We start from the raw sequence: 115,343 nt of genomic DNA, 5'->3' as shown, positions 1-115,343 counted from the left end.
GTATGTTTTTTCAACATAAGGCATTAGTTCTTGAAAAAAGAAGTCTTCGTAATTCCAATCACCTGCTAAGGAATTAAAATAGCCCCTCTGTCCGGAATTGGCATCTGGCATAATGATAATCATAGGGGTTGCTTTCCCCTCTTTAATCGCTTTATCGGTTATGTGAAGCACTTCGCCAAATTGAACCCATCCAGTATGATCATCACCGGCACCATGTAATAAGTATAGGACAGGGTAACTCCTTGAAGAGTTTTCATAGTCGGGGGGTAAATAAACTGAAAACTTCCGTTCTCCATGAAGTATTTTACTGTGTAAGCTTAGGTTATCAAAGACTTTTCCTGTTGTTTGACCAAAGGTAGCAGTCCATGCAAATAGGGTTAATAAAACAAAAATTAAAGATAAATTTCTTTTCATAGTGATTAGGTTTTAGGAATATTTTATTGTTTACGAAAATCTGATATTGATACAAGATGTAACATCCTCTCTATAGATACAATTTTTATAACTATTAAAGATAGTTAAATTGTCTAAGCGACAGAGAATAATCAGTTAAAAAAAATCTTTCCATTAAAATGTTTAATTTACTTTGAAAACGTACAATTGCTACATACCTTACAGTCATACCCTATCTTTTAGAACAACTAACTTTTGAGATGGTACGAAACCTATACGGATTACCTTGCTTTTTCCATCTATGCTAAGAGAACTCTTTTGAGGGTATTTCCGAAAAAGTGTCAAATATTTTTATATTTTTGACATGGTCCTTGTATACACTAGTTAAAATAAATATCATGATTGGTAGATTCTTTAGAAAATTCTATTTGCATATAGTTATCTGGACCATACTATTGTTTTTGCCTTTTATTACCTATCTCTATCAACCAGATAAGATAGCGGATTTTAAACCCTACTCTGCATTATCTCACCTTGCAAACATTATATTTCTAGCGTCCAATTTTTACCTACTCTGCTATTATGTGGCACCAAAATATTTCTTTGGTCGTCAAAAAACTTTTAAGCTGTTGATTTTTCTAGGTTTTATAGCCTATGTGGCACTGAACTATGCTATCGTATACTTTAACCCTAATGGCGAATTGACCCATTTCACAAAGGAAAACATACTATTTGTACGTCTTGTAATAGGGCCAGGCATTATTTATTCTCTTTGTATGATTACCTCTTCGATGATTTTTCTTTATGACGAACAGGCAAGGCAAAAGGAACTGAACAAACAGATTGCATTGGAAAAAACAAAAGCTGAACTAACAATTCTTAAACTTCAGATCAGTCCCCACTTTTTATTCAATACGCTCAACAACATTCGCTGGTTGATTCGTAAGCAATCGCCAGATTCTGAAAGCACAATAATCAAACTATCCGAAATATTACGGTATATTCTCTATGAAGTTGATGGCCCACAAGTAGAACTATTTAAGGAAATCGAGCATATGCGAAATTTCATTGCTCTACAGACCTTACGCCTACCTATAGCGGGTAACGTAAATCTCAAAATTGAAAATGATCTAAAAAATAGAATGATACCACCTTTATTGTTTATTCATTTCGTAGAAAATGCATTTAAATATGGGGTGGATAGCAAAACCGCTCCAGAGATAACGTTTGAATTTGTAGAGATACCGGGTGGGATAGCCTTTACATCCCGTAACAGGATATTGGTGTACAATGAAACCACGAGCAAGTGAAGGCATCGGATTGACAAATGTACGAAGACGTTTACAATTACTCTATCCGAATAGGCACAACCTTTCTATCCAAAGCACTGATGATGGATATTTCAAAGTAATACTCAAACTGACAACCGATGAAGATTAAATGTATACTTATCGACGACGAACCGTTTGCACTGAACATCTTGGAAGACGATTTGCTGGGTTTTGATAATATCGAAATACTACGCAAATTCAATGCTCCAACTGATGTTAACGATTTTTTAAAAAATCACCCCGTAGACTTGATTTTTTTGGATATACAGATGCCCGAAAAATTGGGGACACAATTTATCCGCGAACTTGAAGAACCCCCATTGTTTATTTTCACCACTGCTTATCATCAATACGCTGTGGAAGGATTTGAGTTAAATGCAGTCGATTATCTATTGAAGCCCATTTCCAAGGAACGATTGACAAGTGCAATTAGAAAGGTGGAAGATATCATGATGATGCGTGCAAAACAATTACCTGTGGACGATTATATTGTTGTCAATGTTGAATACAAAAAGATAAAAATATTACTCAATGAAATCAGTTATATTGAAGGTCTTAAGGACTACGTTAAAATCTATTTAATAAACCGGGATATTCCTCTTCTCACACGGAGCAACCTACGGGGTATGGAAAAGATACTCCCTAAAACCGATTTCTTAAGAATCCACAATTCCTTTATCGTCAACAAAAATAGGATTGAAAATGTGACTCAAACTAAACTCACATTGTCTAAAACAGCATTGCCAATAGGTAAGAAATATATCCGAAACATCGAACTTTTCCATTTATAGTAAAGCTTTAAGCTACCCTTTTCAACCACAATAATCGCATTCGTCTACACATACACGCTGTCCGTCTACAGATGATTGTGTAGATTAAGAATATTTTTCAAATTTGCTTTCTATCGGTCCATCTTAAAGTGGATAACCGAATAAATCGATAAAAGAAAAAATGAAAAGATACATATCTGCAGTTATTATGGCAACGGCTATCCCTACGTTACATGCCCAAACTCCATCGAGTAATCGTTCAAGTGATATCACCATTTCTGAGAGCAGGCTCTTAGGTCAAATTGTAAACAATCAAGGAAAACCTATTGCACAAGCTTCTATCAATCTCCTTCAAGTAATTAATGATAACGCTACAGGTAAACAAAGAGAGGTATTATTAAAAAGCACAAGTACACGGGAAGACGGGAAATTTAGTTTTTCAAATGTGTCAACCAGCGACAAATGGAAGCTAAGAATAAGCTCAATTGGTTATACAGCAATTGACGTACCTGTTGAATATGGTACAGATAACAAAATTTCGGAAAAAGATTTAGGTGCTATAACACTAGAAAACGATAATCGGAAACTGGATGAAGTAATTGTTACTGGGCGTAAGGCATTGCTAGAAATGGACATTGACAAAAAAGTATTCAATGTAGAAAAGAATATCGTAGCTACAGGTGGTACAGCTATCGATGTGTTTCGTAATATGCCATCTGTACAGGTCGATATCGATGGTAATGTCAAACTCAGAAATGCCGCTCCAACGATTTTCGTAGACGGAAAGCCAACAACGCTTACACCCGACCAAATACCGGCCGACGTCATCGAGAAGGTCGAAATTATCACCAATCCTTCTGCTAAATATGATGCTTCTGGAAGCATGGCTGGAATTATAAATATTATTCTCAAAAAAAATAAAAAAACTGGTTACAATGGTATGGTTACTGCCGGAGGAGACCGATTTGGCGGAACCAATTTTATGGGTAGCCTAAATGCGCGTCAAGATAAATTAAATATATCATTGACAGGAATGAACATGCGTATGCGTACAAACTCCGAAGGTGACAGCCATAGAACGAGCAGTATCAATGGTTTAAATTCGACTGTAGATCAAGATATCGAGGGTAAAACAAAGGGCATGATTACGTTTGGAAGACTTGGGGTAGACTATGATTTTAGTCCCCGTACTTCGGTCTCAATAGCAGGAGTATTGGTTGAAGGGAAGTTTAGACCAAACGAAAACACCCTGATATCGACACAGTCAGGTGGAAATACATCGTTGAGCAAAAGAATCTCAGATTCGGAGCGAAGCTTTAAACCGAGAGGCCTGCAAGCTGGTTTAGTACAGAAATTCAAAACAGAAGGAGAAGAATTTACGGTTGACTTTAATTATTTTGGTGGTGAGAATAACTCCAATGGACTTTATAGCACCAATTACCTAAATGATATAAATCAAATAACTGGCACTCAAGTTCAAAAGAATATTGGTTCTGGTGAAAATCAATTTATGACAATTCAGACAGACTATGTCAAACCATTTAAAAATGGGATGAAGTTGGAGACTGGTTTGCGCGCCCAGATTAATAATTTAAAGAACCTGAATGACAATTCCTTAAAAGCAGTCGGTCAGGATGATTTTGAAAATATTTCTTCAGCATCTGCTAATTACGATAGTAAAAATAGCGTTTATGCAGCATATGTTTCGCTAGGTGGAAATCTAAAAGATTGGGTATCCTACAAAGTTGGAGTTCGCGCAGAAAGCTCTACCTATGACGGGGAACTTTTGAACACAAATGAGAAATTCCATAATCGTTACCCACTTAGCTTATTTCCATCTCTGTTCTTAAGCAAGAAGCTATCAGAGAAAGATCAAGTTCAGATGAGTGTAACACGTCGTGTGAACCGTCCCAATTTTTTTCAAATGATTCCTTTTATTGATTATACCGATAGTTTAAACATCACCCGTGGTAATGCAGACCTGGTCCCAGAATTTACGACTTCAGGAGAACTTTCTTATAGCAGAACGCATGGCAAAGGAACTTTTCTTGTTTCAGTTTATTACAAAAAAACGAACAATCTGATTACACGCTATCTGACACAGGAGCTAAACCCGATCACAGATAAAATGGATTTCATCAATACCTATATCAATGCCAATTCCAGCCAGAAACTATGGGGCAGAGTTTACCTATACGAACAATCTGAAGAAATGGTGGGATATGACAGCAGATCTTAACTTTTACAATTCAAAAATAGAGGTCGATGACAGTACACCAGCCGAGGGTATGTGGACAGTTTTTGGGAAACTAAACAATACCTTCAATATTAAAAACAGTTGGAATCTACAGCTTGCTTTTGAATATCAAGGCAAAACGAATATGCCGGTAACGCAAAACCAAACTTTCGGTCCACCTATGAATCAAGCTCAAAGCTCTTCACAGGGCTACATCAAACCGTTTTATGGAGTTGACCTAGCAATCAAGAAAAGTTTCTTGAAGAATCAAGCTGCTTCAGTAACTTTAGCTGTAAATGATATTTTTAGAACCCGAGGTAACACAACTGTATCTGCTGGAGAGGGATTTTCCCAAACCTATTACCGTATCTCCAATCCTCAACTTGTCAAATTAAACTTATCATACCGTTTTGGGAAAATGGACATGAATATATTCAAGAAAAACAAAAATCAAAACTCAATGGAAGGTTTGCAGATGCAATAACCTATTCGGGGTGATTCAACTGAGGCCAAAAAACAACGGCGGAAAAGCTTAAAACCTTTCTCCGCCGTTGTTTCATTTACTACCAGTACTAGGATGGTACATAAACTCCAATTATATATTGTTACCATTCTTATTAACTGTAACAATATATCCCGTTATCAGCCATAATGTAAAATGAAATTAGGGGAAGTGTTTTCATTACATTTTTTTTCCTATTCTAGGGTCAATCCAAAAGAGATCTCGCAATGGTAGAATATCTTGTGGTGTTATCTGGCTATAGATAAGTTCTTCAGTATCATCCGAAATGTGCCAGACGTAATCCGCTTGTTGCACGTCCAGAACTTTTAAGATAGCGTCTTCATCACAGAACCAAATGTCTGACTCGATGACTGCAACTCTATGTGTCAAAAACCAATCACAGGCTTGGGCGGTATCTAAACAGATTAAAGACCGTGTAAGGTCTTCTAAGTCTTGCATTCCCGAACTGACATGGTCGGGATAATGCAATTGCAAATATTCCAGATACATAGCGTGATCACCGGTATGCACGGCATGATTGCGTATCAGTACGCCCTGTGGATCGAATGAGAAATCGTATACCTCGGGATTTGCGATAAACTGATAGTACTGGTTATAGAGCTGAAGCCTCTGCTCTAACCTTTGTTGATAGTCGTCTTCGATAAACACTTGTCCTTCAATCGTCCCATCATCTGAAATATTGAGAACGTCTTCGATTACCAAGATGGCTGGCTCTTGAAAGGCTGCAATCATTGCTCTGCAATCCAAGCGTAGCAGATACTCCCGGACATCAGGTACCTTAATCGGATAGTAGCTTGGATTTTCATCACCGACGTTATTTCTAGAAGTCAATATATTGTATCCTTTAGACTTCAGGTCTAGCAAAACGGTTAGGGTTAAAGAGACGAACTTCATGGCGTGATTATTTTGACATTAAAAAAAACTTAGCTGAGTGGGTCCATCCTGTCCCAATAGTGGTAAACCGGACCATGGGTAAGGATCATACCGCAATTTGCCATCGGGTCTATTTGGGAATCCTCTCAATGTATACACTGGGTAACACTCGAGTGATAGATCTGGGACTTCATAGTTGAATATTGGTGTCAGATTTTCGTCATCGGTAGCAGATAGCCACTTTTGCTCTAATTCCGGAGATAGAAAAAGCGGCATGCGTCCTTTGTTGGGACCATCATTGTGAATATGGCCCATGATGGTATTGGCCTCTCGAGTCAACATACCAAAGCTGCCTACTTTCTGAGATCTGCCATCTTGGTCAACGGATTCATGCCACTGATATAACCCTGGAATATAGAAAATTTCTCGGTTTTTATCCTTGATGTAATACGGTACTTTCTTTTTCCATCCATGTACCTTCCGATGTTCAAAGGTACCGGAAACGGGAATAAGACAGCGCTGGTCTTTCAAGCGATGCCAGTAAGACTTGCCATCGGCAAGAATGCGTTCGCTACGGATATTGACCATACTGCGCCTTCGGTCGTCCTGCTCCTTAGGATCTTGAATATAGGTAGGCAATACACCCCACTCCATTTCGACAAGACCAAGATCCTGACTTTCCTTATCTTTATATATTATGGGATAACCAGGGAAGGTAATAGCCTGCACATTTTCAAAATAACGATAATCATAATCGACTTTCTTACGTTCGTCTCGTAGTTTGGAAAAGGTTTTCTTGACAATTTCGATGTCTGTATGTAATGATATGTCCCAGCACATAGTGATTGTTTATATGTAATATGTTAAGTTGTTTGATTTTAAACACTTGAAGTAATCAAGTTGTTTGATTGTTTATATGTAATATGTTAAGTTGTTTGATTTTAAACACTTGAAGTAATCAAGTTGTTTGCAGAAATAATAGATCTTAGGTCGCTAAGATAGGAGTTCAATGGCGCTGACTTTCTTTTTAATATTTCCATTGCTGATGATTGCCCATACACGCCCGTGCTCCAGAGTAAATAGGATATCTATAGGATCTTTGCGTTTGAAGGTAGTTTTACTCCGCAGATAGTTGATGATCTTGTTTTCATACATGAGCAACATTCGTTTGTTCCACCTCTCTTCGTAAAAGCGGTTGATGAAGATGCGATAGCTGGAATTCGACGCTAACAATTGATGTATACGCAGGGTATCTGCTGGTATACTGACGGCCTTACCTTCTTTAGGATTTAACTGTGCAGCATGTTCTTGAGCCTCTTCTGTCTTCCAGTATGGAGACAATAAAAAGCCGGAGCCTTTACTGATATCTGGCCATTCAAATCGCTGTAGCACAAAGTCACGATAGCCTTTATCCAAGAGTTCTTGAAAGCTGCTATGGCTAAGTTGCTCGAATGGATTGTACAACATGATGGACTTGTCTTATTGATACAAAGTTAGTGAACTTAGACAAATTTTTGCTTAACAAATTTGGAAATATAAATTCATTTATATTATAATAAACAAACAGAGGTTGCAATTAATTTTATACTAGTTTTCGAGTCTATCTTACAGAAGAATCGCTATAGAAATGAGATTCTATAGCGATAAAAGGTATTCTTTTCTATAATGGTTTTGGTATTATCATATTAATAATTTATCCTTTACTTACCAATTGTCAGAACAATTCTTGTCAACATTATGTCTCTTTAAAAATCATATTTCAATAGAGAGGTAAGAACATAGATAAAAAAACATTTTCAAACGTTACTTCTGCAATAATACGACATTTTTCTCATTAATGGGAATTTTTACAAAAATATTCGTAAAGTATAAAGTTGAACATTGCCTTACTTCTAAAGTTTATTCTTACTGGATAACCAGACAACAAATAAAGCCGCAGTGCTCCAGATAAGCATCTGTGAAAGCGCTAGATTCCATCCTCCAAATGTCCAGCTTAATAGACCAAAGAATGTTCCGGTGCCTGCACCAATAAAATAGGTGGTCATATATACGGTATTTAACCGACTATGCGCCTCCTCATCCAGAGAATAGATACGTGTGAAATTTGTGATCTGAGTTGCCTGAACGCCAATATCCAAAAAAAAGATAGCAATAATCAAAACCCATATGGAATGTGGGAAAAACCACATGACCAAAATACTTAAAAATAACATACCCACTGTGAGGTAAAGGTTTTTAAACACTTGACCTTTATCGGCCATTTTCCCGAAGTATGGAGCCACTAAAGCCCCTCCTATGGCAATTAGACCAAAAAGGCCGATTGTAGAGGCTGGAAAATTGAAAGGAGCATCACTAAGGTGGAAAGTTAAAGTTGTCCAAAAAGAACAGAACACTCCAAAAGTGAAGGCCCCAAGTAAAGATGCTTGTCTGAGGATTTTATACTTACCTATTAATGTGATTGTAGATTTAAGTAACCCAAGATAAGTACCTTTAAATTTGCTAGGTACTTCCGGTAAAACAAAAAACAACAATAGACTGCTTATTGAAACAAGCAACGCCGAACTGACAAACACACTCTGCCAACCCCATAAGTCTGTCAATAAACCACTCAATAACCGTGAACCTAAGATACCACACAGGATTCCGCTAAATACGATACCGACATTTTTACCTCGATTTTCTTTACCTAGGGCTGCGGACATCGGTAGGATAATCTGTGCAGGTGTAGAACATACGCCAATTACAAAACTAAGGATAAGCAAGAGGCTGTAATTTGTGGTATTAGCGAGCGTTAAAAGCATCACTATAAGGGTAAGACAAATACATAAAATTAATTTTTTTCTATTTAACTTATCACCTAAAGGCAGTAGAAAAAACATACCCAGACCATATCCCAATTGTGCCAGCACAGAAATTTTACCAACAGCACTTTCAGATTTCCCCAAGGTTTCAGCTATATTCCTAAGAATGGGCTGACTATAATACACATTGGCAACTATGGTTCCTGCTGAAAAAGCCATAACAGGAATGATCCATTTATTCTCTTTATTTATTAACATTTGAAACTTTATTACAATAAGCAAACCTAAGAACTTTGCCTATCAAATTATGTTTATTTTCACGTACTCTGTTAAAATATAAGTATGAAGGTAATTCAATTTAAAGCATTTATTCCCTGCTATTTTTGAAACTGTTGTTTCACAACTTCATCACACAACGATAACCACATTAAAATTAGGTATATAGATGGATGGGAGCACATGGATATTAACTTGTACAACAACTAAATATCAAAAGATAGTTGTTATTTTTTATTTCCCACGCAACCTAAGTTGTTAAATGAGTGAAATCTACTTGGTCAAAAGACGAAAAAATAAATATATTTGCTAAAAATCATCATATGATGCTATAAGATTAGAAATACCACGAGCATCAGAATTCAAATTAAACAATGAATATAAGGAATAGCACGACTAGCGATATTGCGGCAATCTTTCAAGTTTACGAACAAGCCTCAGCTTATAAATTGCAAGTGGGCAATAAAGGTTGGAAGGGTTTTGAATTGTCCCAGATACAAAAGGAGATCGGAGAAAATAGACATTATGTCATTTTAGAGGGGGAAGCTATAGCCTGTACATTTTTACTCACATTCAATGATGATGTCTTATGGAAGGAAGCTGCGAACGATTCCTCAATCTATATTCACAGAATAGCTACAAACCCACTTTTTAGGGGAAATTCGTATGTAACAAAAATCGTTTTATGGGCTAAAGAATATGCGGCTACAACTAATAAAAAATATATCAGACTTGATACGCATAGTGGAAATGAAAAAATAAACAATTATTACAGCAATTGTGGCTTTACTTTTAAAGGGGTGACTATGGTAGAATGGACGGCTGAATTACCAGAACATTACAAAGAGGGATCTTTTAGCTTATTTGAAATTGCATTATAGTAGCAAAATTCCTTTCCCTATCCAATTGGATAGGGAAAGGAATTTTGTTACATATTGAGCCAGTAATTGAACTTCATCATAAATGTGTTGCTTGCGGGTAGGCCAAACATACGGTCTAGGTTATTTCCCCAGCCGGTTTGGTAAATATCGTCACGATTGGACCGGTTATGTTCCCAAACAAGATATAAAGTTGAACCCGGAAGATACTCCCATCGCGCCACCAAGTTGGAACGAAACTCATTAAAACTAAAGTTCGGATCATTAAACGACAGTTGAGTTCCACCTTTATTGACTTGATAAAGACCAGCATTATAACTGATTTCATCCGTTGTAAATTCGGTAAAGCGATCTTTGTATACGCGTGAATCTGTATTTTCAGCTTGCTTAAATCGGTCATATTTGGCAACCGATGTAAAAGGAGAAACCATAATATTGAATAGAAATATCGGGAGTTAGATTGAGTTGCATATTCAATGTGATACCATAGGTTTGCTGTTTCATCCGCCCCATGATATAAGTTGCTGGATCAGTTGGGTGGACTTCTGGAGAGGCAGTGCTGACATATTGCAGATTGTCTTGATTCCAGGCGTAATTGAGCTGACCTGTAAGGCGAACATGGTTACCCAGTCGGAAAATCATACTGGGGTTTATCGTATTATATCCCGTTTCTTGTCCCAAATAATGTCTTCCATTATAATCCAATTTATAAACAACCCGCTTAGCTCTATCCGAATTCAAAACGACATTTGTCTCAATATTCGAATTATAGCGCAAATCTGGTCCACCTCTCAACTGGCGGCTATCAATCGTATTCCAGTTGAATTTTTCTTTGACATCCATCTCTATTCGATGCTTGGTACTTAAGCTTCTCCACCTAAGTGCAATATCATTATTGATTGCCTTTCCACCATAGTTCCACATATTTTTTTGCGTCAAATTAATTCCTGCAAAACGAAAGGGGCCCCAAGGATCCGTTTTTCGAAATGTAATCTCTGATTCATTAAATTTATAATCTGATTGACGAAGATATCCGACGTTATTGAGGTCAAACCCTGGTGATGACCAACTAAAAGTTTGTGCAAAATTCCATTGTGCATTTCCTTTCTTTCCTATTTTAACATAACCTCCAGTACCTTGTAAATTATTTTTATCGGGATCTAAGTTCAAATAATTCGCCCCTGATTCACGTTGATAATAGTGCGTCGCATTCATCTTGGTATGCAAAATTGCATCAGATGAGCCATGTAGGGTACTAAACATTCCCTTAGCATCGACATAATAGAGTCTTTTAGCGAAATACTGCGTAAAATCTACTCCTGCAGTAAAAGCATTGTCTACCATAATTTCTTCTAGATGCCTCTCCCCTAGCTTCCTATTAACCGAGGTCACCATACCACCAAGTAAAGTATTACCATCCCAATTTTTCTGCACACGAGCCACTGTATAATTGGTAAGAGGTTCTGTCACTTCTCTATCCGATTGACCATTACGCATCACTTTTGAGCTCGTTTCAGCTGTAACACTCTCCAAGAAACCAACGGTGACCCCATTTCTATTTGTACCTGTCAGTTTCATAGCTCCTAGGATAGGGATAGGATTGGCTGTGCTCGAATAACTATTGAGATTGTCAATAGCATTTGGTCGGTAGGTGGGCATGGCACCTATTCTGCGCGAATAAAACATCATCCCATCCTCATTATTGTCAAATTCCAAAATATGTTTCCCTTCTAGGAAAAAGGGTCTTTTCTCGTCATAGAAAATCTCATATGCAGACAGATTCATAACTGATGGGTCAAGCTCCACCTGACCATAGTCTGGATTGATAGTCATATCCAAGGTGAAATCATTCAGCGCGAATTTTGCATCTAATCCCCCCGTTGCCTGCCATTTGCTACCTTTCTGAAAAGGACTGTTCGGAATCTTTGGATCTCTAACAAACTTGCTCATGGTATAAGGTAAAAACTCTATTCCCCTTGGTTTTGGCAAATCGGTCATGCCGCTCATCTCACCGAATGAAAACACATGCCCATTATTCTTGATTGGAATAAGGCTCCAGTTCTGAACTTCATTATTTCTACGAATAATACGTCTGACATGCAAACCCCAGATACCATCAGAACTTATCTGATTATAACGCAATTGACTAAAGGGAATTCGCAATTCGGCAGTCCAACTTGAATCTGCTAAGTTAATATGTGTACGTCCCTCCCACACCGTATTCCAACTTAAATTGACAGAGAGTTTATCTGTAACGGTAAGATCGGTCTTGTTTCCACCGAGGTTTATATTAAATTCTGAAGCAACTCGATAATCATGGTAAGTATCGAATGCAATGCTAATAAGATCTCCATTAGTATTATCGTCTCGATTGCCAATAAAAGAATTCATCGTCTCAGGATGTTTGTCTTTACAATAAACACCTACATACACATTTTGATCGTCATAAAATATCTTCATGCGCGTCCATGAATCTGTATGTGCACGTTCGAAAGGAATAACTTGAGAAAATTTCTCAGACCACTCGCCAACATTATTCCATATCTCCTCATCCAATTTACCATCTATACGTGCTTGTTGATTGGCAATTTTTGTAATATGATACCCTCTTTTATAAGCGCTATCCAAAGAAACTACTTCTTTTCTTTCCTCCTGTGCTTGACATAAAGAATGTAGTATCAGAGCAGACAGTAAACAATAGTATTTCATAAATAATTCAACTATTTTTGTATCGGTTTATATAATATTGGTTATTATATATAAGTTAATCTGAGCCAAGTTACAAAAAATAAAACAATCTGAAATTCTCAAACATTTGTCAGAAATCGAGTAGTGTAAGAAATGGGGCTTAATTTTATTAACTTAACTTTCAGGATAACATAGCGAAGTTAATTACAGAGAAAAGTACAACAGAAATCCGACCTACAATTTAACCATAGCTATGGTTATATTGTAGGTCGGATAGATAATATGATCGAAAAAGTCGTGGTTATTGCTCCCAGACCAACGCGCTTGCACCAAGAATTGCCGCATCGGCTTCAGGTAGTTCACTAAAAACCAATCTAACTTTATCTCTAAAAATTGGAAAAAGATTCCTTTCCATATGTAGTTTAGCAGGTTTTAATATAAAGTCCCCAGCTTGTATAACTCCACCAAACAACAGAATAGCTTCTGGAGATGAAAACATCACAAAGTTAGCCAAAGCTTCCCCAAGCTTTTGTCCTGTATAGCGAAATACTTCAATAGCAATTGGATCACCTTTTAGAGCACACTCATGAACTGTTTTGGAGTTGATCTCGTCTTCAGGGTATTCATTAAGCATAGAGCTCGGAAACTCTGCCCTCATTTTCTTTGCCGTAATAGCAATTCCTGTTGCAGATGCGTAAGCCTCTAAACTTCCTTCAGATCCTGTACTCCAATGCTTTCTCCCTCCTGGCTTCACTATTGTATGCCCCAATTCACCAGCAAACCCATCATGACCATAAACTACATTCCCATTGGCGACTATTCCGCTACCAACCCCTGTACCTAATGTTATCATAATAAAATCTTTCATTCCCCGAGCTGCTCCAAATAGCATTTCGCCCAAAGCCGCAGCATTTGCATCATTAGTTATGACACATTTTAAGCCAAATTTGCTTTCAATCATCTCAGCAAAAGGAATTATCCCCTTCCATGGTAAATTGGCAGCTTGTTCTACAGTCCCTGTATAATAATTACCATTTGGTACTCCAACTCCTATACCATCAAAATTATTAACGCTTCCATATTTTTCAATTAATGGATTTACTTTTTCATGTAAAGCATCAATGAACTCTTCTACCTTTTTATATTCATCCGTACGTAAATTACCTTTTTCCAGAACTTCACCACGATGGTTTACTATTCCAAATTTAGTATTCGTCCCGCCAATATCAATTCCAAGAGCGACATGTCTTGATAAGTTTGTTAACGCCATTTCTGTATTTAAATATTCTAAAGCGCTAAAACTATAAAAAAAAATATAAAATATGCTATTTAATATTAGTTAATATTAAGAATTAACTTAAAAAGTCCTCCCGTATCTAACCTCCAGAACCATGTATGAAAAGTAAGGGTTTCCTCCAAATTTCGTGATACAGATCAATTCTTGTTACGTAAAAATCTTGTGCTACATGTGGATCCATATTAATATCCAATCTTTTCATCCACGCTATAATTCATTGCAGGATAGTCCAGTATGCGTCTCATGAGTGCCATCTGTCCGCAAAGATAATCTTGCCTTCCAATGCACATGCCAATAAAATTGAGCTTATCTTCGTGAATGAATGGAATACTCATACCGATCGGAAAAAGCTCTGATAATTGCTCGTCATGGATATCCAATAGACCTTGGTAAACTTTGGGGGATATGAAGTGAAGATTTTTTGTTAAATCGATTAGATTTGGATATTTAAATTGTTCATCCAATGACTTACCCATATAAAACAAATCCTGATAAGGATCTACTTCATTGAGGTCTAGAAGATGAGCTATTGCATATCGCACATTGACAAAGTTGCCTGCCATCCAAATAATATGATTAGTTCGTCCATCTATTCTCTTCCTGGCATCAATTTCTGAAATCCCATCAAGCAAACTTAAAAAGTTCTGGGTATGCATGCGGTAAGCTGGAATGATTGCCGCTAATTTAGTTGATTTAGATTTATCCATGTTTATTGATTTACAACAGTTTACTTATATTCTAAGTATCAAAATTAAAGAAATAGAGTCCCAAATATGCTTGTCTTATGACAAGAAAATTTTACCGCTGAAGATCCGACACATTATACTTGATAAAATGAGCCTGTAAACACAAAGACATCTTAAATAGATTTCCTTTGTTTATTCCAATATTGTTTTAATGGTTAGGATTTTACTCCTGTGCTTCTTACTTTCATCGATTACTATTTTACCAGCGCAAACCACCCAAGCTATCAAATGAAAATTCTTCTTCTCGGAAATCACAAATAGTCAACTTGGAGAAAGCAGTGCATTTTACGAAAGAATTACTTAAATATACGAGTACAACAAATTACACAGATGTCCTTACCTCTGAACAAAATCTATTAAATGCGAAACACAATGCAGTCAATGACAGATTGTAACAGCTACAAGCTGTAGTCCAAATATATGCGGCATTAGGAGGTGGTTGGAAATAAAAGAAACAAAAACTGTCAAAGTGGGGTTTTAATATAATAAAGAAATTTTAATAACCTAATTCACAAACATGAGAGAAGTTGTCAGATTTACAAGTACACTAATAGTGCTATTCTTGATTATTTTCATTGTATTTACATGGCCATTTTGGGGTTTAATTGGCATAGGTTTAGCGATATTACTTATTGGAATATATGACCTTACGCAAACGAAACATGCCATACTGCGTAACTATCCTGTTATTGGTCACATGCGTTTTCTCTTAGAGGCGATTGGTCCAGAACTACATCAATATTTTGTCGAATCAGGAACTGACGGTAAACCAATAGATCGCAATCATCGCGATTATATTTATTCAAGAGCGAAAAAAGAAAATGAAAATCATCCGTTCGGGACGGAGCTTGACGTCAATCAAGAAAACTATAGTTGGATGCAACATAGTATTTATGCTGCTCCCAAATTGCCAAACCCACCTCGAGAAATTATAGGCTCTAAAGGTTGTCAACAGCCCTACTCTGCTAGTATTTTTAATATTTCGGCCATGAGTTTTGGTGCTTTAAGTAAAAATGCAATCATGGCTTTAAATCGAGGAGCAAAAGCTGGAAGTTTCTTTCACGATACAGGGGAAGGTGGTATTTCAAACTATCATCTCATGGGAGGAGATCTTGTCTTCGAAATAGGAACGGGCTATTTTGGTTGTCGGACCGAAGATGGCTTCTTTTCTCCAGAGAAATTTCAAATAAATGGGAATCGACCTGAGGTCAAAATGATTGCGATTAAACTTTCACAAGGAGCCAAACCGGGTCATGGAGGTGTGTTGCCTGCATCTAAAAACAATGACGAAATTGCGGCAATCAGAGGTGTCAAGCCCCATACTGCGGTCATTTCTCCTCCAAGCCATACCGCTTTCCACGACGCCAAAGGACTTCTTGATTTTATACAGCAACTGCGAGAGTTATCAGCAGGTAAACCAATCGGATTTAAACTTGCAATCGGTAGTAAAAAAGAATTTATAGACATCTGCTTAGCTATTTTGGAAACAGGAATAAAGCCTGATTTTATCACCATCGACGGTGCTGAAGGTGGCACAGGTGCAGCTCCTATTGATTTTTCGAATGCCGTTGGCATGCCATGGGAGGAAGCGTTGGTATTTGCCGTCGATACACTTCGCGGATTTGATTTAAAAAAAGATATTAAGATTATCACTGCCACTAAAATATTCACAGCTTTTGACATCTTTAAAGCGCTTTGTATAGGAGCAGATGTGTGCAATTCTGCTCGAGGTATGATGCTGGCTTTAGGATGTATACAGGCCCTTAAATGCCACACAAACACCTGCCCTTCTGGTGTAGCAACGAATGATGCGAGATTAGTGAATGGATTGGTTGTGGAGGAGAAATGGAAACGCGTGAAAAATTATCACGAAGAAATATTAAAAGATTTTTTAGACTTACTTGCAGCATCCGGTAGCCCTAATTTGAAACATCTCAACAGATCGTTAATCCATAAAAGACAAAATAACAAACATCGTTCTTTTGAAGAAATCTATCCATCTATTCCTGAAGGTGCATTTATCAAATAATAAAGCATATTCATTTAAAGGTTTACAAGATGAAAAATCCGTTTAAAGACTACTCCATAAATTTGAAATCAAAATTTGTATTTCTTTTCTATCCAAATCAATCCGTGAAAAAATTGTTATGCATCTGTAACTGAATAAAATAAACCAAAAAATATTAAGTACGTCTTTTATCATGTCCCCATTTTTATGGATACCATTTTAGTAATCTTATTATAAATACGCAAAATCACTAGTTTCAGGGATAAAATTGATGCGTTAGAAATGGCATCTTTGTAATATGACTTTAATATCATGAAGAAGCTAACGTACGCACTTGCCACAATATACTTCATAATACTTTCAGCAATAGTACAATAAAAAAATGTTTAGGATTGATTATGGAATTACTTTCCAAAGACAGAAAATGGAAAATATGTTGATATCAATGAGTTAAAAAAAAAACAATACCCTTACTTAAGAGATACTTTTTGAAATTGGTATTGCTTTAGTCTCAGAAGATAAAAGAAACGAAGCGTGTTATTATATAGGCACGAAAAATCAAAAAGTGGTTGATTTAGAAGCTGATTAAAACTTAAAGCGCTTCTTGTTCAACTATTTGATTATGGGAGTTTTCTTTACTTAAGAGCCATTAAACGGTCATTATATTCATTAAAAATTCCTTCAGTGTTTATGAAAAGTGATATCTTAGTCTCCTAAATACAGATTCATAAGGAATACAGATGAGCAAAAATAAGATTAGTTTCAAGCATAAGTTAAGACATATTTTTGTCACCCTCAGTTTTTGTGTTTTGATGCATCACACTTCTGCGCAAGAAGTATTAAATAATCTAAAACTTCAGTACGAAAACATTGCTATAACAAATCCTGATAGGCTCTACGTGGCCGGTAAATATATAACGGCTTTATTTTTCAATCAACAAGAAGAGAAAGCTGCTCAAATACTTGATGAAAACTTGCAGGTTGCACTTCTTCTAAAAGATGGCAAATATGCTGCCAACCTGTATGCCATCTCAGCTATGAATAACCGAATAGCTGAACGACTGAAGGACTCTGATACCAGCTTGGAAAAAGCAAAAGCATATGCAGACAATTCAAAAGATATAGAAATAAAAGGCTACATTAATTATTGTGAAGGCTGGCTTCATGTACGAAACAATAAAGAGGGCGAAGCTGTAAGAAGTTTCTTACGTGCGATTACCTATTTCGACAAAGCTCCTCCATCGCCAACACTGAATGGTCGCAAATCGACAACCTATAAGGAACTAACCTCAGTCTACGCCAATTGGAATGAACACCAATTACAGGAAAAATATAGCTTGCTCGCTTTAGATTTAGCCATTAAACAAAATGATCCAATTGCTATTTTTGATGCCTATATGCTTATGGGTTATATGTACGAACAGCAATATATGAAAGACGAGAGCAAGCAGGACGTGCGCAATCTGGCTGAAAAATATTATTTGCAAGCTATCAATACTTATGATAAAAATAAAAGTAAGATTCCCTTCCCTTCAAACCTTTCTTTTGTAGCTAACAATTTAGCACATCTTTATTTTAGCTATTTCCCAAATAGTTATCAAAATAAAGTCCTTTATTATGCCGAACTCGCTAGAAAGCAAGGATTAGCGACTCAACAATATACGCATGTAGCTTCTTCATATGGCATCATGGCAGAATTAGCGATTAAAGATGGTAAACCCGACCGTGCAAAAGAATATTTGCTTGCTGCTTTAACAGAAGTTTCTAAAAGTAGTGTTCCTGATGAAAATATAATTCTCAGTATTTATGAAAGTCTTTCCGAAATTGCTGAATCAGAGAAAAATCTAACTGAGGCAATTCGCTACTATAAGGCTTATATGGAAACATTTAAATCCATATACAATCGAGAACAACTGGAATTGGGAAGAAGACTGGAAGCGCAATTTGACAAGGAAAGACAACAACAACAGCTCATTACCATGCAGTTAGAAGCTGATAAAAAAGAGCAACAAATAAGTCTCATGCAGACCATCAGTTTACAACAAAAACAGGAGTTGGAAAATTTGAAATTGCATGAAGAAAATCAAAGAAAACAGCTGGAGCTAACGCAATTAGAATCGGAAAAAAGAACACAAGAACTCAAATTATCAAGATTAGAAACGCAGAGTCGTGCGCAAGATATTCTGAATTATAAAAACGAAATATCTTATAAAGAAAAGATAAACAAATACTATATCAGTCTAATTTTAGTATTCTTGCTGGCCTTGATGCTCCTGCTCTATGCCTATAAACAACGTTCTAAAAGACTTCGTCAAAATAAAGAACTTTATAACGCGACTTTAGATAAAGAAAGGCAGAATGCGAAAATCGCCACACTGACCGCCATGTTATCAGGACAAGAACAAGAACGAGGAAGATTGGCACGTGATCTTCATGATGGTCTGGGAGGCTTACTATCAAGTACCAAAATTAGCTTATCGCAATTGACTGATCAGGTAGCTTCACCAGCCAAAAATAACATGCAAAAATCCATAGAGAAACTGGATACAGCTGTAGAAGAAACTCCGTCGTGTAGCTCATAATCTGATGCCAGAATTGCTAAACAGGTATGGCTTACAAGAAGCTCTTCAAGATTATGCGAGGCGTATGTCAAATGATCAATTAGATATTGATGTACAATTCTTGCATTATAAAAGTGATTTAGAAAAAGACAGACAGCTCCTAGTTTATCGTATTATTCAAGAACTTGTCAACAACGCCATTAAACATGCCTCGCCAAAGCAGATTATAATACAAGTTGTAGAAGAAACCGATCACTATAGCATTACTGTCGAAGATGATGGTGATGGATTTGATATTCATCAGATTAAAGGAAACAATTCAGCTGGTTTGTATAATATTCAATCTCGAGTCGATTTTTTAAAAGGAAAATTCAGCATACAATCTGAAAAACAAGTTGGAACAAGTGTAGAATTCATATTCAAAAAAATATTACATGATAAAAATTGCGATTACTGACGATCATCCCCTACTACTAGAGGGACTAAAAAATATATTATCAAAAGAAGATTTCTTTGAAGTAGTTGGTTGTTATCCCGACGCTTCAACTATGCATGTAGCGTTGTCAAATACGAATATTGATATACTCCTATTAGATATCAACCTCCCTGATGCAAATAGCATTGAGCTCATAAAACCTTTGAAACTAAAGTATCCTAATATGCGTATCATTATCATTAGTGTACATAACGAATATGCTGTAATCAATAGTGTACTGCAAGAAGGTGCTCACGGTTACATTCAAAAAAATGCTTCTGTGGACGAAATTATTACTGGTGTTGAACAAATATTAAAAGGTAACAAGTTTCTTTGCTCCCAAACAAAAAGCATCGTGGATAAAAAGGCTAAAGATGGCTTAAATAGTGTCCCAAAATTGACAAGAAGAGAAAAAGAAGTATTGACTGAAGCTGCATCGGGCTTAACAACCTCCCAAATAGCTGAAAAATTATTTATAAGCCCGCATACTGTGGAAAGCCATCGTAAGAATCTCATTGAGAAATTTGGTGCTAAGAATTTGAGTTCAACCATCAAATTAGCATTGGAATATGGTCTAATTCGTAAATAGCTTGGTGTATAAACAAAACCCCTACTTTCGGGGATGGGTGTACGCTTCCCTATTCATTAACTTTGTTTTTCATTCCTAAAGTTAGGTAGTGAATGGATTTCAGAGAGGGTAAATCCTCGGTAAACCTTATCGTAAAATAACATAAAAAAAACTAAATAGAGACATAATGAAATTAAAAATGAGAAAGCTGAAATCCATATCACTGCTATTAAGTATAATCTGCAGCAGTTTTTTACTTACTGGATGCTTTGACTTTATCGAGGATATAAATATGAGTAGTAATGGTTCGGGTCATATTAAAGCAACACTAAACTTCAGTAAAAGTAGTACGAAGGTAGCCTCTTTAATGAAACTTAAAAGTATAAATGGCATCACAATTCCAACAAAAGAAAAAATAAAGAGTGAAGCGGAAGCGATGAGTAGAATCTTAAAGAATACTGAGGGTATTAGTCAAGTACAATATAGTCTTGATTTCAATAATTATATCGCAACAGTATCTTGTTCATTTGAAACGATCAATGCCCTAAATAATTTCAGTAAAGCTATTGGCACTTATTTCAAAAGCGCTTTAGGAAATAACAATAGTTATGCTTTTAATACAAAAACGGGAGTTTTTACCAGATCCTACACCTACTCGCCATCTTTAAATAAAGAATATGTCAAAATTTCTGAAACTGATAAAAAATATTTTGACGATGCCTGTTACACACAAATCATCAGATTTGATAAAAAAATTAAATCGCAACAGCACATATCTGCAAAAATATCAAGTACTTCCAAAGCTGTACTACTCAAATTAAAAGCAACAGATCTGATCAGTGGAAAGGCATCACTGGCAAATACCATTACCCTAAATAATTAATAAAACATGAATATAAAACACGTTCCATTATTTGCATGTGTTGCATTTGCAAGTCTGCAAGCTACAGCACAAGATTTGACCAGTATGATACCTGCTCAAGCACAATTTGTTTTTACCATTAATAATAAAGCTATAGTTGAAAATAGCTCTATCGAGTTGTTAAATGAAACATTAATTAAACTAGGTGCATTTGAAAACACGAGCAATGATATTAACTATCCAATCAAAAACCTGATGCAATTGGATTTTAATCTTGATAAGCAAGCTTACGTATATCGGTCAACTACAGATAGCCTAAACTATATCGGAATATTAATCCCTTTAAAAGAAAATCATCAAGTTAAGGAGCATATGTTTTCGAAATTTGAATCTCTTTCGATTTATAATAACTATGAAAGAAGAGTTTCAAAAGATCATAAAATGCAAGTTGCATGGAATAAAGAAAGCTTATTTATTTTAATTGGAGAGCTAAATACAAGCTATTTCCAAACGAAAGAAATCGCAGAACGTTATGGTTTAGACTTGGGATTATATAACACATTAGACTGGACATACAATGAAACACTTGATGCAGCCGCTAACACCTGGGATGAAGAAGAAATAGATATAGAAGAAGAAAATTCAATACCAGATTCACTTACAGTAGCTACGGCCGAAGCCGAGGAAGAAGCTGTATATGTTGAAGCCGAAGATGTATTTCCTGATACTTTATCAAGTATTGATATTGATGAATGGGAATATGATAGCGATACAATCGATGTGGAAGACTACGATTTAGAATCTGACTCCCTTTACTTATTAAATCAAGCACGAGAAGCAAAAAATGACTCCATCAAAAATAAATTATTAGCTGATTGGTTAACAGCAGGCTTTAATGATTATTTAGACCCTAAAGAAAATTTAGGTAAGAATAAAGCACTTAAATTAACCGATAAAAAACACCTATTACGTCTCTGGATATCTAATCTAGATGAATTATATCAAAATGCCCTTCCCTATGATATTTTAAAAATGGCTTATGGTGTTGACATTGAGAATATGAAATATGGTTATAATGACGCTATTTTTGATTTGATTCAAGATCAATATACGCTAAAACTTACGGGTTTCTATAGGTGTTGACTCTGAAATGGAGAAAGTTTTCAAGGCATTATATAGCAACAGAACCAATAAAAAATTTGCGCAATATATTCCTGAGAACTACTTGGCTTACGCCTCTGTTAACATGAGTACGGAAGGTTATTTGAAACAATTACCAGCATTGATTTCGCGATGGTATGCTCCTTTAGCTGGGGAATATGCAGATGTTTTGACGATAGCAGCCACTGCTTTAGAGATTGGGTTAGACGAAAAAGCTATCGGAAAAGTGATGAGAGGCGACAACGTGTTCTTTCTCAACGACCTACAAAAAGTAACAAAAGAATATGTCTCTTACGAATATGATGATGATTACAACTATGAAGAGGTTACCAAAACAAAAGAAGAATTTGTACCCAACTTTTTATGGATGTTCACTTCTGAAGATCAACGTCTGTATAAAAAAATACTGGAATTTGCGGTCAAAAAACAGGAAGTAACATTGGAGGATGGCATATATAAAATCGCACCACAGAAAAAACTAGAGCCAATCTATATCCTTTTCAAAAATAATATCGTGTTTGTTGGAAGCGATGTCGAACAATTAACTGCTATTCAACAGAATCGTTTTAAAACTAACAGAAATGCAAGTGTGAAAAAGGATTTACTTGCACATCCATTTAATTTTGTCGTAAAAACTTCTGCCATACCTGAGGTTGTCAATCAACTAGAAATTCCAATAACAGAATCTAGGGAACAAACTTTACAAGACCTTGCTGGATATGGTAATCTTCAAATCAAATCAAGTAAGTTGATTAAAAACAGGTTCTCTGGAGAGATGTCGATATCATTACCTAAAAAAGATAAAAATGCACTTCAATACCTATTGAAGCATATCATTGAAAACTTGAATAATAATGTCATAAACTAATCGCCCATGAAAAGAATAGTAATTATCATATGTTCTATTGTGCTCTTACTTTCAGCTACGGTCTGGACATACTACATTATCCGAAAAAACAACATTGAAAAACAATATGTGAGCAAAGAAAGTACACATATATTCTCCATTGCTGTTGATGATTTAATATTGGACAATCTATCCAGTTTTAATCCTTGGTCGGGCAAGTCCGTAGACACAGCTGTTGATGAAAGTTGGATAACTGGCTTATTGTGGCATGCTGGTATTGAAATTCCGGCCCGCATTTATTTATTCAGTATGACAGACCGAGCTCCTCAATTTTACGGAATATTAGCATTAAAGAACTATGATGAGTGCTTTTCTTTTTTTGCAAATCGCTATCCCAACGGAATCAGTTTCTTGGATAAGGAACAGGGAGTAGTGCGTGTTAGTGTTAATAACCATATCAAAGTAATATTTGATCGGAATAACCTTATTTACAAAATTGATAGGGAAAGAAATAGTGGGTTTGAGGATCTTCATTTACTTTTAAAACAACCCAACACTTGGGTTCAAATAGATTCCTTTCCAGAATTTAAAAATATTCATTCAAATAAGCACATCAGCTATATACAAAAAGATAAAAAGTTGAAACTAGAAGCATCTATTGCGAAGCATAAAATAGATATCACAGGTGAGTGGCTAATTTCTCAAGATTTAGATAAAAAGTTTCCAGTTAGAGCAATGGACACGACAAATCAAGCTATGACTTTCTGGACCATGTTATCTTTAGATGATATGCCATTACTTGCTGATTTAATGCATAAATACACAGGCCTTGATCAACTGCAATTGCAAAATGCTTATGCTAACTATTTTGATTTGCAGGTTAAATCAGATGTAACGATACAGCGGGATACCTTAATTACATATAGCTATGATGATGATTTCAATCCAATAGAAGAAAAGAAAATAAATGAAATCAATGTGCCTTATATCGCGCATGCTTGGATAGATAATAATGCATTAGCGGAATCTCTTCCAACAACAATGTTTTATAAATTTTACAAACAGCGAAAAAGCGGCTTTCTACTAAATACAACCACACAAAGTACTCCCAATCTTGTTAAGATCGAAGAAACATCTTATCCATTTTATCTTTATATCAATTTTGGCAAATGGCCTGACACTTGGCTTGTCGAGCCTTTTGACAAGTTAAAAGCTAATCAGGTTAAAGTCGAAGTAAGTACTATAATCCAAAATAAAAATAGCTTATCCATTCAAGGACAAATAAACTATTAAAACACAATGTACATATGTGGTATTTAAGGCTTTGTAATGCACAACCTTAAATACCACTATCCTACCAATTACGTTACCTTAATCTATTTTTTTAATATGGATATAAGCCCATCAAATAAGAGTTGCTATATTTATGTTTATTTCATTAAAATTAGAGTGAAAAATAATAATGTCTGAAGTAGAAGTCTATCAAAAATATGAATAATTTCATTCCCTTAGATATACAAAGCACCTTATTATAATGGCTTCTATAAAAATTATAGAATCTTACGCTCAAAATAATATTACTCAACTTTAAGCATACCTTAAATTGGCAAATTCCAAAATAGAACTACAACATATCGCTAAGTATTTATTCCAAATCTGTGGCTTACCGCTAACGAATTTACTGCCAGAAAAAGAAAGTCAAGCATATGCTGCTCATAATTTTGACTTGGGCAAGAATAAATACAAATATAGGAGCGCTAAAATAACACCAAAAAAAGCAGGCCAATTTGTAACATTATGGTTCCGAATGTCAACTGGTATTATCGCTCCTTTCGATGTTAATGATGATATTGATTTCTATATTATAGCAATACGAAACGAAAAGAAGATGGGATTATTCATTTTTCCTAAGGAAATACTATTTCAAAGAAGAGTTTTATCTGGACATGGAAAAGAAGGAAAACGTGGGTTTAGAGTATATCCAAATTGGGATTTGACTATCAGCAAACAAGCACAACAGACGCAATCTTGGCAGAAACTGTATTTTCTAGATTTAAGTAATGAAAATCAGATTGATGTAAAAAAAGGAAAGTGCCTTTTGGGGATGTAACCAATAAATAAATGTTTCTTTACATTATCCAATTATTTTATGTAAATTGGATATACCGATTACAGACATAATTCAATCATTATGCATCCATTTCATAAAAACAACGGGAAACATGCTACGTGGCATAGAAATAATGGTTCGCTAAAAGGAAGTTTTCATCCTTTTTTAAGGAGTCAAAAGAAGTTAAAGGTAGATGATGAGGATATAAAATTCGCGATGATCCTGCCATCTAATCAGACTCGAATCGTTAAACCAGAAGCACTAGAACAAGTACTTCTAGAAATTAACTTGCTCAAAAACAAAAATTAATAGCAGATTGATTATCATAGTAATAAAAAAATGCTCCATTCTAATGAATGGAGCATTTTTTTATAATACAATTTGCAATCTACAAAGAAGCAATTGCATTATTAAAAGTTTCCGAAGGACGCATTGCTGCTGTTGCTAATGCATCATTAGGGAAGTAGTAACCACCAATGTCTTGTGCCTTACCTTGAGCAGCAATCAACTCTTCATTGATTTTAGCTTCATTTTCAATTAACACTTTCGCTAAAGGTGCAAATTTGGCTGCCAAAGTAGCATCTTTTGTTTGCGCCGCCAATCCTTCCGCCCAATAAGCAGTCAAGTAATAATGAGAACCACGGTTGTCAATTTGACCTACTTTACGTGCTGGAGATTTATCATTCGCTAAGAATTTTTCTGTAGCCACATCCAAAGTTTCTGCTAATACTAAAGCATCAGCATTATTTTGTGTTTGTGATAAATGCTCTAAAGAAGCACCTAAAGCTAAAAATTCACCTAACGAATCCCAACGTAAGTAACCTTCATGTAAGAATTGTTCAATATGTTTTGGAGCCGAACCACCAGCACCTGTCTCAAATAAACCACCACCATTCATCAATGGAACAATAGAAAGCATTTTTGCAGAGGTACCAACTTCTAAAATTGGAAACAAATCAGTTAAGTAATCACGCAATACATTACCCGTAACAGAGATAGTATCCAAACCTTCACGAATACGATCTAAAGAGAACTTAGTTGCTTCTACTGGATTCATCACAAAAATATCTAATCCATTAGTATCAAAATCCCCTAAATATTGTTCTACTTTCTTGATGATTTCTCTATCGTGAGCACGGTTTTCATCTAACCAGAATACTGCTGGTGCTGCAGATAATCGAGCACGGTTAACAGCTAGTTTTACCCAATCTTGGATGGGAGCGTCTTTTGTTTGACACATGCGGAAGATATCTCCTGTTTCAACGGTTTGTTCCATCAAAACATTTCCTTCAGCGTCAACTACTCTGATCGTACCATTTTCTGAAGCTTGGAAAGTTTTATCATGTGAACCATATTCTTCAGCTTTTTGAGCCATCAAACCAACATTGGGAACAGAGCCCATTGTAGTAGGGTCTAAAGCACCATTTTCTTTACAATCCTCTATGGTTGCTTCATAAACACCAGCGTAAGAACGATCTGGAATCATAGCAATTGTATCTTGAGATTTTCCCTCTTTATTCCACATCTGACCCGAAGTACGGATCATAGCTGGCATCGAGGCATCAACGATAACATCTGAAGGTACGTGTAGATTTGTAATCCCTTTATCGGAGTTTACCATAGCTAAATCTGGACCGTTAGCTATTGCAGACTCAATCGCAGCTTTAACTTCAGCTTCCTGTGAATGCCCAGCAATCTTAGCAAATACCTCACCTAGACCATTGTTTTTATTAATTCCCAAAGAATTGAATAATTCACCATATTTAGCAAAAACATCTTTGAAATAAACTTCTACGATAGCACCAAAGATAATTGGGTCTGAAACTTTCATCATCGTCGCTTTCAAGTGAGCTGATAATAAAACCCCTTCAGCTTTAGCAGCAGCAATAGTATCTGCAACGAAACCTTTCAATGCAGATAAACTCAATACTGATGAATCTATGACTTCACCTGCTTTCAATGGAGCAAGACCTTTCAATTCAGTCGGAGTACCACTAGCGTTGACGAATTCTATTTTAAACTGACCTTCGTTTGCTACTGTAACGGATTTTTCAGTTTCATAAAAATCACCATGTGACATTGATGCTACACGGGTTTTTGAATCTGCCGACCAAGCACCCATCGAATGTGGATTTGCTTTAGCATAATTCTTAACTGCTTTAGGCGCACGTCGATCAGAGTTTCCTTCACGTAAAACTGGATTTACAGCAGACCCCAATACTTTAGCATAATTTGCTTTTACTGCACGTTCTTCTGCAGTTTCTGGATTATCAGGGAAATTTGGAATAGCATATCCGGCAGCTTGCAATTCTGCAATTGCTCCTTTTAACTGCGGAATAGATGCCGAAATATTTGGTAATTTGATGATATTCGCTTCTGGAGTTGTGGCCAACTGACCTAATTCAGCTAAAGCATCAGCTACTTTTTGATCCTCTTTTAATGCGTCTGAAAAGTTAGCTAAAATACGACCTGCAAGAGAAATGTCTCTTAATTCAACATCGATATCAGCAGTTTTCGCGAAAGCTTGTACAATAGGTAAGAATGAATACGTAGCCAATAATGGCGCTTCATCTGTCTTGGTGTAAATGATTTTAGATGACATAATTTTTTTATTGAAATCTTTTAATTTGCTTAAACAAAATTGAAAACGAACGCTTAGGCTGGTTCAAAATTCGCCTAAAGATAAGAAATTGAAATTTAAATCGCCACAAAAGGTTGAATTATGACGCTTAAAAGTAAAATATTGGCTAGACTGAATTAAATGAATCATCGATATACATGGACATCGTCATTCAAAATGCACTGATATACTTCAGTTCTCATTTTACAATTATAAATAACATTAAAGGTCAAACGTACAAACTAATTTAAGATTGCTTTGATTTTTTTTAATGGTAACACTTCCACAGCTTTATTATTCCTAAACGCACTTTCTAACATTGCTTTTGCCAACTCCCCTGTTTTTATAGGTGCATATTTCTCAAACAAACCTAATTTATTTAAAATCTGAATTACTTTTATTCCCACCTTCTCTCCCATGCGATTGGTATTAGGTCTATCAATGAATCCAGGTTGGAGGATTAATAAATGTTGGAATCCTATTTTTTTAATGACATCTTCTAAAGATCCTTTCATACGGTTATAAAAAACTTGAGATTTTGCATCAACACCAACAGCTGATAATAATACAAAACTTGAAACACCATTTTCAAAAGCCATCTCAGCGAATTGAAAGGGATAGTCGTAATCGATATGCCATTGCGCAGCTTTGCTCCCCGCATCTTTCAAGGTAGTTCCCAAACAAGAAAAGGCTACGTCTCCCTTAATCTGTTCTTTAAAATTGTTTAGTTTTTCAAAATCTATAATAATTTCTTCCAACTTTTCGTGAGGCTCAAAGTAAGACTTACGGAGAAATACACGAATTTTAGAAAAACGGTCGTCATTTACCAATTGCTTAACCAATTCCCTACCTGTGGCACCACTGCCCCCAATTACAATTGCTTCCATAAGATAAAGGTACAGATTCGGTTCTTAAGTTTCACTAGCTTGTCAAATTCCTATAAAATTGTGGGGTAAGACCGACAAAGACTTTTATAATTACTAATTTTAAATTTTCATCCATTAAAGCGAAAAAACATGAATACATATACATTAAACAGTGGTTCAAAAATCCCAGCTATTGGATTTGGAACTTGGCAAATCGAAGAAGGAGAACCTGCTTATACTGCCGTTTATGAGGCTTTAAAAGCAGGATATCCCCATATTGATACAGCATCGGTTTATGGTAATGAACATAGTGTCGGAAAAGCAATACAAGATAGTGGTATAAAGCGCGAAAATCTTTTTGTCACCACCAAACTCTGGAATGCCGATCGCGGTTACAAAAACACCTTAGTCGCATTTGACAAGTCTCTTGCCCTACTTCAAATGGACTACGTAGATCTCTATCTCATTCACTGGCCTGCTAACGAAACACAGTTTGAGAACTGGGAATCTATCAATGCAGACACTTGGAAAGCCTTGGAGCAATTATATACAGAAGGTAGAGCCAAAGCTATTGGTTTGAGTAATTTTCCAAAAAAATATGTCGAAGCAATATTAAAGGTTGCAAAAGTTTTTCCTGCAGTCAATCAATTGGAATTTCATCCCGGTTTTCTTCAAGAAGAAACAATAGCCTTTTGTAAATCAAAAGATATATTAATTCAAGCATGGTCGCCTTTAGGCTCTGGCAGGATTTTACAAAATGAAGTAATAGTATCACTTGCAGCTAAATATGGAGTAAGTGTCGGGCAGATTTGTATAAAATTTGCTTTGCAAGAGGGTATCAACCCACTACCAAAATCCACGAACCCCAGCAATATAAAAGCTAATCTTGAAATAAACAATTTTTCGTTGTCTAACGAAGATATACAAGCGATTAAAAATATAGGTGAATTAGGTTTTTCCGGCCTTAATCCAGCTGAGGTACCCTTTTAAAAAAATAGGTTAGCAAGATTTAATTTTGCTAACCTAAATTTTGTTCCTCCATTCTGAATACATGAATAATTATCTATCTTCTTCAAAACAATAACCTGAATATGTTCAATCATTTACATTTTGAGCGCTCAACTTTTTTAAATTGAAATTTTGCAATAGCCATCCTATTCCCTATGTTTGCAAATATGTCCAACACAGAAAAAAATCCTTATCAACTGTTTAATAAAACAATCTGGTCTAACTGGAAAAGTCAAAATGTAATCTGCATAAAAGTAGAAGAACTATCAGAAAATAATGGGACTACTTTCTATGAACTTATTCCTGACTCTGAAATGTTGGATGCTGATGCTGAAACTTTATATCCGATTGATTCTGAAGATATTTTCGACATGTTACTTCCCAATCCCCATATTAAATTTGTCGTACATGATATTTATATGGCAGATTTGGAAGATTAATTAAGTTTAAACAACTAGCTTGAAAGAGAAACTCTAAAACAGGGCGCTTTTAACATTAAGATATAGATGCCAATATTTTCGACACTTACTAGTATCTAATTAGATTTTAGCAAGTTAATCCCTTTACCCAAAAAAAATCATGATTTCTTTTCTTATAAAGATTTTGTGATAACTGCTTTTTGTTTATCTGCTTGAACCATTTTTTTATAAAAATCAACATAAGCATTGTATTTCTCTGGTGGATATATTTTATCATTCATTTTCTGTGTCCGACTATATAAAAGCAAGCCATCTTGTATCGCAAATTTTGCAGTGTAGATACCAAACTCTGAATCGATAAGAATATCTTTTGGAATGAATTCTATTTGATACCCTTGGGGCAACTCAAAGGTTATTTCATCCTTATCTTCATATGAATATGGAACGGAGAAGAACGTTTTTCTATCCGTTATCTTGATAGGCGCGAATTCCCGTCTATTCACTTGATTAAGTAAAAGAAAATACTTATCCCCCCCTTTACTTAATAATGATTTTGCCTTAAATGCGAACTCTTCCTCTACCTCAGACTTCGTTTTATCTTTTTGATCACACTTATAATAATTAAATGTTTCAACAGGAATGCTGCTATTTTCTAATGCTCTTTTTTTCTGCTCACTAGGTTCTAAAAGTGTTGTACCTAAATTATCTTCAAATTGCGCATTGCCGTACAGTGTATTGGTTAAAACATCAATATCATTTTCATTGTTAAATTTAATTATTGTTTTACTAAATTGATAATTTTGATCAGCATTATAGGTTGGGGTCTTTACAAGTTTGCCTCCCGTTTCCGTTATCAAAAGTACATTTCTATTCGCATTCCCGTATCCAATAAATCCCATCGGATAATAGGGATTAGTACATTCTAAAAAAGTTGTATCTTTTCCTATTGGCACTGCTACTATCATATGGTTTGCTTGACCTATACTAGAATACTTTGGATTTAAACTCGGTTTTCCATTTCCGATCATGACTAAATGGGAATTTATGCCTACCTCATTTAGCATCGCTTTCATAAAATTCGACAAACCTTTGCAGTCACCATAATTAACAGTTGCCACTTTCTCCGCTAATACAGGTTTAAATCCGCCTATACCTAATTGTACACTTACATATCGGGTATTCTGTTGCAAATAACGATACAGTATTTGCATCTTCTCTTGTGGTGTCTTGGCATCTTTTGTTAAATCTTGAATCTTAGTTCTAAATGCATCAGGCAACTGATTACCGCCCTCATTGAGTTTGTAAATCCATTTTCCAAAATTAGTCCAGTTATCAAAATTTCCATTTGAACCATCGTACTCAAATAAATTTGGAGAGGCTTTTACCCAAGAAGAAATGTTATCAATACCAACAGCCATAGGCTCTCTAGCTAAGGCTGGTATTTGTGTACTCTCCCATTTATATAGCGTTTTACCACCTGTACTACTTGAATCAACTTTCAATCCCACACTAGTAAGGTATTTCATTTGATAATTCTGATTCTTTTGAATGCTATAACTTGATTTTTCAACAGATACACCAAAATCTTTTAAATCGCGCCACTGTGGAAAATAAAGCAATCCTTTGAAGTCCTGACTAAAGCTATATTCGATGGTATAGGGATAACTGTTGCTCACAAACTTAAGACTCTTCAACCTATTGTCTTCAAAAATTGAAAAACCAGATATTAAACTTTGGTCTTTTACATCAGATGATTTGTATTCTTTGATTTTCGTACCTGTGGCATCATATAAGACCGCTTTTATATTGTAGATATTTGAAAACTTATCGTATACTTCTTCCATAGCGGCAAAATTATCTCCTGCTTTACTGAAAATAGTAGCTGTAAGTTTATAATCATATTTTGCAGCATTGACACCTTTAATATCCAAAAATTGTTCCTCATTTCTAATCACAATAATGGCGTCTTTCTTTAAAGACTCTGGAATCATGGCAACATCCCAATTAGTCTGTCCATTCAAGACCGAGCAATACAACAACAACGATAAACCTAATGTGTACTTCATTATACCTTCTTTTTAAATACAATTTTTTCTGCTTGTTTCTCTACAATAGCTGCAAATAGTTCTTTCAAATAAAAATACTCTTCTGGACTATAGATGGATTTATTAATATTGATTTCACTTTTAATAAGTAGTGTTTGTCCCTCTATTAAATAAGACATTGAAAATAGACCGACGTCTTCAGGAAGTTTATAAATTCCACCTTTAGGTAGTTTATCAATCTGATAATCATCAGGGAAATTAACCACAACCCGACAGTTTTCTTGTATTGGATGCGCGAAATCTACTGGAAATAGTCGTTCTTCATGCTTCAACGGGTTTTCTTTTGTGCGTTCAAAGAGTAGAGGTGTAAAATAAACGAGATCTCCTGCCTCTTCCACATTATCTTCAATTTCCACGTCCATAAATTCAATCAGTCGCTCGTCCAAACTATCCAAGTTTAACATCTTGAAATTACTAAGTTCCAATCCTGTCTTATTTTTCTTCAAGTTTTTTATATAATCTTCTTCATTTATGGCATTTCTATAACTATTTCGAGTACTTAATCCCGCATATCCATTAAAATAATTGGTTAGCGTACCTTTTAGCTTAAGCTCTTTATCCAAGACAAGGTTATAGACATGCATACTTTCATCTCCAAAATTGGTTTCAGTACTAATCCATCTACCATCCTTATCGCTAACATTGATCAAGAAACCTTCGTGATTCAAATTTTGATAATTAATCATACCAAATGGCATATCTTTAACTGTGGCATCAAGAAAATATAACGTACCAGCTATTTCTACAGCAGCCACCACATTGTCAAATTTACTGATCACAGGATATCCTGGATGCTTACCATTAGCACGTGTACTTATTAAAACGGGATATACATTAAACTTGGCTTCCTTCAAGAAATTAACTAACACTAAGTTTAAATCAGCAGAATTACCGGTTTTCTTCTCAAATATTGTTTTAGGATTTGTCTCTGTACTATAATAATTATACTTTTCATTCCACTTTAAATTATCCTTAACATACTTAAAGATTAATTTTGCGTTTGCTAGAGAATCACTTTCGACTTTAATAATCGACTTCAAATTGTTCTTAGCATAACCCCCTTTTAATAAATAACCTCCAAAATTTTCATCTTTAAGAATAGCATCAACAATCTTTGGCCATGAGCCTGTGTAATCTTGAAAAAATTGACCAGGAAAATTTGTAGATCTAAGTTCAAAATCAATTGTAGATCTATAATCATCTAGAGTTGAAATAAAAGGCTCGTCTTTTAGGGCTGGCATATTTTCAGCAGTAAATCGGTCACGAACAGCCGTAGACTGGAGGTCTGCTACATACTTTGCATTAACAGACTCATGCAAAGTATGGGCAATACCGTACTGCCCATTTCTATTAAACTTATAATCAAAATATTCAGGAATAGTAACTGTATATTCAGACCAAAGAGTTGGAATATCACTTTGAAAGCTCCATCCTCGCAGATTAAAGATAAAATCAGATTTAATTTTATACTTATATTCAATAATCGATTCTTCTTTTACATTAGGCAGCGCAAATTTCTTAAAAACATAATTTCTATTAACTTCTTCCGTAAACTTAGAATCCTTATCAATTTTATTAATAATCATGACCCCATCAACCATATTGTAAGTTGATGCATTCATGGCTTCTAAAGTTTCTCTTGATTGTCCATTACTTTTATGTAACCCTATTGAATAATTAGCAAATTCATATCCGTTTTTATTTAAAATTTTAAAACGAACATGTCTTTCAAAAACATAAACGAAAGATTTTGTAGTTGGGCTTATTTCGAAATAGCAAGTTCCTATATCAAACAACTTAATCGCTGAAGCAGCAGAGTCTGCTCCTGATGCGGTAATCAGAAAATCATCAGGATGAATTTTACCAAATTTATATTCAACCTTTCCCTGCTTTTCTTTTTTTTGTGCTTGAACATTATAGTTACTCATAGAAAACAATAACGACAAGAATAACAAGACATTTCTATATGACATAACAAATTATAATTGGTCTTACAAAGATAATTATTAAAACGATATTTAAAGCTATTAAATATCGTTTTAAATTTGAAAGATTTCCTGAAAACTACAAGTATGTAATTAAGCACACTTACTTTATACATGTATTTAACTAATTACTACTAATCAAGAAATTTGATCATCATATAACCGTTGATATATAAAATTATTTCCAATATACTTCAAACAAGAATTATCACAGCAATAATTGAGCTCTACACTCGAATTCTTAAGGCATTGAATATTTTGCAATTAATGCAAAAACACTCATTTCAAAATCAATAAGTTCTTGCCGTTGCTGTAATATAAAACTATTATCCTCTAAACTCCCTACAACAACATCGCGTTCTTCTGTACTATTATACACCATATTTCGAAAAGGATTCTGATAATCCTTAGCCCTGCTCTCGTAAATTTCCTTTACCATCCACCTTTTGTGTTCAATAGCTTCAATTAGCCAAGACTTTATGACCTCAACATTAAGTGTTTCTGCTGACTCTCCTGTTATTTCAAGCAAGGAGGCTAAAGCATGTGCAAGCTTAGTTTCGGGATATCCCCTACTGAGTTCATGATAATTCTTATGTACATCCTCCCAATGATCAATTTCACCAGATTTAATTCCATTTAAAAGATGCTGTATAGCATCCTTCTCAATTAATTGTCCTCCAATATTTTCCCAATCCTTACGTTGACAATCGCGCATCTTAATACGCAAATCTTCATAACGATGTTTAATTAAAAAATCGATGAGATGAATAGTGCCATAATACTTGATAAAACGCTTAAAAAGAGAATAAGCTTCCTGAATTTTCACGATTTCAACTTTTCGTTTCGAATGTTCAAAACCTGACATATGAACCACTGATGGCACTTGGTCACCACCATGAGTTAATTTAGTTTTTCCTCTATGTATAACCTCCTCTTGAGATAACTGTAATTCCGTATTATCATCCGACCCTACAGCATGTTCAATCATTTTAATAGCATTAAATAACTCGTTTACCGTATCGGGAGCTAAAATATCATATTCTAAATATTGATTTTTCAACAACCTTTTGTCTCTCACTTCATATTTATTTGCATTGCGAATGAGTGCGTACATATTATACATAAACCAATAACCTGGAATGATTGTCAACTTATCATTCTTAACATCATTATTCACCAAAGAAAATGGAATTTTGATATCCATTTCATAAGGAAAATCACCTTTCACCAAAAGTGTGTATGAGGCAAATCTTGAATTATGCTTTAGGCTCACGCACAGACCAGGCCAAAACCCACGTCCTGCTATAATCTCTCCATCTGCAGCTCTAGAGTTATGGTTAGAAACCAACAGTAGCACCTGCTGCCATATTACTTTGTCCCATTATCATTGCAGCACATAAAAACGAATTATTATGATGTTGCTCATGCGCTGGGAAAATCAATGAATTCAAAACTTCACAGCAAGAAATTGTCGAATTATCACCTAAAAATGAGTTAATAAGACGTGCCCCATATTTTAATTGAGAAAATGACGAAAGAACAAAACGTACGGCTTTTACACCATAAAAAATGCGACAGCCATAACCGACGATACCATTCACCAACTCGCACCCTTCGCCTATTTGTGTGTAGGCCTCCGGAGAAGAGTTAATGGTCAAGTTTTTGAGTTTATTGATACCCTTAATATAGGCGTCTGAACCGATCTTTACATTCTTTATATTCTGTGAGTTCTTGATAATGCAACGATCTCCAATGACACTATATGACCCACGGGTTTTAGTGAATCGTTTCTCAGTAATTTCTTTAAACCGCTTCTGCAATTGATGATCTTGCCTATTTCTTGTCCATAGATAAGCATCTGCAGCCTGCATGCCATCAAAAGGTAAAATGGACCTAATACCATTTTCATTACATAACTCTAAAGCAATCCGCAGCTGCTCGACTTCTCCTTCCCTTAATATTCCATTTCCAAATTTAGCAGTACTACTAGTTTCCATTTCACTAATATTACTCAATAGTACCTCGTTACCAATAATGAAATGTGCCATATAGCGGACATGATGAATCGCAACATGATCACCTAAATCACAGCTCACAATTGTGCTGTTGTAAATTCCGGATTCTAACTTCAGGTTCCGATATTCTAGATAAATAGGTGCCATATCACCAATCCGCACCAATCCAAAGAAATTATTATGTTTAATTTGATTGGGTATAAATGATGTACTCACTTGTATATTGCCCCAATCATCAGCACGATTATCATTCTGAACTAAAATGACAATTTCTTCTGGAGTCAACTTCCTATAATCTAACTTGGGGTTTTGTTCAAACCTTAAATAATTTTCATCTCTACCATTCGAAACAAACTCTTCAGGAATAAAGTCAAAACCCAAGCGATTAATATTTCCTTTTTTAATCTTGCTCATGTATCATTATTCAACAGTAACTGATTTTGCTAAATTTCTAGGCTTATCAACATCTTGATTACGCTCCACGCCCATATAGTAAGACAACAACTGTAAGGGTATAACAGAAAGAATTGGCGCAACAATTTCATCCGCATCAGGGATCTCAATATAATCTTCTGCTAACGCTTTCGACGTCTCATCACCATCTGTTATCACAGCAATGATATGACCTTTCCTTGCTTTTACTTCCTGAATATTGCTAACAATCTTCTCGTGATATCGATCTTTGGTTGCCACAAAAACAACCGGTAGATTTTCATCAACCAATGCAATAGGTCCATGTTTCATCTCTGCTGCGGGATAACCTTCAGCGTGTATGTAGGTAATCTCTTTTAATTTTAAAGCACCCTCTAAGGCAATAGGGAAATTATAACCTCTTCCTAAATATAGAAAATCTCGGGCATCTTTATATTTCCGTGCAATCTCTCTAATTTTCGGAATCTGTGTATCCAAGATTTTTTGTACTTTATCTGGTATCGCGCTCAATTCCTTCAACAAATGTGCATACCGCTCTTGGTCGATAGTTTTTTTGATATGTGCAATCTTGAGTGCAATTAATTCCAATACCGTTAATTGCGCCGTAAATGCTTTCGTGCTGGCGACACCAATCTCTGGTCCAGCATGTGTATAAGCTCCCGCATGTGATAAACGGGCAATAGATGAACCTACTACATTGACCACACCTAAAATAATGGCTCCTTTACTTTTAGCATTTTCCAGTGCTACTAATGTATCTGCCGTTTCACCACTTTGCGATATAGCCAAAATAACATCTCCCTCGTTCACGATAGGATTTCTATAACGAAATTCCGAAGCATATTCTACCTCAACATTAATTCTACAAAGTTCTTCGATTAGATATTCCGCTATGAGTCCAGCATGCCAGCTGGTACCACATGAAACAATAACAATACGATTCGCTTTGCAAATCTGCTCGGCATATTGTTCAATACCACTCAACGTGATCGTCAATTTTTCCAAATCTAGTCTTCCACGCATTGAATCAAAAATAGCCTGAGGCTGTTCTATAATCTCTTTTAACATGAAGTGCTCGTATCCTCCCTTTTCAATGGCGGCTAACTCCAGATCCAATTTTTGAACATAGGGGGTTACGCGTTCATTTCCCAAATTTTTAAGAATAAGTTCATTTGGTTTAACAATCGCCAACTCATAATCGTTTATATAAACCACCTCATTGGTATAAGCAAGCATCGGTGAAGCATCAGAACCTAAAAAGTGTTCTCCTTTCCCTATTCCAATAACTAATGGACTACCCTTACGGGCAGCAATAATAGTTTCTGGATGTTCTGGTTCGATCAACAAGATGACATAAGCTCCCACAACACGCTTTAGTGCTATCCGAACCGCCTCCTCCAAACTGCAATTATTTTTCTGTTTGATTTCCGATATAAAATAGAGTAAAACTTCGGTGTCAGTATCACTTTTGAACTCATACCCTTTACTTAGCAATTCATTTTTAATGGTCTGATAATTTTCAATAATACCATTATGTATCATTGCTATTTGACCATCTGGTGTATAATGTGGGTGTGCATTTACATCCGAAGGCTCACCATGAGTAGCCCATCTTGTATGTCCAATTGCAGTATGGGAACTGACATCATGATCAATTACTGCCGTTTCCAAATTTGCTACTTTACCAGCCTTTTTAAAAACAGCCAGTTTATTTTGCTGAAGCAGTGCTATTCCTGCACTGTCATATCCACGATACTCTAATCTCTTTAGTCCATCAAGAACAATTGAAAAAGCTTGACGAGGACCTGTATAACCAACTATACCACACATAATATAATTTTACGTTTTTAGTTAAATAATCAGAACAAAAGTAGCAATTTTTTATATGCAATCGGTTGCCTTATGTTATTTTATCAAAATTTAACATTAAAACAATATAAAATATACCAAAATAAAAAAGCCCTGCTGATTGAGCAGGGCTTTTTTATTTGATTTAACTTATATTTTAGTGCTTCGTAGACATCTCATCTACATAGTCATCGCTTGGTACATAGTCCGCAACCATTTCTGCCTCGTAATCTACTTTCTCGTGCTTACCAAATTTCCTTTGTATTCCATCAAAAATCGAATAAACGACAGGTACAATAATCAATGTTAAGAATAACGAAGATAACAAACCACCAATAATTACAATCGCTATACCGCGGTTCATATCTGCGCCATCCCCTTGTGCCATTGCAATTGGCACCATACCAATCACCATCGCAATCGTCGTCATTAAAATCGGACGTAGACGTGCATGATTTGCTGCTACTAGAGAATCGTAAGTATTAAATCCAGCCTCTTTCTTATGGTTTGCAAAGTCAACCAGCATGATAGCATTTTTTGCGACCAAACCTATCAACATAATAATACCTAAAATTGTAAAGATATTTAATGTTTGGTTGGTCAATGCTAACAGTAAGAATGCTCCAATGAAAGATAATGGAATCGAGAATAAGACAATAAATGGTGTGGCAAAGCTATCATAAAGAGCAACCATAACAAAGTATACCAATACAATAGATGCTAATAGAGCGATACCCAAGGTGCCAAATCCCTCTTGTTGATTCTCCATGTTACCACCCCATTTGAATGAGACACCAGGTTTTAATTTCAATTTACTGAATTCTGCTTCCCATTCGGTAGCAATCGTTCCTGCAGGTTTTCCTACTACTTGTGCTTGAACAGAAACCGAAGGAGATTTATCGCGACGTTCCAATAAAGTAGGCCCAGAACCATATCCAATATCCGCAAATTGCTCTAATTTAATCGACTCACCCTTTGCATTGATAAATTTCAGGTTTTTCACATCATCCATACTACCTCTTCCAAATTCATCGTATCGAATATTAATATCATATTCCGTATCTCCAGCACGGTATTTTGTGTCTGTATTACCTGAGAAAGCAGTCTGCATAGTCATACCCACTGTAGCTACATTTAGACCTAGTGCATTCATCTTATCACGATCCAACTGTACATTGATTTCAGGATTACCATCTTCTGAGGTTAATTTTACCTCGGTGGCTCCAGAAATATTACGTAACAATGCCGCAGCTTTATCAGCAAACTCTAATGCATCTTTTTGTGAAGATGCAATTACAGTAAGATTCAATGGAGCTTGTTCCGCACCCATGATACCAATTGATACCGTTTTCACCTTTGCTCCTACCAAGTGGTTTTCCATTTCTCTCTTCAACTTAGCCGAATAGACTTTCGTTGATTCTAGTTTATTTTGCCCCTCCTTTAAATAGATCTGCATTTCCGATTTATATTTTGTACCTGATGTACCGGCCATCATACCATCCGAAGCTTGACCAACAGTGGTAATAACGCGTTCGATTTCTGGTCGTCCAGCTAAATAAGATTCTGCTTTCTGCGTCATAAAGTTGGTTTGCTCAATAGAAGCATCTTTATTTAATTCCAATTGTAGATAAAATTCACCTTTATCATTCCCTGGAAAGAAATCTGTTCCTATATAACCTTTGATCAATAGCCCTAATGATGCAACAAACATAACTATCGTAAGCAGTAAGGTAATAACCTTATTCTTTCTACTATGAAGTGACCATTCCAGTATACCTGATATCCCGTGTGTCAATTTCTGCAACCCAGCTTCAAATTTCTCTAAAATACGACCAAAGAATGTGTCGTTACTGATATGCGATAATTTTCCGTATCGAGAGTATAACCAAGGTACAACCGTAAAGGAAACAAGTAATGAAATTAACGTTGCAAATATAACTGTCACACAGAACTGGCGAAGAATATCCGAAACCAAACCTGTTGATAGGGCAATCGGTAAAAATACAACAACAATTACCAGTGTAATAGCCGTTACTGTAAAACCAATTTCTGCAGCACCATCATAAGCTGCACGAACCTTACTTTTACCCATCTGCATATGACGATGGATGTTCTCGATTACAACAATAGCGTCATCGACCAAAATCCCCACCACCAGCGATAGCCCCAATAAGGACATCAGGTTTAACGTATAGCCCATGACAAATAGACCAATAAAAGTTGCTATCAATGATAATGGTATCGCCACAACTGCTATAAAGGCATCTCGTAAACTATGCAAGAAAAACAGCATAATAAAACCTACCAATGCAACGGCAATCATCAAATCATGCATCACATTACTTGCCGCATTGATAGTATAATCCGTTGAATCACTCGCTACGTCGATTTTGATTTTTTGCTCTGCATAATCTTTTTCAACAACTGCAATAGTCTCCTTAACAAGTTTAGAAACGGCCACCGCATTTGCATCGGACTGTTTAAATACTTGCATCAAAATTGTGTTTTTCTGATCTATACGAGAGATTTTCTCGATATCCTTAATACCATCTTGCACGTCTGCGATATCGCTCAAACGAATAGAGACACCTGAAGGCGTCGTAATCGGAAGGTTACGCATCTGATCTAAAGAAGTAAATTTACCCGATAAACGAATGGTTGTTTGACTATTTCTTGACTTAATACTTCCAGTTGGAAAATCCAAGTTAGAAGAAGCTATAATTTTCTGAACATCACTTATAGTCAATCCATATCCCTCTAGTTTTTCAGGGTTGACACTAACTTGGATTTCTCGCTCTTCACCACCAGTTAAATCGATTTTAGCAACCCCTAATATACGTGCAAAAACAGGTTGAATTTTTTGATCCAATAAATCATATAATTCTTTTTCAGATAAGCTAGATGTTACCGACAAGTTCATAATTGCCACATCATCTAAAGAGAATTTACTCAAAGAGGGAGTTTCAGCATCTTCAGGTAAATCATTAATAACAGCATTAATCTTACGCTGGGCATCTGTCAATAGAAAATTGACATCCGCTCCCGTATTCAGTGTAATCATAACGACCGAAACACTTTCCATTGATTTTGTTTCGATTTTTTTTACGTTTTCCAAAGAAGATACAGCATCCTCTATCACTTTAGAAACAGAAGTTTCCACCTCTGATGGAGCAGCACCAGGGTAAACCGTTTGTACCGTAATCACATTCACATCAAATTTAGGAACTAATTCGTACCCCAAATTTAAATAAGACCCTATACCACCAATTGTTAATAATAAGAATATGACAATGATGATACTCGGTCGTTTTATAGATATTTCAGAAATTTTCATTTAAAACTTGCGTTAATTATTTAATAACCTCTACTGCAGTACCGTCCAATAAATTGATCTGTCCTGTCGTAATAACCTGCTCTCCGCTTTCAATTCCAGAAATGATTTCAACTTGATCTCCAAACACACGACCGGAAGTCACTTTTGTAAGAACAGCTTTACCATTTTTAATAACAAACACTTGGTTTGAACTTACAGAACCTACAAAAGCATCTCTTGGTACGACCAAAGCATTAGATACTTGACCATCTCCAAAATATGCAGTACCATACATACCTGCCTTTAAGTCATGCGTGGCATTGTTGTTGATTTCCAATTCTACAGGAAAATTAAGACTCCCATCTGCCTTTGGCGCTATGAATGTAACTTTACCCTGAAAGGTTTGATTAGCAAGTACAGCTGACTCTACTTTAATATTTTGACCCAATTTGATTGCACCAATATTCTTTTCATCAACGTTTACTTTCAATTTCAAAGAAGAAACATTTACAATTTCGAATAATTCATTACCAGGACTTACATAAGCACCAGGTTCAACACTTCTACGATTAACGATACCCGGAAAAGATGCTTTTACATTCACATCAGAAGCCGAAATTTGAGAAGAACGCAAATTGTTTTTAGCATTTTCCAATTGTAACTTCATTTGATCCAATTGTTGTTTAGTAACTCCCCCTGTAGAAAATGCACTTTCAAATCGAGCAACCTCATTCTTGGCGTTTTCATAAACGGCTTGTGCATTAATAACACTAACATTCTGTTTATCACCTTCAATAAAAGCTAAAGTCTGTCCCGTCTTTACATAAGCGCCTTCTTCTACGAGAACACGTGCAACTCGACCGGCAACTTCCGCTGATAGCTTTACCTCTTGTTTTGGTAAGAAAGTACCATTAGTAACATATACATTATTAACTTCCTTGATACCAGCTTCGGTCGCACGCACAGCTACTGCTGCATTTTTTTGTGCCACCACAGCTGTTTGTGAATCGTTTTCTTTCTTGTTATTGTTTAACACATACATAATTCCTGCTAAAGCAGCAATTACAATGACTCCTGTTATAAATATCTTTTTCATATAAATCGGTTACTATTTGCTATTTAATAATGTATTTAATTCCCCTTTTGCTTTGATCAACTGTACCTCAGCAACTTTATAATTCAATAATGAAGTACTTAAGTTATTTTGTGCATCAGCATATGCATTCTCCGCATCCAAAAGATCTGTCAAAGTTGCCAGTCCATTCTTATAATTATTCTGCGTATCATCCAACACCTCTTTTGCTAAATTCACATTCGCACGATTATTATTTATTGTCAATAAACTATTTGTAATCTGTGATTTAGCATTTTCATTTGCTAGACTTAAAGCAAGTTTTGTATCTTCTAAATCTACTTGAGCTTGTTTCAATTGAATCGTCGCTTGATTAACTTTTGCTTTAGTTGCACCACCTGTAAATATTGGAATAGAAAGGTTAAGACCTAGTCCCGAAGTAGAGTTCCAGCTAAAATTTCTTCCTCCTAAAGGAAATTTAGTCCCAAAACCGGTATAACCAATATCTCCACCAAATGATAAATTTGGATAATAAGCAGCTTTAATGGCATCCCGATTTAATTCCAAAAGTTGATGTTGTTTTTCCAACAATCGAACTTCTGTTCTTGATGACAAATCCAAAGCTAGCAAGTCTGCTGTAGATGGATTTATTTCAAATGTTTCATTAGGCAGAATCACTTCCTGGTCCATCGACATACCAATAGCAAATTTTAATGCATTTTCTTTCAATTCCAATGCATTTACCAATATTTGTCTATTTGCTTTTAGATTATTGACAGCAACACTTGTGCGATCCAAATCAATTTTCTTTCCTAAACCGGCCTGAATGAGACCCGCAATCACACCGCGTGTCTTTGTCGTACTATTTAAATTATCTTCAACAGTTTGCAACTGCAATTGAGATTGGAAAACATCATAATACGCATTAGCCACTTTTTCAATTAATTGTTCATCAGATAAGTCTTTATTAATCAAATAAAATTCTTTTGTTGTTTTTGCAGCCTTTAAGCCTGTAAATAATGACTGATTAAAAAGCTGCTGATTAACAGAAAGCATTGCATTAGAATTCCAAGGCTGTCCCATCTTGATAATCTGAGTCACTCCACCAGCTTCTAACGCCATTCCAGGAATCAATACATTATACTTAAGTGATGCGGATCCACTAATCTGTGGAAGTGCTCCTGCTCTAACTTCATCTATTTGGTATTGGGCATTTTCTAAATCAAGTGTAGATTTTTTCGCCTCAGCTTTGTTTTCGAGCGCATATTTAAGTGCCTGATTCAAAGTCAAAATCTCTTGCGCATGCAAAAAATTCACTGAGAACAAAGCTGCTAAAAGCACCCCTACGATTTTTATTCTTTTCATTTTTATAATTGTTCGAAACCTTAATTAAACTTTAATCCGTTGTATATTAATATTGTTGCTTCTTTTTGCTTCTGTAAAACTTCACCCACATTGCATTGAGTAGGTATTCCAGTAAAAACATCTGGAAGAATACCTATCAGCCCTATACTTTTCATGATATAAACATAAGTTTCACTTGTCTTATCTATATCAGCAATTGCCAACTCTTTCCTACTCACACCTTTCTGCAACAATTTACTCACTTGAACGATTTGCTTAGCATGAATATCGCGCATCAATGTCTGTAGAGATGCTCCCTTGATCCATTCCATATTTTCATTCATGTGTAACATATAATGACGCTCGATAAAGGATGACCTTAATTCCAATAGCTCTAATAATAACTCAATTATTGGAGAATCAGACTTCTCTATCAAATCTTGCTCCAACTTGATGAAATCATCTGTAACCTTTAAAACAACATCATGAATGAGCGAAGCTTTATCAGCATAATAATAATACAGATTGGCTTTCGTAATTTTGACATCCTCAGCAATTTCATTCATAGCAGTCTTCGAAAAACCGAAATGTGCAAATCTTCTTAAAGCAGCCGCAATAATAAGATCCTTTTTACTATCTATATTTGACAACATACTTTCCTTTTAAACTTTTGACTTTATATAACATTTGGTCAAAGATACAAAAAGACGAAAACAGCCGCAATTTTTTTGTCAGCGGAACGTCAATTTTTATAAAATAAAAAAGTGCAAATCAAATGATTTGCACTTTTTTATTTTATAAAACCCAAAAACTAAAAGGTTATACTATTTTGAAATTGTTTTAAAAACTTCCGTTTATCAAGTTTATAAAGTCTCGCCGCTCGATAAGCGACACCTTTTTGTACCTCATCTAACTCTTTAAGAAAGCCGTAATTTATCATTTTCTTTCTAAAATTTCTTTTATCCAACTCTTTACCTAAAATACTTTCATAGACCAATTGCAGTTGAGTTAGCGTAAATTTATCAGGAAGAAGTTCAAAAGCTATCGGTGTATTAGCAATCCTGCGACGCAGTTTTTCAACACTTTGTTTTAAAATTGTGCTATGATCAAAAGCCAAATCAGGCACTTTATTCAATGGAAACCATTTAGCCTGACGCATATAAGACGTTACTGGCTTAAGTTTAATTTTAGTTTTATCCAATTGTAGCAACGCATAATAGGCTACAGTTAATATCCTTCCCTGAGGATGTCTCTTCAAGCCTGCAAAAGCATATAATTGATCCAAGAATACGTCTTTAAGACCTGTGTTCTCATATAATATCCGTTTAACGGCATCTTCCATTTCTTCATCATTATTAACAAAAAAACCAGGCAATGCCCACCAATCCTTAAAAGGATATTCATTTCTCTCTGTTAGCAGAACGTGTAGTTCCCCTTCATAAAATCCAAAAATGACACAATCGACTGTAAATGTTGTATACAAACCTTTTTCTAATTTAATATCTTTACTGAAACCAATGAGTTGAATATGTAGCTTATGCTATAAAGTTAATAACTTTACCTTAATTTTTGTTGAAACAAAAAAATAAAAAATAATTTCAATAGTGTAGAAAATACACTATATTCGTAAAACCTAAAAATTTTTGACTGTGGTGAATATTAAAAGAATTGGAGTTTTTACATCTGGCGGAGACGCACCCGGCATGAATGCTTGCATTCGAGCGGTAGTCCGTACAGCTTTATATGAGAATTTAAGTGTTACAGGTATATACCAAGGGTACCAAGGTATGTTGGACGCTAATTTTACAGAAATGACATCGCGTTCCGTGAGTAATATTATTCAATTGGGCGGGACTATTCTCAAAACTGCTAGATGCCTAGAGTTTAAAACGAAAGAAGGACGGGCAAAAGCATATGAAAACGTCAAAGCTGCTGGTATAGATGCACTAGTTGCAATTGGTGGTGATGGTACTTTTACAGGTGCTGATTACTTTTCAAAAGAATACGACATTCCTGTAATTTGTATACCAGGAACAATTGATAATGATTTATACGGCTCAGATTTCACCTTAGGTTATGATACAGCTACCAATACAGTAATAGAGGCTATCGACAAGATCAGGGATACTGCTGCTTCACATGAGCGCCTATTCTTTATCGAAGTTATGGGTCGCGACTCAGGTTGTATTGCATTGAACGCAGGTATAGCTGGTGGCGCAGAAGCGATTTTATTGCCTGAAAAGGAAACCGCGATTGATGAATTAATCGATCATTTATCAGCTGCAGATGGCCGTGGCAAGAAATCATCCTCTATCGTTATTGTTGCCGAAGGCGATCAAAATGGAGGCGCCTATAATGTCGCAAAAAAAGTCAAAGAAAAATTTGATTATTATGACACAAAAGTTAGTATCTTAGGACACTTACAACGTGGTGGTTCTCCATCAAGCTTTGACCGTGTATTAGCAAGTCGATTGGGTTTCGCTGCGGTAAAAGAATTGTTAAAAGGAAACAATCGTATGACAGTCGGTGTTAGGGGAAATGAAGTTGTTACAAGTCCTTTAGAGGATGCTATTAATAACAAAGAATACAAATTAAGCTCCGATATGTTAGAGCTTGTTCAAGTATTAGCTATCTAGGTAAAAGAAAATAGAATTCAGATGATTGCAGTAGTCTACAGTGGTTCAAAATTCGCAGATTGGAGATTAGCCGACAAGGGTCGAGTGGTAACTGGATTTCGCACCAGTGGAATCAACCCCTACTTGCAAGATGAAAGATATATTGCCCAACTCTTAAATAAGAACACGAATCTGATCAATAATGCTGAAAAGATTAAACGAATCTATTTTTTTGGTGCAGGATCATCTTCTCCAGAACGAAAAAACAAAATCAAAACTGTATTCGAAAAGTTTTTCATTAATGCCAAAGTAAAAGTTGAACATGATGTTATTGCATCTGCAATATCTACATTTGGTGATGAAAAAGGCATTATTGGCATCATCGGAAGTGGGTCAAATGCCGCGTATTACACTGGAAAAAAAATCATGTCCAATAATTACGGACTAGGTTATATATTAGCAGATGAGGGTTCTACAAATTGGACCTCAAGGATGTTATTAAAACATTATTTAACAGACACACTTCCTCAAGACTTGGAAGACAAGTTATTAAATAAATTTGCTATTGACAGGAAAATTATCTTGGAAAAGGTCTATAACTCGCCACAACCAACGATTTTCTTGAATTCCTTCTCTGATTTTGTTCTGGAAAATAAAAATCATCCATTTATTATTCAGATTGTAAAAAATGGTTTCCGTTTGTATTTAAAAACTTTCATCAAGCCTTTGTACAAAGAACATCCGGATAATCATGTTAATTTTACTGGATCTGTAGCTGCAAATTTTGAAAGCCTTCTAAAAGAGGTTGCAATAGAAGAATTTAATTTATCAATAGGAACAATTACAAAAGAACCTATTCATAATCTTATAAAATATTATATCAATAAAAATTAATAATATGAAAATTGGAATTAACGGATTTGGCCGTATTGGTCGTTTAGCATTCAGAGCTGCGGTAAATCGTCCAGGTGTTGAAGTTGTTGGTATCAATGACTTGGTAGAGCCAGATTATATGGCGTATATGTTGAAATATGATTCAACTCATGGTAAATTCGATGGTACAGTAGAGGTTGTCGACGGAAACTTAGTTGTTAACGGTAAAACTATTCGCGTTACAGCAGAAAAAGATCCTGCGAACTTGAAATGGAATGAAGTTGGTGCTGAAGTGATTATCGAATCAACAGGTTTCTTCTTAACACAAGAATTAGCTCAAAAACACATTGATGCTGGAGCTAAAAAAGTAGTAATGTCAGCACCTGCAAAGGATGATACTCCTACTTTCGTTATGGGCGTTAACCATAAAGATTTAAAAGCTGACCAACATATCGTTTCTAATGCTTCTTGTACTACTAACTGTTTAGCACCAGTGGCTAAAGTTTTGAATGACAAGTTCGGTATCGTTGAAGGTTTAATGACAACTGTACACGCAGTTACAGCTACACAAAAAACAGTAGATGGCCCTTCAGTAAAAGACTGGAGAGGTGGACGTGGTGCTTACCAAAACATCATCCCTTCATCAACAGGTGCAGCTAAAGCTGTTGGTTTGGTTTTACCTGAATTAAAAGGTAAATTAACAGGTATGTCTCTACGTGTTCCTACCGCGGACGTTTCAGTTGTAGATTTAACAGTTCGTTTGGCTAAATCTGCTTCTTACGAAGAAATCAAAGCAGCAATGAAGGAAGCATCTGAAGGCGAATTAAAAGGAATCTTAGGTTATACAGAAGATGAAGTTGTATCTAGTGATTTCGTAGGTGATCCACGTACATCTATCTTTGATGCAAAAGCGGGTATTTCATTGAATGACAACTTTGTAAAAGTTATCTCTTGGTACGACAACGAGTGGGGTTATTCAAACAAAATTGTTGATTTAGTTCAAGAAGTTGGTAAATTAGGTTAATCCTGGTATCAATACTACTATAAAAGGGCTTTTAATTAAATTAAAAGCCCTTTTTATGATACCTATTTTTTTTTAAAAGGCTACTTCTCAGCAATTATAGACCGGTCCAGGTGCACATAGCCGCCATCCACATGAATAAGCTGACCAGTCGTATGACTCGATTTATCAGACAAAAGAAATAAAGCAGTATTTGCTATTTCTTCGGATGTCGTCATGCGATGCCCCAAAGGGATACGATCGGTTATTTTCTTCAACATTTCTTCTGGGTTATCCAAGGTTTGTATCCACGTATCATATTGTGGCGTAGCACATTCAGCAACAACAATTGCATTGACACGAATATGGTAAGGTAGCAACTCCACTGCCCACTCTCTAGTTAGGGCATTACGTCCTCCATTTGCTGCCGCATAAGCCGAAGTATTCCCTTGTCCCGTCTCCGCAGTTTTAGAACTAATATTGACAATACTACCCTTTGACGCTTTCAATGCATCCAGAGCATGATGGGCCATTAAATAATAATGAACTAAATTTTTATGCAGTGACGCTACGAACTTTTCATAATTACCAGAAGCTAAACCTACACCATCATTAACACCAGCATTATTGACCAAACCATCGATACGTCCAAAACGAATTAATGTTTGCGCAATAGCAGCTTCACAATCCTTCGGATCCGCCAATTCGGCTTGCACGGAAAAAGCTAGACCACCAAGAGCCTCAACCTCTTGCCCGACGAGAGTGTTATCCTCTTGTCTGCGACCAACTATCACAGGGATAGCACCTTCTTGTGCTAAACCAAGAACAATGGCCCTACCAATTCCTTTTGCACCACCAGTGACGATTATAACTTTATCTTTCAAATTTAGATTCATACTGTCTCTTATAAATTATAGATTTTAAATGCGTTTGCCCCCCAAAAAGCTTCTTTTTCTGTTTCAGTGAAAGATTCCAATTTGGACTCGACAATGGCGACACTTTCTTCGTAAGAAGCCGCTAACAGGCATACTGGCCAATCAGAACCATACATAATACGCTCTTTGCCAAAAGATTGAAATACATGACCTAAATATTGACTAAAATCATCCAAACGCCAATATTTCCAGTCCGCCTCTGTTGCCAAGCCAGAAACTTTACAGTTAACATTAGAAAAAGCTGCTAGATCTTCAATGAACAATGCCCACTCTTCAAACGCTTTGGATTTGATTTCTGGTTTAGCGATATGATCCAATATGAATGTCTGATTAGGATTAGCAGCTATACATGCTAATGCAGCAGCATAATGACGCGGACGAATCAAAAGGTCATAAGTATACCCATATTTAGTCAATGCCTCCACCCCTTTTAAGAAGCCGTCACGTTTTAAGAAATCAGGATCTTCCTCACCTTCAACTATATGCCTAAAACCTTTAATGAGCTTTTCATCTTGATATTGATGCAGTTGTTCATCAATATCTGTTGCACGCAAATCCACCCAACCCACAACTCCCTTAATAAAAGGATAATCTTTAGCCTGTTGCACTAAAAATTTAGTTTCATCATCAGACTGATCAGCTTGTACAGCAATACAACCGTCAAAATCATTCTTTTCTAGAATAAATTTTAAATCTAACGGTAAGTAGTCTTGTTGCAAGACTTTCATTTTACTAGTGATCCAATTATCACGAACGGAATCATATTGCCAAAAATGTTGATGAGCATCTATACGCATACCACAAAATTACTTTTTAGAATAAGCGATAACTTCTTGACGTGACTCACCTAAACCATCCGCGCCCAATTCAATAATATCACCTTCTTTTAGGTAGATAGGTGGATTAAAGCCTAAACCAACGCCTGCCGGTGTTCCTGTAGAGATAACATCACCTGGTAATAGTGTCATAAATTGCGATACATAGCTCACAACAAAAGGGACAGAAAAAATAAGATTTTTTGTACTCCCATTTTGATATTCTTTACCATTTACTTTCAACCAAAGATTCACATTGTTGATATCCTCGATTTCATCTTTAGTAGTCATAAAAGGTCCCATTGGCGCAAAAGTATCACAACCTTTACCCTTATCCCATGTTTCCGCCACGTTCCAATTGATACGCACGCTCTGAAACATCATTGTGCAACACATAGCCCGCTACATAATCTAAGGCATCAGACTCTTCTACATAAGAAGCTTTTTTGCCAATTACAATACCAAACTCCACTTCCCAATCTGTCTTTACAGAACCACGCGGAATCACAACCTGGTCATACGGTCCGACTAAAGAAGTTGTAGATTTCATGAAAATAATAGGCTCTGCAGGAATTGCAGCACCAGTTTCTTCTGCATGATCTTTATAATTTAAACCAATACAAACGATTTTAGACGGTCTCGCAAATGGCGCCCCTATTCGTTCAGTATCAGCGATAGGAATTAACTTACCTTTATTTGCCTTCACAAACTCCTCTAAAGCCGCTAAACCGTCATTCTCAAAAAAAGCCTCATTATAATCACCTCCAAAAGCAGATGTATCATAATTTACGCCATCAATCTGAACGCCAATTTTCTCTTTTCCAATTGCTCCAAAACGTATTAATTTCATATTTTTAGTATTATTATTATATCAAAGTAGCACCAAAGCTACCATGTTCAATTACACTTAATTATTTAATTTAATAAAACCTCCGTCTATCGGATAGTCATTTCCTGTGATAAAACCTGCATCATCACTACATAAGAATAAAGCTAATTTAGCAATTTCTTCTGGTTGTGCCATTCTTCCGATTGGTTGACTTTTGGACAATTTATCAAAAACCTCCGCTTCTTGTCCTGGATAATTTTTGGCAATGAAACCATCAACAAATGGTGTATGCACACGTGCAGGAGAAATACTGTTACAACGTATCCCGTCTGCCATGTAATCACGTGCTACAGAAAGAGACATAGCAAAAATAGCACCCTTACTCATCGAATAAGCAAAACGATCCGGTATCCCCACCCAGGCAGCAATAGATGCAAGATTCAATATCGCACCACCACCGTTAAGTTTCATCTTCGGAATGATTGCATATAACGCATTGTACGCACCCTTAACATTGACATTAAAAACACGTTCAAAATCTTCGGTTGCACAGTTTTCCAAATTACCCACATGAGCTATACCTGCATTATTCACCAAGATATCAATTTTATCAATTTTACTGACGGTATTTAAGACATCTTCCTGCTGACTTACATTACATTTATGGACATATCCTTTACCACCTTTAGTTGCTATTTCAGTGGCAACTAACTCTGCTCCATCTACATTTAGATCCAGTATGTGGACTGTAGCACCTTCTGCTGCAAAGAGTAAACTAATGGCACGCCCTATTCCGCTTCCGCCACCCGTGATTACAGCTACTTTATTCTGCAATTTTGACATCTTAATATGTTATTTAATAAATATCCGACTACCTTATTCAAGACAATCAAATAATGATTTACAATTTTTCTTATATTTTATTAGGTAATCTTTCTCTGTACAACTCCTATCACCTATAGTTTAACCACATATCTGACTACAAAACAATCAATTAACAATACTGATTATAAAGATACTCCTCTTCGCCAAGGAATAAAATCATCTTGTCCCAAAAGTACCGCTTTAGGAACGACCTCTCCACTAGCCGCCTGAATCACATAATCCAATATACGATGAGCAGCTTCTTGAATTGACTCTTCTCCTTCGATAATTGTCCCGCAATTAATATCGATAATATCTGGCATTTTTTCAAATGTCTTCGTATTCGTAGACAGCTTTACTACAGGAGTAATCGGATTTCCTGTTGGAGTGCCCAATCCTGTTGTAAACAGCACGATGTTTGCACCCGCTGCAACCTCAGCAGTCGTACTCTCCACATCATTCCCAGGTGTGCATAAAAGATTTAACCCTGGTTTATTAGCCAATCCAGGATAATCCACTACAGCCATTACGGGTGATGTCCCCCCTTTTTTAGCCGCTCCAGCAGATTTAATAGCATCCGTAATAAGTCCGTCACGTATATTCCCTGGTGAAGGATTCATGTAAAAACCTGAACCATCAGCCTCAGCTTTTGCATTATACACACGCATCAGTTCCATGAATTTATCTGCAGTAGGTTCATCCACACAACGATCACTCAATTCTTGTTCCACACCACAAAGCTCTGGAAATTCAGCCAATATAACCGATCCGCCCAAAGTCACTAAGATATCCGATAGATATCCCAATGCTGGATTAGCGGAGATACCCGAGAAGCCATCCGAACCACCACATTCCAAACCGATACACAACTTATCTAAAGAAGCCGGTTTGCGAGTGTGTTGATTTGCCTCCATCATACCGGCAAATGTTGCTTTAACAGCCTTCTGCATCAATTCTTTTTCCGTGCCCTCTTTTTGTTGTTCAAAAATATATAACGGTTTATCAAACTTCGGATCTCTTTTGGCTATTTCCGCTTGTAATATTGAAGCCTGTGCATGTTGACAACCTAAACTCAAAATTGTCGCCCCAGCTACGTTAGGATGCGTAATATAACCCGCTAGCAAACCACATAATGCATCAGAATCCAGACGTGTACCTCCGCAACCCATCTCATGATTCAAAAACTTGATACCATCCACATTATCAAATAAGCGCTGTTGACTAGCAGATCCAACAGATACACTCAGATCACTTGAGATAATCTGGTTGACATCAGCTCCCGATTGATATAAACGAATCAACTCATCGACCTCGGTCGTATAATCATTTGCTTTTACTTTATATCCTAACTTTTCTTCAAAAGCTGTTTTCAGCGTCAGTACATTTCTATTTTCACAAAAAACCAGCGGAATAACCAGCCAATAATTAGCTGTACCAACAGTTCCGTTAGAACGATGAAAACCACTAAAAGTCTTATCTTTAAAATCCGAAACATCAGGTTGAGTCCACGCTGTATTCCGCTTACTCAACTTAAAATCATCTGCAGCATGTCTCAAATTTTCTGTTGAAATCAAAGCCCCCATTCCTAAGTCACAATTGACCTTACCAACCAATACCCCATACATATATACCTCGGCATCTTTAGTTAGAGGAGTTATGGTAAATTTATGTTTAGCAGCAATATTTTCCAACAATTGAAAACGTTTATTCTGCCATTCAATTTCAGTACCTTGGGGCAGATCCTGCAAAGCGACCAAAACATTATCGTTCGGGTGTATCTGCAAATATTTTTTCTTATCCTTTATCATCTTATTATTTCAAATCGAATATTTTATTCATTAAAACCCACTTCTCATCCCCCTTCGCACCTGGTATCGCACTTTGATACTTCCACATCAATTTCTCCCATTTCTGTACAGTTTCATTTTCAGCATCCATTTTAGCTTTCTTCTCAAAAGAAAACGTACTGTCCACCTCCATGATCATAAATAAACGGTTTTCAAATCTAAATATTTCCATCTTCGTAACACCAGCAGCTCGGATTGATTCTTTAATTTCTGGCATCACTGTTCTATGATGCTGCTCATATTCAGCAATCAATTTCGGATCATTAACCAAATCTAGCGCAAACGTATATTGTATCATCTTATTATAAATTATTTCTAAGCAGTTTTTCCAGCTTGATCCGTTATATTTTTGTTTGCTAGAGCAAATAAAAGCACAACCACAAAACAGATTAAAGGGACCCAGTATCCAAGTTGTAGATTTCCTGTCATGTCCGAAATTAAGCCCAGTAGAGGCGGCAATATAGCGCCACCTACGATAGACATAACAATCAAACTTGACGCCGATTTAGTATCCGAACCTATGCCTTGTACACCTACAGCAAATATGGTCGGAAACATGATTGACATAAAAAATGCAACTGCAATCAAGGCATACACTGTAAGTTGGCCGCTACCATATATCACGATAAAAGACAAACCAATACAGATTATTGCATAAAGGGTTAGTAACTTGAGGGGCTGTATGTATTTCATAAAAAATGTACCTACAAACCTTCCTAACATAAAAGCTAAACCTGTAAAACTAGCATACTTTGCAGCATCCATGGGTGCTATGCCAGCAACTTCAGTAGCATATAAAACCATAAAACTCAAAATGCATACTTGTGCACCAACATAAAAAAATTGAGCAATCACACCCCATTTCACATTTTTATGTCTCAAGGTATGGAAAAAACCAATCTTTCCATCGCTTTCATCATCTTTGATATCTGGCAACTTAGTAAAGAAAAGAACTGCAGCAACCACCAAGATGATCAAGCCTAAGATTATATAAGGTCCTTTGACTGCGGCAGTCTCAGCTTGAATATAAGCAATACGTACTTGCTCACTCATGTCTGCAATTTCGGTATCCGACTTCGGTTGCTCTGTTAAAATATACTTACCGCCCAAAATTGGAGCTATAAATGCGGCCAATCCATTAAAAGACTGCGCAAAATTCAATCGTTGCGTTGCTTTACTGGGCTCTCCCAAGATCGTAACATATGGATTTGCTGCTGTTTCCAAAATTGTCAAGCCACAGGCCACTACAAATAAAGCGCCTAAAAAGTAAGCATAACTGATTTGATTAGCGGCGGGAATAAATAGAAAACAGCCTACTGCAAAAAGACATAATCCTATCAGGATACCCGCTTTATAACCATATCTCTTCATGATTATTCCCGCAGGAATAGCCAATAGAAAATAGGCAATAAAAACTGCCGAATCCACTAAAGATGCTTGTAAATGAGTCAGACTAAAAGCATTGCGAAGATGCGGAATCAGGATTGGATCTAAGTTATGTACGAATCCCCAAAAGAAAAATAGAGATGTTACTAAAGCGATTGCTAATTTATTACTGTTACTTACTGACATATAAAATATAATTTATCATTGGTTTATGTAAAATAAGGCATAAATAATGAAACAAAATTTAAGTATTTTACCCAATTATTAAGCTATTTTAACATACTTATTAGTGTATATGTAAAATATAGTGCATATATTTATTAATAAATGAAACCACAACTATTAAAAGTCAAGGACAGTAGCATAAAATCTTTCAGTGTCAGGAACGACATTATGCCCCAAAACCACAATATTTGGCATTATCATGAAGAACTTGAATTGATTCATTTTGCAAAAGGTTCCGGAACACAGTTTATTGGAGATAGTGTCAAGAATTTCAGAAGTGGAGATATTGTATTGGTTGGCGCCAACTTACCCCATTATTGGTTATTTGACGCGCAGTACCTCGATAGCAATTATATAGATCCCGCGGATATAAGAGTCACACATTTTAAAGAAAATTTTCTAGGTGATCAATTTTTCAATCTACCGGAAAATCATAAATTAAAAAATCTACTCAAAAAATCAAGACGAGGTATACAGCTCGATAATTCCATCACCACTACATCTAAAGATCTTATAGAAAAGATTTTAAATAGCTATAACTCAACTAAAATCATAGGTCTAATTGAGGTACTTACCCTAATTGCAGAGTCCGAATCCTATACTTTATTATCCAGTGAAAATTACCCCATTGATAGTCAGGATCTAGATTTCGGGCGAATGACCGTAATTATAGACTACATTACCCAGCACTATAAAACACAGATTCGACTTGAAGACATTGCCTCAATGACAGGAATGACGACTAACTCTTTCTGCCGTTATTTCAAAGCTAAATCTGGCAAAACGCTATTTCAATACCTCATTGAAATGCGGATCGGTTATGCTTGCAAATTGCTCAATGAACGCAAGATGAATGTTAAACAGATTTGTTTTGAATCGGGTTTCCAAAACTTTGTCAGTTTTCACAAATATTTTAAGGAAGCAACAGGGTGCACACCCCTACAATATCAAAAACAATTGTATAACATTATTGAAGATCAAACACCAACTTACCCATAAAATCACCCGAATCTAATAACTGATGTGCAGCCACAGCTTCTTCAAGCCTAAAGGTCCGGTAGACATTACTCTGGAGCGTCTTTTTATTGAGTAATGGGAATATTTGCTGCATAATCTCATCCCGCACAGTACGTTTAAATAAAACAGGACGACTTCTCAGCAAACTTCCAGATAAATAAATTCGCTTTTGCATCAATTTAAATAGATTTAATTCAACCTTCCCACCCTTCATCGCATTTATATATACCAAATGACCATCTGGCTTCATTACCTGGATATTTTTAGCAAAATAATCGCCTCCAATACTATCCAACACAACATCGATTTGATCAACACCGATAACCACTTCATAATCTTCTTCATTATAATTAATAACCACATCGGCCCCTAAACTTTTGCAGTATACAGCTTTCTTATCAGAGCTCACGGTCGTATACACTTTTGCACCACACAATTTTGCTAATTGTATAGCCATTGAAACCGATACCACCGCTACCGCCGTGAACTAAAAAAGCTTGACTATTCATTAATGCCCCACGTTGAAAAACATTATGATAAACTGTAAATAAAGTTTCAGGAAGTGCAGCAGCCTCTATATAACTAAAACCTTCAGGTATAGGCAGGCACTGACCTTGATTTACAGCTACATACTGCGCATATCCGGCTCCGGACAAAAGCGCACACACACGATCTCCTACCTTCCATTCGCTCACAGATTCACCAACAGCTACTATTTCTCCAGCAACCTCCAAACCTGGGATATCGGCCGAAACCCCTTCAGGCGCAGCATAGTTTCCTTTCCTTTGAAAAACGTCCGGACGGTTCATACCCGCAGCTCGCACTTTTATTAATACCTCATGAGATGAATACAATGGTTCAGTGACCTCTTTTACCGCTAGGCATTCAGGTCCTCCAAAATGGGTTATTACAACAGCTTTCATTATGATTTTTTTGGATATTTTTGCAAACGAAAATTAAGAGATAACATAAAATAACGTGACAATCTTTGATTTTGGACATCCAAAATATCATTTCCGAGAACATCCCTAGTTATTCCTGAGTTTTGATTGAGCAAGTCGAATCCCTGAACACGTAACATGGCCAAATTATTGCGCATAAAAGTATACTCAAAATAAGCATTGATAATTGTTGGATTGACATTCGTCCACGAATTGGATGAATAACCCGCATTAAGCCTTTGTGAGACCTCCACACCAAATGAACTATGTTGGCTAACATAACATTTTGACCCCAGACCAAGCACCCCTGAATGTGCGATGATTTGATCGTTATAAGGAAGCTTATAAGTAGCACTATTCAACGAGTAATTACCATTTAACTCCGCTTCAAAAATATCACTGAACATATAACGGAATTGAAGCGATTGTGAATATAATATATGCCCTCCATCATTACGGATATCATTGATATAAGTCACATTATTATAAAAATCAGCATTACCATTCAAACTCATCTGAATATTACCATCAAACAATGCAGAAGTAAATAAATAATATGCTTTAATATCATAATATCCCGAAGTATTTAAAAATGTCGTTTTTTGAACCGTAGAATTAGGCATGGTAGTTCGGTTTGACACAATTTTATCAAACACGAAATTATAGGCTAAACTACTTTCGAAATATTGTCCCTTTTTCACAATTGATTTTCGATACTTCGCTAAAATACGATTTACAAATTCAGCTTTCAGGTCCGGATTTCCCTGAATAATGTTTTGCGAATTTGTATTATCCAAAATAGGTTGAATTTGATAAAAATTAGGTTGATTATTCTTACCCAAATAGTCTACGGACAAATCCGAATTTTCATTAAACTTCCATTTTATACCTGCTGCAGGTATGAGGTTAACGTTCCCATAGGAAGTCCGGATAGACTTGTCCCGAGAATATCCCGTCAATTCAGTTGGCTGTACCGCAAAACCCACATTATATTTAAACTTACTAAAGACATCTTGTTGGTATTTCATTCCGATTCTATTGGAGGCAAAAGCATAATCATAGCGCAAACTCAACGAATCTACAAGTTGCATATTCCACAGTTCATTATCACGTTCATGAACCATGCGCCTCGCATCAATTGCTGTATAAGTAAAATCATAATTGATTTCCAAGATCCCACCCTTATCCACAGGTTCGATAATGGAGAGCGAGCTTTTTATATCTTGGTTCCTGTTATCACTTCTTACAAATTGATTTAAAAAACTAGTCTTCGTGCTCACATCATTGAATGCAGAGTCAATAATGGTGTTACGATCTAAGATATTTTCATTTTTTTCAACTGAATTATAGCCTAGGTGTAAATTGTAAACCAATTTTCTACCCGGTTTTTTAAAACTTTTAGCATATAGCACATCCAGTTCCGCATTTGGACTTGTACTCGTATTATCCGCAAGATATGTTCCGTTATTCGTAATTGTTCTGTTTTTCACATACCTGTCCCGCACTTCTTCACCTTTAGATTTGCTCCATGAAAATGTGGGCGATATTTTCAACAAATCCGTATCAGACAATTTAATATCAAAATCCCAATTCATCTGATGGCTATTATCTACTGATTTGGTTACGTAATCCTCTAGATTAGAAATGATATGATCACCGTACACTGATTGAAGGTAAGAATTTCCTTTTGTGACATTCTTCATGTTCGAAAAACTGTATCGTCCAGAAGCGTAAATTTTATCCGTCAAATTACTTGAAAAACTCGTGCCCAAAGAACCTATATTGTTAAACCCATCAGTTGGGTCTGCAAAATCAGCCAGTTCTCCCATGACGCGATCACGCGATCCACCACCATTTGGAGAACCAAAGGAAAATAAATTCGTATTCGTATTATTAAGAGACCCAACAAATGACAGCTCTTGTCCATCATTAAACCTGTTAATCCCCGCACTTGCTAAAAAACGTTCTTTATTGCCCACACCACCTGTTACTTGACCAAAAGAAATTTTCTTTTTATCATCTTTTAAGACGATGTTTAAGATCTTTTCAGACTCTCCGCCTTTTGTTCCTTTTGCATACGCTTCATCGCCGTAGTAATCAATCACCTGAATATTCTTAATAAAGTCTACAGGAAGATTTCGAGTTGCTGTCAGCACATCACCTCCAAAAAACTTTTTACCATCCACCTGAACAGACATGATTGGTTTTCCAAATGCATAAACAGATCCATCTCTAGAAACTTGAAAATTAGGAATTTGCTTCAAAGCGTCCTCAAGAAGCATGCGACGATTAAATTGAAATGCATCCATATTGAACTGTACCGTATCCTCCTTAAAAACAATTGGCTTATATTTTTTAATAAGAATTTCTTTTAGCACCGAGGTCTGGGGCTTCAGAGTAATCGTTTCTGCAACCACTCGATTGGTTGAGTTATATTGTGGATAAGAGCGTTCTACGATTTCTAAGCCCAACAAACTATAGTTCAGTCTGATGTTTTTCCCTTTAACTTCCTCAAATTTGTAGAATCCAGTATTTGAAGACGCAACCATAATGGTATCTAGCGAAGTTGTTAGGCGCACATTAACCCCAGCAAGAGGTTGTCCATCAATATCCACAACAAAACCATACACCTCCTTTTTTTGCAACTGAGCTTCAGCCCTACTAACAATAAAGAAGAGCATAATAAATAAAATGATCTTATGATTATTTCCTGATATTTCGAATTTATCCGACATCAAAACAACTTATTCTATTAGTATGTCAATATACACATTAATTCACACAACATTAACGCAGAATTACGATTTATTGTATAAAAAAAGGCGGTTATTATAAAATAAACCGCCTTTTTTTTATTTACTAGAATAAATTAATTATTCACCTGCAAAAGTTACCTTAACCAAATGCTTGTCAATTTCCCAACGTCCAGTTCCCTCTTCGCCGATCACGTCAAATAACTCTAAAATTCTTCTTGCAACAAACTCTTCTTCAACCTGTTCAGACAAGAACCACTGTAAGAAGTTAAAGGTTACATAATCTTTAGCCTTCACACATTTATCAGCGATATTATTGAACTGCTCTGTTACGAACATTTCTTGCTCCAATGTAGATTCAAAAATTCCACGGAACGAATCAAAATCAGAAGGAATGCCAGTTACTTCAGGAGAAATAGCACGACCACCTCTATTATTGATATAATTAAAAAGCTTCAACATATGCTCGCGTTCTTCATTTGATTGCTTAGCAAAAAATTCAGCAGCATTTTCTAAGCCTTGATCATCACACCAAGATGACATCGCTAAATACAAAGATGAAGAGTGAGCTTCTACCTTAATTTGCGCATTTAATATATTTTCGATTTCTTCTGTTAAAGAAGATTTTAATTTCAATAAATCTTTCATATCCGTAAGTTTTAATTCCAATATTAATAATCAAGTTTCGAACACCTGACCTACTTGAACAATACAAATATAGAGGAGATAACTGAGATTTGTATATTAAATATGCAATACAAATTCAGTCTAAATTAGACATTAAAAAGATAAGTTGTTTAGAATCAGTATAATTATAAAGAAGCTATTTAAGCCAATACTGTAAGCTGCGAATTGCGTAAACAAGCTTTGATTACACTGTTCAATTCCATCATAAACTTAGCGCCATCCAATACCTCCCTTAAGTTCAAAACAGCTTGAACATCCAATAGGTAACAGCGCTCGGTACGAAAAGGCATCACCAAAGTGAAATCAGAAGAACGAGCTGTGTCAGTCAACATGGATTCAATATTGATATTGTCGATCGATTTCTTGAATTTCAAAAAATCAGAAACAGAAAACGAAGTCGTTGTACCCCCAAACTCTAACCAATAACAATTTTTACGACTACATTGATAGATCGCACCAGCTTCAGTTTTATAAACCTCTTCTACATTTGTTAACGGACAGATTGTATTTAACATAAGGGTATTCATTTATTATTGATGCGACAAAAATAATAATTATTTATAATCAATCCAAGTAACTGTGAAGATTATTTTTAATAATTATAAATAACAATAATAAACCATTCATATTAAATCCAAAACGACGATTAGTGTTATTTTATCAGCATAAAAAAAAGACTAACCACATATGGGTTAGTCTTTTCATTATTGAACCGTTATTTATTAAAATTCTTCTTCTTCAGTCGCCAAAATTTCTTTATGATTACTTATTTGTGTCTTGGTTTTGGTTTTATGTTTGTTAATTTGTCTTCGTAAGGATTCCACTGCAATATCAGTCGCTTCTTCAAAACTCTTAGCTTGTCCTTTCGCAAAAAGTTGACTCCCGGGGATATTTATCTTTATTTCCGATATCTTATTTATTTCATCGTCTACATTTTCTAAACGCAAGTAGCATTCTCCACCAATGATTGAGTCTAAAAACTGATTCAATTTACCTGTTTTTCTTTGGATAAACTCAATTAGCTTTTGATCAGCATTAAATTTAATTGATTGCACAGTAATGTTCATTTTTCCTCCTTTTTTTAAGCTTTTGGATGAGCTTGTTTATAAATAGACTTTAATCGCTCCGCAGAATTATGCGTATACACCTGCGTTGCCGCAAGGCCTGCATGCCCGAGGAGCTCCTTTATTGCATTCAGATCTGCACCATTATCCAGCAGTGCTGTCGCAAAAGTATGTCGCAATATATGCGGACTTCTTTTCTGTTGCGAAGAAATCATCGACAAGTACTTATGTACTATTCTGTAGATTAATTTCTCATAGGCAGGTTTCCCTTCTTTAGTAACGATTAAGAAACTAGATTTATTATTATCAATATACAAAGTTTTAGCTTGTAAATAAAGCTGCAACTCCTTTATTAATGTTGCATTGATCGGAAACCAGTCTTTCTTTGCTCCTTTTACCGAATATAAGTAAATTTTTACTATAATAATCAATATCTCTATCCTGAATTTGTAATAATTCAGATAGACGAATACCTGTACCAAACAAAAGCTCCATCACCAATTTATCCCGACGACTTTCAAAATCGTGTACATTTATTTCCAACTGATCTAAGAGTGACATCAACTTATCCTTTTCTACTACCACAGGCAGCTTCTTAGGTGTCTTCAATGCCTTAATTTGTATCGGGCTCCCCTTTACCACACCTTCTCGCTGCAAGAACTTGAAATAAGTACGCAGCGCCGAAATACTACGATTGATTGTAGTAGCTGATTTCTTCGACTCGGACATCCGTGCAAAATAGTGGCGCATATCCCGATGATTAACCTGTTCGAATGCCAGATGATCATTTTTCAAAAAAGTCAAAAACAAACTCACTTCATATAAATAGGCCATTAAAGTGTGTTTGGAATAACGCCTTTCAAATTGTAGATACTTCTCAAACTCTTCCTGATACATACTCCATCCTATTTATAACTAATTTAGCAAAATAAAGCGCATAAAAAAAGGGAAAAGTAAACTTTTCCCTTTTTTTATATCTTCTAAGAAACCTTAGATTGAAACCTCTTGGTTTAATCCTTGTTTGTAAATCGCTTTTCTAACTTGAATACGACGAGTTACAGATCTCTTTTCATAAGCTTGACGAGAACGTAGTTCTCTTAAAACTCCAGTTTTCTCGAATTTCTTCTTGAAACGTTTTAATGCTCTATCTAAAGATTCACCTTCTTTTACATTTACGATAATCATGCTCTGTATATACCTCCTTTCGTAGCCTTTTAATTTTAAAGTGATGCAAAGGTACAATTATCATTGGCATTTGCAAAACAAATTTACACTAATTTTCCAACAGACCCTCTCGGTAAATCAATTCACGCAAAGTATCAGGTTTTGTCAATAGATAAGTTTGCATCCCCAACCCTTTAGCGGTTTTCAAATGTTGAGGACTATCATCAATAAAAATGGTTTCCGCCGGGACTAAATCATGGGTATTCAACACGAATTCAAAAATATCGGAATTAGGTTTACGCATACCCATCAAATGTGAATAATAATCCTTTTCAAAAAAAATGGTATTATCTGCCATCCCAAACTTATTTTTCAGATGATTCATAATCCATTGATAATGGATTTCATTATTATTGCTCAATAAGAATAAGCGGTATTTATCTTTCAACTTCAATAATAATTCATGACTTCCCTCAGCAACACCGATCAACATTGCATTCCAAGCAGCGTCAATTTGAGCATCGCTCAAAGAAGAAAGTCCTGAAATCTCACGAATTCCCTCTCGAAATGCCTTTGCAGGAATTTTTCCTTGCTCAAAATCATCAAAAAGTTTTGTTTGTGCACGATGACCGTAATATTGTCGTACATTTTTGATACCCAAGTCACTAAAGGCAGACTCCATCCTTAAAAAGTCTATCATAAAGACCACATCCCCATAATCGAGGATAATATTTTTAATTTTTTTCATCTTTTTATTTGCAAATATTAATATTTGTATCCATATTTGCATCGTCAAAACGCGGTAAACGCCACAAATTGACAAAGCAAAAATAACCGCTCCTATAGCTCAGTTGGTTAGAGTAGAAGACTCATAATCTTTTGGTCACTGGTTCGAGCCCAGTTGGGAGCACTGCTTAAAAAGCCTTACTAAAAGTAAGGCTTTTTCTGTTTAATTAAACCATCACTCACCATCTTTTCCTTCCTCCAATCATGGCGACCTTATCATTATCATCCTTCGGACAGAAGCTGGCCCTTGCCTTTGTATAATATCACCCCTGCATCACGTATGGCTGTAAACCTCTTCGAATATTAAACATTGAAAATGAGCGATTATCGTTATTGATACCTAAAGAACTATTGGAATGTGGATAACGAACTATTAAAAATTCAATAAGTTAGCACTGCAAGTATCATCTCGCCTCGGTAAAAAAGCACTAATTCATACTATTCACATAAATTAAAACACGCTTTAAATACCATACACCCCATTTTCACATTGAATCTGCCCCTTTCCGGGATTACCTTTTAGATTTTGCTAGCCACTTTTTCGCTCAAATTATGTAATTCGTATAATTAAGCGATACCTTAATTGTAAAACGAAGTCAAATTTGAAGAAATCCAGGGTACTTAATGCTCACCTCTAGATTCTTTGTTTACAACAAAGAATCTTTACGCTTATAAGTATTCATGTTCTATGAATAACTAATCTTTTTTTCAATACTAGGGGACAGCAATTTTCACCTACTGACTATATGATCAATAGAAATAGCAATTATAATAACATGTTCAACGCTTTTATAACTAGGTGTTTATCGCTTATAAAACAGCAGGAACTTTTAACGCAATTCGCAGGTATAATTCGAGAACAATGCGTTCATTAAATAAAATAGGTACCAGCTCTTATTAACGATATAGGCTAGTTTTTTCAAAAAAGAATTATTTATCCCAAATAAAAAGCATCTTATACAACAAAACGTGTCACCATCACAAAACCTACGCCTAGCGAAAGCGATAAAGTATTCCTACTGAAGCCTCCATTTCTTCAACTGAAGCAACAAAAATCTCAACTATTAAGCGTGTGAACTATTATGAAGCTAAACTATATGCCTTTCTCAAGACTTCAATTTTATTTTTGTCACCCTACAATTAGAGGTGATGACTATTGCATTGTCCCAGACCGAAGAGACATTCAAAATTTTACAACTATCTTCCCTCCGATCGTGGATATTAATATAATGCCTGATTTTAAAAATAGAGATATCCAACGCTGGATCATCAGCACAGATCAGTGATAAATTGGAGTTTACTTCAAGCTATGTCATTTAAAGCTCGTTTATAAAAGCTGTTAACGAAGAGAAAAAAAAATAGTATTCGTATCGATTATTGTTTTGAATCGAACGCTATGAATTATACAAGGCAGTGTCTTTGTCCGCATTCATCATATCGATGACTTACGGGCTTATTGATTTTAAATGATATAATTTGAAACAATAAAATGGATGTAACCTTCCCCTAACTTTGCGCTAGGGGAAGGTTACAATACCATCGCAAAAATAACTTACACAGGTACCTTACGACTATCTTCTCTTTCCCAAATGCGGTTGTGACGCAGAGTCGCTATAAAATCTTCACTGAGATTTGATTTCGATTCTAATACAATGCCTTTATCATTTTCTGTGTCTTTCAAATATGTACCTCCAATCAGTTTCTTCGGCACCTTTGGCAAATCCAATTACCTTGCAGTGTCTAAACGCTTCATTTATAAATTGAAAATAATCTGGCTCGCCTTTTAAAACAGCTACAGAATCACCTGCTGGAGTATAGAACGCATCAAAGCAGACCGAAGCATCTATTAAATAAGTATGTGCGATATCTTCCTCTCCTCCTTCCTTATAGGTCAATTTACCCACATGGGTAGAAACCAAAACAACCTCAGCACCTTCTTTGGTTAATGCACCTTTCAATTTATCGACAGAAGCTTTACTGACACCATTTGCAACCAAAAATGCAACCTTTTTAGTATCTAAACGTTCATTACCAGCTTTATTAGCCATACTGAGCCCGGGTGATTTCTCTACTTCGGGTTTATTGGCCATAATTGGGTATTCCGGATGATTCTGCTTCGCAAATTGCACGGTCAAAGGGTCCAATTCTTCCGCAGGGGTAAGACCCAAATTCTTACCCACTTTAGCCGCAAGGGTCTTATCAATTTGATTTAGTATGGCTAGCTCTCGCTTTCTAACATCAACTGATGTCACTTTAGACAATTCAAAGCTAAAGGCACTCACGATATGGTTTTGCTCAGCTTCATTTTGAGAATGAAAAAATAATCTGGCTTGCGTGAAGTGATCGGCAAATGAATTGGAACGACCTCGAATCTTTTCTCCATCGATTTTCTCAGCATGTGATTCAAAACCTTTTTCTCCTTTCATCATAGCCTGATATGGACAACCACCTCCGAGACTATTCGGGAAATAACTTACATTTCCCTTTAGGATATCCATACGGCTGGATCCGTCTACTTGATTATTGTGCTTGTCATTAATCGGTCTATTGATGGGTATTTCATGAAAATTAGCTCCTCCCAATCTATAATTCTGTGTATCGGCATATGAAAACACACGACCTTGTAACAGGGGGTCATTAGAAAAATCAATGCCTGGTACCAATCTTCCAGGGTGAAAAGCAGCTTGTTCTGTTTCGGCAAAGAAATTTGCAGGGTTGCGATTTAAAGTCATTGTTCCAATAATTTTAATCGGTACCAATTCTTCCGGAATCAATTTAGTTGGATCGAGTATATCAAATGAAAATTTCATTTCATCTTCTTCCGGTATCAATTGTACACCTAAATCCCATTCTGGAAAATTACCTTTGTCAATAGCCTCCCATAAATCTCTTCGGTGGAAATCTGTGTCGTAACCTGATATCTTTTGTGCCTCTTGCCACGCTACCTGCAATACACCCAAACGTGGTTTCCAGTGAAATTTAACAAACGTACCTTTTCCAGCATCATTGACAAACTTATAGGTATGCACTCCAAATCCTTCCATCATTCTAAAAGATCTAGGTATAGCACGATCGGACATAATCCACATAGACATATGAGCAGATTCTGGCATCAAGGAAATAAAGTCCCAAAATGTGTCATGTGCCGAAGCAGCCTGTGGAATTTCTTTGTCTGGCTCAGGTTTGACGGCATGAATCAAATCTGGAAAATTCATCGCATCCTGTATAAAAAACACAGGTATATTAATTCCAACCAAATCGTAGTTTCCTTCTTCTGTATAGAACTTGACTGCAAACCCACGGGCATCCCGCGCTAGATCGGTACTTCCTCTAAAACCGGCTACAGTTGAAAAACGAACAAACATGGGAGTTTTTGTACCTTTTTTTAAAAAATTTGCTTTGGTAAAAGCAGATAAATCTGCTGTTGCTTCAAAAACACCATGCGCTCCTGCACCACGAGCATGAACGACGCGTTCAGGGATTCTTTCACGGTCAAAATGGGCCATCTTATCCTGATGAATAAAATCTTCCATCAATGAAGGCCCTCTTTCTCCAGCCTTTAATGTATTATTATTATCATGTATCGGCACGCCATCATTGGTAGTCATTACATGCCCAGTATGATCAACAATGTGTTGATCTACATTGATTTGAGGTTTTCCATTCTTTTCCATTTGCCATCCAATTTAATTTATAACTTCTTCTCTAAATAACATACTAGCGGGTAAAATAGTTTGTCAAATTATTTCATAATTCAAAAACACATGCTTCAAGGTACAATTGTACTATGTTAAGCATAAACCCATAAAAAAATCGGTTGGATATTTTAAATTATCCAACCGATTCGTACTTTATATAAAATTGATAAACTGCTATTTCATTTTATCTAACCAATCTTCAACTTCTTCCTTAGTTTTCCCTGTTTTTGTTTGCAACTTACCCAACAATTCATCTTCTTTTCCTTCTGAATAAAGCAAGTCATCATCGGTCAATTCTGCGTATTGCTGTTTTACTTTACCTTTTAGCTCGTTCCAACGGCCTTTCCATGTTAATTCGCTCATAATAAATTCTCCTTTTTTTAATGAATTACTATATATAAAACCATTAAGTCGACTAATTGTTTTTTAAAATTGAAAATTTCTTGAGTCTCCATAAACTATCTAACAATAGACCGAAACAAATTCTCTATTGTTGATTTAAAAGAAGTATCTTGATACAATTAAAACTTTAAGCATAAGTGATTGTTTATTAATTGAATCAGAGCAAAGCATCTTGTATCGATTAAGGACTCCTTATTTTCAATAATAATTTCAATTAAGCGGTAACGTACCCCCATCCGCATCACCTGAAAAAACTACAAAAAGGAGCAACATCGAATTATAATATGCGAGCACCATATAATGAAGTTAATATATGAATGCATTTAAAGTAGTAATAAACAGTTCGCGATTCCTATTTTCTACCCGGCCCATATGCAACAGGAACGGTATCATTAAAACTAATAACACTTGTTGTGCGACATCTGCTTCCCTGATCAATAAGACTGGAACAGAAATAAAGCAACAAACCCTCCGTAACAACGCAGATCAGTCAAATCACAACCATTAATTTAGATAATTAATTTTAGAAAATCACCATGAAAATAGCCTACATCAGTACTTATTTACCGAAACAGTGTGGAATAGCAACCTTTACAAATGATCTAATCCATTCCATAGACCACCAAGATTCGGAAATAATTCAACATGTTATTGCCCTCTCTGACCGTCCGTATTCCTATCCTGAAGAGGTTGTATTTCAAATCAACCCACAGCAACAATTAGACTATATCCAAGCAGCAGATTTTATCAATGAAAACAAATACGACTGCGTTGTATTGGAGCATGAATACGGCATATTTGGGGGCAATAGTGGTGTGTATATCCTGTCATTGATCAATCAATTACACATGCCTCTATTGGTCAACTTACATACTATCCTTGAAAAACCAAATATCGATGAAAGGGCTATTCTTATTGAAATTGCTAAGCGCGCCTCTATTATAGTCGTCATGAGTTCTTACGCTATAAATTTATTGCAAAAAATATACCATGTTCATGAAGACAAGATCCGTTTAATACCGCACGGTGTACCCGCTTTTGATTATCAACAAGATCGTGCAAAAGAGAAACTACAGTTAGCACATAAAAAAATAATCCTAACTTTTGGCTTCATCGCCCGAAATAAAGGTATTGAAACAGTGATTCTTGCGCTTCCAAAAGTCGTACAGGAATATCCCGACACCGTTTACCTGCTGGTCGGAAAAACCCATCCCAATGTTTTACGCGAATCGGGAGAAGAATACCGGGAGTACCTCATCAGCCTCATCAAAGAAAAAGGGCTAGAAGAACATGTTATTTTTGTAAATGATTTTGTTAGTACCGAGGCATTGACCACCTACCTAACTGCTTGCGACATCTATATAACACCGTATATCAACGAAGCTCAGATTACCAGTGGAACATTATCATTTGCTGTAGGCGCTGGAGCAGCGGTTTCTCTCTACTCCCTATTGGCATGCTAAAGATCTATTAGCTGATGGCCGTGGTATTTTATTTGACTTCAAAAATTATAAAGAATTAAAAAACATACTTATTGACTTATTCGACAATCCGAAAAAACTCGAAGAACTCCGAAGCAGAGCCCGTCATCACGGTGAAAAGACAACATGGCGAAAATTAGGAGCTACCTATACCAAGGTACTTCAGAAATTATCTTCGACCAAAGTCAGCAGTGATGCTAAAACAAAAATATCCAGACTCGAGAGTCTACCCAAATTTAGATGGGATCATTTAGACCGCTTAACCAACCATGTCGGTATTATCCAACATGCAACCTTTGCGACACCCAATTATCGGGAAGGATACTGCCTTGATGATAATGCCCGAGCATTATTAGTCAGCCTGATGCAGTACGATGCCTTTGGAGAAAAGGCCACAAAGAAACGGATATCCACCTACCTGAACTACATTTATTATGCACAAAGAGAAGATGGCTTATTTCACAACTTCATGAACTTCCAAAATGAGTTTTTAGAAGAGACCGGATCCGAAGACTCTTTTGGCAGAGCTATTTGGGCATTGGGGTATTTATTCAATACCGCTCCTTTCGTCGACTTCTACCAATTGGGGTCAAATATGTTTTTCAAGGCACTTCCTCATTTTGAAAATTTAAAATCCATACGCGCCATTGCCTATACCATGATGGGAATAGCCGAATACCTTAAACAACAACCCAACGACGAGCATGTAACGGAATTACTACGTAGACTGGCTTTTAAATTAGTACATGAATACGACGCCAGTGCCGATGAAGAATGGAAGTGGTTTGAACCTGTACTAGCATATGACAACGCTATCATTCCACTTGCTATACTCATGTCTACCAAATTTTTAAATGATGATAAGCTCAAAAAAATTGGATTCACAAGCTTTCATTTCTTAGAAAACATCATCATGCAACACGGATTCCTATCCATTATCGGAAATCAAAAATGGGCTAAACAGAACCAAAACATGAGCAAATTTGGTCAACAACCCATTGATGTAACAGCAACCGTGCTTCTCTTTAGAGAGGTTTATGAAATCACCAAAAATGAAGAATATTTCGAAAAAATGATCCGTTCATTTGAATGGTTTTTAGGCGAAAATGACTTAAAACTCCCGCTTTACGACCATAATACCAAAGGTTGTTGCGATGGCTTAGAGACCTATGGTATCAATCGTAATCAAGGTGCCGAAAGTACACTATGCTATTTTATATCATACATCACCGTTTATAAAGCTCTTAAAATCAAATTCCAGGTAGCAGAATAGCTTGAATTAGATCCTTCAGATTTATCGTGGCATACGTAGACGCGTAATCCGACATTGCATAAGGCATAATGAGTTGGTCATTATGCACAATTGCACCACAAGAATAAACAACGTTAGGTACATAGCCTTCGCGTTCCATATTATTTGGTGTCAAGATAGGAAGGCTCAGCCTTCCTATTTCAATATGTGGATTTTCCAAATCCAACAATGAAGCACCTATCACATATTCACGCATAGGGCCAACAGCATGCGTAATAATTAACCAACCTTCTGCGGTTTCAATTGGAGAGCCGCAGTTACCCAATTGTATAAACTCATAGGGATTCTCAGGTTCTTGTACCAAATGAATGGCTTCGTTCCAGATATTGATGTAATCCGAATAAGCGATATAATTGTTTTCGCCATCGATACGACAGAGCATTGCATACTTACCATTCACCTTTCTCGGAAAAATAGCTGCCCCTTTATTAGCAATTTCACCATGGATAGGCTTCACTGTGAAATGATAAAAATCTTTGGTTGTCAACAATTTAGGTAAAATACTAATGCCGTCATAAGCGGTATAAGTAGCGTAATAGATAACTTCTCCTTTTGGGGTGATAAAACGAACAAAACGTGCATCTTCAATCCCTCTTTTTTCAGTATCAGAAATCGGAAAAATAACACGTTCAGATATTGAAGTATCCAATGAAAAAGTCATCTCATAATGCGATGAACCCAACCATACCGCCTGTTTCAATATACTATCATTATCTTCAGTATGCTCTATTTCAGCCCTAATCTCTTCCACATAGCGCTTCAATTCTTCGTAAGTAAATGTTTCTGTCAGCTTTTGACTTAACTTTTCCATTGCCTCTGCCGTATGCGGATGCAGCTCTAACAATTTAGAAAAAAAACTATTTTTATTATAACGATGATTCTTGATATTAATAGGTTTATCCAATAAAGTTCCGACAACATCCAAATGAATATCATTACTTTTGTCGATAAACCCTGAACGAAATACGATGGAAGAAACATGCCCTTCACCTGTTGCCCTAAAGCTGATAATAACGCGTTTCTCACCTTCAAATAGTTCTGTCTGATCCGGATGTTCTACAATCGAAGGGTTAAATAAAGCTGCCGATTCAATGGAATATTCCATCGTGAAATAAGAGCCAATTAACAATTTAGCCGTCATCGATATTTTATCTGTAGGCATTTCAATTCTTTCCATTAAATGCCGTATCCGGTCAAAATTACGTTCGAAAACCTTCACAATACTACGGTGTCGCTGCGAATAACTCCGCAGCACTTGACCAAAAACTTCTTTTTGCTGCGTATCTGATAATCTCAGCACCCGATGAATAACTTTTACCGAGCGCTCATCGCCCAATGAAAAGAACCGCGCAAGTACACGTTTTGTATCAGGTCTAAAATAAATATTCTTCCTATTAACTTGAACGGGCTTATACATAAACGACTAACTACTTATATGACTTAATAACTTAATTTATAAACGTTTCACTGCACACATTGTTGTAATATTTATACTTATTTTTACATAAATATCAACATAGTTAGGCATGTTACTAAAAATGCAGACTTAACAATAAAACTTTTATTTCGCAAAAATAAAATTACTATGCTCATGTTTTCCATTGAGCAACTTAAACAAATTGAATGGTTGCGTTCATCTTTTAATATTTAATTTTTCGGTCACGTGCTTTCACAGACCAATAGCCATCAATATCCCCATCTACAACGACCACTAATTTCTCGTACATAGCTACCGTCGGGCAGATATGTCTAGGTACAGCATAGAAGACTTGACCAATTTCGTACTCCCCAGAATCAGGAACCTTAACCACCATATGTTCCTCACTTTGTCCAATTTGTTCTAATTCAGCTCCATTTAAAAAATGAACACGAGGTAGAGGCGATTCACAAGCCACAGCTTTATAACCAAGATCCAGACAAAGGTGATTCTTGTCTATAATACTGATTACCCTACTCATTAAGAGCGCAGCATATTCAAAAGGTTGTTCTTGTAAAGCTTGTTCATAACCGTAATCCCAAAACACAAAAGTACCTGGACTGCAGACCACATCTGGTCTTTCCGAATGATAGCTAAAAGATGGGGTACCACCAATAATCATTCTGGAGACTGAACTGCATAACTCCAATAAAACTTGATGGGCTTCAAGCAACATAAGGTATGAAGCATCGCTCTGTTCTTCTCTCATTTGTGAATTACCGTTGTAAATATGACCATCATATCCGTGCACTCCTAGTAGTCGTAATCCAGGAAGCGCTAGTATTTCCATCGCCAACGCTTCCACCCGCTCTATTGAGGCACCAGTTCTATTCATGCCAATATTAACATCGATATACACATCCATATGACAATCTGCAGCCAGACAAGCCTCATTTAATGCTCTAGCACTTTGTACATGATCGATAAGACATGAATAGATAGTCTTTGGATAATGCTTTTTCAACTGAATCAAGCGTGTAATCTTTGGTCCAACTGGTTGATAGGCCAATAGTGCATCTTTGGCTCCCACCTCTCCTAACACCTCAGCCTCGGCAATCGTCGCACATTTAAATTGATGGATACCTGAGGCTCGAAATGCAGCACAAACATCAAACGATTTATTCGTTTTTACATGGGGCCTGATACGACTAGTATCCCCACCGACCATAGCGATTGCCTTTTGTATATTATCGTCTACCCTTTGTTCGTAGACCAAGAGTGCTGGCGAATCTACCATCAACTCCTCATTTAATACATACCATGGTTTCATCATGCTTCATCTTTAAGTGTAAACAATGCCTCAATTTTAACTGGAATATGATCAAGTAACGACGTATGATCAATAGTACCGTGGTCTGAGTGATAATGACCATCCGTCACATAATACTTATATAGACCTTTAGGTGTTGGAGCTAATCTTAGTCCTAGCTAATGAAAAATTGGTTTATAATTCTTTTCAACAATGAATTTAGCAAAATCCATTTACATCTCCTAACACTTTTTCACGATACCTTCAGATAAATTTAATGAGCTTTGGACAATAGCTAAAAAAATCATTTTCTGCTACGCGGAGTGTTTAGGTAAATAATAGAAGAGGAAAGTAAGAGAATACAAGCATTAATAATGCTATATGGCTTTTTTGATTGAATTAAAATAAATACCTTAGGACAAGTGAAGTATATATCCAGAATAAGGACATTAGGATAAGATTGTAAAACAATAAATACTTTACAAGCAATGGTTACATGGACATAACGTTTAAAAACAGGCTATCATGCAGGAAAAGAAGAAGAAAATCGAATGGTTAAAACGTGCTGGGATAGGCGCATTTATATTTTTTTTGGTCAAAGGCCTGATATGGATTGCAATCTTTATTTTTGCGGCCAAATCATGTGATTTTTCAATGTGACGCAATTATCCACCAAAATAGGCAACTTGACGAAGCGCACACTATTTGATAATCGAGACCTGATCATATTTCGCAATCCAAAATTTTAAACAACTTTTATATTACGATTAGATAAGACGGAAAAGGACCATGTCTACCCCACAATCAGATCCGCCTTATCTTGTTACAAAAATAAAATAAGCGACTGAGAAGAATTATCCCTGAAATCAGGTGTTTTTTCAAATAGAAAAGGGGTTAGAAATAATATTTATAACCCCTTTTCTATACTGAACTAAAAGACTTTATTTTTTTAGTTCAGCAACTTTTTCAATTTAGTCTTTAATGGTTCACCTTTAAGATTAATACCAACAATCTTTCCCTGTGGATAAATTAAATAGTTTTGAGCAATCACTTTAATACCATATAACTACGAGGCCTCATTGTACCAACCTTTTAAATCAGTGACCTGGGGCCATGTCAATCCATCTTTTTCAACAGTCTTTAAGCATCACGTTTACCTTCTTTATCCAAAGATATGCCCAGTATTTCAAATTTTTTGTCCTTAAACTCCGCATATGATTTTACTAAATTGGGGTTTTCGGCACGGCAAGGTCTACACCATGAAGCCCAAAAATCCAACAAAACATACTGACCACGGAAATCGGATAGCTTGATTATTTGACCATCAGCATCTTCTTGTGCAAAGTCGGGAACCAATTGGCCCACACTTAACTTTTTTGTCAACTCAATATTCTTTCACAATTCTAAACCTTTCTTAAATGAATTTGAAAATTTGACCCTCGTTTCCGAATCTGTGGGATCAACACAAAAAGCTAACCTTACCAAAAATTTAAAAGTTTATAAAAATTGAAATAAAAACAACAAATCATTATCATAAATCCTGATTTATACAAAATATACACTTCATAATTAACAGTAATAATCAACCATAACTTAAGGTAATACCCAATAAGAATTCAGTATTTTAAATGACCCTAATAGATTGACGAACTTTGTATCTAAATATAGCGGACATATAAACTACATGAAAAGGATTCGACAGCAAAGAAAATGGAAAAGATTATTTAAACATGGTTTGAATCTCCGTCAAATCATATTCATAACAACAGCTCTATGCTGTTGCATTCCGAACCTATTTTCTCCAGCAATGGCATTACTGCTAGGATTTTTGCTTAGCCTCATCATCGGCAAACCCTATTCACACGACCAACAGAAAACCACACAGTTACTTTTGCAAGGATCAGTAATCGGCTTGGGTTTTAGCATGCAGTTGAATAGCGTACTGGAAGTCGGAAAGACTGGCTTCCTCTTAACAGTTATCTTTCTCATTTCTGCCTTAACGTTGGGCCATCTAATTGGTAAATTTTTAAAAATCGAACAGAAAACATCTTTCTTAATTGCTGCAGGCACAGCTATATGTGGGGGGAGTGCCATATCAGCTCTTTCTCCAGTCATACAAGCAGATGACCGACAATTATCAGTTGCCTTAGGAACCGTTTTCATACTAAATTCTATCGCACTGTTCATTTTCCCAGCGATTGGACATATTTGTGCACTTTCACAAGTACAATTTGGTATATGGTCTGCGATTGCCATCCACGATACCAGCTCGGTTGTTGGAGCAGCAAGCAAATATGGAGCAGAAGCATTGACAACTGCGACTACTGCAAAACTAGGCAGAGCATTATGGATTATACCCTTAGCGTTCCTATCCACTTTCTTATTCAAGAATCAAACAACAAAAATTAAGATACCTTGGTTTATTGGATTATTTATATTAGCGATGATTGCAAACAGTTTCCTACCCTTTATCCAGCAATTTCAACAGATTGTCAATACAGTAGCTAAATCCGGTTTTACGTTAACCCTTTTTCTTATAGGCAATGGATTAGATCGAAAACTATTCGAGCAAATGGGACTGAAGCCTCTACTGCAAGGGGTCCTACTCTGGGTTATCATATCCGCTACCTCCCTACTTGCTGTCATAGCACTTATCTAACCAAGCCCCCCTCGGCTTTAACAGCCATTAACTCTTAAAATAGACATACAATGGACTTAGAATTTCAGCATTTACATTTTAAATAGAATCTATCATAATTTGGTCAATCCGTTGCTGACCATTGATTTATTTACGTCAAATAGTGGCATAAGATGACTGTGCAAAATAGATCTTCACATTTAATTAAAACCATTTACTAGTCAAGCTGTTATATCTAAGTAATTTCAATTGCTAAACAAGAGGCAGCAAATGATATATTTATCGCAATCGAACACACATCATCTTAAAACAAAATAGCTATGAGCAGTACGGATTTAGACTCAGCACAATTACCCGAAGGATACCTAGAAAAAGTATATCAATCAGCATTGGAAATTGCACGTAGGGATGGGTTTATCGAAGGAGAAAGACATTTACGTGAGGGTTTGGCTTTATTCCCTGAATACATCGACGAAGTATTGGGAAGACTGCGTCAAACCTGCAGCTAACCCATATACAAGGGACAGTTTTCAGTAGAAAACAAAATTTATTATTTAAGAATCAATAAATCATATCACTATGCGTGCAATCTGGACCGGGGCCATTGGATTTGGGCTCGTCAATATCCCAATAAAACTGTATAGCGCTATTGAAAGTAGCAGTTTAGATCTAGATATGTTAGACCGTAAAGACCAAAGCAATATAAAATTCAAGAGAGTAAATGAAAAAACTGGAAAAGAAGTAACTTGGGAAAATATAGTAAAGGGCTATTATCTTAAAGACCACTATGTCATACTAGAAGATGCCGATTTTGAAGAGGCCAGTCCCGAGAAAACTAAGATGATTGGACTCCATGCTTTCGTACAACTCAGTGAAATCGATAGCATCTACTTTGATACCCCTTATTATCTTGAACCACAAAAAGGTGGAGAAAAAGCTTATCAATTGCTCGAAAAAGCATTGGAAAAAAGTAAAATGGCGGGCTTAGGATCATTTGTTATGCGTAATGTAGAGCATCTTGCGATTGTCAAACCGTACCAAGGCAGCTTGCTCCTCAATAAAATTAGGTATGAACAAGAAATCCGAACGCTAGACGAACTGCATTTACCAAGCGGTATCAAAATACAGAAGGAAGAAATGGATATGGCCTTACAATTAATTAAACAACATAGCAAAGCATTTGACATCCGTAAATATAAGAACGACTATTCCGAGGATCTGCTCAAGATCATCCATCTAAAAGATAAAGGAAAGCGTGCTACAATTAGAAAAATCAATGTCGACAATACCATGGCTGAAGATCTATTAGCTAAACTCAAAGCAAGTTTAGCCTAAAGTGCTGCCAGTACACTTTTTAAATCGATGGGGTTATTCCATATCGATTGCCATGGATCAATCATATTTCGCAAACGAATGGGCACACTGCGAATATCGTAATGGGCAATCGTCAACTTTGCATTAACTTCTTCCCAATCTAATGGAGTGCTGATGGTTGCTCCTTTTTTTGGGCGTATAGCATAAGGTGCTGCTACGGTTTGCCCTCTTCTATTTTGCATAAAATCCAAATAGATTAATCCTTTCCGCTTGTTCACATTCCTTTCCATGCTCGTAGTTTGTGGGTGTTGTTGGTGAACAGAGGTAGCTAACCACTCCACAAAATTTCGCGCGACTTCATAGTTGTAGTATTCCTGAAGGTAAAAATAAATATGTAAACCCGTAGATCCCGACGTCTTCACATACCCTTCGACCTTAATTTGCCTCAGCAATTCACTCACCGTCAACGCTACACGTATGACCTCCTGAAAATCCATTCCATTAGGATCTAAATCCAACACCGCAAAAGTTGGCATTTCTGGCTTTTGATATGTCGATAACCAGGGATTAATTTCAATAGAACCCAAATTGGCTATATAAAGCAGGGATTCTCGATTATTACAAATCAAATAATGTACATCACGATTACTGCTTTCAGAAAAAATAATACTGGTCTCTAACCAACTTGGCAAATTTTTGGGGAGCACATCTTTTTGAAAGAAACTTTTGCTTGCAATACCATTGGGAAAGCGATTTAATGAAATTGGCTTATCGTCCAAAAAAGGTAACATATAATCTGCAAATTCATCATAATATGTCAACATTTGCCCTTTGGTATAACCTTCATCGGGCCAATAGATTTTATTTAGGTTACTCAATTGGACAAGGTTCCCATCAATTATCATTTCTTCTTGTATACGCTCAGGCGGAAGTGTTGCTCTTATTTCCTCAAAGTTGATATTATCGCGTGTTTTATCCGTTCTAATACCCTTAAAGACCGCATGCCTCAGGCGCCTGTCTTGAGTCCAATCATTATAAGATACTGAAACCACCAATTGCGGATCCAACCAACTGACCTCTTTTTCTTTTGCCACCATTATCGCCGGTGCAAAAGGTTTATCATTAACTTTGAATTTTTCAACAAGCTCATAGATTTCCTTTAAATCCGCATCCGTAAAACCTGTACCGCAATTACCCAAATAGATTAAACGTCCCTCTTCGTAATAGCCAAGAATCAGCGCACCGAAATAAGCACGGCTACCCGAAGGCTTGGAGAAACCACAAACCAAAGCCTCCAAATTTTTTCTTACCTTGATTTTTACCCAGTCTCCGGATCGTCTACCTCTCTGATAACTACTGCTTGTCAATTTACCGACAACACCTTCCCAACCCTTTTCCTCAGCATAGGCCAATAACTCATTTGGTTTACCGTCAAGTATCTCCGCAGGAAGGACCATCGAAAAGTTATTCTTTTTTAAAAACAGTTCTAAAAGCGCTCTCCTCTCTATTAGAGGAAAACCTGTTAGGTCATTCCCATCCAGCTCCAATAAATCAAAAGCAATATATTTTAAGGTTAATCCTCCCTTAAATGGCTCCCCTTTCTGTAAAGACTGAAAGAATGACTTACCTCTTGCATCTTCCAATATCAATTCCCCATCCAATTGGAAACGCTGCACTACAGCCTGCTGCAAGCAGGTGACTAAGCTGGGAAATAAAGTACTCATATTAATGCCATTACGAGACATAATCTCAATATTACTCTTATCTCTAGTGGCGACTATGCGATAACCATCATATTTCCTCTCAAACACCCAACCCTGCTCCTGCGGCACTTTTTCAATTAGTTTGACCTTCATTAAATCATGTTTTTCAGTCCCTGCATTTTCAACCAATTTTTTCTTATCTCTTTTATCCCGCCTTCTATTTATATGTTCACCATCAGTTTCAATAGCCCGACTGATATTCTTGATTTTATCATCTACAAAATCTTCAATATCAAATGGTCCATCCAAAGCATACTTGTCCCGATGCTTAATTAATAGCCAGTTTTTATTCTTACCATCTTGCATCCTAACCAATGCAAATTCTCCTTTTAAAACATGTCCGTGTAATACGAATTTAATAGACCCTTTTTCTAATTTTGTGCTAAACTCACTTGTATTAGCATCCTCCAAAAAATCATAATACCCCGCATCAAAAATGTGTACCTGTCCAGCACCATAATGACCTTTCGGAATACTACCCTCAAAAGAAGCATAATCAATCGGGTGATCCTCCACTTGCACTGCCAATCGTTTATCAGTGGGATTTAGCGAAGGTCCTTTAGGCACAGCCCAACTTTTTAAAACCCCATCCAACTCTAAGCGGAAATCATAATGCAGATGACTTGCATGATGCCGCTGAACCACAAAACGTAATCGTTCTGTTTTATGTTTGCTTTTTGCTCCATGCGGCTCCCTAGTTTTCTTAAAATCACGTTTATCCCGATATGCTTTTAAATTATCCATACACTTTTCTTTATTGAACAGCCTACATCGCCAATTTGTTTACAGAAAGAACAGAAACAGCTCACCTATCTTTCATCGCTATTTCTAGCATATATCTACGAGAAATAAAATGCAATACGTTATGGATATATTTTAAATTATAATACAATTAATGAAAAAACATTCAGTGGGCATATCAGTTTCTGATGTCATTTTCAAACAGTTCAGCAAGCTAGAATGCACTAACCTGTTTAAAGCAGGGTTACATCAATACTTCTAGAACCAAGAAGTCTGACATACTTAGACACTCCAAAGTAACCGTTATCTGCAATAAGTAAAAATTCAAAATTTGAAAACATATTGACAAAGAAAATAGTTAAATTAGAAACAATCCTAATGCATGTAAAATGGTAAATCCAGAATCAGGTTTCTACGAGATCACAGACCCAAAAGGTAATACACATGATATATTCAGAACGCTATATTATCCAGCTTTAGAAGAAGCAAAAGCAACTGTTTTGCTCTTACATGGTATGCAGGAACACAGCGGTCGTTATGATAATTTTGCAAGATACCTTTCAACTAAAGGATATATCGTTATGACCTACGATCATCTTGGTCATGGGCGTTCAGTTAAGAATAAGTCTTTCCTTGGCTTTATCCAAACCGAAAACCCAGGACAGCGCTTGGTTGATGATGCCATAGAGATGGCTCACCTCGTCGCGCAAATGTACCCTAATCTACCCCATTTTATCATCGGGCATTCAATGGGCTCCTTCATTACCCGTTGTGTGTTACAGGAAATAGGTGAATTATTTCTTGGCGTGGTACTTATAGGAACAGGTACAATGAATAGTGCCGCCCTTATAGGCGAAAAACTACTTTCACTGTTAAATAAAGTATTGCCCCAAAGGAAGTTTACATTGTTCAACAAAACATTCTCTATAGTTAATAACCGAAAATTCAAGGACGAACCTAATCAACAAAACACCAATTGGTTGAGCCTTGCCAAAGACAATCGTGATCATTTTCTAGCAGATGACCTCTGCGGCATTCCCTTTTCTAATAATGCTTTTTATGCTACTGCCTATGTTGCCAACCGCGGCAGCGGTCCCAATTGGACCAAAGGAATTCCCACCAATATCCCATTTCTATTGGAAAGCGGAGAGCAAGATCCCATTGGCAATTTTGGCAAAGGTGTAATACAAACAGTAAAGGACCTCACTGACCATGGCAATTTAGATGTGCAGTACCATCTTTACCCCAAAATGCGGCATGAGCTGCTCAACGAGCCCATAAAAGCCCAGGTTTATCAAGAAATCGAGCAATGGTTATCCAAAAAGCTTTAACAAACCTTGGCATTGCATCGCAAAACTAGGTCATTTTATCCTTCACTATATGAGCATCATAAAAATCCTGATCATAGAAGACGAGGACGAACTAGCCAAAAGCATCGCTGCCTACCTTGCGCAAGAACAGTCTACAGAGTGTAGAAACGTTACAAGAACATATGGAGCAAAAAGATATTAGTCTACAGTTAACGGTCCAAAGCAGCGTCAATGTGAGCGGCAACATCAGCCTGACCGAAATCATGATCAGTAATCTTTTATTGAATGCCATACGGCATACAACAACAGCTTTTTTCACCATTCACAAACTATTTTACCTTCTCGTAAAAAAGCAATAACTCTTCCAAATAGGTCACATAGAGCTTCTCCTTAATTGCACGTCCTAAATCATCATAATGTTTGCTACCGTCAGCTGCAAGTTCAATAATTTCCTCATTGATTTGCACGCGGATACGCGCCTGATCTTTTTTCGTTTCATCAATCAGATAGTTGACCAACAATCGTCGATCTCTTCCAAATATACCTTTACCCTTTTGGATTACCTTAATTTGTACAAATCCACGTTTAGAGTCCATCGCCTGAATAAAATAATCCTTATCCAAAGCGTATTCAATTAATTTATCGAAACTCTCTTGCTTTCCCATCTCATCCATCACCAATTGTGGTCCTTTTATTTGAGCCATACCCACATAAGATACAAGCGATAAAATCAACACAAAATTTAAATTAAAAAAACACTTTTTACATTTAAACAAAAACATCATATAATCACATTTTACAACTGACAATTAACAACTTAAAATATAATTGAATTTCAAAAAATATGTTAGTATATTAATACTTCGAAAAGAAAACTCCACCAATAAGTTGCCTAATCTATTTATCGATACAATTTGGATAAAGCATTCGTCCTGCAGTCATTTGCGACACCATACATACCTTCTTAAATATAAAGAATTTTATTCAAAAACGATATCTAAAAAGAAAGATACCAATTTTTGATTCCTGAAAACCTTTTCCAACCTGATTTGTTTTTTAAGAACAAATTAAGTTTACCAAAGGAATGATATCATGAAAAATACGAAATTGAAAGACGAATTTGAGAAAGTAAACGAAAGCAGTGGCACTTCCCCCCATCGTTATAGTACCGAAGCATACCAGAAACCCAAAAAAGCAAAATGCAACAAAAATCTGCTATGGATTGGTGGGGCAATAGGCCTTTACCTCATGTGGCATTGCTGTCAATCTGGAAAATCAAAGAATAGTTTATTTTCATTTCTAGGATGTTCAGCAGACTCTTGCAACAGTGAGAGCTGCAAAGCTTAATTGATTTTAAATTGTTAACCCATAAACAACCATTACTATGAGAAAATTAACCTTACTATCCGTGGCTCTATCAGGCTGTATGCTATATGCTTGCAATAATACGCCACAAGAAAAGGCTAAACAGGAGATGAAAAAAACAGAAGAAAAAGCCCTATCAGCAGCAGAAGATGCAAATCAAGCTTCAAGTAAGCTTTCGAGTAAAGACATGGAAACGATCATCTATTCCAATATGGCGGCCGCAAATGAAGCGATTACTAAAATAAATATGCCTACTTTATCCAATCACAAAGCAAAAGAGCTTTGCTCCGACTTAGGTAAATCTATTATTGACCGTATTAATGCGCGCGATACCGACGATATCATCGATACTGAAAAAGATATTGTAGAGGATAGAGCAGATGTCTCCAAAGCATTACTCGAAAATAAAATTACTGAGAATGATAAAAATTTGATTCTAAAATATGCCGACGATTGTATTGCTGCAGCTCGAGCAACATTATAGTACTTATGCAGATTATGGTTATATAGTTTCGATTTAGTCAAAAGTTTAGATTTTCTATTTACAAACACACCGTCATGATCGACAAAAGTTAAATACAATTGTCTAAATTACATGATGGTGTGTATTTTATTGAAAAGTAACCATTATCGCTTCCACATATAAATCAAGAAAATTACGAGAAGAATAACGGCTACCCACATGGTCCAAGGTACAGTCCTTGCAGCAGGCTTATCATCGCCGACATCATGTTTTTCTTTTGGCACCTCTTCCTTTGAGGAATCGGCTTTATTAGTTTTATTATATTCCATAGCTTCATTCCTTTTGTTTACATAATATAAACATTTTAGGCCTAGGATTGTTTCATTTAGGGATGAGGTGATGATAGTTTGATGATGTACTGCTTATTCTGTTTCGTAATTAAACGGCGAGATATTTGGAAGAATAAAAATTTTGGTGCTGATATTTTGTGACACTCCCAGTTTAAACTCACTAGAGCCCAGTAAATGCATAACATGCTTATAATCAATAATTATTAAAATATTCATATTCTATGTGGGGACGATTAGATTCTTTTTACTCATCGAAAATGTGTACATTAAGCCATATCGAAGAAAATACAATCAAAATATATCAAATAGCGCAAAAGCCCATGGGTGGAAATCTGCCTATATTAAAGCGAAGTATCCAACTCCCATCTTTTGCCGATATGAAGACAATATTAATGATTAAAATAAAAGCTTGTTTTATCATTTATTTGGATAGCAAATCAACGGAAATGCATCTTACCGCCAGTCCCTTTCGGAAGATAAAACACTCAATATAAAAATACCTATATGCAGCAAAAAAAATATTCATGTCCAATGGAGGACATACTCGTCACTTGGACGTACACTAAAAAAGAACAGTTTGACTATAAAAAATCAATCCTCCAACTTATTATCTAATCGAATACCAAAAATAAATTACATATGTATAAGAAGAGAACGATTATCGTTTCCAATAGATTACCTATACGCATTGAGCGTCAAGACAACGAACTCGTATTTATTTCCAGTGAAGGCGGCCTTGCAACAGGTCTAGGATCCGTCTACAAGAGTGATGAAAACATTTGGATCGGTTGGCCAGGAATCATTCCCTTAGATACAGCGGAAGAAGAAATCATAACTACCCGACTAGCCGAATTCAATCTGATACCTGTATTCTTGACAGAAGAGGAGTTAAAAGGTTACTACGAAGGATTTTCCAATGAAGTTCTTTGGCCCGTCTTTCACTACCGCCCCTCCTATGCGGTATACCGCACGACAGATTGGGAGACATACATTAGCGTCAACGAAAAATTCTGCTCTGTTATCGCACGACAGAACGTCCAGGAGAAAGACGAGGTCTGGATACATGACTACCAGCTGATGCTCCTACCTCAAATGGTCCGAAAGTCCTATCCCAGTATCGCCATCGGATATTTCCAACACATCCCCTTTCCCAATGATGAAGTCTTTAGAAGTATCCCATGGCGCAACGAATTATTAAATGGTTTATTGGGAGCCGATCTAATTGGTTTTCATACCTTCAACGATACCCAACACTTCCTCAACTCCTGCTCACACATTCTCGGACTCAACGTCTACAACAATTGTCTACATGCTGGGGGACGAAGTATCTTTACTGAAGTATATCCAATGGGTATCGATTATGACAAATTCGCACAACTCGCCAATAGTAAACCTATCCAAGCTAGGGCCCAAGAAATAAAAGATTACTATAAAGATCAAAAAATTATCCTAAGCATAGATCGTTTAGACTACAGCAAAGGGATACTTGAGCGCTTGTTGGCCTATGAAAATCTCTTGTTGACCTATCCAGAGCTAAAAGAACAAGTGCTTCTGTACATGATCGTGGTACCGTCGAGAGATCATGTTGCACAATATAAACAGTTGCTAGATGAAATAGATCGTACTGTTGGCCATATCAATGCCATATATGGAAGCAATGAATGGACACCAATTGCCTACTTCTACAATTCATATCCGTTAGAAGAGCTGTCTGCTCTCTACGTAGCTGCAGATATCTGTCTGATCACCTCCTTGAGAGATGGAATGAATCTGGTATGTAAAGAGTATATTGCGAGCAAAGAAAATAGCAATGGCGTACTGATATTAAGTGAATTGGCAGGTGCAGCAAAAGAGTTGACACAAGCTATTCAGATCAATCCCAATGCCACCGACCAGGTAACCGCAGCAATCTATCAAGCATTGCATATGCCCGTAACAGAACAGCGCAGAAGACTCCAGGACAGCATCGACATCGTTAAAAAGTTCAACGTCCGCCATTGGGTCAGGCTATTTTTCAATCGCCTAAGGGAAATTAAGGTCTTCCAACAAAATGAAATGGCTCGTAGAATCAATACACAGACAAAGGAGTCGATACTCGACCAATACAATCGAGCCAAACGCAGGTTGTTCTTTCTAGATTACGACGGTACTTTGATTGGATTCCAAAATGACGCTGCTGCCGCAATACCGACTCGTTCTCTATACGACACGCTCAACATGTTACAGGAAGATGATGCTAGTCAGGTCGTCATCATCAGTGGTAGACCACATGAAACGCTAGACAGTTGGTTTGCCAATGAACGCTACTTCCTAGTTGCAGAACACGGTGCTTGGAGCAATTATCCGACTCATAAATGGCAAAGTGGTGCTATTCTATCCACGCGATGGAAAATTCCAGTTAAACACATTATGAGTAAGTTCGCTAACAATACCGCAGGTTGTGTCATAGAAGAAAAATCGTACTCCCTTGCTTGGCATTACCGTAAAGCGCAACATGGATTAGGTCAATTACGCGCATTGGAGCTCGTAGAAAGTTTGCGCTACCTCGTACAACAGCATGGTTTACAACTACTAATGGGCGATAAGGTCATCGAAGTAAAAAACAGTGAACTTAATAAAGGTAAAGCAGCCATGGATATCGTCAATAGCTATAAGCCCGACTTTATATTTGCCATAGGTGATGATGCTACAGACGAAGACATGTTCTTAGAACTTCCCTCCACCGCCATAACAATCAAGGTAGGTAACAAAAAATCAGCTGCACAATTTTATGTGGACAGTCAACAAGAAGCAATACAACTGATTGAATATTTTGCATATAATAAAAATTCGCAGCAACAGAACGACACTGTGAAACATGAAACCAAAATAAATACCCATGACGAAACCAAAGAAGCATAAATACAATAGTGGCATTATAGGTAATTGTTCTTACATCGCTCACGTCAATGCAAATAGCAATATTACGTGGCTCTGTTGGCCCACATTTGAAGATTCATTTGTCTTCGGGGGTCTATTGGATAAAGAAAAGGGGGGAGAATTTTCCATTCTCCCCACTTCAGAATTGACTCACAGCGAACAACATTATATCGAAAACACCAATATCCTTTGCACCACACTGACGACAGCAGAAGGAAGTTACCGCATCACTGATTTTGCTCCTCGCTTTGAACAATACGAGCGCTATTACAAACCTCTGATGTTGATCCGTAAGGTCGAACCCCTGCAAGGTCGACCCAAAATCCATGTCCGGTGTACTCCAAAGTATGCTTATGGGAAACAAGATTTCAGCAAAAACCGAGGTAGTAACCATATCCAGTTCGAGCAAGAAGACATCAAAATCCGCTTGGCAACCAATATGCCTGTCAGTCATTTTTTCGATGATATCCCCCATGTACTCAGTAGCCCCATCTATTTGGTAATGACTTTTGGCAGCCCATTTGAAGCTCCAATCGAACGCACCGTTGAAGATTTCTTAAGCCGTACCACGGCCTATTGGCAACGTTGGGTCAAGAATGCCTCGATGCCTTCTTTCTATCAAAAAGAGGTTATCCGCTCGGCACTAGTACTCAAGCTACATCAATACGAAGATACTGGCGCATTGATTGCTGCAAGCACCACAAGCCTGCCGGAACATCCCGGCAGCGGACGCAATTGGGATTATCGTTATTGTTGGTTACGCGACAGCTACTACGTGCTGACTGCTCTGAGCCATATTGGCCAATTCGAAGAAATGGAAAAATACGCTTCTTATATTGCCAATATCACCCAGACCGACCGCGGGAGATTACAACCACTTTATGGCATAATGGGTGAACACGACTTGACCGAGTCTACTCTGGATCATCTTGATGGCTATATGGGCAACAAGCCCATCCGTTTAGGTAATCAAGCTTTTGAACATATCCAAAACGATGTATATGGGCAGGCTCTGATTGCCCTACTTCCGATGTTTACCGATCATCGCTTCCGACATCAAAATATGGGACTTGCCAAATCATGGACCAGCTTTATCTTAAACAAGATTGAAAGTACCATTGATGAATTTGATGCCGGGATATGGGAATTCAGAAATTTTGAAAATCGACACTGTTATTCCAACCTATTTCAATGGGCCGGTGCTACAGCAGCCCTGAAAATTGCAGAGCAATATGGTTTTGAAGATATGAAAATTCAGGCACAACGCTTAAGAGTACAGGCCAGTCATCATATCGAAGATTGCTATGATCCCGAACGAGCTGTATATAGTACGGCAACTAAAAACAAAAACCTAGATGCCTCAACGCTGCAACTGATTATGATGAATTATTTAGATCCAGCAAGCGAGAAAGCAAAATTGCATCTAGAAGCATTGGAGAAAGAGCTCAAAGGTGAAAACGGTCTGTTTTATCGTTACTTGCACAAAGATGATTTCGGAAAACCTAAATCTACCTTCTTGGTATGTGCATTCTGGTATGTGGAAGCTTTGGCATGTGTAGGGCGGATTGAAGAAGCTCAAGAAACATTCAAGCAATTGCTCACCTTCGGCAATCACCTTATGTTGTTCAGTGAAGATGTCGATGAACAAGATGGAAGTCAATGGGGAAATTTCCCTCAAGCCTATAGCCATGTTGGTTTGGTCAATGCGGCCTACCGCATCTCTGTTAAGTTGGATAATCCAACTTTTTTATAAGCATATCACTTATGCCCCTAAATTGGGGCATAAGTTTATGAACGGTAAAATAATGATGTCAATGAAGTGATATTTAATGTAACTAACTAAAATTTAACATTTTATTGTTTCATGTTTAATCAATTACTTTAACTTAAGTTTTGTAAATTCTTCTTGTAGATTTATCAATCCAGGTAATGCTTCTAGGGCAAAATAAGTTACATCTGGCCATTCTCTTTCCTGTAGAAGCATCATATAGGCTCGAATACTGGCCTGTACGTGTTCTTCATATAGGCTATTCCATATAGCCTGATTTTTCACATCGTAGGTCTCAAAACTTTTCTGCGCGGCTTTCCAAATTTGTTCAAATTGACCTTTATCCAAATCCAACGATTTTCCTTTGACCACTTCAAGCAATGTAGGTTGAGTTTTTTCATAATAGTCTTTAGCACTATTACAGAGCATCAATATCTTTTTGTCTTTAGAATACTTCTCCATGAACTGTGTCATGATCAATCCCTCCGTTCGCATGAATACAATGTTACGTAGCATCGACTCTTCAGTAGTTCCCTGCTGAGAAACAGCAGGCATACTCAGAAAAGAAGACAGCACAATCCATAAGTACACCTGTATATTCATTTTAATTAATTATTTTCATTGTTTGTAAGGCTATAAAGAAACCCCTTAGTACCCGTCTTGCATCGAAAAGTTTACAGGCCACAGTAGCATTCATTTTTTCATAAGCAAAACACTTATAATACACCTTATTAATATATTTTTAATAGCACATCTACTCCCTACCGGTTTTAGAAGCAATACAGCTGATAAAAGTCTTCATCTTGGACTGGTAGTAGTACATCCATCAACCTATCGAGAATCTGCATGCTTCCAGCTCTTTACTATGATAGCAAAAAAAATGCCCCAATTTCTCATGAAGGCATTTTTACATCATCATGCGAGGTTCTAGTTCAATGGCACAGGGGCATCTTTATAAATCAACCCTTCTTCTTTCAGTTCCTGCCACAATTGAGCAGGTATATCTTTGTGGAGTCCATTCACATTATCCTCCACTTGCTTAGCGGTACTTGCCCCAGGTATAACAGACACAAAGGCTTCCACAGCTAATACAAACTGTAACGCTATTGCGATAATATCCACCCCGTGGCGTGCCCCAACCTGCGCAATCCTATCCCTTTTTTCAATCATTCCCTTCGGAATCACCTCTTTATAATTATAACGACCCCTACCACATACAAAACCTGAATTATAAGCAGCACCAGATACCAATTTGATACCCCTAGACTTAACGGCTGGCAAAAGACGGTCCACGGCATCCTCATGCTGAAGAATGGAGTATTGCGTCGCTGATAAACATATGTCAGGGTCCGCCACTTCCAGACAATCCAAGATCGGTTCTATTGTATTAACTCCCATCCCCCATCCTTTGATGATTCCTTGCGCTCGGTAATCCGACAATACTTTAAAAGCACCCTTTTCTGCCTGCTTAAAATAATAGTCATAACGATCACCTACTTGCTCTTCAGATAAGTCATGAACAAAGACAATATCGAGATGGTCCACATCCATACGTAAAAGACTATCCTCTATCGAGTGCTTGGTAGCATCTGCTGTATAATCGTGTTTAAAGTCAAAAGGAAAAGGATCTTTCCACATAGTTGGTGGCACTGCTTCCGGAATAACTGGTGTAAATAATCTACCAATTTTGGACGAAATCAGATAATCCATTCGTTTTTGTTCTTTTAAAAATTCGCCAAAGCGAGCTTCGCTTTTTGTCAAACCATACCACGGAGATGTATCATAATAACGAATGCCCAATTCCCATGCCTTCTTCAAAACCTCTTGAGCCTGTACATCGGAGAGTTTTTCAAAACCCGTTCCAATTGCTACACCACCTAAACCCAAACGGTGTTTTTCTTCAAATAAATCAGCCATAATATCCCTCTATTTATGCATTAATCTCTAATTATATAACAAGCCAACCACCAAAATGTTCAATACACGGACGAACTGTTTCATTTAAAGTCTAAAACTTCCAAGTACTGAGATTATGCCTACAACTGCTGACATAGTCATTGTTGAAATTTATATTACCATGCAAGCTACGTTACTGATGAAAAAAATAATAGTCCTGCAGCTACTCATTTTTTCGTAGCAACCCAAATACAGCGACCACTATATCATTCCAGCATTACACGAACATTGACCCTATCTAGGTCCAGGTCAACTGAACGAATCGAGCCACCTCGTGTATGCGGAGGAATACCTTCTGCCGTATTGAGTATAGGATCCACTCGCAAATCCCTAGCTTGGTCCAATTGAGCCCGCAGCAAAGGCAACCTATTAGAAATCCAATTTTTCAATCGAATATCCTGAATGACATTATCTTCATATGCCCGAACAAACAAGGCGATAGTCTGTTCATGAGAGGCGATGGCCAATTCTTTGAAGGTTTGATTAAAATGAGTCGAATCTGTACTATTCAACATGTCCCAATGTTTCTTTTGATCTTCACCAAGACCATCTACAAACTTCATCTTATGACCTTTAGCAAGATCTTTAAATTCTCGTATTATCTTTTGATGATCATCAATCAATAATTCTGCATAGGCATTTATCACATCATTATTTGATTTTTCTCGTGCTAATTGCGCAATTGATATTTCATAATGATTCGACAGATATGCCTGACCCAAAAAATCCTTCTCAGAATTTTGCTGTTTAAATGCTAATAGGGCAATTGTGCCTAGCACAATGCTACTCAATTTCAAATACTTACCCATTTTTTAAAATTTAAAATGATTAGTTTACTATTACCAGATTCACCACATAAATAAAGATATCTTCTTCACGATTCTTAGTACAAGATTTTTTATCGATTGCGTTTATTACGACAAAATACAATTCATACTACTTTAAAAGAAGCGATAATCTCTATAAATGGTTCATAAAAAATGATATTTAGGTGTTTTACCCGAGTCAAGCAGGTATTTATATTCATTCTAGTAAGACATTCAAAACAAGAAAATTGCATTTAATTTAATTTCCGGTCATTAATTCTTAACCAATCAGTCAACCTACCTGAGTACATGCTTTCAAACATAAGGCCTACCGACCAAAAGCGGATATAAGTACGTTCAAGCAGATAAACCACCCTTATTTCTGCTTTTCATTTATTTTCAGGATTTAGCCTACTTAAAAACAAGAACTATTCGTTATAACAAAGCTTTACAGGAAATTCAACGAATTAATCTATAGCCCTCGGTTAGATTTGTTTTCTATCTCGCAACTATCTGGCACAAAATATTTTAGCATTTCGATCGTTATATATATATTATACCCAATAACCAGGAGGCGGATATGAAAAATATAGATTTAAATGTCTTATTTCATGAGAAAAGACAAATCCTAAACCACTTTGCGAGTCAGTTTACATCAGATTACAATGAAAAAGAAGATCTGATTCAAGACACTTTAATAAAAGCCCTAAAATCAATCGATCATTTTAGTGATGACCCCAATCTGATGACTTGGCTATACGTGATCATGAAAAATACGTATATCAATCATTATCGTCATGAAAAGCGTCAAACGGCCCTTTATGAAGATTATGCCATGGCCGATTATTCAAACAATACAGAAAACAATGCTACGGAAGATAAACTACTTGGCGCTGATATACAAAAAGCTATGGACAGTCTGTTGCCGGAGAATGCCGAAATTTTCAGGCTTTATCTCGAGGGGTATAAATATCATGAGATAGCAGAATTTTTCACTTATCCAGAGGGCACAATCAAATCTCGTATCCACCTTGCACGTAAGATGCTACAAAAAAAATTAAAAATGTACCAAGACAATTAATCTTGCAAGATACACTCATGCAGATTCTAAAAAAACTTAGCTCCTGTAAGGTCAAAAGTTACCAACTTTTAATCATTATGCCAGCGATCATGCTGGCATAATCAAATCCTATACAATGAGCGCATCTAGCAATCTTGAAAATAGGATGGTATAGTATGTGTCAAAAGCAAGCTGTCAATTGCAATAGGCATTTGGTTTAGATGGTTACACGTCCACCAGTTGCCGCAATAGTTGCCCCTGAGATATAAGATGCCGCAGCAGATGCAAGAAAAACATATATCGGTGCTATTTCAGCAGGTTGACCGGGTCTACCCATTGGTGTATTTTTACCGAAATTTTCATGATCAGGTATAGTGCTCGGAATCAGCGGCGTCCAAACTGGCCCAGGCGCAACAGCATTGACGCGTATGCCGGAACCCTCCTCTAAAAATTGCTGGGCTAGACTCGAAGTAAAGTTTTGGATAGCAGCTTTAGTCGCAGCATAAGGTAGCAAAGTAGGATTTGGATCATATGCATTTACAGAAGTCGTATTGATTATACTCCCCCCTGGAGGAAGATGTGGCTTGGCATGCTTCGATAGATAGAACATACCACTTACATTTGTTTCAAATGTTTTATTCCACTCCGTTGCCGAGATATCCATAATGGAAGTATAACTCATCTGGTATGCTGCATTATTGACTAATACATCCAATCGGCCAAAGGTCTCCAAGGTATGGTAAATCGCAGATTGACAAAATGATTCATCTCGAATATCTCCACGGATGAGCAGTGCATTTCTTCCAGCCTGCTTAACCCACTTTTCGGTATCAGCAGCATCCTCTTGCTCGATTTCATCCAAATAAATAATAACAATATCGGCACCTTCACGCGCCATCGCAATAGCTATTGCTTTCCCTATACCCGAGTCTCCCCCAGTAATCAAACAAACTTTTCCAGTCAATAGTCGATTCCCTACATATGAATATTCACCATGATCAGGTAAAGGGTCCATTTTCTTTGAAACACCAGGAACAGATTGCGTTTGTTTTTTAAATGGAGGTCTGGGATACTGTGTCTGCGGATTTTCTGTATTTTTCATTAGAATAAATTATTTATTCACTAATCTATTAATTCTTTTAAAGCATTCATTCCGACTTCAGTAGGATGAAAAATACGGAGCTGTCATAAGCATATTAATTTCGACTTATACGTAGGTGATAGCTTCATAAATGCATTATTCAGATTTCCTACTTAAAACTAACTATTTATTCAAGCGAGTCCAAAGCAGTAGAATCATTCTTTAGCGTATCACCTTGCATGCTCATTTCTTGTTGTTCACTAAGATTGTATCGAGTTTCGTCTCCAGCAGAAGGCGCTATGTTATCAGTAGTAGTTTCTGTTTTTTGCTGACATCCAGCCATCAAGATCGTGAGTAAAAGTCCAGCTGTTAATATTTGTTTCCAATTTTTCATCATAACGTCTCATTTTAGTCTATAAAAAGATAACGAGTCATATCTATCTTTGTTTCAAATAGAAAAAATAAACCGCATTAAACTATTAAAAGCAAGTATAAATACTGAAATATACACAAGCCACTCAGATAGCAGGTGGACTTAAACTATGCTTCCAGTTTAGCTGTTACATACGTAAGACATCTCAATGTATTTCTTTTCGAGTTTTCATTTGACCTTACGGCTTATATTGATGGTAAATTAGTCAGAAAGAATTATAATATCCGAAGCAAGAAAAAGAAGCCATAATTTGTCTCCATCAATAAAAACAAATAGTTATCGATTAAAAGTAGTTATGCCAAATTGCGATTTACATTTAAAAATCATTGTTAAGCTAAGTTTTATCCCATGATTCAGACAAAAACATTTCTTCCAAGTTACTTTAATTTGTATATAATTTACATCGACTGAGATTATTATTTTATAATTAGGATTTAATTTTATAAATTTAATCTAACTACCATCATAAACGATATATGGAAAACAAATCGACTGTACCAATTGCTACCTCAACCTATATTCAGAAATTTGGAAGCTTAATCATATTGGATTTTGATTTCAAAGTAATAGGAATTAGCGAAAATGCACTCGCCCACTCGAAGCATAAAGATAAAGCAAATGTAATCGGAAATGCATTTTCCATTAATTTTGCTGATTTTTTCGGTCAACATATAACTCAGATAAACCGCCAGCTCGAAAATATGCGAGACTTTCAATCTCCAAGGCAAGTTTTAGTAGTCAAACTAGAAGGTAAAAAATCGTACTTAAAACTAAGTATGCAAGGGCAACAAATCTTTATTGAATGGGAAGAACAACTTAAGAAATATACGTCTGCAAAAAAAATCAATGAATTCAGCTTCCTATTGGACGCCATTCAAACCTACAATTGGGATATCGTATGCCATGCAATCAACCGTATCCTGCGTTTTGACCATGTTTTGGTATTGCAATTGCAAGAATCGGGTTCCAGTCAAGTCATCGCCGAAGATAATCGCGATGGACAATCCTATTATAAGGGATTCGAATATGCTAAAACTTTAATGCCGAAAGAGCTCGTCCCCTATTATAGTATGTGCTCCTATCGCTATAGCCCCAATTTGAATGATAATGTTCAAGCATTTTATAGTATTGACTCCAATGTCAACATCCTTCCGAGCCAATTTTACCCAGCACCAGAGTTGCATCGACTTTTTCTCTCACAGCGACAAATTACTTGTGCCATAGCATTCCCAATTCATATCGATGGTCAATTTTGGGGACTTTTAATTGCACAAAATCAACAAGAGAAAAAGATAGATCTCCAACAGCGCAAACTCTGTACTTTTGCTATTCAAAATGCCACCAGTAAATATGAAAGCTATCTCAAGCAACATCTATTAGAGCGTAATGAATTTCTAAAAGCTGCAGAACAGGATTTAAAGAGCGACCTTGCTAAAAACAAAACCATCAACTCGACCCTAATCCACCATATGGATACGTTGAAAGACATGGTAGAGGCTGATGGATTTGCTATTTACAACCAAGGCGATGTCTATTTCCACGGGATTTGCCCGACACAATTTCAATTGGATGAAATCATCACCTTTATCCATGCACATACTGATAAGTCTTTATTTAAGGATAATAATTTCCGGCTTAATCATGGTATTAAAATCAGTGGAGAGTTACCATTTGCAGGACTGATGTACCTCAAGATTGGTCTACTCAATGACCATGTGCTCATCTGGTTTCGAAAAGAAAGCGCGAGTAAGGTGATCAATCTGCATATCAATAGTACAATTGAGCAGGATACCCCACCACTAACGATTACAGAAACCACATACAATGATGTTGCAAGACCGTGGAATGATATCGAAATAAATTTTGTTTTAAATCTCAATCAAATCCTCAAGGAATCCATTGTTAGTAAGCTCAAAGAGAAACAACATTGGAACGAACAATTGCTAGCGTTGAATAATGAGCTAGAAATGTTGACCTTTACCCTTTCACACGACCTAAAAAATCCACTCTCGATATTGAAAATCGGCATCCAGTTTTTACAACAGAACAAAAATACGCTAAGCCCTGAGGCTATGCAAAAATGGTATGGAAACCTCATATCCAGCACTGTAAATATCGAAAACATCATCAATAATGTTGTACTGCTCTGCCAACATAAGGACAGTGCCTTAATCAAAGATCCAATCCCAATGGCTTATACCCTACAGCAGATTTACAAAGAAAGCTCAATTCTATACCAATCAGTACCCTGCAATATCCAATTTGGTAGATTGTTACCGATATGGGGAGAGAAAAGCGCGCTTTATCAGATTTTCAGTAATTTGATTGGAAATGCAATTAAGTATTCCACGCAAGCACCGCAACCACAATTGCATATCGACAGTTATTTTGAAGATGAGCAGGTTTGCTATACCATCAGAGACAACGGCATTGGCATACCTGCAGAAAATATCGCTCATATTTTTGATATTTTTAAACGAGGGAATAATGTGGCCAATATTGAAGGAACAGGAGTCGGACTTTCTTTAGTTAAGCGTATCATGGATAGACTAGGTGGTAGTATCAAGATTGAGTCACAAGTGGAAAGCGGAACTGCCGTGCACCTCTTTTTTCCAATAGTAGAAGAATTTCCTGCCAGCATGTTAGCAGAATGACAAATATAAATGACTTTAAAAACAGTTCAGGTAAAAAATATACCAAATCACAGTTTGACCAGTAATAAGCTAAGTTTTTATAGGCGATGGAAAACTCAGATAATGGGTTCTCTAAATTAAGTCGACGTAAATTAGTAATGGAAGATAGAATTAAAATAAACCTTCAGAGAAAACTTTTGACACTTGATGTTTGTTATTATAATAGTCTACTTATAATAAAGATATTATGTATACTGAAAGTACCATAGCGGGCATCATCAATTATCTCATGCAGACCAACTATGATAGGATTGCAGGCTATACCCATGCCATAATAGCACTAAGGGAAGGACAAGATACCGACTTACGCACCCTTTTTCATGATTACATTGAGCAGAGCCGCCAATTCAATAGCGAACTATTACCTATTGTAATCATCAATGGGGAAAGGCTTTCCCCAGGTAACCGAATTTCCGGTAAGCTACATCGTTTTTGGCTCGATATCAAGGCCCATGTAAGTGGACATGACCGAAAAGGGATTTTGGAGGAATGTGAACGTGGTGAAGATGCAACCAAAAAAGCGTATCAGGAAGCGTTAAAAGAAGCGCCAGACCTTCCCGACCACATCGTAGATATCATTCGCTATCATGCTGAGGTGCAAAAAGCAGCTCATGATCATATTAGGGATTTAAGGGACAATATACCTGGACACAACCATGATAAACGCATTATAAAAACCTAACATTATGAATCAAACTTATGATTATACCCACGAACTCCGAAATCGTCAAATGGCACTTCGGGCAAGAATTGAAGATAGTCTGGCTGCTGGTGAGATTAAATTTCAATATGGGGAAGACCATTATCAAGAAGAAGCACGCTGCATGGGTTTACGCATGATAAGAGATGGATTGGAAAAAGAAGGCGAGCAAGTAATCTTGGACTTCACAAAGGAGCACTACCCTAATCAGATTGACAATGAACGAATATGGATAGGAAAAATGATGCGCTACCTCAATGCGATTACAGATACATTAATAGACAATATACGTGCAGAAGGGTACATCGCACTACAGAGCAATGTAGAGCTACCCAATGAAAATGCCATATTTCACCCTATACGTCACTTAAATATCGAACATTTACCATCTTTAGCCATGAATGGCCATTCCCTAGTCGACCTTTCTCAACCCGAAACAGTCAAGCATCTTGAAGGATGGCTTTACTATCAATCCGATAAAAATTGATAAATTTTTATTAAACTCTTTTGGTTTTCAAAGCCAAGGACCACTTTTTTCTTTTGCATCGTTTGCAGGTTTGATTCTCTATTATGGTTGGTTCAATCTGTCCGCAGTACATACATGCAAACGTGTCAACCTTCTCATGGGATAGCACTTGCATATAGTGGTCGGGGAAAAGTGGAAGTCCGTACTTTACATCTGAGTCTGCATAAAACAATATACTCATCGTACCATCAACCTCCAAAACAGCAACACGCACTTGACCCAGATGCTCGACGGATTGATTACGCAATTCGGAGAAAAATTCCATTTTAGAAAAATCACCATCGTGTTCATGTTTCAAATCAAACATACCATCACGCACCACGACCATAGCCTCCCCTTCTAACACTTTATTGATTAAGGTAGATTTCGATGATAGCCATGTCACAAATTTGTAGATAACGATAACTGAAAAAAGGACGACAAGCGCATAAATAACCGGTAACTCTTCTTGAAACATAGGATCCCCCGCTGCAGACCCTAGGCTCAGGATGATAGCTACTTCAAAAAGCGTTAATTGCCTAACACCTTTCTTCCCTGAAAGCCGTAAAATCACCAAAATCATGACAAACATAATGATGGATCTCCCCACAATCTCCAAAAGGAAATCCCATTGAGCACCTCCAAAAAGAATCTTCTTTATTTCTAACATATATTTTTTATAGGGTTTATCCTAACCAAATATGGTGTATTTATAAAAATTAAGTTATTCAGTATCTCTCCGAGCTGAATCGGGTGTACGATGTATATTATCCAAGGGCACACCGCTTGTTGGTACAGGAGATATGGCGCTAGTATCCGAAGTTCTGCTTCTATGCAAATTATCTAGAGGTAAACCTTTACTGTCTTTTGACTTTGTGTTAATCGTGTCTTGCTTTGCTAGAGGCTCAGAACTGTTATTTCCTGTACAAGACATGCACAGTAAGACGAGGGCCAAAAGCTGTATTATTCTTCTTAAAGGTTTCATTTAATATATCTTTTTAATTCAACTTCAATTCCAATCCTTACATCACCTAGCGGTTGACAACAAAAACTATGATTCTAACGTCTTAATTTCTTTTGAAGAGTCCTTTCATCAGTCAAGTCCAACCGCAGAGGCGTGATGGATACCATATCATGCTCCATGGCCCATCGATCGGTACCTTCATCTGCAGGTTCCAACGGTGACACCGTAAACCAATAATGCTTACGCCCCATGGGATCGGTGCCTGGTATAATCGTTCCATCGTACAAGCGCACCGACTGTCTGGTCCAGATAATTTCAGTCGGGTTGGGTGGAAAATTAACATTATAGAGCGCCAATTCTTTATCCTGCAAAAGCAACTCTAAGGTGCGTTCAACATACAATTCCAAAGATTCAAAATCAGGTTCAGTCTTCCCTACGGGTGTACTTAACGCAATACCTTTAATACCAAATAATACCGCTTGTTTTGCTGCAGCCAAGGTGCCCGAATGCCACATCGAGTTCCCTAAATTTGGTCCCATATTAATTCCCGATAACACCACATCAACATCTTTCCAAAGGTGTGTCCCCATTGCGACACAATCGGCAGGTGTACCATTCACCCGATAAGCTTCAATATCCCCAAATTCAATTGGTGATTTTTTATAGCTCAGAGGTCTAGAGTGCGTGACAGCATGTCCCATAGAAGATTGCTCTACATCAGGTGCCACCACCTTCACTTGCCCAAATTTTTTAGCCACCTTTGCAAGAGCTGCAATTCCCGGGCTATAGATACCATCGTCGTTCGTTACTAAAATTCTCATCGTTTCTGCAAATAAATATTTCTTTTATACAACAACAATTGGACAGGCCGAATGTTTATTTATATATGCAATCTATAAAACAAGCAATACTATTACATAACCCAGGAGCTGGCGATGAAGACCATCTCGAATCTGAATTGGTCACTGCTATCGAACAAGCCGGATACAGTTGCGTCTACTTTTCTGTTGCACACGACGACGGCTGGATACAACAGCTAGATCAGGCCGACTTTGTGGTGGTGGCAGGTGGTGATGGTACCGTTCGCGGGGTCGTCAAAGAACTCGTCAAACGCAATGTGCTGGAACGTAAAATACCCCTTACCATTTTACCCATGGGAACCGCAAACAACCTATCAATGGCATTAGGCATAGATAGGGCACTCGAGCGTGAGCAACATATCGAAAAATGGGCGACAAGCAAACGGCAACGATTTGATGTGGGAGTTCTAAAAAATATGGACTCTACAGATTTCTTCCTAGAAGGAGCTGGTTATGGTGTATTTCCACAACTCATCCAAAAGATGATTGATGTAGACAAAAGTCAAGTAGAAAACACCGACGAGGAATTAAAGTTAGCGCTAGAAGTGCTCCATCAAATTATCCTAACTGCGCCGGCAGAAAAATATTGGATTAAAGCCGATGAACAAATTTATCAAGGAAAATGCCTCCTACTGGAAATTATCAATATCCCATCAGTCGGTCCGAGACTTCTCTTATGTCCAGAGGCTATAACAGATGACGGTCAATTTAATATCGTGTATGTAGATGAGAGTCAACGCGCAGATTTCGCCGCCTATATAAAAAAAAGGATCAATCATGAAGAGGTACTCTTCGAATACCATTCCTTTAAATCTCGTCATTTGACCCTGATCTGCGAAAGCAAGCATATGCACATAGACGACCAACTGGTGCTACCTTTAAAAGATGCAGTGACCATGGAAGTGCGTGATTATGTGCTCGAGTTTATGGTTCCTGCACATAATCCTTCCTAGTATTAAATACCCGATGTCATGAGAAAATACCCAATTTGCAAACAAATCTCCAATAGAATAGCTATAAATATATAGGCGCTCATTGCCTACCATAAAATAATTCATAAAAAAAATATTGCTATGGACATCTTAAATAGAAAAAAACTTCAGGAACTCGCTCATAACCAACAATATCCATGCGTTTCTCTGTTGATGCCCACCCACCGTACCGCGCCAGACAAAAATGGCGACCCTATAACCTTTAAGAATCTACTCAAAGACATTAAACAGGCATTGGGAGATGAAGCAGAACTTCTCGCACCATTGGAAAAGCTTGCTGAAGACAGAGACTTTTGGAATTATCAGAGTTACGGTCTTGCTATCTATATCAATCCCGAGCGTATAAATGTCTTTCACGTCCCAATTACACTTCCTGCGATTGCTATCGTTGCAGACAGTTTCCATATCAAACCTTTATATCGCTATTTCCAAGACAATCAATCCTTCCAATTACTCGCGATTAGTCAGGATGATGTCAAGCTCTATCAAGGAGACCGCTACCATCTCGAACCCGTAGAAACTTGCAGGTAACGTACCCCTGACCATGGAAGAAGCATTGGGAAGTGAACTTACGGACAACCATCTTAATACAGCCTTTTCCACTGGAAATGGTTCTCGTAAACAAGCAAACCAAGGGACAGGAAATGTCGTACATGGCTATCAAGAAAAGAGTAATGAACAACAGAATGATGCCGAACGTTTTTTTAGGATTGTGGATAAATCCATCTATGAACACTATACAAAGCCAACGAACTTACCCTTAATATTGGCCTCCTTACCCGAGCATCAGACGATCTTCAGAAGACAGAGTAAAAACCCGCACTTGATGGCGGAAGGGATCAACCAAAACACGCGCAACCTCAGTCCTGAGGAATTGAGCGAATTGGCATGGGAACTTATCGCACCGCAACATGAACAACAGATACAGGAACTTTTGGACCACCAGCAAGCTGCAGAACAAATCGGACGAAGCCATTGGGAACTCAGCGAAGTGGTGAAAGATGCCCTAGATGGAAAGATAGAAACTTTGTTGATTGAAGAAAATCGCATGATCTTGGGTAAGATCATCGCAGCAGAAAGACGTATTCAATTTCCTACAGTAGACGCGGAAGAGCTCTTTGACGACCTATTGGACGACTTAGCAGCCATGGTCGTAGAAAAATCGGGGTCTATTATGGTTCTACAAAAAGACCAGATGCCCCATCAAACTGGAGCAGTCTCTATCAATCGCTTTTAAGAACCCCTATAACAGGAAGGTCCAGATGACAAACCAATACATCTGGACCTTTATATTACCAACTATCTTATAATCGATTTTTAAAAATAAATCCCCAAATCAATCGAGCAACTTTTGAATTTCACCTTCGTACTGCTAATCTGTTGGTATTTCTTTCACCACCTTTTCTTGTTCCTTTTCTTCCACATATACTGCATAATCTGCCGGTTTAATTGGTATACCATTTGCTATCGCATATTCTCGCGTGTATACTGCGCCAAAATAAAGAATGGCCGCAGTATAGTACACCCATAAAAGAATCAGCACCAATGCACCAGCAGCACCGTAAGTGGACTCTGTACCCGAAGATTGTAAATATAGCCCTATTGCAAAACGACCGATCACAAAAAATATAGCCGTAAAAAAAGCACCCGAACGGACTGTTTTCCACTCGATTTTCACATCAGGTAAAGTTCTGAATATGATACCAAATAGAACAAAGATAATCACAAAACTTAAGGCAAAATTGACCGCGTCCATAAAGAAAACTGTTATATCAGGAAAGTAGATTTGCAGACGTTCGGTAAAAGCCAATATAACACCATTTACGACCAACGTAACCATCAATAAGAAGCCAAGGCCAATGACTAATGATGAAGATAGTAAACGATCAGTTATCAGTTTCACCCACCCCCTTTTAGGCTTAGCTCTCACATGCCATATCCGGTTTATAGAATTTTGTATGTCACCAAATACAGATGTTGCCCCGACCAATAGCGTAACAATACTAATAACCAAAGCAAGATTTGATTTCCCCGACAGTTTCAGGTTCATAATCACTTCTTGAATCTGTCTAGCAGCACTTGGTCCCACCAGTCCCCTAATTTCCGAAAACACTTTGCCTTGTATAGCATCTTCCCCAAAGAAAATACCAGCTAGTGAAATCATGAGGACCAAAATTGGCCCTATTGAAAAAATAGTATAATAAGCGAGAGAAGCACTATATTTCATACAATCTTCATTCATAAAGCCTGACACTGTAGCTTTGAAAATACTGAACTGTTTCTTTAAAAATCCATCCTTTTTATTTTCCATATATTATTCTTTATTTTCAACTTTTAAATATCTTTCGGGTTTATCTCATGGAGTACTTCGATTAGTTTTGTAGCTGTCGGACCCGCAGATAACGGGTTTTGACCGGTGACCAGATTCCCATCCCTAACAACATGTGATACAAAAGGTAAGGCAGCAGCGCTGAAATCTGCCCCCAGCTCTTTCAGTCTCGACTCTAGTTTAAAAGGGATATTATCACTTCGTAGCGCCAGTTTTTCCTCCATATTGGTAAAAGCTGTGACTTTCTTACCAACTAAAAAATCAGGTTGTATTTGAGCGAGAGATACCAATGCCGCAGGTCCATGGCACACTGCCCCAATTGGTTTATCTTCTTTTATAAAATCGGCCAGCAAGCGAGCTACTTCAGGATGACGTGCCAAATCCCATAAAGGACCATGTCCACCTGGAATAAAAACACCATCGAAAGCCGAGGATTGGATACTTTCCAGTTCAACTGAATTTTTAAATCGCTGTTGTGCATTTTCGTCATCCAAAAACTTTCGATTTGAGCCCGTCAAATGTTCTGTCAACTTACTCATAGGATCAATTGGTGGTTCACCTCCACGTGGACTAGCAAAGAGAATATGGTATCCTGCCTCTTCAAATTTATAATAGGGGTCTGTCATTTCACCTAACCAAACCCCTGTTTTACTATCGGTCCCATCCATTCGATCATGGGAGGTTAGTATCATTAGTATATTCCGTTTATTTTCCATTTTATAATCATGTTAGAAGGAATTAATGACAATAGACTATTATAACAGTTATAACTAAACAAAGTTTGCTGCAAAACTGCTATTAAAAAATGTCTTCCCTACCCTCTTTAAATCAAATCGGTCATTTTTATAAAGAGCCATTTCGCATCATCTATTAGCCAACTTCTGACTAACACAATTTACTGTTATTGAGCAATCAAGGAAATAAATACGTAAATGATTGTGAATACTACGCATCACTATCTATTTCGTGAACTTTTATGATCGTGAAAGGTTCTTTCTATGTAAACTTTTAAATGAAAATAATTATAATTTAAATTCATAACAATGGCAAAAGATCATGGAAAACAGATAAAAGACGATGAAAAATACGAAGCACTCCGCGGTAAAGGGATGAGCAAGGAAAAGGCTGCACGTATTTCCAATACGCCCGATGCTAGTAAAAAAGGAGGTGAAGCTAGTAATCTTGAAAGTCGAACAAAATCCGAATTACTAACAGAAGCTAAGAAAATAGGTATAACAGGAAGGCACAATATGAAAAAAGAAGAGCTTATTAAAGCTATCAGAAATCATTAAAGTGTCGAAAAACTTCTTAACAAATCCATTCTATGCCTTTAATACCGCTTTCCACTACAATTGTGGGGCGGTTTTTTACTATTTTAAACTATTTATGAAGCCCACAATAATTACTCCTCATCCGGCTACAGAACTTCATCTTCGATTTGTCACAGATAAAGATTGTGGATACTCCCGTCTGGACCGTAAAGGAAATTTCGTTTATTTTTACAAAAAAAAGCCCTTAATAGATCGTGATATTATTGATAGGATTGAATCCTTATCCATACCACCTGCATGGCAAGATGTTTGGATTTGTAAATTTAAAAACGGACATATTCAAGCAACAGGAACCGATTCCCTTGGACGAAAACAATATATATACCATTCCGAATGGTCAAGCCTACGCAATCTAAAAAAATATGATAGACTTTGTGGATTTGGGAAAAAATTAAAGCTACTTCGCGAACAAATTACCAAAGACATTCGCCGCAAAACTCTTAATAAAAATAAAGTTTGCGCCATTGCCCTCTACACAATGGATGCAACCCACATCAGGGCTGGTAATAAATCTTACGAAAAAAAATACGGTTCTTATGGGCTCACTACCCTTAAAAATCGTCACGTTATTGTAGATCAAAATGAGGTTTTTTTTAAATTCAAAGGCAAAAAAGGTGTCTTACAACAAGTTTATTTAAAAGAAGCCAAGATAGCGCGTATGCTTAAAAATGTTAAAGAAATACCAGGACAAGAATTATTTCAGTATTACGACAAATCGGGTACCATCCAAAAACTGGAATCAGGAGACATCAATAATTACCTCAAATACACGATGCTAGAAAATTATACTTGCAAAGATTTCCGTACATGGGCCGGTTGTACAATGGCCCTCAAAATGATGGTGAGCGAAAATTACTCAGAAATGGCATCAAATCGTAAAAAAAAAATGATTTCCATATTAGAAACAGTCGCTAAACAATTGGGCAATACCCGGTCCGTTACTCGCAAATACTATGTCCATCCTGAACTTCAAAAGCAATATCTAGACGGCACTCTTGCACCAATAATTGCTAGATTAAAGAAGAAAAAATATACTATTCAAATAATTGAAAAAGCCCTTTTAAAATTTATTCATTCATTAAAATAACCTATTCGTTATCATCTTTCATGCTACTTTTTTAATAAGCTGCGGTGGTTATTCATTGTGTTACTGACTATCTCCCTCAGGCAGCAAGATTCACCAGAATCCAATGCCTATAGACATTCTAAATCCGGAAATAAATGCTCCGTTCATAAAAATCAATAACATATAGCAACGCTATTCTTGTTCACTAATTCGAAAATCTTAAAATGCTAAGTAGCCATACGATTACTATTTAATAGAACGCATTTTTAGGCATGCCATCCCGTAGTTAATCTATTGTTCAGGTATTTAACAGAAGAACTATATTCCCTTCATACCTGTTCTTTTTGTAATTCAACATGTAAATTTTGTATTATGAAAACAAAAGAATCTTTAGCTAAAGTAAAACCAAGTTTTATATTAGCAACAATTTTAGAAAATGGGCACTCTACCATTACAAACACTTCTAATTCATATCCAGACAATGACCATCCTGAACCAGAAATTCCTGAAGATGATGAATTTGAAAGAGAGATTCCCGAAGACGATAACCCAGAACCAGAAATTTCTGAAGAAAATGAAGCGGAAAGAGAAATCCCCGAACAGGGTGATTTAGAATCAGAAATATCTCAAGACAATGAACCAGAAACTGATTTGCCCGACAATGATGAAATGAAAAGAGACATTTCCGAAGACAATGACTTGGAATCGGGAACAGTGGAAACTGATGACCCTGAAACTGATCTTCCTGAAGATGATGAATGGAAAAGAGGACCATCCGAAGACAATGAGCTGGATCCTGATATACTTGAGGATGATCCAGAAGATGATGAGCTAGAAAGGGAAATATCAGAAGGCAATGACTCAGACGTTGATTTTCCTGAGGACGAAAACGGTGATCCAGAAAAAGATAGTAATGCTGACATCTTTCTCTAGTTCATAACCAATGAGTACTAAAAATTTTAACTTTAAAAAGGGAGTTCGCTTTGCCTATTGAAAAAGGACTGGATGCTGAGACTTGTGTAAGTTCTCGCCTAAAAATCTGTATTTTGATTTTTACCATATCAGGTTAACAGGAATTAGTGCATTCACGAAACAATATGCAACTAATGGATGAAGTACAAATTGCTTTTCTGATAGATGTAGAGAGTAATAATTATTGGGGTGCCAAACACAGTAAAACAGCTACTCATAGAAAAAGGAATACAATTTAAATTGTATTCCTTTTTCTATAAGTCTTGGTTCAATTATTGTCGCATTATTTCACCTTTGGTATGCGGCGGGATACTTGGTGATATTACATCAACAATGTCTACTTGTAGCGCTTTTGCCTTATCCAAATGGGCTTTTAGGCCGGGTAATTTTGAAATTATTAAGGACTTAAGAGCACTATCCTGAATAGCTGAATCTGAACTCGCTTGTTCAAATAAAGAAATCGCTTGTTCATGTGCTGCAATTGCATCATCTTTAAATGCTTGATTAAATTGTATGCTATCTTTTGCATTCAGCATATCCCATTTATTTTGATGTTCCTCATCTAAGTCACTTACTAAACCCACTTCTTTAGCTTTAGCTAATGATTGCAATTCATCGAGTATTTTTTGATGATCATTGATCAACATTTCGGCATACACTTTAATCTCATCATTATTTGATTTTTGTTTAGCCAATTTAGCAACTGCAATTTCATAATGGTTTGACATTAATGCCTTATTTAAAAATATAACTTCAGCATCTTGTTGTTTAAATCCTAAAAAGACTACGATTCCTAGAATCATACCCAAGAGTTTCCAATATTTACACATAATATTTCATTTGTTTTTTTATCAATCATGTCCCTCGACTTTAACAATTTTATTGTATATGCCGAATAACAAAAAGGGTGATACCCATTGCCCCACAAAGAGCGCGGTATGCTTGTGTCCCATGCATTTGAGTGCTGCTGAAGCAATCATTACAGTAACTGCAGCACATAAGTAAACTTTAGATGGTAACTGTGCGGTTTTATTCTCAATTTCTTTTGTCAATTGACCTTCTTTGAGGTCTTTGTTTTCTAAATTTTCCATACTGTTTTTTTTTAATTAATTTTTATTAAATAGGACAGATAAAACAAAATATTCGTAAAAACCAACTAAGCTATTAGGCGAATAGAGTCTGTTGTTTTTTATTTACTCTCGCTTCATCCTTTTCAGATTAACCCCTAATTTCATAATTGGCAAGATTCACTTTAAGCCTCTTCCTAGCGATATGGATACGAGTCTTGACCGTTCCCACAGGAATCGCCAAGTGCTGCGCTATTTCATCATATTTATAGCCTTCATGGTACATTGTGAATGGCACAAAAAAAACTTTGTCCAAAGCTTTCAATGCAGCCTGAATATCATCCATAATTAATTTACCTTCTCCGCCATTCCCTATAGCTGCCTGGCAGAGGTTTGCTACAGAAATATCTTCTTGAACCGTTACTATACTTCTTGCAGTAGTCATGCGTCTATATTTATTAATAAAAGTGTTACGCATAATCGTATAAAGCCATCCTTGGAAATTGCTTCCATCTTTAAAAGTATTAAAATACTGAACTGCCTTTAAGTATGTTTCTTGTAATAAATCATCGATTTCATTATAATCGGTGGTAAATTTTCTTGCCAACATTTTAAGTTGACTTGAGTGCTGTACCAGTTCGGTGTTGAATTGTGTCCTTGTCATAGTAGATCCTTTTAAAGATTAAAAATCAAATATTCCATACTATTATTAAAAACATATTTTACACAACAATGTTATGTACAACCGTGTGTTTCAGGTACTTAATTTAACAAACAGTAATTTATACCCTAATAACCTATATTTACCGGCCGACAAGTACTTTTTGATAAGCGCTACTCCAAGGAAGTACTTGATACTAGATTAAGATTATTTACCCTCACCTTTTCGGTTAATGCTTTTTTATTGGGTTTAAATACCTTTATTTAAAAAACACAAAAAATAGCGTTTTATTTATTTGCTAATGCAATTATATGTCAGTGCCTTTAAAAGATCGATAATTTGATAAAATTATTGTCCAGAGTTAATACTACCAATCATTATAAATTAAAATTTATGAATATTCATTTCTGCTAATTCTTAAACCATCTGCTAATTAGCTATTTTATCGAGCAATTTTATAACACAAAAAAGAATATTTTCCACTTAGATAAAAACATAGTGAGCTCTCATTTGTTGTATATTCAATGTTTAAATTAAATGGATTTAATAAAGGAGATGCATATATCAAGTGGCAAGTTTAAAAAGTAGGTCCAAAATTCCAAATAAGAAATATCAATATATCCAATGAGTCTAGAAAATATAAATAACAGAAGCGAAGCAATAAAAAAAATTAAGGAATTAGCTGAGGGAATCAATTTTTGCTTCTTCTGCACAGATTTAGCACAACCCCCATTCGAATCAACCCCTATGAGCGTGCAAGAAGTTGACGATAATGCTAGTATTTGGTTTTTAGCTTCAAAAGAAAGCGAAAAATATAAAAACATCAAAATCAATGAACAAGTACAACTTTATTTCTCCGACCCATCTTCTATGAAATACTTATCTCTTTTTGCAAAAGCAGAACTGGTGGACGATCAGAAAAGAATTGACAAATATTGGAACAATTTTGTAGCAGGCTGGTTTGAAAAAGGGCGTGCAGACCCAAATATTGTTTTATTTAAGATTATTCCCCAGCAGGCCCATTACTGGGATACCAAACACCACAAACTGGTATCTTATGCAGTAACCTTACTAAATGCTATGGGCAACAATTTAACCAATCAAGAGCGCGAAGGAAACATTCGAATTTAAGTTGAATTGAAGTATCAAAAAACCACAAAAGAAAATATAATGAAAAAAGTAACGTATTTATCGATTATGTTATCCAGTGCATTACTTTATGCATGTAATAACAATACACCACAAGAGAAGGCCGAGCAGGCCATGGAAAGAACAGAAGAAAAAGCTTTAGATGCTGCGGCAGATGCTGAGAAGAAGTCAGGGGATGTCTCCAATAAGGAGCTCGAAAAGACGATATACTCCAATATGGCTGCAGCTAATGCAGCTGTTGCTAAAATAGAGATGCCCCAGCTATCCAATGATAAAGCAAAAGCCCTTTGTTCCGAATTAGGTAAGTCTATTATCAATCGCATTAATGCAAAAACGAATGATGACATCATTAATACCCAAAAAGATTATTTAGAGGACAAAACAGATGTAGAAAAGGCATTTTTAGACAAAGCAATTACCGCATCAGATAAAGACCTGATATTAAAATATGGAGAAGATTGTTTAGCAGCAGCAAGAGGGGCATCCTAGCAACTGCTATTATTATTATAGAAAAGGGTCAGTATTTTATAAAATACTGACCCTTATTTTGTTTAATCCGACTACCTTTGCCACATATATAGAAATACAATGATCATTACGATAACGGCTATCCATATGGCCCAAGGTATCGTTTTGGCAGCAGGCTTATCCCCCTTTTCATCGTGGGCAGCTTCTGGAACTTCTTCCTCTGAGGAATTGGTTTTATTATCTAAATTATTATCCATGATTTATAGCCTATTAATTTATAGTATCGGATTTTGTAGAGTCTACCTTTATGGTATCACCCTGCATGCTCATCTTCTGTTGCTCACTTAAATTATAACGTGTCTCATCACCAGCTGATGGAGCAATTTTACCCGAATTTCCTTCGCTATTATTATTTTCTGCATTATTCTGACAGGCATTTAGTAATCCTACAGATAATAATCCTGTTAATGCTATCCATTTGAAGTTTCTCATAATATTATAATTTTGATTTATCTACATTTTATAAGGACTGAAAACAAGCTACTGCATCAGTCCTGTCTTGATTGCGTATTTAATTAAAGAAGCTGTATTCTTGACACCTGTTTTTTCAAGCAGATTTTGTCTATGGCCTTCGACCGTACGTTTACTCAAAAATAACTTGTCAGCAATCTGGAGATTGGTAAATCCTTCGCCAATGAGCTCCAATACCTCCATCTCTCGTTCAGTTAAACCAATTTTTAGCATAATCTGCTCAATATCAAGAAAAGAAGTTGGGGATTTCTGCAAGGTATCTAACATCAGCAAACTGATGTCCTCACAAATAAATTTTCTACCCTTTGCCACATGCCTTATAGCATAGAGCATTTCCTCATAGCCAACATTCTTTACAAGATACCCATTGGCACCATTTTGGAAAGCTTGTAGTACATACTGCATATTATTTAACATAGAGAGCACGATTACCTTAACAGTAGGGTATAATTTTTTTACCTGATTTATCAATTCCAAACCATCCATATCAGACATATTGATGTCTGTTATGAGCACATCGGGAATGTTTCCGGCTTTAAAGCCTTCCAAAATCATATTACCATTAGTACCTTCACCTATAACTTCCAAATCTGTTTGTGATTCCAGTAGTAATCTAACTCCATTGAGGACGACCAAATGATCTTCGGCCAAAACAATTTTAATCATAATTAATCTAATTTTACAATGACAACAACTTCACTATTTTGAGGATTTGTATTGATGTCTAGTGTCCCTTCTAATAAATTTACTCGTTCCTGTAGCTTCTTAATATTTTCTTGATTACATTTATTGAATTCTTTAATATAATACTTACTTAGTCCTTGCATTATTAACAATAGTTTATCTTGATTTACAAATAATTTACAAACTAATATAGAGTTATCATCCGGTAAAACCGTAGCCTTTACTACTAGCTGTACTAATTGATAAATGCTAAGTTGATCGTTAAAGTTGAGTTTATTGACATTTTTGTCTATAATGATATTATTTTTGATACCATTATAATAAACAAAAAGATCTTTAATGGCGCGCTGAATTCCAAAATCGCGTAATACTACAGGTAACAAATCATTCGCTATTTGCTGAACTTTTTCAATAGTTCCCTCCAAGATCTTTTTCACTTGATCTATTGGTATTTCATGTCCTTGTTCTATGGAATAACGTTGTAACGTCAATCGTATTGCGTATAAATCCTGTGCAATATTTTCATGAAGCGTCTTCCCAATCAACAAATTTTGATTTTCATAGTCTTTAATAATCGATTTGTATAATGTTTCTCTTGATCGCATACGGGCTTTTTAGAAAAATGCTAACCACCTAACATTTATGATTCGCAGTTTTCAATTGCAAATATCAATCCGATTATTTTAATTTATATACCCGTTCTAGCTACGTATTTATACGTATGGAAATAAACGTCATTTCATATGGACTATAATTAAAAAATATGTTTCATCCACCTTTGAAGGATATTTTTTTTCCAGGACGTTGAAAATCTGTCTATTGTAAAACAATTATTATAATGGCTTTGTTTATTTACTATTTATAAGTTTTTAACAAAATGAGGTTTTATATCTTTCCACCTTATATGGATAAGATTGAACAATTAAAATTTTGACATATTTTGGTTAATTTAGAACATTCCTTGAATATATATCATATATGAAAAACGATTCAGACTTTGAAAATTTTGATACGAGTACTTTACAGCAATTTGGCAGTGTCATCATATTGGACCAAAATTTCCATGTTTTGGGAATCAGTGAAAACGCGCTTCAAGAACTTGAATTAGGAAATCAAGAAAATGTGTTGGGTGAATCACTAAAAGCTTTTGGCGCCAATATTTTCGGAAAACATACAGCAAAGGTCTTTCGACTTTTAACAAACATCAAAGATCATGTTATTTCGCGTCAAATTATTCCTTTAAAACTAGCCAATAAAAGAGTCTATCTTAAATTAAGTCTCCACCATAATCAGCTTTTCATTGAATGGGAAGAGCAATTTAAAAAATATACATCAGCAAAAAAGATACACGAGTTCAGTTTTTTATTAGATGCAATTCAACCGAACAATTGGGACTTGGTTTGCCATGCCATAAATCGTTTATTGCGTTTCGAACACGTCTTTGTTGTTCAAGTTCAAGAAACGGGGTATAGTCAAGTCATCGCTGAAGACACCTCAGACGGTAAACAACATTATAAAAACATAGAATTTTCCAAGAGCTTTATGCCAAAGGAAGTGTTTCCTTTTTACAGCATGTGTTCCTACCGGTATAGCCCTAATCTTGAAGATAAAAATCAGGAATTCTATTTCAACAGTTCGAAAGTCAACCTCTTGGAAAGTCAATTAGCACCTATACCCGAGCTTCACCAAATATTTCTATCCCAAAAAGGTATAAAAAGTGCACTATTTTTTTCCATTCATGTCGATGGTAAATTTTGGGGTCTTTTAGTAGCTCATCATAGTAAAGAAAAGCATATCGATCTGCAACAGCGTAAACTCTGTACATTTGCCATTCAGAATGCAACCAGCAAGTATGAAAATTATCTGAAACAAAACTTATTAGATCGACATGAAATATTAAAGTCAGCTGAAACTGAATTAAAACTTGACCTATCCAAAAGTAAAACTGTAAATTGTGCTTTAGTACAGCATATGCCTACTCTTATGAATATGGTGCATGCAGATGGTTTTGCTATTTTTAATCAAGGTGATGCCTATTTTGAAGGTTTATGTCCAACTACTCAACAACTTTATGAGATCGTATCATTCATTCAATCACATACCGAAAAGTCCCTTTTTAAAGATAATAATTTCCGACTGAACCACGCCAAAAATATTTCCGGAAAACTACCCTTTGCAGGACTTTTATATTTAAAAGTAGGCTTATCAAATGACCATATATTAATGTGGTTTCGAAAAGAAAGTGCCAGTAAAGCATTAAACTTACAATTTACTCCTGCCACGTCTAAACGTGATCGTCCTAAGATATCCGTATCCGAAAGTATCAATCACGATATTGCTCAGCCCTGGAACGACCTTGAAATCAATTTTGTATTGAAATTGAATCAGATTTTAAAGGAAACCATTGTCAGTAAACTGAAAGAAAGACAACTTTGGAATGAACAGCTTTTAGCAACTAACAACGAATTGGAAATGTTGACATTTACCCTCTCCCATGACCTTAAAAACCCACTTTCCATATTGAAAATTGGACTTCAATTCTTACAGAACAATAAAGACACTATTGATCCTACATCCATACACAAATGGTACAGCAATCTGATTGCCAGCACGGAGAGCATCGAAGATATCATCAATAATGTGGTGTTATTATGCCAACATAAAACCAGCACGTTAACAAAAGAGCCCATTCCTATGGCCTATAACCTGCAACAGATATTTAAAGACAGCTCGGTCATATATAATGATTATCCGTGCGATATCTCCTATGGCCGATTATTACCCATATGGGCAGAAAAGGGAGCCCTTTATCAAATTTTCAGCAACCTTATCGGCAATGCCATTAAATATTCGACCAATTCCGTAAGAGCTACTATACATATCAACAGTTATTTCGAAGATGGCCAAGTCTGTTATTGTATTCAAGATCAAGGAATCGGAATCCCAAACGAAAATTTAAACCAAATTTTCGAAATATTTAAAAGAGGGAACAATGTAAATGCTATTGAAGGTACAGGTGTCGGACTTTCTTTGGTCAAACGTATCATGGAAAGATTGGGAGGCAATGTCAAAATCGAATCGGAAATAGGCCGCGGGACAACCGTTTATCTCTATTTCCCGATGGTAGAAGACTTTCCTCCTAGTATGCTGCTTGATTAACACTTAGGAAAAGATAGAATCACTATCTTTTCCTAAACTTTATTTAGCTCCAAGGCTGTTGTGCAATACAAATTGGTTAAGCTCCAAGATGACATGGTTTACCGCCGTTATATACAACTGTGCAGGGTCGTGATCGATACAATGCAATGTTTTTTTCATATGTATGCCCATAAAGGATATGGCTACAAAAATATCGCCCACACTTGCCGCATGTTCATTCGATGGATCATCATATGCCATTCCTGTTATTGCAATATAAACATCCGCAGCTATTATTTTTTTTAGTCCCTCCAGCATTTCAAATGTCACTTCAGGAGACTCAGCCGAAAAATGTGCTATGCTTTGCTCATCTACATGCAATACCGATTTTTTAACAGCATTATCATAACATGTTATTCCACCAAGAAAATAAGCTCCTGAGTCTACCTGTAGACTCAGGACACTTCCTAAAAATCCACCCGTCATGCTCTCGCCAACAAATACTTTCAAATTATTGTCTTTTAAATATTTCCCTACAAAGTCTAAGGTTGTTGTATCAACGTAATCCATATGTCTATGTTATTAGTAAATGACCTGCTATATTTTCAGAACAACTAACCTAGGCAATAAGTTCATTTGCACCGGGAAAACCTTATATTCCGAAGCCTATAGTATACACTTAGATAGCCGAAAAAAAACCTAGTCAAAAGTATAAATACCCAATCTTCATTCTTAAAAAAATAAGAGAAGAAAAAGCTTCGCAGAAATAACATATCGTATAATCTGTTGGTCAAGCCAAAAGGATTAATTTTTTTAGAATCATACCCCTCCCTACTTAAGACAGTAGGCAAGTATTAGTACCCCTAAAGAGACTCTAGCTAATTTTTTATTCCTTTTTGGCTGGAATTTCGCTTATTATAGCCAAGAGGTAGCACTAACCCATCCACTTAATTTTACAGAAAAACCATGTATAAAAAAAGAACTATTATCGTTTCCAACAGATTACCAATACGTATCGAACGTAAAAATAATGAGCTTATATTTATTCCTAGTGAAGGTGGTTTGGCTACTGGACTAGGTTCTGTATACAAAAGCGATGCAAACATCTGGATCGGTTGGCCCGGTATTATTCCCTTAAACAAAGAGGAAGAAGAAATAATTACTCAGCAATTGGCGGAACATAATCTTATTCCAGTTTTTTTAACAGAAAATGAATTAAAAGGGTATTATGAAGGATTTTCGAACGAAGTTTTATGGCCTGTGTTTCATTATCGACCTTCTTATGCAGAATACCGTACGACCGATTGGGAAACATATCAATCTGTAAACCTAAAATTTTGTCATGTAGTAGAGCAACAACAAGTACAAGAAAAAGATGAAGTCTGGATACACGATTACCAATTGATGTTATTGCC

Annotated in this window: 106 protein-coding genes, 1 tRNA gene and 2 pseudogenes (2 of these 109 only partly in view); 46 read left to right on the top strand and 63 right to left on the bottom strand. The window is 36.4% G+C overall.

Annotated elements, in window-relative coordinates:
- A protein-coding gene (locus tag ACFX5U_RS10255) for an alpha/beta hydrolase (protein WP_400263376.1) crosses the window boundary here: on the bottom strand, window positions 1-414 show its 5' end (the start). 459 nt of this gene lie to the left of the window's left edge; 414 of the gene's 873 nt are visible here — the first part of the coding sequence; it begins with the start codon at window positions 412-414; its stop codon lies beyond the left edge, outside the window.
- A 377-nt stretch (window positions 415-791) separates the two neighbouring features.
- Between ACFX5U_RS10255 and ACFX5U_RS10250 the strand changes: the two genes are divergently transcribed.
- From ACFX5U_RS10250 to ACFX5U_RS10235, 4 genes are all read left to right on the top strand, one after another.
- Window positions 792-1,703 (top strand): sensor histidine kinase, encoded by a 912-nt coding sequence (locus tag ACFX5U_RS10250; RefSeq protein WP_400263375.1) that lies wholly within the window; start codon window positions 792-794, stop codon window positions 1,701-1,703.
- Window positions 1,704-1,822: 119 nt separating this feature from the next.
- Entirely contained in the window at window positions 1,823-2,515 is a 693-nt protein-coding gene (locus ACFX5U_RS10245) for a LytR/AlgR family response regulator transcription factor (protein WP_400263374.1), read from the top strand.
- Between the two features lie 160 nt (window positions 2,516-2,675).
- Window positions 2,676-4,733: a TonB-dependent receptor domain-containing protein gene (locus ACFX5U_RS10240; RefSeq protein ID WP_400263373.1), complete on the top strand. Its 2,058-nt coding sequence runs from the start codon at window positions 2,676-2,678 to the stop codon at window positions 4,731-4,733.
- Complete coding sequence (locus ACFX5U_RS10235; RefSeq protein WP_400263372.1) at window positions 4,717-5,214, top strand: outer membrane beta-barrel protein; 498 nt, start codon at window positions 4,717-4,719, stop codon at window positions 5,212-5,214. The genes ACFX5U_RS10240 and ACFX5U_RS10235 overlap by 17 nt, the downstream gene beginning before the upstream one ends.
- Window positions 5,215-5,412: 198 nt before the next feature.
- On the opposite strand, the gene ACFX5U_RS10230 is transcribed toward ACFX5U_RS10235, so the two are convergent.
- The 4 genes from ACFX5U_RS10230 to ACFX5U_RS10215 form a co-directional block, all read right to left on the bottom strand.
- Window positions 5,413-6,117 (bottom strand): hypothetical protein, encoded by a 705-nt coding sequence (locus ACFX5U_RS10230; RefSeq protein ID WP_400263371.1) that lies wholly within the window; start codon window positions 6,115-6,117, stop codon window positions 5,413-5,415.
- A 48-nt stretch (window positions 6,118-6,165) separates the two neighbouring features.
- Complete coding sequence (locus ACFX5U_RS10225; protein ID WP_400263370.1) at window positions 6,166-6,966, bottom strand: SOS response-associated peptidase; 801 nt, start codon at window positions 6,964-6,966, stop codon at window positions 6,166-6,168.
- Between the two features lie 153 nt (window positions 6,967-7,119).
- The gene (locus tag ACFX5U_RS10220) at window positions 7,120-7,593 is read right to left on the bottom strand and encodes a hypothetical protein (protein ID WP_280568038.1); all 474 of its coding nucleotides are present in this window, start codon (window positions 7,591-7,593) and stop codon (window positions 7,120-7,122) included.
- A gap of 425 nt (window positions 7,594-8,018) precedes the next feature.
- Window positions 8,019-9,185 carry an MFS transporter gene (locus ACFX5U_RS10215; RefSeq protein ID WP_400263369.1) on the bottom strand — a complete coding sequence of 389 codons (1,167 nt, stop codon included), beginning with the start codon at window positions 9,183-9,185 and terminating at the stop codon, window positions 8,019-8,021.
- A 392-nt stretch (window positions 9,186-9,577) separates the two neighbouring features.
- On the opposite strand from ACFX5U_RS10215, the gene ACFX5U_RS10210 reads away from it, so the two are divergent.
- On the top strand, window positions 9,578-10,084 hold the full coding sequence (locus tag ACFX5U_RS10210) for a GNAT family N-acetyltransferase (protein ID WP_038698221.1): 507 nt from the start codon (window positions 9,578-9,580) through the stop codon (window positions 10,082-10,084).
- Between the two features lie 47 nt (window positions 10,085-10,131).
- Here the strand turns inward: ACFX5U_RS10210 and ACFX5U_RS10205 are convergent, their stop codons facing one another.
- From ACFX5U_RS10205 to ACFX5U_RS10190, 4 genes are all read right to left on the bottom strand, one after another.
- Window positions 10,132-10,512, bottom strand: a complete 381-nt coding sequence (locus tag ACFX5U_RS10205; protein ID WP_400263368.1) for a DUF5916 domain-containing protein — start codon at window positions 10,510-10,512, stop codon at window positions 10,132-10,134.
- The gene (locus ACFX5U_RS10200; protein WP_400263367.1) at window positions 10,478-12,790 is read right to left on the bottom strand and encodes a DUF5916 domain-containing protein; all 2,313 of its coding nucleotides are present in this window, start codon (window positions 12,788-12,790) and stop codon (window positions 10,478-10,480) included. The genes ACFX5U_RS10205 and ACFX5U_RS10200 overlap by 35 nt, the downstream gene beginning before the upstream one ends.
- A 280-nt stretch (window positions 12,791-13,070) precedes the next feature.
- Window positions 13,071-14,039, bottom strand: a complete 969-nt coding sequence (locus ACFX5U_RS10195; protein WP_280568045.1) for an ROK family protein — start codon at window positions 14,037-14,039, stop codon at window positions 13,071-13,073.
- A gap of 209 nt (window positions 14,040-14,248) precedes the next feature.
- Window positions 14,249-14,773 (bottom strand): DinB family protein, encoded by a 525-nt coding sequence (locus ACFX5U_RS10190; protein WP_280568046.1) that lies wholly within the window; start codon window positions 14,771-14,773, stop codon window positions 14,249-14,251.
- A 556-nt stretch (window positions 14,774-15,329) separates the two neighbouring features.
- Here ACFX5U_RS10190 and ACFX5U_RS10185 point away from each other — a divergent pair.
- The 10 genes from ACFX5U_RS10185 to ACFX5U_RS10140 all read left to right on the top strand — a co-directional run bounded on the left by ACFX5U_RS10185 (window position 15,330) and on the right by ACFX5U_RS10140 (window position 25,713).
- Complete coding sequence (locus tag ACFX5U_RS10185) at window positions 15,330-16,841, top strand: FMN-binding glutamate synthase family protein (protein WP_400263366.1); 1,512 nt, start codon at window positions 15,330-15,332, stop codon at window positions 16,839-16,841.
- A 719-nt stretch (window positions 16,842-17,560) separates the two neighbouring features.
- Complete coding sequence (locus tag ACFX5U_RS10180; protein ID WP_400263365.1) at window positions 17,561-19,402, top strand: histidine kinase; 1,842 nt, start codon at window positions 17,561-17,563, stop codon at window positions 19,400-19,402.
- A 4-nt stretch (window positions 19,403-19,406) separates the two neighbouring features.
- Complete coding sequence (locus ACFX5U_RS10175; protein ID WP_400263364.1) at window positions 19,407-19,838, top strand: sensor histidine kinase; 432 nt, start codon at window positions 19,407-19,409, stop codon at window positions 19,836-19,838.
- A complete protein-coding gene (locus tag ACFX5U_RS10170; protein WP_280568053.1) occupies window positions 19,816-20,445 on the top strand; it encodes a response regulator transcription factor in 630 nt (209 codons plus the stop codon). Before ACFX5U_RS10175 ends, ACFX5U_RS10170 begins: the two co-directional genes overlap by 23 nt.
- Window positions 20,446-20,716: 271 nt before the next feature.
- On the top strand, window positions 20,717-21,307 hold the full coding sequence (locus tag ACFX5U_RS10165; RefSeq protein WP_400263363.1) for a hypothetical protein: 591 nt from the start codon (window positions 20,717-20,719) through the stop codon (window positions 21,305-21,307).
- A gap of 6 nt (window positions 21,308-21,313) precedes the next feature.
- On the top strand, window positions 21,314-22,429 hold the full coding sequence (locus ACFX5U_RS10160) for a hypothetical protein (RefSeq protein ID WP_400263362.1): 1,116 nt from the start codon (window positions 21,314-21,316) through the stop codon (window positions 22,427-22,429).
- A gap of 7 nt (window positions 22,430-22,436) precedes the next feature.
- On the top strand, window positions 22,437-23,315 hold the full coding sequence (locus tag ACFX5U_RS10155; protein ID WP_400263361.1) for a hypothetical protein: 879 nt from the start codon (window positions 22,437-22,439) through the stop codon (window positions 23,313-23,315).
- 6 nt (window positions 23,316-23,321) lie between these two features.
- Complete coding sequence (locus ACFX5U_RS10150) at window positions 23,322-24,587, top strand: hypothetical protein (RefSeq protein ID WP_400263360.1); 1,266 nt, start codon at window positions 23,322-23,324, stop codon at window positions 24,585-24,587.
- A gap of 310 nt (window positions 24,588-24,897) precedes the next feature.
- Complete coding sequence (locus ACFX5U_RS10145; protein WP_280568063.1) at window positions 24,898-25,404, top strand: MepB family protein; 507 nt, start codon at window positions 24,898-24,900, stop codon at window positions 25,402-25,404.
- An 81-nt stretch (window positions 25,405-25,485) separates the two neighbouring features.
- Complete coding sequence (locus ACFX5U_RS10140) at window positions 25,486-25,713, top strand: hypothetical protein (protein WP_280568066.1); 228 nt, start codon at window positions 25,486-25,488, stop codon at window positions 25,711-25,713.
- Window positions 25,714-25,792: 79 nt separating this feature from the next.
- Here the strand turns inward: ACFX5U_RS10140 and ACFX5U_RS10135 are convergent, their stop codons facing one another.
- Window positions 25,793-28,006 (bottom strand): NADP-dependent isocitrate dehydrogenase, encoded by a 2,214-nt coding sequence (locus ACFX5U_RS10135; protein ID WP_400263359.1) that lies wholly within the window; start codon window positions 28,004-28,006, stop codon window positions 25,793-25,795.
- A gap of 260 nt (window positions 28,007-28,266) precedes the next feature.
- Entirely contained in the window at window positions 28,267-28,911 is a 645-nt protein-coding gene (locus ACFX5U_RS10130; RefSeq protein WP_400263358.1) for an NAD(P)H-binding protein, read from the bottom strand.
- A gap of 129 nt (window positions 28,912-29,040) precedes the next feature.
- On the opposite strand from ACFX5U_RS10130, the gene ACFX5U_RS10125 reads away from it, so the two are divergent.
- Window positions 29,041-29,880 carry an aldo/keto reductase gene (locus ACFX5U_RS10125; protein ID WP_400263357.1) on the top strand — a complete coding sequence of 280 codons (840 nt, stop codon included), beginning with the start codon at window positions 29,041-29,043 and terminating at the stop codon, window positions 29,878-29,880.
- A 185-nt stretch (window positions 29,881-30,065) separates the two neighbouring features.
- Window positions 30,066-30,338 (top strand): hypothetical protein, encoded by a 273-nt coding sequence (locus ACFX5U_RS10120; RefSeq protein ID WP_038702516.1) that lies wholly within the window; start codon window positions 30,066-30,068, stop codon window positions 30,336-30,338.
- Window positions 30,339-30,490: 152 nt separating this feature from the next.
- Here the strand turns inward: ACFX5U_RS10120 and ACFX5U_RS10115 are convergent, their stop codons facing one another.
- The 10 genes from ACFX5U_RS10115 to ACFX5U_RS10070 all read right to left on the bottom strand — a co-directional run bounded on the left by ACFX5U_RS10115 (window position 30,491) and on the right by ACFX5U_RS10070 (window position 45,914).
- The gene (locus ACFX5U_RS10115) at window positions 30,491-32,383 is read right to left on the bottom strand and encodes a DUF3857 domain-containing protein (RefSeq protein WP_400263356.1); all 1,893 of its coding nucleotides are present in this window, start codon (window positions 32,381-32,383) and stop codon (window positions 30,491-30,493) included.
- Window positions 32,383-34,395 (bottom strand): DUF3857 domain-containing protein, encoded by a 2,013-nt coding sequence (locus ACFX5U_RS10110; RefSeq protein ID WP_400263355.1) that lies wholly within the window; start codon window positions 34,393-34,395, stop codon window positions 32,383-32,385. Before ACFX5U_RS10110 ends, ACFX5U_RS10115 begins: the two co-directional genes overlap by 1 nt.
- A gap of 253 nt (window positions 34,396-34,648) precedes the next feature.
- Window positions 34,649-35,764 (bottom strand): hypothetical protein, encoded by a 1,116-nt coding sequence (locus ACFX5U_RS10105; RefSeq protein WP_400263354.1) that lies wholly within the window; start codon window positions 35,762-35,764, stop codon window positions 34,649-34,651.
- Window positions 35,745-36,836, bottom strand: coding sequence for a DUF4954 family protein (locus tag ACFX5U_RS10100; RefSeq protein ID WP_400263353.1), 1,092 nt, complete (start codon window positions 36,834-36,836; stop codon window positions 35,745-35,747). The genes ACFX5U_RS10105 and ACFX5U_RS10100 overlap by 20 nt, the downstream gene beginning before the upstream one ends.
- 6 nt (window positions 36,837-36,842) lie before the next feature.
- Entirely contained in the window at window positions 36,843-38,684 is a 1,842-nt protein-coding gene (gene glmS / locus ACFX5U_RS10095) for a glutamine--fructose-6-phosphate transaminase (isomerizing) (RefSeq protein ID WP_038698195.1), read from the bottom strand.
- A 175-nt stretch (window positions 38,685-38,859) separates the two neighbouring features.
- Entirely contained in the window at window positions 38,860-42,036 is a 3,177-nt protein-coding gene (locus ACFX5U_RS10090; protein ID WP_400263352.1) for an efflux RND transporter permease subunit, read from the bottom strand.
- 16 nt (window positions 42,037-42,052) lie between these two features.
- The gene (locus tag ACFX5U_RS10085) at window positions 42,053-43,111 is read right to left on the bottom strand and encodes an efflux RND transporter periplasmic adaptor subunit (protein WP_038698191.1); all 1,059 of its coding nucleotides are present in this window, start codon (window positions 43,109-43,111) and stop codon (window positions 42,053-42,055) included.
- A 12-nt stretch (window positions 43,112-43,123) separates the two neighbouring features.
- Window positions 43,124-44,452, bottom strand: a complete 1,329-nt coding sequence (locus tag ACFX5U_RS10080; RefSeq protein ID WP_400263351.1) for a TolC family protein — start codon at window positions 44,450-44,452, stop codon at window positions 43,124-43,126.
- A 20-nt stretch (window positions 44,453-44,472) separates the two neighbouring features.
- Window positions 44,473-45,084, bottom strand: coding sequence for a TetR/AcrR family transcriptional regulator (locus tag ACFX5U_RS10075; RefSeq protein WP_400263350.1), 612 nt, complete (start codon window positions 45,082-45,084; stop codon window positions 44,473-44,475).
- A 158-nt stretch (window positions 45,085-45,242) separates the two neighbouring features.
- Window positions 45,243-45,914 carry an NrtR DNA-binding winged helix domain-containing protein gene (locus tag ACFX5U_RS10070; RefSeq protein ID WP_081918356.1) on the bottom strand — a complete coding sequence of 224 codons (672 nt, stop codon included), beginning with the start codon at window positions 45,912-45,914 and terminating at the stop codon, window positions 45,243-45,245.
- 166 nt (window positions 45,915-46,080) lie between these two features.
- Here ACFX5U_RS10070 and pfkA point away from each other — a divergent pair, with 166 nt between their 5' ends.
- The 3 genes from pfkA to gap are packed head-to-tail and all read left to right on the top strand — an operon-like array spanning window position 46,081 to window position 48,943.
- Complete coding sequence (gene pfkA, locus ACFX5U_RS10065) at window positions 46,081-47,067, top strand: 6-phosphofructokinase (RefSeq protein ID WP_038698185.1); 987 nt, start codon at window positions 46,081-46,083, stop codon at window positions 47,065-47,067.
- A 21-nt stretch (window positions 47,068-47,088) separates the two neighbouring features.
- Entirely contained in the window at window positions 47,089-47,940 is an 852-nt protein-coding gene (locus tag ACFX5U_RS10060) for a hypothetical protein (protein WP_038698184.1), read from the top strand.
- A gap of 4 nt (window positions 47,941-47,944) precedes the next feature.
- Window positions 47,945-48,943, top strand: coding sequence for a type I glyceraldehyde-3-phosphate dehydrogenase (gene gap, locus ACFX5U_RS10055; RefSeq protein WP_038698182.1), 999 nt, complete (start codon window positions 47,945-47,947; stop codon window positions 48,941-48,943).
- Between the two features lie 80 nt (window positions 48,944-49,023).
- On the opposite strand, the gene ACFX5U_RS10050 is transcribed toward gap, so the two are convergent.
- The 7 genes and pseudogenes from ACFX5U_RS10050 to fucP form a co-directional block, all read right to left on the bottom strand.
- Window positions 49,024-49,815, bottom strand: coding sequence for an SDR family oxidoreductase (locus ACFX5U_RS10050; RefSeq protein WP_400263349.1), 792 nt, complete (start codon window positions 49,813-49,815; stop codon window positions 49,024-49,026).
- An 8-nt stretch (window positions 49,816-49,823) separates the two neighbouring features.
- The gene (locus ACFX5U_RS10045; protein ID WP_400263348.1) at window positions 49,824-50,651 is read right to left on the bottom strand and encodes an amidohydrolase family protein; all 828 of its coding nucleotides are present in this window, start codon (window positions 50,649-50,651) and stop codon (window positions 49,824-49,826) included.
- 9 nt (window positions 50,652-50,660) lie between these two features.
- Window positions 50,661-51,519, bottom strand: a pseudogene (locus tag ACFX5U_RS10040) (fumarylacetoacetate hydrolase family protein).
- A 57-nt stretch (window positions 51,520-51,576) separates the two neighbouring features.
- Window positions 51,577-52,341 carry an SDR family NAD(P)-dependent oxidoreductase gene (locus ACFX5U_RS10035; RefSeq protein ID WP_400263347.1) on the bottom strand — a complete coding sequence of 255 codons (765 nt, stop codon included), beginning with the start codon at window positions 52,339-52,341 and terminating at the stop codon, window positions 51,577-51,579.
- Window positions 52,342-52,505: 164 nt separating this feature from the next.
- Window positions 52,506-54,170 (bottom strand): UxaA family hydrolase, encoded by a 1,665-nt coding sequence (locus ACFX5U_RS10030; protein ID WP_400263346.1) that lies wholly within the window; start codon window positions 54,168-54,170, stop codon window positions 52,506-52,508.
- Between the two features lie 4 nt (window positions 54,171-54,174).
- Window positions 54,175-54,507: an L-rhamnose mutarotase gene (locus ACFX5U_RS10025; RefSeq protein ID WP_400263345.1), complete on the bottom strand. Its 333-nt coding sequence runs from the start codon at window positions 54,505-54,507 to the stop codon at window positions 54,175-54,177.
- Between the two features lie 17 nt (window positions 54,508-54,524).
- Complete coding sequence (fucP, locus tag ACFX5U_RS10020) at window positions 54,525-55,781, bottom strand: L-fucose:H+ symporter permease (RefSeq protein ID WP_400263344.1); 1,257 nt, start codon at window positions 55,779-55,781, stop codon at window positions 54,525-54,527.
- Window positions 55,782-55,922: 141 nt separating this feature from the next.
- Between fucP and ACFX5U_RS10015 the strand changes: the two genes are divergently transcribed.
- The gene (locus ACFX5U_RS10015) at window positions 55,923-56,819 is read left to right on the top strand and encodes an AraC family transcriptional regulator (RefSeq protein WP_400263343.1); all 897 of its coding nucleotides are present in this window, start codon (window positions 55,923-55,925) and stop codon (window positions 56,817-56,819) included.
- Here the strand turns inward: ACFX5U_RS10015 and ACFX5U_RS10010 are convergent.
- The 9 genes and pseudogenes from ACFX5U_RS10010 to ACFX5U_RS09970 all read right to left on the bottom strand — a co-directional run bounded on the left by ACFX5U_RS10010 (window position 56,788) and on the right by ACFX5U_RS09970 (window position 64,194).
- Window positions 56,788-57,246 carry a zinc-binding dehydrogenase gene (locus ACFX5U_RS10010; protein ID WP_400263342.1) on the bottom strand — a complete coding sequence of 153 codons (459 nt, stop codon included), beginning with the start codon at window positions 57,244-57,246 and terminating at the stop codon, window positions 56,788-56,790. The genes ACFX5U_RS10015 and ACFX5U_RS10010 overlap by 32 nt on opposite strands.
- Window positions 57,236-57,760 carry an alcohol dehydrogenase catalytic domain-containing protein gene (locus tag ACFX5U_RS10005; protein ID WP_400263341.1) on the bottom strand — a complete coding sequence of 175 codons (525 nt, stop codon included), beginning with the start codon at window positions 57,758-57,760 and terminating at the stop codon, window positions 57,236-57,238. Before ACFX5U_RS10005 ends, ACFX5U_RS10010 begins: the two co-directional genes overlap by 11 nt.
- On the bottom strand, window positions 57,760-60,513 hold the full coding sequence (locus ACFX5U_RS10000) for an outer membrane beta-barrel protein (RefSeq protein WP_400263340.1): 2,754 nt from the start codon (window positions 60,511-60,513) through the stop codon (window positions 57,760-57,762). Before ACFX5U_RS10000 ends, ACFX5U_RS10005 begins: the two co-directional genes overlap by 1 nt.
- 138 nt (window positions 60,514-60,651) lie before the next feature.
- Window positions 60,652-61,179: a ferritin gene (locus tag ACFX5U_RS09995; RefSeq protein ID WP_038698166.1), complete on the bottom strand. Its 528-nt coding sequence runs from the start codon at window positions 61,177-61,179 to the stop codon at window positions 60,652-60,654.
- Between the two features lie 179 nt (window positions 61,180-61,358).
- Window positions 61,359-61,733, bottom strand: a complete 375-nt coding sequence (locus ACFX5U_RS09990) for a DUF6686 family protein (protein WP_280568143.1) — start codon at window positions 61,731-61,733, stop codon at window positions 61,359-61,361.
- Window positions 61,734-61,940: 207 nt separating this feature from the next.
- Entirely contained in the window at window positions 61,941-62,285 is a 345-nt protein-coding gene (gene hpf / locus ACFX5U_RS09985; protein WP_038698164.1) for a ribosome hibernation-promoting factor, HPF/YfiA family, read from the bottom strand.
- A gap of 14 nt (window positions 62,286-62,299) precedes the next feature.
- A pseudogene (locus ACFX5U_RS09980) lies at window positions 62,300-63,116 on the bottom strand (tyrosine-type recombinase/integrase).
- Between the two features lie 156 nt (window positions 63,117-63,272).
- Complete coding sequence (rpsU, locus tag ACFX5U_RS09975; protein ID WP_038698160.1) at window positions 63,273-63,467, bottom strand: 30S ribosomal protein S21; 195 nt, start codon at window positions 63,465-63,467, stop codon at window positions 63,273-63,275.
- An 88-nt stretch (window positions 63,468-63,555) separates the two neighbouring features.
- On the bottom strand, window positions 63,556-64,194 hold the full coding sequence (locus tag ACFX5U_RS09970; protein WP_400263339.1) for an HAD family hydrolase: 639 nt from the start codon (window positions 64,192-64,194) through the stop codon (window positions 63,556-63,558).
- Between the two features lie 88 nt (window positions 64,195-64,282).
- On the opposite strand from ACFX5U_RS09970, the gene ACFX5U_RS09965 reads away from it, so the two are divergent.
- Window positions 64,283-64,356: transfer RNA gene (locus ACFX5U_RS09965), tRNA-Ile, on the top strand.
- Window positions 64,357-65,893: 1,537 nt separating this feature from the next.
- Here ACFX5U_RS09965 and ACFX5U_RS09960 read toward each other — a convergent pair.
- Together ACFX5U_RS09960 and ACFX5U_RS09955 are read right to left on the bottom strand one after the other, a co-directional pair.
- Complete coding sequence (locus tag ACFX5U_RS09960; protein ID WP_400263338.1) at window positions 65,894-67,906, bottom strand: catalase; 2,013 nt, start codon at window positions 67,904-67,906, stop codon at window positions 65,894-65,896.
- 198 nt (window positions 67,907-68,104) lie between these two features.
- Window positions 68,105-68,293: a CsbD family protein gene (locus ACFX5U_RS09955; RefSeq protein WP_038698153.1), complete on the bottom strand. Its 189-nt coding sequence runs from the start codon at window positions 68,291-68,293 to the stop codon at window positions 68,105-68,107.
- Window positions 68,294-68,868: 575 nt separating this feature from the next.
- On the opposite strand from ACFX5U_RS09955, the gene ACFX5U_RS09950 reads away from it, so the two are divergent.
- Both ACFX5U_RS09950 and ACFX5U_RS09945 read left to right on the top strand, forming a co-directional pair.
- A complete protein-coding gene (locus ACFX5U_RS09950) occupies window positions 68,869-69,795 on the top strand; it encodes a glycosyltransferase (RefSeq protein WP_400263337.1) in 927 nt (308 codons plus the stop codon).
- A gap of 382 nt (window positions 69,796-70,177) precedes the next feature.
- Window positions 70,178-71,086 carry a hypothetical protein gene (locus ACFX5U_RS09945; protein WP_400263336.1) on the top strand — a complete coding sequence of 303 codons (909 nt, stop codon included), beginning with the start codon at window positions 70,178-70,180 and terminating at the stop codon, window positions 71,084-71,086.
- Here the strand turns inward: ACFX5U_RS09945 and ACFX5U_RS09940 are convergent.
- From ACFX5U_RS09940 to ACFX5U_RS09930, 3 genes are all read right to left on the bottom strand, one after another.
- Window positions 71,064-72,542 carry a glycoside hydrolase family 130 protein gene (locus tag ACFX5U_RS09940; RefSeq protein WP_038698149.1) on the bottom strand — a complete coding sequence of 493 codons (1,479 nt, stop codon included), beginning with the start codon at window positions 72,540-72,542 and terminating at the stop codon, window positions 71,064-71,066. The two genes, ACFX5U_RS09945 and ACFX5U_RS09940, sit on opposite strands and share 23 nt — an antisense overlap.
- Window positions 72,543-72,765: 223 nt before the next feature.
- Window positions 72,766-73,875, bottom strand: a complete 1,110-nt coding sequence (locus ACFX5U_RS09935) for a D-TA family PLP-dependent enzyme (protein WP_400263335.1) — start codon at window positions 73,873-73,875, stop codon at window positions 72,766-72,768.
- Window positions 73,876-74,991: 1,116 nt separating this feature from the next.
- Window positions 74,992-75,216: a peroxiredoxin family protein gene (locus ACFX5U_RS09930; protein ID WP_400263334.1), complete on the bottom strand. Its 225-nt coding sequence runs from the start codon at window positions 75,214-75,216 to the stop codon at window positions 74,992-74,994.
- A 319-nt stretch (window positions 75,217-75,535) separates the two neighbouring features.
- On the opposite strand from ACFX5U_RS09930, the gene ACFX5U_RS09925 reads away from it, so the two are divergent.
- From ACFX5U_RS09925 to ACFX5U_RS09915, 3 genes are all read left to right on the top strand, one after another.
- Window positions 75,536-76,510 carry a YeiH family protein gene (locus ACFX5U_RS09925; protein WP_400263333.1) on the top strand — a complete coding sequence of 325 codons (975 nt, stop codon included), beginning with the start codon at window positions 75,536-75,538 and terminating at the stop codon, window positions 76,508-76,510.
- Window positions 76,511-76,809: 299 nt separating this feature from the next.
- Window positions 76,810-76,998 (top strand): hypothetical protein, encoded by a 189-nt coding sequence (locus tag ACFX5U_RS09920; RefSeq protein ID WP_038698129.1) that lies wholly within the window; start codon window positions 76,810-76,812, stop codon window positions 76,996-76,998.
- A gap of 70 nt (window positions 76,999-77,068) precedes the next feature.
- On the top strand, window positions 77,069-77,824 hold the full coding sequence (locus ACFX5U_RS09915) for a Ku protein (RefSeq protein WP_038698127.1): 756 nt from the start codon (window positions 77,069-77,071) through the stop codon (window positions 77,822-77,824).
- Here the strand turns inward: ACFX5U_RS09915 and ligD are convergent.
- On the bottom strand, window positions 77,821-80,310 hold the full coding sequence (ligD, locus tag ACFX5U_RS09910; RefSeq protein WP_400263332.1) for a DNA ligase D: 2,490 nt from the start codon (window positions 80,308-80,310) through the stop codon (window positions 77,821-77,823). The genes ACFX5U_RS09915 and ligD overlap by 4 nt on opposite strands.
- A gap of 386 nt (window positions 80,311-80,696) precedes the next feature.
- Between ligD and ACFX5U_RS09905 the strand changes: the two genes are divergently transcribed.
- The gene (locus ACFX5U_RS09905) at window positions 80,697-81,638 is read left to right on the top strand and encodes an alpha/beta fold hydrolase (RefSeq protein ID WP_400263331.1); all 942 of its coding nucleotides are present in this window, start codon (window positions 80,697-80,699) and stop codon (window positions 81,636-81,638) included.
- Window positions 81,639-81,946: 308 nt separating this feature from the next.
- Here ACFX5U_RS09905 and ACFX5U_RS09900 read toward each other — a convergent pair whose 3' ends face one another.
- Complete coding sequence (locus ACFX5U_RS09900) at window positions 81,947-82,354, bottom strand: hypothetical protein (protein WP_400263330.1); 408 nt, start codon at window positions 82,352-82,354, stop codon at window positions 81,947-81,949.
- Window positions 82,355-82,709: 355 nt separating this feature from the next.
- On the opposite strand from ACFX5U_RS09900, the gene ACFX5U_RS09895 reads away from it, so the two are divergent.
- A complete protein-coding gene (locus tag ACFX5U_RS09895) occupies window positions 82,710-82,964 on the top strand; it encodes a hypothetical protein (protein ID WP_038698119.1) in 255 nt (84 codons plus the stop codon).
- A 37-nt stretch (window positions 82,965-83,001) separates the two neighbouring features.
- A complete protein-coding gene (locus ACFX5U_RS09890; protein WP_038698117.1) occupies window positions 83,002-83,466 on the top strand; it encodes a hypothetical protein in 465 nt (154 codons plus the stop codon).
- A gap of 143 nt (window positions 83,467-83,609) precedes the next feature.
- Here the strand turns inward: ACFX5U_RS09890 and ACFX5U_RS09885 are convergent, their stop codons facing one another.
- Entirely contained in the window at window positions 83,610-83,774 is a 165-nt protein-coding gene (locus tag ACFX5U_RS09885) for a hypothetical protein (protein ID WP_280568189.1), read from the bottom strand.
- 660 nt (window positions 83,775-84,434) lie between these two features.
- On the opposite strand from ACFX5U_RS09885, the gene ACFX5U_RS09880 reads away from it, so the two are divergent.
- Both ACFX5U_RS09880 and ACFX5U_RS09875 read left to right on the top strand, forming a co-directional pair.
- Window positions 84,435-86,696, top strand: a complete 2,262-nt coding sequence (locus ACFX5U_RS09880; protein ID WP_400263329.1) for a bifunctional alpha,alpha-trehalose-phosphate synthase (UDP-forming)/trehalose-phosphatase — start codon at window positions 84,435-84,437, stop codon at window positions 86,694-86,696.
- Window positions 86,674-88,467, top strand: coding sequence for a glycoside hydrolase family 15 protein (locus ACFX5U_RS09875; protein ID WP_280568193.1), 1,794 nt, complete (start codon window positions 86,674-86,676; stop codon window positions 88,465-88,467). Before ACFX5U_RS09880 ends, ACFX5U_RS09875 begins: the two co-directional genes overlap by 23 nt.
- Before the next feature lie 123 nt (window positions 88,468-88,590).
- Here ACFX5U_RS09875 and ACFX5U_RS09870 read toward each other — a convergent pair whose 3' ends face one another.
- The 3 genes from ACFX5U_RS09870 to ACFX5U_RS09860 form a co-directional block, all read right to left on the bottom strand.
- Window positions 88,591-89,085 carry a hypothetical protein gene (locus ACFX5U_RS09870; protein WP_038698111.1) on the bottom strand — a complete coding sequence of 165 codons (495 nt, stop codon included), beginning with the start codon at window positions 89,083-89,085 and terminating at the stop codon, window positions 88,591-88,593.
- Between the two features lie 324 nt (window positions 89,086-89,409).
- Entirely contained in the window at window positions 89,410-90,399 is a 990-nt protein-coding gene (locus ACFX5U_RS09865; protein WP_400263328.1) for an aldo/keto reductase, read from the bottom strand.
- Between the two features lie 245 nt (window positions 90,400-90,644).
- Window positions 90,645-91,247, bottom strand: coding sequence for a DUF4142 domain-containing protein (locus ACFX5U_RS09860; RefSeq protein WP_400263327.1), 603 nt, complete (start codon window positions 91,245-91,247; stop codon window positions 90,645-90,647).
- Between the two features lie 577 nt (window positions 91,248-91,824).
- On the opposite strand from ACFX5U_RS09860, the gene ACFX5U_RS09855 reads away from it, so the two are divergent.
- Window positions 91,825-92,325, top strand: coding sequence for an RNA polymerase sigma factor (locus ACFX5U_RS09855; protein ID WP_280568205.1), 501 nt, complete (start codon window positions 91,825-91,827; stop codon window positions 92,323-92,325).
- A gap of 196 nt (window positions 92,326-92,521) precedes the next feature.
- Here the strand turns inward: ACFX5U_RS09855 and ACFX5U_RS09850 are convergent, their stop codons facing one another.
- A complete protein-coding gene (locus tag ACFX5U_RS09850) occupies window positions 92,522-93,406 on the bottom strand; it encodes an SDR family oxidoreductase (protein ID WP_400263326.1) in 885 nt (294 codons plus the stop codon).
- 166 nt (window positions 93,407-93,572) lie between these two features.
- Complete coding sequence (locus ACFX5U_RS09845; protein WP_280568211.1) at window positions 93,573-93,782, bottom strand: hypothetical protein; 210 nt, start codon at window positions 93,780-93,782, stop codon at window positions 93,573-93,575.
- 512 nt (window positions 93,783-94,294) lie between these two features.
- Between ACFX5U_RS09845 and ACFX5U_RS09840 the strand changes: the two genes are divergently transcribed.
- From ACFX5U_RS09840 to ACFX5U_RS09830, 3 genes are all read left to right on the top strand, one after another.
- Complete coding sequence (locus ACFX5U_RS09840) at window positions 94,295-96,472, top strand: ATP-binding protein (protein ID WP_280568214.1); 2,178 nt, start codon at window positions 94,295-94,297, stop codon at window positions 96,470-96,472.
- Window positions 96,473-96,698: 226 nt separating this feature from the next.
- The gene (locus ACFX5U_RS09835) at window positions 96,699-97,193 is read left to right on the top strand and encodes a PA2169 family four-helix-bundle protein (RefSeq protein WP_400263325.1); all 495 of its coding nucleotides are present in this window, start codon (window positions 96,699-96,701) and stop codon (window positions 97,191-97,193) included.
- A 4-nt stretch (window positions 97,194-97,197) separates the two neighbouring features.
- Window positions 97,198-97,698 (top strand): hypothetical protein, encoded by a 501-nt coding sequence (locus ACFX5U_RS09830; protein WP_400263324.1) that lies wholly within the window; start codon window positions 97,198-97,200, stop codon window positions 97,696-97,698.
- Between the two features lie 10 nt (window positions 97,699-97,708).
- On the opposite strand, the gene ACFX5U_RS09825 is transcribed toward ACFX5U_RS09830, so the two are convergent.
- From ACFX5U_RS09825 to surE, 3 genes are all read right to left on the bottom strand, one after another.
- Window positions 97,709-98,386 carry a DUF421 domain-containing protein gene (locus ACFX5U_RS09825; RefSeq protein ID WP_400263323.1) on the bottom strand — a complete coding sequence of 226 codons (678 nt, stop codon included), beginning with the start codon at window positions 98,384-98,386 and terminating at the stop codon, window positions 97,709-97,711.
- Window positions 98,387-98,440: 54 nt separating this feature from the next.
- The gene (locus ACFX5U_RS09820) at window positions 98,441-98,701 is read right to left on the bottom strand and encodes a hypothetical protein (RefSeq protein WP_400263322.1); all 261 of its coding nucleotides are present in this window, start codon (window positions 98,699-98,701) and stop codon (window positions 98,441-98,443) included.
- Window positions 98,702-98,775: 74 nt separating this feature from the next.
- Complete coding sequence (gene surE, locus ACFX5U_RS09815) at window positions 98,776-99,501, bottom strand: 5'/3'-nucleotidase SurE (protein ID WP_038698093.1); 726 nt, start codon at window positions 99,499-99,501, stop codon at window positions 98,776-98,778.
- Window positions 99,502-99,566: 65 nt separating this feature from the next.
- Between surE and ACFX5U_RS09810 the strand changes: the two genes are divergently transcribed.
- The 3 genes from ACFX5U_RS09810 to ACFX5U_RS09800 all read left to right on the top strand — a co-directional run bounded on the left by ACFX5U_RS09810 (window position 99,567) and on the right by ACFX5U_RS09800 (window position 101,769).
- The gene (locus ACFX5U_RS09810; protein WP_400263321.1) at window positions 99,567-100,493 is read left to right on the top strand and encodes a diacylglycerol/lipid kinase family protein; all 927 of its coding nucleotides are present in this window, start codon (window positions 99,567-99,569) and stop codon (window positions 100,491-100,493) included.
- 120 nt (window positions 100,494-100,613) lie between these two features.
- Window positions 100,614-101,063 (top strand): hypothetical protein, encoded by a 450-nt coding sequence (locus ACFX5U_RS09805; protein ID WP_400263320.1) that lies wholly within the window; start codon window positions 100,614-100,616, stop codon window positions 101,061-101,063.
- Window positions 101,064-101,070: 7 nt separating this feature from the next.
- Window positions 101,071-101,769, top strand: coding sequence for a hypothetical protein (locus tag ACFX5U_RS09800; protein WP_400263580.1), 699 nt, complete (start codon window positions 101,071-101,073; stop codon window positions 101,767-101,769).
- Window positions 101,770-101,904: 135 nt separating this feature from the next.
- Here ACFX5U_RS09800 and ACFX5U_RS09795 read toward each other — a convergent pair whose 3' ends face one another.
- Together ACFX5U_RS09795 and ACFX5U_RS09790 are read right to left on the bottom strand one after the other, a co-directional pair.
- A complete protein-coding gene (locus ACFX5U_RS09795) occupies window positions 101,905-102,843 on the bottom strand; it encodes a YihY/virulence factor BrkB family protein (protein WP_400263319.1) in 939 nt (312 codons plus the stop codon).
- Between the two features lie 23 nt (window positions 102,844-102,866).
- Window positions 102,867-103,577 carry a type 1 glutamine amidotransferase domain-containing protein gene (locus ACFX5U_RS09790; RefSeq protein WP_038698087.1) on the bottom strand — a complete coding sequence of 237 codons (711 nt, stop codon included), beginning with the start codon at window positions 103,575-103,577 and terminating at the stop codon, window positions 102,867-102,869.
- A gap of 327 nt (window positions 103,578-103,904) precedes the next feature.
- Here ACFX5U_RS09790 and ACFX5U_RS09785 point away from each other — a divergent pair, with 327 nt between their 5' ends.
- From ACFX5U_RS09785 to ACFX5U_RS09775, 3 genes are all read left to right on the top strand, one after another.
- The gene (locus tag ACFX5U_RS09785) at window positions 103,905-104,153 is read left to right on the top strand and encodes a Rho termination factor (protein WP_400263318.1); all 249 of its coding nucleotides are present in this window, start codon (window positions 103,905-103,907) and stop codon (window positions 104,151-104,153) included.
- A 94-nt stretch (window positions 104,154-104,247) separates the two neighbouring features.
- Entirely contained in the window at window positions 104,248-105,279 is a 1,032-nt protein-coding gene (locus tag ACFX5U_RS09780) for a DNA topoisomerase IB (protein ID WP_400263317.1), read from the top strand.
- 351 nt (window positions 105,280-105,630) lie between these two features.
- Window positions 105,631-106,191 (top strand): hypothetical protein, encoded by a 561-nt coding sequence (locus ACFX5U_RS09775; RefSeq protein ID WP_400263316.1) that lies wholly within the window; start codon window positions 105,631-105,633, stop codon window positions 106,189-106,191.
- Between the two features lie 311 nt (window positions 106,192-106,502).
- On the opposite strand, the gene ACFX5U_RS09770 is transcribed toward ACFX5U_RS09775, so the two are convergent.
- From ACFX5U_RS09770 to ACFX5U_RS09760, 3 genes are all read right to left on the bottom strand, one after another.
- Window positions 106,503-107,033 (bottom strand): DUF4142 domain-containing protein, encoded by a 531-nt coding sequence (locus tag ACFX5U_RS09770; RefSeq protein ID WP_400263315.1) that lies wholly within the window; start codon window positions 107,031-107,033, stop codon window positions 106,503-106,505.
- Between the two features lie 48 nt (window positions 107,034-107,081).
- Window positions 107,082-107,321 carry a hypothetical protein gene (locus ACFX5U_RS09765; RefSeq protein WP_400263314.1) on the bottom strand — a complete coding sequence of 80 codons (240 nt, stop codon included), beginning with the start codon at window positions 107,319-107,321 and terminating at the stop codon, window positions 107,082-107,084.
- Between the two features lie 127 nt (window positions 107,322-107,448).
- Entirely contained in the window at window positions 107,449-107,961 is a 513-nt protein-coding gene (locus tag ACFX5U_RS09760; protein ID WP_400263313.1) for an RNA polymerase sigma factor, read from the bottom strand.
- Between the two features lie 621 nt (window positions 107,962-108,582).
- Between ACFX5U_RS09760 and ACFX5U_RS09755 the strand changes: the two genes are divergently transcribed.
- Window positions 108,583-109,089 (top strand): pyridoxamine 5'-phosphate oxidase family protein, encoded by a 507-nt coding sequence (locus tag ACFX5U_RS09755; protein WP_400263312.1) that lies wholly within the window; start codon window positions 108,583-108,585, stop codon window positions 109,087-109,089.
- Window positions 109,090-109,128: 39 nt separating this feature from the next.
- Complete coding sequence (locus ACFX5U_RS09750) at window positions 109,129-109,596, top strand: hypothetical protein (RefSeq protein WP_400263311.1); 468 nt, start codon at window positions 109,129-109,131, stop codon at window positions 109,594-109,596.
- A gap of 71 nt (window positions 109,597-109,667) precedes the next feature.
- Here ACFX5U_RS09750 and ACFX5U_RS09745 read toward each other — a convergent pair whose 3' ends face one another.
- The 4 genes from ACFX5U_RS09745 to ACFX5U_RS09730 are packed head-to-tail and all read right to left on the bottom strand — an operon-like array spanning window position 109,668 to window position 111,395.
- Window positions 109,668-109,832 carry a hypothetical protein gene (locus tag ACFX5U_RS09745; RefSeq protein WP_158500283.1) on the bottom strand — a complete coding sequence of 55 codons (165 nt, stop codon included), beginning with the start codon at window positions 109,830-109,832 and terminating at the stop codon, window positions 109,668-109,670.
- 13 nt (window positions 109,833-109,845) lie between these two features.
- Window positions 109,846-110,067 (bottom strand): hypothetical protein, encoded by a 222-nt coding sequence (locus tag ACFX5U_RS09740; protein ID WP_280568264.1) that lies wholly within the window; start codon window positions 110,065-110,067, stop codon window positions 109,846-109,848.
- A 48-nt stretch (window positions 110,068-110,115) separates the two neighbouring features.
- A complete protein-coding gene (locus tag ACFX5U_RS09735) occupies window positions 110,116-110,772 on the bottom strand; it encodes a response regulator (RefSeq protein WP_400263310.1) in 657 nt (218 codons plus the stop codon).
- Between the two features lie 2 nt (window positions 110,773-110,774).
- Window positions 110,775-111,395 (bottom strand): hypothetical protein, encoded by a 621-nt coding sequence (locus tag ACFX5U_RS09730; protein ID WP_400263309.1) that lies wholly within the window; start codon window positions 111,393-111,395, stop codon window positions 110,775-110,777.
- A gap of 373 nt (window positions 111,396-111,768) precedes the next feature.
- Between ACFX5U_RS09730 and ACFX5U_RS09725 the strand changes: the two genes are divergently transcribed.
- Complete coding sequence (locus tag ACFX5U_RS09725; RefSeq protein WP_400263308.1) at window positions 111,769-113,949, top strand: ATP-binding protein; 2,181 nt, start codon at window positions 111,769-111,771, stop codon at window positions 113,947-113,949.
- A gap of 39 nt (window positions 113,950-113,988) precedes the next feature.
- Here the strand turns inward: ACFX5U_RS09725 and ACFX5U_RS09720 are convergent, their stop codons facing one another.
- Window positions 113,989-114,498 (bottom strand): CinA family protein, encoded by a 510-nt coding sequence (locus ACFX5U_RS09720; protein WP_400263307.1) that lies wholly within the window; start codon window positions 114,496-114,498, stop codon window positions 113,989-113,991.
- Between the two features lie 396 nt (window positions 114,499-114,894).
- Between ACFX5U_RS09720 and ACFX5U_RS09715 the strand changes: the two genes are divergently transcribed.
- Window positions 114,895-115,343, top strand: the 5' end (the start) of a protein-coding gene (locus ACFX5U_RS09715; protein WP_400263306.1) for a bifunctional alpha,alpha-trehalose-phosphate synthase (UDP-forming)/trehalose-phosphatase. It continues 1,822 nt past the right edge of the window; the window shows 449 of its 2,271 coding nt (coding positions 1-449); it begins with the start codon at window positions 114,895-114,897; the stop codon falls past the right edge of the window.

The organism is Sphingobacterium sp. SG20118 (assembly GCF_044740685.1).
In the GTDB taxonomy this organism is placed as follows: Bacteria; Bacteroidota; Bacteroidia; order Sphingobacteriales; family Sphingobacteriaceae; genus Sphingobacterium.
Note: the sequence above shows the minus strand (reverse complement) of the source record. Positions and strands in the feature narration are given on the sequence as shown.

Coding starts and splice junctions, on each gene's coding strand:
- ACFX5U_RS09935 (WP_400263335.1), bottom strand. CDS start 73,875: ATGATGAAACCATGGTATGTATTAAATGAGGAGTTGATGGTAGATTCG.
- ACFX5U_RS10210 (WP_038698221.1), top strand. CDS start 9,578: ATGAATATAAGGAATAGCACGACTAGCGATATTGCGGCAATCTTTCAA.
- ACFX5U_RS09790 (WP_038698087.1), bottom strand. CDS start 103,577: ATGGAAAATAAACGGAATATACTAATGATACTAACCTCCCATGATCGA.
- ACFX5U_RS09870 (WP_038698111.1), bottom strand. CDS start 89,085: ATGAATATACAGGTGTACTTATGGATTGTGCTGTCTTCTTTTCTGAGT.
- ACFX5U_RS09960 (WP_400263338.1), bottom strand. CDS start 67,906: ATGGAAAAGAATGGAAAACCTCAAATCAATGTAGATCAACACATTGTT.
- ACFX5U_RS09880 (WP_400263329.1), top strand. CDS start 84,435: ATGTATAAGAAGAGAACGATTATCGTTTCCAATAGATTACCTATACGC.
- ACFX5U_RS09725 (WP_400263308.1), top strand. CDS start 111,769: ATGAAAAACGATTCAGACTTTGAAAATTTTGATACGAGTACTTTACAG.
- ACFX5U_RS10100 (WP_400263353.1), bottom strand. CDS start 36,836: ATGAGCAAGATTAAAAAAGGAAATATTAATCGCTTGGGTTTTGACTTT.
- ACFX5U_RS09895 (WP_038698119.1), top strand. CDS start 82,710: ATGAAAAATACGAAATTGAAAGACGAATTTGAGAAAGTAAACGAAAGC.
- ACFX5U_RS10160 (WP_400263362.1), top strand. CDS start 21,314: ATGAATATAAAACACGTTCCATTATTTGCATGTGTTGCATTTGCAAGT.
- ACFX5U_RS10135 (WP_400263359.1), bottom strand. CDS start 28,006: ATGTCATCTAAAATCATTTACACCAAGACAGATGAAGCGCCATTATTG.
- ACFX5U_RS10215 (WP_400263369.1), bottom strand. CDS start 9,185: ATGTTAATAAATAAAGAGAATAAATGGATCATTCCTGTTATGGCTTTT.
- ACFX5U_RS09805 (WP_400263320.1), top strand. CDS start 100,614: ATGGACATCTTAAATAGAAAAAAACTTCAGGAACTCGCTCATAACCAA.
- hpf (WP_038698164.1), bottom strand. CDS start 62,285: ATGAACATTACTGTGCAATCAATTAAATTTAATGCTGATCAAAAGCTA.
- ACFX5U_RS10165 (WP_400263363.1), top strand. CDS start 20,717: ATGAGTAGTAATGGTTCGGGTCATATTAAAGCAACACTAAACTTCAGT.
- ACFX5U_RS10115 (WP_400263356.1), bottom strand. CDS start 32,383: ATGAAGTACACATTAGGTTTATCGTTGTTGTTGTATTGCTCGGTCTTG.
- ACFX5U_RS09920 (WP_038698129.1), top strand. CDS start 76,810: ATGAGCAGTACGGATTTAGACTCAGCACAATTACCCGAAGGATACCTA.
- ACFX5U_RS09945 (WP_400263336.1), top strand. CDS start 70,178: ATGCAGTACGATGCCTTTGGAGAAAAGGCCACAAAGAAACGGATATCC.
- ACFX5U_RS09775 (WP_400263316.1), top strand. CDS start 105,631: ATGAAAACAAAAGAATCTTTAGCTAAAGTAAAACCAAGTTTTATATTA.
- ACFX5U_RS10175 (WP_400263364.1), top strand. CDS start 19,407: ATGCCAGAATTGCTAAACAGGTATGGCTTACAAGAAGCTCTTCAAGAT.
- ACFX5U_RS09925 (WP_400263333.1), top strand. CDS start 75,536: ATGAAAAGGATTCGACAGCAAAGAAAATGGAAAAGATTATTTAAACAT.
- ACFX5U_RS10060 (WP_038698184.1), top strand. CDS start 47,089: ATGATTGCAGTAGTCTACAGTGGTTCAAAATTCGCAGATTGGAGATTA.
- ACFX5U_RS09720 (WP_400263307.1), bottom strand. CDS start 114,498: ATGGATTACGTTGATACAACAACCTTAGACTTTGTAGGGAAATATTTA.
- ACFX5U_RS09990 (WP_280568143.1), bottom strand. CDS start 61,733: ATGTTAAATACAATCTGTCCGTTAACAAATGTAGAAGAGGTTTATAAA.
- ACFX5U_RS10085 (WP_038698191.1), bottom strand. CDS start 43,111: ATGAAAAAGATATTTATAACAGGAGTCATTGTAATTGCTGCTTTAGCA.
- ACFX5U_RS10250 (WP_400263375.1), top strand. CDS start 792: ATGATTGGTAGATTCTTTAGAAAATTCTATTTGCATATAGTTATCTGG.
- glmS (WP_038698195.1), bottom strand. CDS start 38,684: ATGTGTGGTATAGTTGGTTATACAGGTCCTCGTCAAGCTTTTTCAATT.
- ACFX5U_RS09855 (WP_280568205.1), top strand. CDS start 91,825: ATGAAAAATATAGATTTAAATGTCTTATTTCATGAGAAAAGACAAATC.
- rpsU (WP_038698160.1), bottom strand. CDS start 63,467: ATGATTATCGTAAATGTAAAAGAAGGTGAATCTTTAGATAGAGCATTA.
- ACFX5U_RS09940 (WP_038698149.1), bottom strand. CDS start 72,542: ATGTATAAGCCCGTTCAAGTTAATAGGAAGAATATTTATTTTAGACCT.
- ACFX5U_RS10185 (WP_400263366.1), top strand. CDS start 15,330: ATGAGAGAAGTTGTCAGATTTACAAGTACACTAATAGTGCTATTCTTG.
- gap (WP_038698182.1), top strand. CDS start 47,945: ATGAAAATTGGAATTAACGGATTTGGCCGTATTGGTCGTTTAGCATTC.
- ACFX5U_RS10110 (WP_400263355.1), bottom strand. CDS start 34,395: ATGTCATATAGAAATGTCTTGTTATTCTTGTCGTTATTGTTTTCTATG.
- ACFX5U_RS09765 (WP_400263314.1), bottom strand. CDS start 107,321: ATGGAAAATTTAGAAAACAAAGACCTCAAAGAAGGTCAATTGACAAAA.
- ACFX5U_RS10205 (WP_400263368.1), bottom strand. CDS start 10,512: ATGGTTTCTCCTTTTACATCGGTTGCCAAATATGACCGATTTAAGCAA.
- ACFX5U_RS09735 (WP_400263310.1), bottom strand. CDS start 110,772: ATGATTAAAATTGTTTTGGCCGAAGATCATTTGGTCGTCCTCAATGGA.
- ACFX5U_RS09890 (WP_038698117.1), top strand. CDS start 83,002: ATGAGAAAATTAACCTTACTATCCGTGGCTCTATCAGGCTGTATGCTA.
- ACFX5U_RS09850 (WP_400263326.1), bottom strand. CDS start 93,406: ATGAAAAATACAGAAAATCCGCAGACACAGTATCCCAGACCTCCATTT.
- ACFX5U_RS10245 (WP_400263374.1), top strand. CDS start 1,823: ATGAAGATTAAATGTATACTTATCGACGACGAACCGTTTGCACTGAAC.
- ACFX5U_RS10045 (WP_400263348.1), bottom strand. CDS start 50,651: ATGCGTATAGATGCTCATCAACATTTTTGGCAATATGATTCCGTTCGT.
- ACFX5U_RS09835 (WP_400263325.1), top strand. CDS start 96,699: ATGTATACTGAAAGTACCATAGCGGGCATCATCAATTATCTCATGCAG.
- ACFX5U_RS10235 (WP_400263372.1), top strand. CDS start 4,717: ATGACAGCAGATCTTAACTTTTACAATTCAAAAATAGAGGTCGATGAC.
- surE (WP_038698093.1), bottom strand. CDS start 99,501: ATGAGAATTTTAGTAACGAACGACGATGGTATCTATAGCCCGGGAATT.
- ACFX5U_RS09950 (WP_400263337.1), top strand. CDS start 68,869: ATGAAAATAGCCTACATCAGTACTTATTTACCGAAACAGTGTGGAATA.
- ACFX5U_RS09885 (WP_280568189.1), bottom strand. CDS start 83,774: ATGGAATATAATAAAACTAATAAAGCCGATTCCTCAAAGGAAGAGGTG.
- ACFX5U_RS10240 (WP_400263373.1), top strand. CDS start 2,676: ATGAAAAGATACATATCTGCAGTTATTATGGCAACGGCTATCCCTACG.
- ACFX5U_RS09840 (WP_280568214.1), top strand. CDS start 94,295: ATGGAAAACAAATCGACTGTACCAATTGCTACCTCAACCTATATTCAG.
- ACFX5U_RS09955 (WP_038698153.1), bottom strand. CDS start 68,293: ATGAGCGAATTAACATGGAAAGGCCGTTGGAACGAGCTAAAAGGTAAA.
- ACFX5U_RS09740 (WP_280568264.1), bottom strand. CDS start 110,067: ATGAGAAACTTCAAATGGATAGCATTAACAGGATTATTATCTGTAGGA.
- ACFX5U_RS09825 (WP_400263323.1), bottom strand. CDS start 98,386: ATGTTAGAAATAAAGAAGATTCTTTTTGGAGGTGCTCAATGGGATTTC.
- fucP (WP_400263344.1), bottom strand. CDS start 55,781: ATGTCAGTAAGTAACAGTAATAAATTAGCAATCGCTTTAGTAACATCT.
- ACFX5U_RS09865 (WP_400263328.1), bottom strand. CDS start 90,399: ATGGCTGATTTATTTGAAGAAAAACACCGTTTGGGTTTAGGTGGTGTA.
- ACFX5U_RS10225 (WP_400263370.1), bottom strand. CDS start 6,966: ATGTGCTGGGACATATCATTACATACAGACATCGAAATTGTCAAGAAA.
- ACFX5U_RS10125 (WP_400263357.1), top strand. CDS start 29,041: ATGAATACATATACATTAAACAGTGGTTCAAAAATCCCAGCTATTGGA.
- ACFX5U_RS10140 (WP_280568066.1), top strand. CDS start 25,486: ATGCATCCATTTCATAAAAACAACGGGAAACATGCTACGTGGCATAGA.
- ligD (WP_400263332.1), bottom strand. CDS start 80,310: ATGGATAATTTAAAAGCATATCGGGATAAACGTGATTTTAAGAAAACT.
- ACFX5U_RS10090 (WP_400263352.1), bottom strand. CDS start 42,036: ATGAAAATTTCTGAAATATCTATAAAACGACCGAGTATCATCATTGTC.
- ACFX5U_RS09860 (WP_400263327.1), bottom strand. CDS start 91,247: ATGGGTAAGTATTTGAAATTGAGTAGCATTGTGCTAGGCACAATTGCC.
- ACFX5U_RS09830 (WP_400263324.1), top strand. CDS start 97,198: ATGAATCAAACTTATGATTATACCCACGAACTCCGAAATCGTCAAATG.
- ACFX5U_RS10155 (WP_400263361.1), top strand. CDS start 22,437: ATGGAGAAAGTTTTCAAGGCATTATATAGCAACAGAACCAATAAAAAA.
- ACFX5U_RS10170 (WP_280568053.1), top strand. CDS start 19,816: ATGATAAAAATTGCGATTACTGACGATCATCCCCTACTACTAGAGGGA.
- ACFX5U_RS09995 (WP_038698166.1), bottom strand. CDS start 61,179: ATGAAAGATTTATTGAAATTAAAATCTTCTTTAACAGAAGAAATCGAA.
- ACFX5U_RS10015 (WP_400263343.1), top strand. CDS start 55,923: ATGAAACCACAACTATTAAAAGTCAAGGACAGTAGCATAAAATCTTTC.
- ACFX5U_RS09845 (WP_280568211.1), bottom strand. CDS start 93,782: ATGATGAAAAATTGGAAACAAATATTAACAGCTGGACTTTTACTCACG.
- ACFX5U_RS09785 (WP_400263318.1), top strand. CDS start 103,905: ATGGCAAAAGATCATGGAAAACAGATAAAAGACGATGAAAAATACGAA.
- ACFX5U_RS10025 (WP_400263345.1), bottom strand. CDS start 54,507: ATGATACAATATACGTTTGCGCTAGATTTGGTTAATGATCCGAAATTG.
- ACFX5U_RS10030 (WP_400263346.1), bottom strand. CDS start 54,170: ATGATAAAGGATAAGAAAAAATATTTGCAGATACACCCGAACGATAAT.
- ACFX5U_RS09780 (WP_400263317.1), top strand. CDS start 104,248: ATGAAGCCCACAATAATTACTCCTCATCCGGCTACAGAACTTCATCTT.
- ACFX5U_RS10200 (WP_400263367.1), bottom strand. CDS start 12,790: ATGAAATACTATTGTTTACTGTCTGCTCTGATACTACATTCTTTATGT.
- ACFX5U_RS10220 (WP_280568038.1), bottom strand. CDS start 7,593: ATGTTGTACAATCCATTCGAGCAACTTAGCCATAGCAGCTTTCAAGAA.
- ACFX5U_RS09730 (WP_400263309.1), bottom strand. CDS start 111,395: ATGCGATCAAGAGAAACATTATACAAATCGATTATTAAAGACTATGAA.
- ACFX5U_RS09810 (WP_400263321.1), top strand. CDS start 99,567: ATGCAATCTATAAAACAAGCAATACTATTACATAACCCAGGAGCTGGC.
- ACFX5U_RS09915 (WP_038698127.1), top strand. CDS start 77,069: ATGCGTGCAATCTGGACCGGGGCCATTGGATTTGGGCTCGTCAATATC.
- ACFX5U_RS09760 (WP_400263313.1), bottom strand. CDS start 107,961: ATGACAAGGACACAATTCAACACCGAACTGGTACAGCACTCAAGTCAA.
- ACFX5U_RS09970 (WP_400263339.1), bottom strand. CDS start 64,194: ATGAAAAAAATTAAAAATATTATCCTCGATTATGGGGATGTGGTCTTT.
- ACFX5U_RS10120 (WP_038702516.1), top strand. CDS start 30,066: ATGTCCAACACAGAAAAAAATCCTTATCAACTGTTTAATAAAACAATC.
- ACFX5U_RS10080 (WP_400263351.1), bottom strand. CDS start 44,452: ATGAAAAGAATAAAAATCGTAGGGGTGCTTTTAGCAGCTTTGTTCTCA.
- ACFX5U_RS09795 (WP_400263319.1), bottom strand. CDS start 102,843: ATGGAAAATAAAAAGGATGGATTTTTAAAGAAACAGTTCAGTATTTTC.
- ACFX5U_RS10150 (WP_400263360.1), top strand. CDS start 23,322: ATGAAAAGAATAGTAATTATCATATGTTCTATTGTGCTCTTACTTTCA.
- ACFX5U_RS10180 (WP_400263365.1), top strand. CDS start 17,561: ATGAGCAAAAATAAGATTAGTTTCAAGCATAAGTTAAGACATATTTTT.
- ACFX5U_RS10000 (WP_400263340.1), bottom strand. CDS start 60,513: ATGTCGGATAAATTCGAAATATCAGGAAATAATCATAAGATCATTTTA.
- ACFX5U_RS10195 (WP_280568045.1), bottom strand. CDS start 14,039: ATGGCGTTAACAAACTTATCAAGACATGTCGCTCTTGGAATTGATATT.
- ACFX5U_RS09755 (WP_400263312.1), top strand. CDS start 108,583: ATGAGTCTAGAAAATATAAATAACAGAAGCGAAGCAATAAAAAAAATT.
- ACFX5U_RS10190 (WP_280568046.1), bottom strand. CDS start 14,773: ATGGATAAATCTAAATCAACTAAATTAGCGGCAATCATTCCAGCTTAC.
- ACFX5U_RS09905 (WP_400263331.1), top strand. CDS start 80,697: ATGGTAAATCCAGAATCAGGTTTCTACGAGATCACAGACCCAAAAGGT.
- ACFX5U_RS09745 (WP_158500283.1), bottom strand. CDS start 109,832: ATGGATAATAATTTAGATAATAAAACCAATTCCTCAGAGGAAGAAGTT.
- ACFX5U_RS10035 (WP_400263347.1), bottom strand. CDS start 52,341: ATGTCAAAATTGCAGAATAAAGTAGCTGTAATCACGGGTGGCGGAAGC.
- ACFX5U_RS09770 (WP_400263315.1), bottom strand. CDS start 107,033: ATGATTCTAGGAATCGTAGTCTTTTTAGGATTTAAACAACAAGATGCT.
- ACFX5U_RS09820 (WP_400263322.1), bottom strand. CDS start 98,701: ATGAAACCTTTAAGAAGAATAATACAGCTTTTGGCCCTCGTCTTACTG.
- ACFX5U_RS10130 (WP_400263358.1), bottom strand. CDS start 28,911: ATGGAAGCAATTGTAATTGGGGGCAGTGGTGCCACAGGTAGGGAATTG.
- ACFX5U_RS09750 (WP_400263311.1), top strand. CDS start 109,129: ATGAAAAAAGTAACGTATTTATCGATTATGTTATCCAGTGCATTACTT.
- ACFX5U_RS09875 (WP_280568193.1), top strand. CDS start 86,674: ATGACGAAACCAAAGAAGCATAAATACAATAGTGGCATTATAGGTAAT.
- ACFX5U_RS10075 (WP_400263350.1), bottom strand. CDS start 45,084: ATGTTGTCAAATATAGATAGTAAAAAGGATCTTATTATTGCGGCTGCT.
- ACFX5U_RS10005 (WP_400263341.1), bottom strand. CDS start 57,760: ATGAAAGCTGTTGTAATAACCCATTTTGGAGGACCTGAATGCCTAGCG.
- ACFX5U_RS10050 (WP_400263349.1), bottom strand. CDS start 49,815: ATGAATCTAAATTTGAAAGATAAAGTTATAATCGTCACTGGTGGTGCA.